At 61.9% G+C, this 115,343-nt stretch carries 80 protein-coding genes (1 of these 80 running past the window's edge); 54 read left to right on the top strand and 26 right to left on the bottom strand.

From position 1 onward, the window contains the following. The 3 genes from JFU58_RS17330 to JFU58_RS17320 form a co-directional block, all read left to right on the top strand. On the top strand, positions 1 to 869 hold the 3' portion of the coding sequence (locus tag JFU58_RS17330) for a dihydrolipoamide acetyltransferase family protein (protein WP_201141355.1). Its footprint begins 415 nt before the window's first position; 869 of the gene's 1,284 nt are visible here — the last part of the coding sequence; its start codon lies beyond the left edge, outside the window; the stop codon is at positions 867 to 869. A gap of 3 nt (positions 870 to 872) precedes the next feature. Then, positions 873 to 2,252, top strand: coding sequence for a dihydrolipoyl dehydrogenase (gene lpdA, locus JFU58_RS17325; RefSeq protein ID WP_201141353.1), 1,380 nt, complete (start codon positions 873 to 875; stop codon positions 2,250 to 2,252). A 242-nt stretch (positions 2,253 to 2,494) separates the two neighbouring features. Further along, positions 2,495 to 3,514, top strand: a complete 1,020-nt coding sequence (locus JFU58_RS17320; RefSeq protein WP_063028544.1) for a branched-chain amino acid aminotransferase — start codon at positions 2,495 to 2,497, stop codon at positions 3,512 to 3,514. A gap of 152 nt (positions 3,515 to 3,666) precedes the next feature. On the opposite strand, the gene JFU58_RS17315 is transcribed toward JFU58_RS17320, so the two are convergent. Continuing rightward, complete coding sequence (locus tag JFU58_RS17315) at positions 3,667 to 4,563, bottom strand: GNAT family acetyltransferase (protein WP_201141351.1); 897 nt, start codon at positions 4,561 to 4,563, stop codon at positions 3,667 to 3,669. Positions 4,564 to 4,851: 288 nt separating this feature from the next. Between JFU58_RS17315 and ctlX the strand changes: the two genes are divergently transcribed. The 7 genes from ctlX (at position 4,852) to JFU58_RS17280 (ending at position 10,878) form a co-directional block, all read left to right on the top strand. Then, the gene (gene ctlX / locus JFU58_RS17310) at positions 4,852 to 5,778 is read left to right on the top strand and encodes a citrulline utilization hydrolase CtlX (RefSeq protein WP_201141349.1); all 927 of its coding nucleotides are present in this window, start codon (positions 4,852 to 4,854) and stop codon (positions 5,776 to 5,778) included. 11 nt (positions 5,779 to 5,789) lie between these two features. Beyond that, the gene (locus JFU58_RS17305; protein WP_201141347.1) at positions 5,790 to 6,836 is read left to right on the top strand and encodes an ornithine cyclodeaminase; all 1,047 of its coding nucleotides are present in this window, start codon (positions 5,790 to 5,792) and stop codon (positions 6,834 to 6,836) included. A 355-nt stretch (positions 6,837 to 7,191) separates the two neighbouring features. Beyond that, a complete protein-coding gene (locus JFU58_RS17300) occupies positions 7,192 to 7,971 on the top strand; it encodes an ABC transporter substrate-binding protein (protein WP_063028538.1) in 780 nt (259 codons plus the stop codon). A 136-nt stretch (positions 7,972 to 8,107) separates the two neighbouring features. Continuing rightward, positions 8,108 to 8,809, top strand: a complete 702-nt coding sequence (locus JFU58_RS17295; RefSeq protein WP_063028536.1) for an ABC transporter permease — start codon at positions 8,108 to 8,110, stop codon at positions 8,807 to 8,809. Next, a complete protein-coding gene (locus JFU58_RS17290; protein ID WP_063028534.1) occupies positions 8,806 to 9,519 on the top strand; it encodes an ABC transporter permease in 714 nt (237 codons plus the stop codon). The genes JFU58_RS17295 and JFU58_RS17290 overlap by 4 nt, the downstream gene beginning before the upstream one ends. Before the next feature lie 3 nt (positions 9,520 to 9,522). After that, positions 9,523 to 10,368 carry an ABC transporter ATP-binding protein gene (locus tag JFU58_RS17285; RefSeq protein WP_207198363.1) on the top strand — a complete coding sequence of 282 codons (846 nt, stop codon included), beginning with the start codon at positions 9,523 to 9,525 and terminating at the stop codon, positions 10,366 to 10,368. Positions 10,369 to 10,380: 12 nt separating this feature from the next. Next, positions 10,381 to 10,878: an Lrp/AsnC family transcriptional regulator gene (locus JFU58_RS17280; protein WP_003208571.1), complete on the top strand. Its 498-nt coding sequence runs from the start codon at positions 10,381 to 10,383 to the stop codon at positions 10,876 to 10,878. Positions 10,879 to 10,995: 117 nt separating this feature from the next. Here JFU58_RS17280 and JFU58_RS17275 read toward each other — a convergent pair whose 3' ends face one another. The 4 genes from JFU58_RS17275 to JFU58_RS17260 all read right to left on the bottom strand — a co-directional run bounded on the left by JFU58_RS17275 (position 10,996) and on the right by JFU58_RS17260 (position 15,064). After that, the gene (locus tag JFU58_RS17275) at positions 10,996 to 11,829 is read right to left on the bottom strand and encodes a TIGR03915 family putative DNA repair protein (protein WP_201141345.1); all 834 of its coding nucleotides are present in this window, start codon (positions 11,827 to 11,829) and stop codon (positions 10,996 to 10,998) included. Then, on the bottom strand, positions 11,826 to 13,046 hold the full coding sequence (locus tag JFU58_RS17270) for a putative DNA modification/repair radical SAM protein (protein WP_201141343.1): 1,221 nt from the start codon (positions 13,044 to 13,046) through the stop codon (positions 11,826 to 11,828). The genes JFU58_RS17275 and JFU58_RS17270 overlap by 4 nt, the downstream gene beginning before the upstream one ends. A 68-nt stretch (positions 13,047 to 13,114) precedes the next feature. Then, positions 13,115 to 14,452: a lysine N(6)-hydroxylase/L-ornithine N(5)-oxygenase family protein gene (locus tag JFU58_RS17265; protein ID WP_063028530.1), complete on the bottom strand. Its 1,338-nt coding sequence runs from the start codon at positions 14,450 to 14,452 to the stop codon at positions 13,115 to 13,117. 129 nt (positions 14,453 to 14,581) lie between these two features. Continuing rightward, a complete protein-coding gene (locus tag JFU58_RS17260; protein ID WP_093207894.1) occupies positions 14,582 to 15,064 on the bottom strand; it encodes a sigma-70 family RNA polymerase sigma factor in 483 nt (160 codons plus the stop codon). Positions 15,065 to 15,387: 323 nt separating this feature from the next. Between JFU58_RS17260 and JFU58_RS17255 the strand changes: the two genes are divergently transcribed. The 3 genes from JFU58_RS17255 to JFU58_RS17245 are packed head-to-tail and all read left to right on the top strand — an operon-like array spanning position 15,388 to position 19,951. Then, positions 15,388 to 16,554 carry an efflux RND transporter periplasmic adaptor subunit gene (locus JFU58_RS17255; RefSeq protein WP_201141341.1) on the top strand — a complete coding sequence of 389 codons (1,167 nt, stop codon included), beginning with the start codon at positions 15,388 to 15,390 and terminating at the stop codon, positions 16,552 to 16,554. Then, positions 16,555 to 18,528 carry a MacB family efflux pump subunit gene (locus tag JFU58_RS17250; protein WP_177026970.1) on the top strand — a complete coding sequence of 658 codons (1,974 nt, stop codon included), beginning with the start codon at positions 16,555 to 16,557 and terminating at the stop codon, positions 18,526 to 18,528. A gap of 7 nt (positions 18,529 to 18,535) precedes the next feature. Then, a complete protein-coding gene (locus tag JFU58_RS17245) occupies positions 18,536 to 19,951 on the top strand; it encodes an efflux transporter outer membrane subunit (RefSeq protein WP_177026971.1) in 1,416 nt (471 codons plus the stop codon). Positions 19,952 to 19,997: 46 nt separating this feature from the next. Here the strand turns inward: JFU58_RS17245 and pvdP are convergent, their stop codons facing one another. Further along, complete coding sequence (gene pvdP, locus JFU58_RS17240) at positions 19,998 to 21,623, bottom strand: pyoverdine maturation tyrosinase PvdP (RefSeq protein WP_201141339.1); 1,626 nt, start codon at positions 21,621 to 21,623, stop codon at positions 19,998 to 20,000. Positions 21,624 to 21,821: 198 nt separating this feature from the next. Here pvdP and pvdM point away from each other — a divergent pair, with 198 nt between their 5' ends. The 6 genes from pvdM to JFU58_RS17210 all read left to right on the top strand — a co-directional run bounded on the left by pvdM (position 21,822) and on the right by JFU58_RS17210 (position 39,448). Next, a complete protein-coding gene (gene pvdM, locus JFU58_RS17235) occupies positions 21,822 to 23,192 on the top strand; it encodes a pyoverdine-tailoring dipeptidase-like protein PvdM (protein ID WP_093207886.1) in 1,371 nt (456 codons plus the stop codon). Between the two features lie 23 nt (positions 23,193 to 23,215). Continuing rightward, positions 23,216 to 24,529, top strand: coding sequence for a pyoverdine-tailoring periplasmic protein PvdN (pvdN, locus tag JFU58_RS17230; RefSeq protein WP_201141337.1), 1,314 nt, complete (start codon positions 23,216 to 23,218; stop codon positions 24,527 to 24,529). A gap of 111 nt (positions 24,530 to 24,640) precedes the next feature. Further along, entirely contained in the window at positions 24,641 to 25,501 is an 861-nt protein-coding gene (gene pvdO, locus JFU58_RS17225; protein ID WP_201141335.1) for a dihydropyoverdine dehydrogenase, read from the top strand. Between the two features lie 151 nt (positions 25,502 to 25,652). After that, positions 25,653 to 27,308, top strand: a complete 1,656-nt coding sequence (locus JFU58_RS17220; RefSeq protein ID WP_201141333.1) for a cyclic peptide export ABC transporter — start codon at positions 25,653 to 25,655, stop codon at positions 27,306 to 27,308. A gap of 45 nt (positions 27,309 to 27,353) precedes the next feature. After that, positions 27,354 to 30,743: a non-ribosomal peptide synthetase gene (locus JFU58_RS17215; protein ID WP_201141331.1), complete on the top strand. Its 3,390-nt coding sequence runs from the start codon at positions 27,354 to 27,356 to the stop codon at positions 30,741 to 30,743. Between the two features lie 11 nt (positions 30,744 to 30,754). After that, entirely contained in the window at positions 30,755 to 39,448 is an 8,694-nt protein-coding gene (locus JFU58_RS17210) for a non-ribosomal peptide synthetase (RefSeq protein WP_201141329.1), read from the top strand. 124 nt (positions 39,449 to 39,572) lie between these two features. Here the strand turns inward: JFU58_RS17210 and JFU58_RS17205 are convergent, their stop codons facing one another. The 3 genes from JFU58_RS17205 to JFU58_RS17195 all read right to left on the bottom strand — a co-directional run bounded on the left by JFU58_RS17205 (position 39,573) and on the right by JFU58_RS17195 (position 55,642). Continuing rightward, positions 39,573 to 41,996, bottom strand: coding sequence for a TonB-dependent siderophore receptor (locus JFU58_RS17205; RefSeq protein WP_063028508.1), 2,424 nt, complete (start codon positions 41,994 to 41,996; stop codon positions 39,573 to 39,575). 186 nt (positions 41,997 to 42,182) lie between these two features. Continuing rightward, entirely contained in the window at positions 42,183 to 45,344 is a 3,162-nt protein-coding gene (locus JFU58_RS17200; protein ID WP_201141327.1) for a non-ribosomal peptide synthetase, read from the bottom strand. Beyond that, on the bottom strand, positions 45,341 to 55,642 hold the full coding sequence (locus tag JFU58_RS17195) for a non-ribosomal peptide synthetase (protein WP_201141325.1): 10,302 nt from the start codon (positions 55,640 to 55,642) through the stop codon (positions 45,341 to 45,343). Before JFU58_RS17195 ends, JFU58_RS17200 begins: the two co-directional genes overlap by 4 nt. Positions 55,643 to 55,851: 209 nt before the next feature. Here JFU58_RS17195 and JFU58_RS17190 point away from each other — a divergent pair, with 209 nt between their 5' ends. Then, the gene (locus JFU58_RS17190; protein WP_063028501.1) at positions 55,852 to 56,103 is read left to right on the top strand and encodes a type II toxin-antitoxin system HicA family toxin; all 252 of its coding nucleotides are present in this window, start codon (positions 55,852 to 55,854) and stop codon (positions 56,101 to 56,103) included. Then, a complete protein-coding gene (locus tag JFU58_RS17185) occupies positions 56,100 to 56,456 on the top strand; it encodes a type II toxin-antitoxin system HicB family antitoxin (protein ID WP_063028499.1) in 357 nt (118 codons plus the stop codon). The genes JFU58_RS17190 and JFU58_RS17185 overlap by 4 nt, the downstream gene beginning before the upstream one ends. Here JFU58_RS17185 and JFU58_RS17180 read toward each other — a convergent pair whose 3' ends face one another. Beyond that, on the bottom strand, positions 56,457 to 57,629 hold the full coding sequence (locus JFU58_RS17180) for an MFS transporter (RefSeq protein ID WP_063028497.1): 1,173 nt from the start codon (positions 57,627 to 57,629) through the stop codon (positions 56,457 to 56,459). It abuts the gene before it with no gap. Between the two features lie 134 nt (positions 57,630 to 57,763). On the opposite strand from JFU58_RS17180, the gene JFU58_RS17175 reads away from it, so the two are divergent. After that, a complete protein-coding gene (locus tag JFU58_RS17175; protein ID WP_093207854.1) occupies positions 57,764 to 58,348 on the top strand; it encodes a TetR/AcrR family transcriptional regulator in 585 nt (194 codons plus the stop codon). A gap of 812 nt (positions 58,349 to 59,160) precedes the next feature. On the opposite strand, the gene JFU58_RS17170 is transcribed toward JFU58_RS17175, so the two are convergent. From JFU58_RS17170 to JFU58_RS17155, 4 genes are all read right to left on the bottom strand, one after another. Next, positions 59,161 to 60,672, bottom strand: coding sequence for an MDR family MFS transporter (locus JFU58_RS17170; protein WP_201141323.1), 1,512 nt, complete (start codon positions 60,670 to 60,672; stop codon positions 59,161 to 59,163). After that, on the bottom strand, positions 60,662 to 61,792 hold the full coding sequence (locus JFU58_RS17165; protein WP_201141321.1) for an HlyD family secretion protein: 1,131 nt from the start codon (positions 61,790 to 61,792) through the stop codon (positions 60,662 to 60,664). Before JFU58_RS17165 ends, JFU58_RS17170 begins: the two co-directional genes overlap by 11 nt. Next, positions 61,789 to 63,237 (bottom strand): efflux transporter outer membrane subunit, encoded by a 1,449-nt coding sequence (locus JFU58_RS17160; RefSeq protein WP_201141319.1) that lies wholly within the window; start codon positions 63,235 to 63,237, stop codon positions 61,789 to 61,791. Before JFU58_RS17160 ends, JFU58_RS17165 begins: the two co-directional genes overlap by 4 nt. 114 nt (positions 63,238 to 63,351) lie before the next feature. Continuing rightward, the gene (locus JFU58_RS17155; protein ID WP_063028491.1) at positions 63,352 to 64,095 is read right to left on the bottom strand and encodes an AraC family transcriptional regulator; all 744 of its coding nucleotides are present in this window, start codon (positions 64,093 to 64,095) and stop codon (positions 63,352 to 63,354) included. A 161-nt stretch (positions 64,096 to 64,256) separates the two neighbouring features. Between JFU58_RS17155 and JFU58_RS17150 the strand changes: the two genes are divergently transcribed. The 6 genes from JFU58_RS17150 to JFU58_RS17125 all read left to right on the top strand — a co-directional run bounded on the left by JFU58_RS17150 (position 64,257) and on the right by JFU58_RS17125 (position 69,783). Beyond that, positions 64,257 to 65,057, top strand: a complete 801-nt coding sequence (locus JFU58_RS17150) for an SDR family oxidoreductase (RefSeq protein ID WP_201141317.1) — start codon at positions 64,257 to 64,259, stop codon at positions 65,055 to 65,057. After that, positions 65,050 to 66,876 (top strand): glycoside hydrolase family 15 protein, encoded by a 1,827-nt coding sequence (locus tag JFU58_RS17145; protein ID WP_063028488.1) that lies wholly within the window; start codon positions 65,050 to 65,052, stop codon positions 66,874 to 66,876. Before JFU58_RS17150 ends, JFU58_RS17145 begins: the two co-directional genes overlap by 8 nt. Positions 66,877 to 67,074: 198 nt before the next feature. Then, positions 67,075 to 67,536, top strand: a complete 462-nt coding sequence (locus JFU58_RS17140) for a cysteine hydrolase family protein (RefSeq protein ID WP_201141315.1) — start codon at positions 67,075 to 67,077, stop codon at positions 67,534 to 67,536. A 265-nt stretch (positions 67,537 to 67,801) separates the two neighbouring features. Continuing rightward, positions 67,802 to 68,434, top strand: coding sequence for a BRCT domain-containing protein (locus JFU58_RS17135; RefSeq protein WP_201141313.1), 633 nt, complete (start codon positions 67,802 to 67,804; stop codon positions 68,432 to 68,434). Continuing rightward, positions 68,434 to 68,826, top strand: coding sequence for a VOC family protein (locus tag JFU58_RS17130; RefSeq protein WP_201141311.1), 393 nt, complete (start codon positions 68,434 to 68,436; stop codon positions 68,824 to 68,826). Before JFU58_RS17135 ends, JFU58_RS17130 begins: the two co-directional genes overlap by 1 nt. 48 nt (positions 68,827 to 68,874) lie before the next feature. Further along, on the top strand, positions 68,875 to 69,783 hold the full coding sequence (locus JFU58_RS17125; protein WP_063028484.1) for an alpha/beta fold hydrolase: 909 nt from the start codon (positions 68,875 to 68,877) through the stop codon (positions 69,781 to 69,783). On the opposite strand, the gene JFU58_RS17120 is transcribed toward JFU58_RS17125, so the two are convergent. The 3 genes from JFU58_RS17120 to JFU58_RS17110 all read right to left on the bottom strand — a co-directional run bounded on the left by JFU58_RS17120 (position 69,761) and on the right by JFU58_RS17110 (position 73,640). Then, entirely contained in the window at positions 69,761 to 71,956 is a 2,196-nt protein-coding gene (locus JFU58_RS17120) for an ATP-binding protein (RefSeq protein WP_201141309.1), read from the bottom strand. The genes JFU58_RS17125 and JFU58_RS17120 overlap by 23 nt on opposite strands. Further along, a complete protein-coding gene (locus JFU58_RS17115; protein ID WP_201141307.1) occupies positions 71,953 to 72,540 on the bottom strand; it encodes a biliverdin-producing heme oxygenase in 588 nt (195 codons plus the stop codon). Before JFU58_RS17115 ends, JFU58_RS17120 begins: the two co-directional genes overlap by 4 nt. Positions 72,541 to 72,671: 131 nt before the next feature. Then, complete coding sequence (locus JFU58_RS17110) at positions 72,672 to 73,640, bottom strand: GlxA family transcriptional regulator (RefSeq protein WP_201141305.1); 969 nt, start codon at positions 73,638 to 73,640, stop codon at positions 72,672 to 72,674. A 91-nt stretch (positions 73,641 to 73,731) separates the two neighbouring features. Between JFU58_RS17110 and inhA the strand changes: the two genes are divergently transcribed. Next, positions 73,732 to 74,412, top strand: a complete 681-nt coding sequence (gene inhA / locus JFU58_RS17105; RefSeq protein WP_063028476.1) for an isonitrile hydratase — start codon at positions 73,732 to 73,734, stop codon at positions 74,410 to 74,412. On the opposite strand, the gene JFU58_RS17100 is transcribed toward inhA, so the two are convergent. Together JFU58_RS17100 and JFU58_RS17095 are read right to left on the bottom strand one after the other, a co-directional pair. Then, positions 74,409 to 74,750: an antibiotic biosynthesis monooxygenase family protein gene (locus JFU58_RS17100; RefSeq protein WP_093207817.1), complete on the bottom strand. Its 342-nt coding sequence runs from the start codon at positions 74,748 to 74,750 to the stop codon at positions 74,409 to 74,411. The two genes, inhA and JFU58_RS17100, sit on opposite strands and share 4 nt — an antisense overlap. Positions 74,751 to 74,777: 27 nt before the next feature. After that, positions 74,778 to 75,407: a LysE family translocator gene (locus JFU58_RS17095; protein WP_063028472.1), complete on the bottom strand. Its 630-nt coding sequence runs from the start codon at positions 75,405 to 75,407 to the stop codon at positions 74,778 to 74,780. A gap of 94 nt (positions 75,408 to 75,501) precedes the next feature. Between JFU58_RS17095 and JFU58_RS17090 the strand changes: the two genes are divergently transcribed. From JFU58_RS17090 to JFU58_RS17010, 17 genes are all read left to right on the top strand, one after another. Further along, positions 75,502 to 76,827: an aminotransferase-like domain-containing protein gene (locus JFU58_RS17090; protein WP_201141303.1), complete on the top strand. Its 1,326-nt coding sequence runs from the start codon at positions 75,502 to 75,504 to the stop codon at positions 76,825 to 76,827. 304 nt (positions 76,828 to 77,131) lie between these two features. Beyond that, positions 77,132 to 77,434, top strand: a complete 303-nt coding sequence (locus tag JFU58_RS17085; RefSeq protein ID WP_017476852.1) for a DUF6124 family protein — start codon at positions 77,132 to 77,134, stop codon at positions 77,432 to 77,434. A gap of 129 nt (positions 77,435 to 77,563) precedes the next feature. Further along, on the top strand, positions 77,564 to 78,079 hold the full coding sequence (locus tag JFU58_RS17080; protein WP_093207812.1) for a sigma-70 family RNA polymerase sigma factor: 516 nt from the start codon (positions 77,564 to 77,566) through the stop codon (positions 78,077 to 78,079). Next, entirely contained in the window at positions 78,066 to 79,025 is a 960-nt protein-coding gene (locus JFU58_RS17075; protein ID WP_201141301.1) for a FecR domain-containing protein, read from the top strand. Before JFU58_RS17080 ends, JFU58_RS17075 begins: the two co-directional genes overlap by 14 nt. Before the next feature lie 105 nt (positions 79,026 to 79,130). Further along, positions 79,131 to 81,617 carry a TonB-dependent siderophore receptor gene (locus tag JFU58_RS17070; RefSeq protein ID WP_201141299.1) on the top strand — a complete coding sequence of 829 codons (2,487 nt, stop codon included), beginning with the start codon at positions 79,131 to 79,133 and terminating at the stop codon, positions 81,615 to 81,617. A gap of 445 nt (positions 81,618 to 82,062) precedes the next feature. Beyond that, complete coding sequence (locus JFU58_RS17065; RefSeq protein WP_063028462.1) at positions 82,063 to 83,502, top strand: undecaprenyl-phosphate glucose phosphotransferase; 1,440 nt, start codon at positions 82,063 to 82,065, stop codon at positions 83,500 to 83,502. Continuing rightward, positions 83,502 to 84,962, top strand: a complete 1,461-nt coding sequence (locus JFU58_RS17060; protein WP_063028460.1) for a mannose-1-phosphate guanylyltransferase/mannose-6-phosphate isomerase — start codon at positions 83,502 to 83,504, stop codon at positions 84,960 to 84,962. The genes JFU58_RS17065 and JFU58_RS17060 overlap by 1 nt, the downstream gene beginning before the upstream one ends. Next, on the top strand, positions 84,962 to 85,873 hold the full coding sequence (locus JFU58_RS17055) for a glycosyltransferase family 2 protein (RefSeq protein ID WP_201141297.1): 912 nt from the start codon (positions 84,962 to 84,964) through the stop codon (positions 85,871 to 85,873). Before JFU58_RS17060 ends, JFU58_RS17055 begins: the two co-directional genes overlap by 1 nt. Positions 85,874 to 85,902: 29 nt before the next feature. Then, positions 85,903 to 86,667: a polysaccharide biosynthesis/export family protein gene (locus JFU58_RS17050; protein WP_017476845.1), complete on the top strand. Its 765-nt coding sequence runs from the start codon at positions 85,903 to 85,905 to the stop codon at positions 86,665 to 86,667. Positions 86,668 to 86,681: 14 nt separating this feature from the next. Then, positions 86,682 to 88,673, top strand: a complete 1,992-nt coding sequence (locus JFU58_RS17045) for a GumC family protein (protein ID WP_063028456.1) — start codon at positions 86,682 to 86,684, stop codon at positions 88,671 to 88,673. After that, on the top strand, positions 88,673 to 89,863 hold the full coding sequence (locus JFU58_RS17040; protein ID WP_063028454.1) for a glycosyltransferase: 1,191 nt from the start codon (positions 88,673 to 88,675) through the stop codon (positions 89,861 to 89,863). Before JFU58_RS17045 ends, JFU58_RS17040 begins: the two co-directional genes overlap by 1 nt. Then, complete coding sequence (locus JFU58_RS17035) at positions 89,853 to 91,181, top strand: GH39 family glycosyl hydrolase (RefSeq protein WP_093207798.1); 1,329 nt, start codon at positions 89,853 to 89,855, stop codon at positions 91,179 to 91,181. The genes JFU58_RS17040 and JFU58_RS17035 overlap by 11 nt, the downstream gene beginning before the upstream one ends. An 8-nt stretch (positions 91,182 to 91,189) precedes the next feature. Then, complete coding sequence (locus tag JFU58_RS17030; RefSeq protein ID WP_063028450.1) at positions 91,190 to 92,407, top strand: glycosyltransferase family 4 protein; 1,218 nt, start codon at positions 91,190 to 91,192, stop codon at positions 92,405 to 92,407. Further along, entirely contained in the window at positions 92,398 to 93,501 is a 1,104-nt protein-coding gene (locus JFU58_RS17025) for a glycosyltransferase family 4 protein (RefSeq protein ID WP_201141295.1), read from the top strand. Before JFU58_RS17030 ends, JFU58_RS17025 begins: the two co-directional genes overlap by 10 nt. A 2-nt stretch (positions 93,502 to 93,503) precedes the next feature. Continuing rightward, positions 93,504 to 94,931, top strand: coding sequence for an O-antigen ligase family protein (locus tag JFU58_RS17020; protein WP_026077876.1), 1,428 nt, complete (start codon positions 93,504 to 93,506; stop codon positions 94,929 to 94,931). A gap of 2 nt (positions 94,932 to 94,933) precedes the next feature. Beyond that, positions 94,934 to 96,349: a murein biosynthesis integral membrane protein MurJ gene (gene murJ, locus JFU58_RS17015; RefSeq protein ID WP_201141293.1), complete on the top strand. Its 1,416-nt coding sequence runs from the start codon at positions 94,934 to 94,936 to the stop codon at positions 96,347 to 96,349. Between the two features lie 15 nt (positions 96,350 to 96,364). Beyond that, the gene (locus JFU58_RS17010) at positions 96,365 to 97,429 is read left to right on the top strand and encodes an acyltransferase family protein (RefSeq protein WP_374106778.1); all 1,065 of its coding nucleotides are present in this window, start codon (positions 96,365 to 96,367) and stop codon (positions 97,427 to 97,429) included. 113 nt (positions 97,430 to 97,542) lie between these two features. Here the strand turns inward: JFU58_RS17010 and JFU58_RS17005 are convergent, their stop codons facing one another. Together JFU58_RS17005 and JFU58_RS17000 are read right to left on the bottom strand one after the other, a co-directional pair. Further along, positions 97,543 to 98,124: a DUF4174 domain-containing protein gene (locus JFU58_RS17005; protein WP_201141291.1), complete on the bottom strand. Its 582-nt coding sequence runs from the start codon at positions 98,122 to 98,124 to the stop codon at positions 97,543 to 97,545. 164 nt (positions 98,125 to 98,288) lie between these two features. Continuing rightward, a complete protein-coding gene (locus JFU58_RS17000; protein ID WP_177071595.1) occupies positions 98,289 to 98,909 on the bottom strand; it encodes a glutathione S-transferase N-terminal domain-containing protein in 621 nt (206 codons plus the stop codon). Between the two features lie 70 nt (positions 98,910 to 98,979). Here JFU58_RS17000 and JFU58_RS16995 point away from each other — a divergent pair, with 70 nt between their 5' ends. After that, the gene (locus JFU58_RS16995) at positions 98,980 to 99,195 is read left to right on the top strand and encodes an AbrB/MazE/SpoVT family DNA-binding domain-containing protein (protein ID WP_003208231.1); all 216 of its coding nucleotides are present in this window, start codon (positions 98,980 to 98,982) and stop codon (positions 99,193 to 99,195) included. Here the strand turns inward: JFU58_RS16995 and JFU58_RS16990 are convergent. Beyond that, entirely contained in the window at positions 99,192 to 99,770 is a 579-nt protein-coding gene (locus tag JFU58_RS16990) for a GNAT family N-acetyltransferase (RefSeq protein ID WP_093207783.1), read from the bottom strand. The genes JFU58_RS16995 and JFU58_RS16990 overlap by 4 nt on opposite strands. Positions 99,771 to 99,842: 72 nt before the next feature. Next, positions 99,843 to 102,200: a DNA polymerase II gene (locus JFU58_RS16985; RefSeq protein ID WP_201141289.1), complete on the bottom strand. Its 2,358-nt coding sequence runs from the start codon at positions 102,198 to 102,200 to the stop codon at positions 99,843 to 99,845. 232 nt (positions 102,201 to 102,432) lie between these two features. On the opposite strand from JFU58_RS16985, the gene JFU58_RS16980 reads away from it, so the two are divergent. From JFU58_RS16980 to JFU58_RS16955, 6 genes are all read left to right on the top strand, one after another. Next, positions 102,433 to 104,667 carry a TonB-dependent receptor gene (locus JFU58_RS16980; RefSeq protein ID WP_177026998.1) on the top strand — a complete coding sequence of 745 codons (2,235 nt, stop codon included), beginning with the start codon at positions 102,433 to 102,435 and terminating at the stop codon, positions 104,665 to 104,667. Positions 104,668 to 104,862: 195 nt separating this feature from the next. Further along, on the top strand, positions 104,863 to 105,744 hold the full coding sequence (locus tag JFU58_RS16975; RefSeq protein ID WP_201141287.1) for a LysR family transcriptional regulator: 882 nt from the start codon (positions 104,863 to 104,865) through the stop codon (positions 105,742 to 105,744). 120 nt (positions 105,745 to 105,864) lie between these two features. Then, positions 105,865 to 106,971 carry a tartrate dehydrogenase gene (locus tag JFU58_RS16970; protein ID WP_201141285.1) on the top strand — a complete coding sequence of 369 codons (1,107 nt, stop codon included), beginning with the start codon at positions 105,865 to 105,867 and terminating at the stop codon, positions 106,969 to 106,971. Between the two features lie 2 nt (positions 106,972 to 106,973). Then, positions 106,974 to 108,422 (top strand): aldehyde dehydrogenase family protein, encoded by a 1,449-nt coding sequence (locus JFU58_RS16965; protein WP_201141283.1) that lies wholly within the window; start codon positions 106,974 to 106,976, stop codon positions 108,420 to 108,422. A 32-nt stretch (positions 108,423 to 108,454) separates the two neighbouring features. Next, positions 108,455 to 109,213 (top strand): SDR family oxidoreductase, encoded by a 759-nt coding sequence (locus JFU58_RS16960; protein ID WP_201141281.1) that lies wholly within the window; start codon positions 108,455 to 108,457, stop codon positions 109,211 to 109,213. A gap of 27 nt (positions 109,214 to 109,240) precedes the next feature. Then, positions 109,241 to 110,212, top strand: a complete 972-nt coding sequence (locus JFU58_RS16955; RefSeq protein WP_177027002.1) for a cyclase family protein — start codon at positions 109,241 to 109,243, stop codon at positions 110,210 to 110,212. A 49-nt stretch (positions 110,213 to 110,261) separates the two neighbouring features. On the opposite strand, the gene JFU58_RS16950 is transcribed toward JFU58_RS16955, so the two are convergent. The 3 genes from JFU58_RS16950 to JFU58_RS16940 form a co-directional block, all read right to left on the bottom strand. Then, entirely contained in the window at positions 110,262 to 110,732 is a 471-nt protein-coding gene (locus JFU58_RS16950; protein WP_201141279.1) for an SRPBCC family protein, read from the bottom strand. Between the two features lie 92 nt (positions 110,733 to 110,824). After that, positions 110,825 to 112,717 carry a penicillin-binding protein 2 gene (gene mrdA / locus JFU58_RS16945; protein ID WP_201141277.1) on the bottom strand — a complete coding sequence of 631 codons (1,893 nt, stop codon included), beginning with the start codon at positions 112,715 to 112,717 and terminating at the stop codon, positions 110,825 to 110,827. Between the two features lie 196 nt (positions 112,718 to 112,913). Beyond that, positions 112,914 to 114,329: an aldehyde dehydrogenase family protein gene (locus JFU58_RS16940; RefSeq protein WP_201141275.1), complete on the bottom strand. Its 1,416-nt coding sequence runs from the start codon at positions 114,327 to 114,329 to the stop codon at positions 112,914 to 112,916. Between the two features lie 101 nt (positions 114,330 to 114,430). Between JFU58_RS16940 and JFU58_RS16935 the strand changes: the two genes are divergently transcribed. Next, on the top strand, positions 114,431 to 115,321 hold the full coding sequence (locus tag JFU58_RS16935; protein WP_201141273.1) for a LysR family transcriptional regulator: 891 nt from the start codon (positions 114,431 to 114,433) through the stop codon (positions 115,319 to 115,321). Positions 115,322 to 115,343 lie beyond the last annotated feature (22 nt).

Genomic DNA, 115,343 nt, shown 5'->3' with positions numbered 1-115,343 from the left:
GCCCGCTGGCCTCCCCGGCCGTGCGCAAACATGCGCTGGATGCTGGCATCCAGCTACGACTGGTCCAGGGCTCAGGCCCGGCCGGCCGGATTCTGCATGAAGATCTGGACGCTTACTTGCTCCAGGGTCCGGCGCAAAATTCCGGTGCCTCCAACCCGTACGCCGAACGCAACGACGAGCAACAAATCCCGGTGATCGGCATGCGCCGCAAGATCGCCCAGCGCATGCAGGACGCCACCCGGCGCGCCGCGCATTTCAGCTACGTGGAGGAGATCGACGTCACGGCCCTCGACGAGTTGCGCGTGCACCTCAACGAGAAACACGGCGCCACCCGCGGCAAGCTGACCCTGCTGCCGTTCCTGGTGCGGGCCATGGTCGTCGCATTGCGCGACTACCCGCAGATCAACGCGCGTTATGACGACGAAGCCCAGGTCATCACCCGCCTCGGCGCAGTGCATGTGGGCGTCGCCACCCAGAGCGATGTCGGCCTGATGGTCCCGGTGGTGCGTCACGCCGAAGCCCGCAACCTGTGGGGCACGGCGGAAGAAATCAATCGTCTGGCGAATGCGGCGCGCAATGGCAAGGCCAGTCGCGATGAGCTGTCGGGTTCGAGCATTACCCTGACCAGCCTGGGCGCATTGGGCGGGATCGTCAGCACCCCGGTGCTGAACCTGCCCGAAGTGGCCATCGTCGGCGTCAACCGCATCGTCGAGCGGCCGATGGTGATCAAGGGCCAGATCGTGATCCGCAAGATGATGAACCTCTCCAGCTCCTTCGATCACCGGGTGGTCGATGGCATGGACGCGGCGCAATTCATCCAGGCCATTCGTGGCCTGCTCGAACAACCCGCCAGCCTGTTCCTGGAGTAACCCATGTCTCAAACATTGCACACCACGCTGCTGATTATCGGCGGCGGGCCTGGCGGTTACGTGGCAGCGATTCGCGCCGGCCAACTGGGCATCCCGACCATCCTGGTGGAAGGCCAAGCGTTGGGCGGCACCTGCCTGAATATCGGCTGCATTCCGTCGAAGGCGCTGATTCATGTCGCCGAACAGTTCCAGCAAACCGTGCACCACAGCCAGGGCTCGCCGCTGGGCATCGAAGTCGATGTGCCGACCCTGGACATCGGCAAAAGCGTGGAATGGAAAGACGGCATCGTTGACCGCCTGACCACCGGCGTCGCGGCGCTGCTGAAAAAGCATAAGGTCCAGGTCATTCATGGCTGGGCCAAAGTCGTGGACGGCAAGACCGTCGACGTCGGCGACCAGCGCATCCAGTGTGAACACCTGCTGCTGGCCACCGGCTCGAAAAGCGTCAACCTGCCGATGCTGCCGATTGGCGGGCCGATCATCTCCTCCACCGAAGCCCTGGCGCCAAAACGCATCCCTAAACGCTTGATCGTGGTGGGTGGTGGTTATATCGGCCTGGAGCTGGGGATTGCCTATCGCAAGCTCGGCGCCGAGGTCAGCGTGGTTGAGGCTCAGGACCGGATCCTGCCGGCCTACGACGCCGAACTGACCCAACCGGTGGCCGAATCCCTGAAGCAGTTGGGGGTGAAGGTGTTCCTGAAACACAGCGTCACCGGCTTTGAAAACAACACCCTGCAAGTGCGCGACCCCAGCGGCGAGACGCTGTCGCTGGAAACCGACCAGGTGCTGGTTGCCGTTGGTCGCAAACCCAACACCCAGGGCTGGAACCTTGAAGCCTTGAACCTCGACATGAACGGCTCGGCGATCAAGATCGACAGCCGTTGCCAGACCAGTATGCGCAACGTGTGGGCCATCGGCGACCTCAGCGGTGAGCCGATGCTCGCCCACCGCGCCATGGCCCAGGGCGAAATGGTGGCCGAACTGATCAGCGGTAAATCCCGCGAACTCAACCCGGCCGCAATCCCGGCGGTGTGCTTCACCGACCCGGAACTGGTGGTGGTCGGCAAGACCCCGGACGAGGCCAAGGCGGCCGGGCTGGACTGCATCGTGTCGAGCTTCCCGTTCGCCGCCAATGGCCGGGCCATGACCCTGGAGTCGAAAACCGGCTTCGTGCGGGTAGTGGCGCGCCGCGACAATCACCTGATCGTCGGCTGGCAGGCGGTGGGCGTGGGTGTCTCGGAATTGTCCACGGCCTTCGGCCTGAGCCTGGAAATGGGATCACGCCTGGAAGACGTGGCGGGCACCATCCACGCCCACCCGACACTCGGCGAAGCGGTACAGGAAGCGGCGCTGCGGGCCCTGGGGCATGCATTGCATCTTTGAGACCGCGGTGGCGCCATCGCAGGCAAGCCAGCTCCCACAAGGGATCGGCTTTCGACAGGGCAACACGGTCGAATGTGGGAGCCGGGCTTGCCCGCGATGACGGTGGATCGGCCAACCAGGATGTCGAATGGTCCACCTACCCCGCTCCCACACAAGCCAAGAATGAAGTATTGTTGCGCCCATCCAGAAATAAACCATAAGCCTGCCTTCGACCAGGCGGTTGACAAAAGATAGAGGGTGTCATGGGTAACGAAAGCATCAATTGGGACAAGCTGGGTTTTGACTACATCAAGACCGACAAGCGTTTCCTCCAGACCTGGAAGGACGGCGCCTGGCAAGAAGGCACCCTGACCGACGACAACGTGCTGCACATCAGCGAGGGCTCCACCGCCCTGCACTACGGCCAGCAATGCTTTGAAGGCCTCAAGGCCTACCGCTGCAAGGACGGTTCAATCAACCTGTTCCGCCCCGACCAGAACGCCGCGCGCATGCAGCGCAGCTGCGGTCGCCTGCTGATGCCACAAGTGCCGACCGACGCCTTCATCGAAGCCTGTAAAGCAGTAGTCCGTGCCAACGAGCGGTTCATCCCGCCGTACGGCACCGGCGGCGCGCTGTACCTGCGCCCGTTCGTGATCGGCACCGGTGACAACATCGGCGTGCGTACCGCGCCGGAGTTCATCTTCTCGATCTTCTGCATCCCGGTGGGCGCCTACTTCAAGGGCGGCCTGACCCCGCACAACTTCCTGATCTCCGGGTACGACCGTGCCGCACCGAACGGCACCGGCGCAGCCAAGGTCGGTGGCAACTACGCCGCCAGCCTGATGCCTGGTTCCCTGGCGAAAAAAGCCAACTTCGCCGACTGCATCTACCTCGATCCGGCCACCCACTCGAAAATCGAAGAAGTCGGCTCGGCCAACTTCTTCGGGATCACCCACGACAACAAGTTCGTCACCCCGAACTCGCCGTCGGTGTTGCCAGGCATCACCCGCCTGTCGCTGATCGAGCTGGCCAAATCCCGCCTGGGCCTGGAAGTGGTTGAAGGCGACGTGCTGATCGACAAGCTGTCGGATTTCAAGGAAGCCGGTGCCTGCGGCACCGCTGCCGTGATCACCCCGATCGGCGGCATCGAGTACAAAGACAAGCTGCACGTGTTCTACAGCGAAAAAGAAGTCGGCCCGGTCACCCAGAAGCTCTACAAAGAGCTGACCGGCGTGCAGTCCGGCGACGTTGAAGCGCCTGAGGGTTGGATCGTCAAGGTCTAAGCAACCGGCTGCCAGCAACACCACAAAACCAATGTGGGAGCTGGCTTGCCTGCGATAGCGGAGTATCAGTCGACACGTTTATTGACTGACCCACCGCCATCGCAGGCAAGCCAGCTCCCACATTTGGTTTCCGGCTTTTGGAAAATCGGGCTTCAGGCCTTATCCATCGGAATGTTTTCCAGGATCTTCTTGCCCATGCTGATACGCGGCTCAGCGCCATAACCCAACGCCTCATAAAACCCCATCACCGCATCATTGCCGCTGGTGATCTGCAAGTTGATCTTCATGCAGCCCAACGCCGTCAACGCCTGCTCCGCATGCCGCACCAGCGAAGCGCCCAGGCCCTGGCGACGGTAATCGTTATGCACCGCCACCGAATACAGCCAGCCGCGATGCCCGTCGTAGCCGGCGAGAATGGTGCCGATCACCGCTTTCTTGTCGGTAGCCACAAAGAACAACCCATCGTTGACCGCCAGCTTCTTGTCGATCGCCAGGCTCGGCAGGTTATGCGCCGCGTCATAACCAAACGCCGCCTGCCACAACGCCACCACCTGCGCCCGATGCGTACGGTCCCGATAGGCGCCGATGGGATGACGGGATGACAACCCCTTCTCCATCACCAGCGTGCGCTCATTGCCATGGTAGACATCGCGCACCGTGTGGAAACCCAGCTTGGTGTAGAACGGCTCGGCCGTGAGCGAAGACGGCACATGCAGCGTCGTCACTCCCGCTTCCCGGGCGCGCAACTCGAGTTCAATCATCAGCAAACGCCCGATGCCCTGCCCTTGCAGCGCCGGATTGACGAACACCGAGCGCACCACATTGCCATCGAGGGCCGCTGTCGCGACGATGACTTTATCTTGCGTCGCCACCAGCACCGTTCGGCGAGCAAGCAACCCCATGACCGCCTCGGGGGTAAAGTTGCTCGCCACCCGCGCAATCACATCAGCCGGATAATCCCGGGCATTGCTGTCATGCAGGGCCGCCAGAATGACCTGGCTGATGCCCTCGGCATCGGAGGGTTGGGCGAGACGAACTTCAGTGGGCATGGGCACTCCTTAATGACGGACTCAATTCCTGCAGCGTCCCCATACTAATGTGGGAGCTGGCTTGCCTGCGATAGCGGTCTGTCAGTCAACGCTTGATTGGCTGATACACCGCTATCGCAGGCAAGCCAGCTCCCACATTTTGATCTCCACTCACCTCAACAGCCGATTCGGCTGCCCCACCCCACTTTTCAGCTTTCCCGGCTGGGCCGCCCCCTCACTTCAGCCGGGATTCTTCCTTCACACCGCACAAAATAGCTTCACTGCCCAACCCCATGGACCCGTGCACCCATGCAAACCACCAATACCGTCCTGATGATCCGCCCGGCGCACTTCGCCTTCAACCCGGACACCGCGATCAACAACCGCTTCCAGCGCGCGCCCCTCGACCCATTGGCGGCACAGCAGAAAGCGCTGGAAGAGTTCGATGGCTACGTCGACACCCTGCGCCACCACGGCGTGGAAGTGCTGGTGGTACAAGACACCCCCGCTCCCCATACCCCGGATTCGATCTTCCCCAACAACTGGTGGAGCAGCCACGCCGATGGCAGCCTGGTGCTGTACCCGATGGAAGGCCGGAACCGACGACTGGAACGCGACAAAGGCGTGCTGCAAGTACTGGAGCAGCGCTTCGCGATCAAAAACACCATCGACTTCAGCCACCTCGAACAACAGAACATGTTCCTCGAAGGCACCGGCAGCATGGTCCTCGACCGTCAGCACCGCATCAGCTACGCCTGCCATTCCGGGCGTACCCATCAGGACGCCCTGCGCCAGTTCGCCGAACGCCTGGACTACCAACTCTGCGTATTCCACGCCGTCGACCGCCACCACGCGCCGATCTACCACAGCAACGTGATGATGAGCGTCGGTCGCGACCTCTCCGTGGTGTGCCTGCAAGCCCTGCCCGACGATCACGAGCGCCAGGCCCTGGAACGCTCCCTGCGGGACACCGGCAAAGACATCGTCGCCCTGGACTTCGACCAGCTGGAAGCCTTCGCCGGCAACATGCTGGAAGTCCATGACGGCAACGGCCAGCCGCTGCTGGTGATGTCGGCCAGCGCCTGGGGCTCGCTCAAGCCCGACCAGCGCCAGCATGTGGAGCGCCACACCCGGCCGGTGGTGGTGAACATCGACAACATCGAACGCATCGGCGGCGGCAGTGCCCGCTGCATGTTGGCCGAAGTGCATCTGCCAACCCGTCCCTCATTTCAATAAGGAGTCTTCCCATGACCCGCTATATCGACGTCAACGACTTGAGCTACCTGGTTTCGCAAAAAGGCCTGCAAACCTGCATCACCGAGATGGCCGAGTACATCCGCGCCGACTACCTGCGCTGGCAGGACTTTGAAAAATGCGCACGCCTGGCCAACCACTCCCCCGAGGGCGTGATCGAGCTGATGCCGGTCTCCGACGCCTCGCTGTACGCCTTCAAATACGTGAACGGCCACCCGAAAAACACCCAGAGTGGCATGCTCACTGTCATGGCCTTCGGCGCCCTGGGCGATGTGGACACCGGCAAACCGGTACTGCTGGCGGAAATGACCCTGACCACCGCGATCCGCACCGCCGCCACCTCGGCCCTGGTAGCGCGCTACCTGGCCCGGGACAACAGCCGCAGCATGGCGTTGATCGGCAACGGCTCCCAGAGCGAGTTCCAGGCCCTGGCCTTCCACGCGATGTTGGGCATCACTGAAATCCGCCTGTTCGACATCGATGCCAAGGCCACCGCCAAACTGGCGGCCAACCTCAAAGCCTTCCCGGCGATCAAAGTGATCCTGGTAGGCAGCGTGGCCGAAGCCGTGAAAGGTGCCGACATCGTCACCACCGTCACCGCCGACAAAGCCTACGCCACCATCCTCACGGACGAGATGATCGAGCCGGGCATGCACCTTAATGCCGTCGGCGGCGACTGCCCGGGCAAGACCGAGCTGGACCGACGAATCGTCGAGCGTGCCCGTGTGATCGTCGAGTACGAACCCCAAAGCCGCATCGAAGGCGAAATCCAGCACATGCCGGAAGATTCGCCGGTCATCGAGCTGTGGCAAGTGATCAACGGCCAGGCCCCGGGCCGTGAAAATGCGCGCCAGGTCACCCTGTTCGACTCGGTGGGTTTTGCCATCGAAGACTACTCCGCCCTGCGTTACGTGCTGGACGTGGCCAAGGCGCTGGACGTGGGCAGCGAACTGGAACTGGTACCGGACCTGGCCGACCCCAAGGACCTGTTTGCCCGCCTCGCACAAGCACCGGCCGCACAGCAGAAAAAGCGCGCCTGAGACCGCTCTGGCCTGCTGCTTTGCGTGAGCGGGAGGCCGGAACAACCTCACCGACAAGCCGATTTAGCGGGTGCGACAGCCGTTTCCGCTGTAGCTCGCGTTTTAACAGCACATTCCGCGCGCCGCGGCGGGGGTAAACGACACAAAAAACGCACCATCTTGAAGCATTCTCTCTGACAACAAACAGCCCAATGTGGTTAGGGAGCTTGCTCCCGCTGGAGTGCGTAGCGCTCCCAGGATTTTGGGGCCGCTGCGCAGCCCAGCGGGAGCAAGCTCCCTCGCCACAAAAGCCTCTACACCTTAGCGTCCCGTTTTCTACTGCCCTGACATCAATTACAAAATATAGGGAATACACATGACTCCGCTCCGATCACTTTTCGCTGCGCTGCTCCTGCCATTGGCCGCCACCGCTGCCCAGGCTCAGGAATGGAAAGAAATCCGCTTTGGGGTCTTCCCCGAATACCCACCGTTTGAATCCGTTGCCGCCGATGGCAGCCTGCAAGGTTTCGACATCGACCTGGGCAACGCCATCTGCGCCAAGCTTGAAGTCAAATGCGTGTGGGTCCACAACGAATTCGACGGCATGATCCCGGCCCTGCGCGCACGCAAATTCGACGCCATCATGTCCTCCATGGCCGTGACCCCGGCCCGCCAGAAAGTCATCGACTTCAGCGACCGCCTGTTCCTCAGCCCCACCTCGGTGATCACCCGCAAAAGCGCCGACTTCGGCGACACCCCGGAATCCCTGAAAGGCAAACAGGTCGGCGTGCTGCAAGGCTCGCTGCAGGAAGCCTACGCCCGTGCACACCTGGCCAAGCTCGGCGCGCAGATCAAGGCTTACCAGTCCCAGGAGCAGAACTACGCCGACCTGCAAAACGGTCGCCTTGACGCCACCCTGACCGACAAGCTCGAAGCCCAGCTCAACTTCCTGTCCAAGCCTGAAGGCGCCGACTTCAAGACCGGCCCGGCCTTCAAGGACCCAACCCTGCCGCTCGACATCGCCATGGGCCTGCGCAAGAACGACAAGGAGTTGGTGGAGCTGATCAACAAAGGCATCGCCGCCGTCCAGGCCGATGGCACCTACGCACAGATCCAGAAGAAATACTTCGGCGATCAGGATATCTACAACGAGTAACGGCCACTCCGCCCATGTGGGAGCGGGCTTGCCCGCGATGGCGGTGGTTCAGGCATACATATGCCAGCTGCCCCACCGCCATCGCAGGCAAGCCAGCTCCCACAGTAAATGTCTGCGCCCCATCGAGATCTCCCCCGTGAATGAACTCCTCAACTTGCAAGGCTTCGGCCCGTTGCTGGCTCAGGGTGCCTGGATGACGGTCAAGCTGGCGTTCCTGGCGCTGCTGCTGAGCCTGTCCCTGGGACTGATCGCCGCCGCTGCCAAGCTCTCCAGCGTCAAGCTGCTGCGGGTCCCGGCCACGCTCTACACCACGCTGATCCGCAGCGTCCCGGACCTGGTGCTGATCCTGCTGATTTTCTACAGCCTGCAACTGTGGCTCAACGACCTGAGTGAAATGCTCGGCTGGGCTTACTTCGAAATCGACCCGTTTACCGCCGGTGTCATCACCCTCGGGTTTATCTACGGTGCGTATTTCACCGAGAACTTTCGCGGAGCGATTCTCAGCGTGCCGGCCGGCCAGCTGGAAGCCGCCACCGCCTACGGCCTGAGCCGCTGGCAGCGCTTTCGCCTGGTGCTGTTCCCGCAACTGATGCGCTTTGCCCTGCCGGGCCTGGGCAATAACTGGCTGGTGCTGCTCAAGTCCACGGCGCTGGTGTCGATCATCGGCCTGTCGGACCTGGTCAAGGCCGCGCAAAACGCCGGCAAGACCACCAATGACCCGCTGTATTTCCTGATCCTCGCGGGCCTGGTGTACCTGGTGATCACCACCCTCTCCAACCGCATCTTCAAACGCCTGGAACGGCGCTACAACGTGGGCATCAAGGGGATGGCGCGATGATCGAACTGATCCAGCAATACGGCCTGGCCTACCTGTTCACCGATGGCAACGGCTTTTCCGGGGTAGCCATGACCCTGTGGCTGTTCATTATCTCGGTGGTGCTGGGCTTCTTCCTGTCGATCCCGCTGGCGATCGCGCGGGTGTCGGAACACTTCTGGGTTCGCTGGCCGGTGGAGGTCTACACCTACCTGTTTCGCGGCACGCCGCTGTATATCCAGTTGCTGATTTGCTACACCGGCCTCTACGGCCTGGAGGTGGTGCAGGACAACGCCCTGCTCAACCAGTTTTTCCGCAATGCGCTGAACTGCACGCTGCTGGCGTTTGTACTGAATACGTGCGCCTACACCGTGGAAATCTTTGCCGGGGCGATCCGCAACATCCCCCACGGCGAAATCGAAGCTGCCAAGGCCTACGGCCTGCACGGCTGGCGCCTGAACCTGTTTGTGGTGGTGCCCGCCGCACTGCGCCGTGCACTGCCGGCCTACAGCAACGAAATGATCCTGATGCTGCACGCGACCTCCCTGGCGTTCACCGCCACCATCGCCGACATCCTCAAGGTGGCCCGCGACGCCAACGCCGAGACGTTCCTGACGTTCCAGGCCTTCGGCATCGCGGCCCTGTTGTACATGCTGCTGTCCTTTGCACTGGTGGGCCTGTTTCGACTGGCCGAACGTCGCTGGATGCGTTTTCTTGTTCCTACCCGAGGCTAACCCATGAATCAGTCCGCGCAGGCCCTGGCCGCTTATCCCACCGATGTACGCCCCGCTACCCAGCCGGTCGCCGTGGCCGAAAATGCCAACGTCAAACTCCAGGTCGAAGGCCTGCACAAACGCTATGGCGAGCACGAAGTGCTCAAGGGCGTCTCGCTGAACGCGCGCAATGGCGACGTGATCAGCCTGATCGGCGCCAGCGGCTCCGGCAAAAGCACGATGCTGCGCTGCATCAACTTCCTCGAACAGCCGGACGCCGGGGTCATCACCCTCGACGGCATCAGCATCGAAATGCAACCAGGCCGCGCCGGCACGCGGGCGCCGCACCAGGCGCAATTGCAGAACCTGCGCACCCGCCTGGCCATGGTGTTCCAGCACTTCAACCTGTGGAGCCACATGACCGTGCTGGAAAACATCACCATGGCCCCGCGCAGGGTGCTCGGCGTAAGCGCCGCCGAGGCGGAAAAACGCGCCCGCCTGTACCTCGACAAGGTCGGCCTGCCGGGCCGGGTGGCGGATCAATATCCGGCGTTCCTCTCCGGTGGCCAGCAGCAGCGCGTGGCCATCGCCCGGGCCCTGGCGATGGAACCGGAGATTATTCTGTTCGACGAACCCACCTCGGCCCTCGACCCTGAACTTGTAGGAGAAGTCCTTAAAGTCATACAGACGCTGGCGGAGGAAGGTCGTACCATGCTCATGGTCACCCACGAAATGGGCTTTGCCCGTCAGGTGTCCAGCCAAGTGCTGTTCCTGCACCAGGGCCGCGTCGAGGAGCAAGGCGGAGCCGAAATCCTCGACCAGCCGAACAGCGAACGCTTGCAGCAATTTCTTTCCAACCGATTGAAGTGAACACCACACACCATGGATACCAAGGCCACCGGACCGAACGCCTCACCTGTGCTGGACCGCATCGATGAAGCCATCATCGATGTATTACGGCACCAGGGACGCATCACCTACGAAAAACTCTCGTCGCTGGTGCACCTGACGCCCAGGCCGTGCCTGGAACGGGTGCGCAAGCTGGAGCGACGCGGGGTCATCCGGGGTTATGGGGCGATCATCGACGTGCAGATGGTTTCGCCGGGGCTGTCGTTGCTGGTACTGGTGGCCCTCTCCAACCAGAGCGGGCGCTCGGCGCAGAAGGCGTTCGAGGCCTGCGTCAAAGCCTGCCCGCAAGTGTTCGAGTGCCAACTGATCAGCGGGCCGTTCGACTACAGCCTGCGCATGCGCTGCCGGGACATGGAGCACTATCGGGTGTTGACGGAAACCTGGTTGAACAATGATGAATTGCACATTGATAAGTTGGTGGCGCATCCGGAATTGGCGGTCGTAAAAAACACCGCGACCGAACTGGCCTAATCCTCACTTCCCGAAACACTGAAGATCAAATGTGGGAGCTGGCTTGCCTGCGATAGCATCACCTTGGTGTAACTGAAACACCGAGTTGTCTGCATCGCAGGCAAGCCAGCTCCCACATTAACCATGCCCGCTTGAGATTTTTTTACCCGGCTTGGCCCCAATCATCTTCGCCTGCCCATCCCGCTGCTTGCCCGTACGCGCCTCGCTGATCAACCCTGGAATCAACTTGCCCTCCGGCAGATTCTTCCAGAACCGACTCGGCAAATGCCCTTCCATCACCTTGGGATTCAACCGCGCCGGGTTAAAGATATGGCTGTAGTACGTCAGCCACATCGCACTGTGGGGATCCTCGACATTTTGCGCCAACGCCTGCCATTCCACCGGGCATTGCCGCCGATGAATCAACTGCTCCCCGTCGTAATAAACCCCGTCCAGCGGCGTCGCGATCATCCAGCGATGACGCCCCATGCGCCCGACAAAATGCTGACTGGCCACCTTCAAGATGTCGTGGGCCGGCTCATGCCACGCCACGTACTCCGGCAACTCCGGCCCCGCCTCTGCCGGCAACGCGATAAACCGCACAAACGCATGCAGGTGATGAGCCTCGCGCTGCACCTGCTTGATCCGTCGCTGCAACTCGCTGCCCAGCTTGTCCCCGGACATCATCGCCGTGCGGTCCCCATGGCTGACGCGCCACAACACCTCATACAACAGGCTCCAGCGCTGCTCACCGTGATAACACGCGGCAGACTCCAGCAGCTCCAGCAACGACTTGGGAATCCGCGCCTGGAACGGCCCACATTCGACCGGGTACTGCTCGTCCGTGGCAAACAGGTCCGCCACCTCGGCCACGCCCCAACTCACATGGCTGGGGTCAATCTGATGGCTGAGCAACCAGCGCGCCTGCTCGCGCCAGGTGCTGAACAGGTTGTCGCATTCCAGGCTGATCATCCCCACAGCCCCATTTGTTGCGGCTGCGGACGGTCGCGCAGTTGTTCGCGCAGCAGCACGCTGGTGCTTTCCGCTTGCTGCGGGTGGTAGTCACTGGTGATGAAAAACGGCTTGGCCTTGGCGAGCACACAACGCATGCGCGCCAAATCCTCGAAGCGGATCTTGCGCTGGCGACGCAGGTCCACCAGCCGTTGGGTGGTGCGCAGGCCAATTCCGGGAATACGTGCGATCAAGGTCGGCTCGGCGCGGTTCAGGTCCAGCGGGAACACCTCGCGGTGCTCCAGGGCCCAGGCCAGTTTCGGGTCGATATCCAGGGCCAGGTCACCCGGCCCTTCAAACAGCTCATTGGCGCTGAACCCATAGCTGCGCAACAGGAAATCCGCCTGGTACAAGCGGTGCTCGCGCATCAGCGGCGGCGCGGCCAAGGGCACGCTTTTCGGGCTGTTGGGGATCGGGCTGAACGCCGAGTAATACACGCGGCGCAGTTTGAAATTGCCGTACAACGCCTCGGCGCTGTGGAGGATAGTGCTGTCGTCGGTGTCATCGGCGCCGACGATCATCTGCGTGCTCTGCCCGGCCGGCGCGAAACGCGGCGCGCGGGGTTCGTTGAGCACGGTCTGTTCACCGGTGTAGATGGTCTGCATCGCCTGCTTGATCGAGACAGTCTGCTTCTCCGGCGCCAGGGTTTGCAGGCTCTTGTCCGTCGGCAACTCGATATTCACGCTGAGGCGATCGGCATACCGCCCCGCTTCGGCAATCAGCGCCGGGTCGGCTTCGGGGATGGTCTTGAGGTGGATATAGCCACGGAAGTCATGCTCTTCCCGCAGGAGCTTGGCGACCCGCACCAGCTGCTCCATGGTGTAGTCGGCCGAACGGATGATGCCGGAGCTGAGAAACAGCCCGCTGACGCAATTGCGCCGATAGAAATCGAGGGTCAGGGTCACCACCTCCTCCGGGCTGAAGCGTGCACGGGGCACGTCGCTGGAGCGGCGGTTGACGCAGTATTGGCAGTCGTAGAGACAGAAGTTGGTCAGCAATACCTTGAGCAAGGACACACAGCGACCGTCGGGTGTATAGCTGTGGCAGATGCCCATGCCATCGGTGGAACCCAGCCCCGCCTTGCCTTCCGAGCTGCGCTTGGGCGCGCCGCTGCTGGCGCAAGAGGCGTCGTACTTGGCGGCGTCGGCAAGGATGCTGAGTTTTTCGATCAACTGCATGGGGCTTCTACCGATACTGGTTTTTTGTACAGTATCAGCAGCCGCCCCCGCGGTTCAAGTGCAGCCTGTCAGCTGGCGGTGGCCAGCAACAAGTCCTGCACCGAACGGCTCTTGCCGCGGCTGCGGTCGTGCTCGTACAGCGACGCGGCAATCTCGTCGGCACGGATCGGCAGGATCGACAGCAAGGTATCGCTCAAGCCATGGCTGGCCTGGCTGAAGCCCTGCATGTAGATGCCGGCCTTGCAGCGCTCGTCGGTAACAATGCGGTAGTCGCGGCTGACTTCAAAGTCGCCCATATAGTCCGCCAGCGGTGCCAGCAACTGCCGGTGCATCTGGCGCTCGTACCCGGTGGCCAGCACCACGGCGTCGTAGTGATTCAGGCTGGTTTCGCCAGTGGCGTTGTTGCGCAACGCCAACTCCACACCCAGTGGCCCGGCCGTGGCTTTTTCCACGGTGGTGAGGGTACGGAACGCGTGACGGGCGATGCCGGAGACTTTCTGGCGGTAGAAGATCCCGTAGATACGCTCGATCAGGTCCAGGTCCACCACCGAGTAATTGGTGTTGTGGTACTCGTTGACCAGGCGCTCGCGCTCGCTGCCGTTCTGCTGGAACACCAGGTCGGTGAACTCCGGCGAGAACACTTCGTTGACGAACGGGCTGTCATCCGCAGGCTTGAGGGCCGAGCCGCGCAGGATCATGTCCACCTGCACCGACGGGAAGCTGTCGTTGAGGTCGATAAACGCCTCGGCTGCGCTCTGGCCACCACCGATAATCGCGATGCGCATCGGCTTGCCGTCAACACACGGTTGCTGGGCCATGCGCTCCAGGTACTGGGAGTGATGGAACACCCGCCCGTCATCCTTGAGCGCCTTGAACGACGCCGGAATACGCGGCGTACCACCGGCGCTGACCACCACCGACCGGGTAGTGCGCACATGCTGTTCACCCTGGGCATCCCGGGAAATTACCCGCAGCGCCTCGACCTGCTGCTGATGCAGGATCGGCTCGATGGCCAGCACTTCCTCGCCGTAACGGCTTTGCGCCTGGAACTGCCCGGAGACCCAGCGCAGGTAGTCGTTGTACTCCATGCGGCACGGATAGAAGGTGCCCAGGTTGATGAAGTCCACCAGGCGGCCGTGGGCTTTCAGGTAATTGACGAAAGAATACGGGCTGGTGGGATTGCGCAGGGTCACCAGGTCCTTGAGGAAGGAAATCTGCAATTCACTCTGGGCCACGAGGGTATTGCCGTGCCAGCGGTAGTCGGCCTGCTTGTCGAGGAACAGCACGTCCAGTTTGCCCTGGGCTTTCTCGCGTTCCTGCAGGGCGATGGCCAACGCCAGGTTCGAAGGGCCGAAACCGATACCGATCAAGTCGTGAACGGCGGGCGATGCAATTGCCTGTGTCATTCCAGTGTCCTCTGGATAAGCCCCGTGGCGGTGTGGGGCGGGAAAGCCTCAGAGACCTGAAGGCTAAACAACAGGTCATGTGTTGATAGGAGACGAGGACAATGAAAAAAAATTTAGCTACCGCTGGAATCAGTGCGCATCCCACTCACGCATGCGCACCCGGCAATGCTTCATGGCATTGACGATATGTTTTTCCACCAGCGCGCGGGAAATATTCAGGCGCTCGGCGATTTGCACATGGGACAGCCCCTCCAGCTTGCGCAGCAGGAAGCTGTCGCGGCACAGCACCGGTAGCTCGGCCAGGGCACGCTCGAGCATGTCCAGGCGCTGACCGTGATCGTGGCTGTTATGAGGTGACGTCGTACAGTAACGCTCTTCGCTGTCGAGCACTTCCAGTGGCTCATCCTGGCGCAAGGCGTTGCGCCGGTGACCGTCGATCACCAGATTAAGCGCCGTGCGATACAAAAACGCCCGCGGCTGCTCAATCGGAGTCGTACTGGCACGCGCCAGTACCCGTACATAAGCGTCATGCACCACATCTTCGGCCACCTGACGGTTGCCTAGCTTGGCGTTAAGGAAACACACCAGCTCGCGATAGTAGTTTTCCAACATGACTCCCAACCGCCTGGAGGGCGGTGTGTCGTTACGCCATATCGAACGCCTCGCTGAAACGATGGCGGCACGATGATGGCAAGTGCGAAGGTGCGTAATTTATAGTAGTTCTCATATAGATTTAAAGCGCCCCATGGATTTGTCGGAAAGTTTTTCTTGCTGCTATACCTGTAACCCTATGTGTCTTCACTTAAATTCCCATGCCGCTGCACCGTTTAATGGACAGTTTCCCGTGCCTGCCGCCTAAGAGGCAGTTTTGCGCTGCGGCCCTGTTTTGACCGCATCCTGAACCACGGGCCGATTTCCATTGGCCGGAATACTGCATGAAACGTCCCCGACAGACCCGCCGTGCTCTGCTTGTATCGCTTTGCCTGATTCCCGTTGTCGGCTTCACTGCCTGGCAATTCGTTCCGCCAGGCCGGGACAACCTCGCCACCGTTGAAGTCAGTCGAGCCGACATAGAAAGTAGTGTGACAGCCTTGGGCACCCTGCAACCACGACGCTACGTGGATGTCGGGGCGCAAGCGTCCGGGCAGATACAAAAGATCCACGTCGAAGTCGGCAGCGAGGTCAAGGAAGGCCAACTGCTGGTGGAAATCGACCCTTCCACACAAAAAGCCAAACTTGACGCCGGGCGCTTCTCCATAGAGAACCTCAAGGCCCAGTTGCAAGAACAACAAGCCCTGCACGACCTGGCACAGCAGAAATACCGCCGCCAACAGACACTTGCCAACGGGGGTGCGACCCGCGAAGAGGACGTGCAGACCGCCCGTGCCGAGGTGCGCGCCACCCTGGCGCGTATCGCGATGTTTCAGGCGCAGATCCGCCAGGCCCAGGCGAGCTTGCGCAGTGACGAAGCAGAACTGGGCTACACACGCATTTATGCGCCGATGTCCGGCACCGTGGTCGCAGTGGATGCCCGAGAGGGCCAAACCCTCAATGCCCAGCAACAAACGCCGCTGATATTGCGAATCGCCAAGCTATCGCCCATGACGGTCTGGGCCGAGGTCTCCGAGGCCGACATCGGTCACGTCAAACCTGGCATGAACGCTTACTTCACCACCCTGAGCGGCGGCACGCGGCGCTGGAAAAGCTCGGTACGCCAGATACTGCCGGTGCCCCCCAAACCACTGGACCAAAGCAGCAAAGGCGGCGCAAACCCATCAGGCAAAGGCAAGGGCGGCGTGGTGGTGCTGTACACGGTTCTACTGGACGTCGACAACGCTGACCACGCCTTGATGGCAGAGATGACCACCCAAGTGTTCTTTGTCGCCAACGAGGCGCGCAACGTGCTGACCGCTCCCATCGCCGCTCTGCAGGACGGCCAGCAAGCCGATCGGCCACAAGTGCGCGTAGTCGCCAGCGACGGCACGATCCAGACGCGCGAGGTGCGCACCGGCATCAGTGACCGGCTGCGGGTGCAGATTCTCGACGGCTTGAATGACGGCGACCATCTGCTGATCGGTCCTGCTGACGGCGCAGGGGGTTGAATGCGCACGCCTCTGATCGATCTGCGCGACATTCGTAAATCCTATGGTGGTGACGACAGCCCGCTGGTCGAGGTACTCCGGGGGATCGACATGTCGATCCACGCCGGGGAATTCGTCGCCATCGTAGGCGCTTCCGGCTCCGGAAAGTCGACCCTGATGAATATCCTCGGGTGCCTTGATCGGCCCACATCAGGCGACTACCTGTTCGCCGGGGAAAATGTCGCCCAGCTGGACAGCGATGAACTGGCCTGGCTGCGCCGCGAGGCATTTGGGTTCGTGTTTCAGGGCTACCACCTGATCCCCTCGGGCTCTGCCCAGGAAAACGTCGAGATGCCCGCGATCTATGCCGGTACCCCGGTGGCCGAGCGGCATGCCCGAGCCTATGCGCTGCTCGAACGCCTGGGGCTCGGCGAGCGGACTGGCAACCGCCCACACCAACTCTCCGGCGGCCAGCAACAACGGGTTTCGATTGCAAGGGCGCTGATGAATGGCGGCCATATCATTCTCGCCGATGAACCGACGGGGGCCCTCGACAGCCACAGCGGCGCCGAGGTCATGACACTGCTCGATGAACTGGCGAGCCAGGGCCACGTCGTCATCCTGATTACCCACGACCGCGAAGTCGCCGCGCGCGCCAAGCGCATCATCGAGATCCGCGACGGCCTGATCATCAGCGACAGCGCCGCCGACAATCCCGGCGTGCAGCACTCAGCCAACCCAGGCGCCCTTCAGGCCATTGACCTGCGCCGACGCCTGAGCGACGGCAGCGAGGCCAGCGGCGCCTGGAAAGGCGAATTGCTGGACGCGGTCAAAGCCGCGTGGCGGGTGATGTGGATCAACCGCTTCCGCACCGCCCTGACCCTGCTCGGCATCATCATCGGTGTTGCCTCCGTGGTGGTCATGCTGGCGGTGGGTGAAGGCAGCAAGCGTCAGGTCATGGCACAAATGGGCGCGTTCGGCTCGAACATCATTTACCTGGGTGGTTACGCCGCCACCCCGCGCACACCCGAAGGGCAAGTGACCCTGGACGACGTTGCCGCCCTGGCCACCCTGCCCCAGGTCAAGATGATAATGCCCATCAACGGCCGCGAGACCATGGTGCGTTACGGCAATGTCGACCATGTGATGTACACCGGTGGCAACGGGGTGGATTTTTCGGCCATTTTCAACTGGCCAGTGGTCCAGGGCAGTTTTTTCACCCAGGCCGATGTCGACGCCGGGACCGCGGTGGCAGTGATCGGCAAGAAAGTCCGGGAAAAAGTCCTCAAGGATGTGGCCAACCCCATAGGCCAATACATCTTGATCGAGAACGTGCCATTTCAGGTCGTAGGTGTGCTCGCCGGCAAGGGCGCAAGCTCCGGCGAACAAGACAGCGATGAACGTATTGTGGTGCCCTACTCGGCAGCCAGCTTTCGGTTGTTCGCCACCCACACGCCTGAGTACGTGGTCATCGCCGCCGCCGACGCACGCAATGTCAAACAGACAGAACGAGCCATCGAGCAACTGATGCTGCGCCTGCACGGTGGCAAGCGTGACTTCGAACTGACCAACAATGCCGCGATGATCCAGGCCGAGGCCAGGACTCAGAATACCCTGTCGTTGATGCTAGGCTCGATTGCCGCGATTTCCTTGCTGGTGGGCGGTATCGGGGTGATGAACATCATGCTGATGACGGTACGCGAACGCACGCGTGAAATCGGCATTCGCATGGCCACCGGCGCTCGCCAGCGAGACATCCTGCGCCAGTTCCTGACCGAAGCCGTGATGCTCTCGGTCGTCGGCGGGATAGCCGGCATCGGCCTCGCCTTGCTGGTGGGCGGCATTCTGATTCTCAGCGAGGTAGCGGTGGCCTTCACCGGGCTGGCGGTACTCGGCGCTTTTGCCTGTGCGCTGGTGACCGGCGTTGTCTTCGGCTACATGCCGGCCCGCAAGGCTGCCCGGCTCGACCCAGTAACGGCACTGACCAGTGAATGATCAAACGATGAAAACGCCCCTGCACCTGTTTTCCCTTTGCCTGTTGCTCAGTGCTTGTTCGGCCACAGTGCCGCCAGCGCAGAACGGGGTGCAAGCCCCTGACAACTGGCATTCGCCGAGCAACCAAGGCACGGCCCTGCAGAGCGCCCAATGGTGGACCACTTTTGGTAGCCCGGAACTGGACCGCATCATCGCACAGGCACGCAGCACCAGCTTCGATCTGGCAGCCGCCGTCGCACGCGTTCGCCAAGCCCAGGCTGGTGCGGCCATCGCCGGCGGCCCGCTGCTGCCAGAACTGAAGGGCGCGCTGAATGCCAGCCGCGAAAAACTCCTGCGAGGCAAAGGCTACAGCCAACTCGATGCCACGGATGACAACAAGGCCGTGGACTATTTCGATGCGACCTTAAGCGCCAGCTATGAAGTCGACTTCTGGGGCGGCCGTCGCGCCGCCTTTGACAGCGCTGTGCTGGGCGTGCGCGCCAGCGAATTCGACCGGGCCACCGTGGAGCTGACCCTGCTCGGCAGCGTCGCCGATACGTATGCCCAAACCTTGTCGCTGCGCGAACGCAGCCGAATCGCGGCGCTTAACCTGGCCAATGCACAAGCCGTCCTGAAGCTGGTGCAGACTCGACATGACGCTGGGAGCGCCACCACCCTTGAGTTGGCGCAACAGAAAAGCCTGGTAGCCGCCCAACAACGCCAACTGCCACTGGTACAGCAACAAGCTGAGGGGGCCCTGATCACCCTGGCCGCCCTGCTCGGCCAACCGGTGCAAAACCTGACGCTGGAAAGCAAAGACCTCAATCAACTGAACTGGCCGAGCATCGGTGCCGGCCTGCCCAGTGAACTACTCAGTCGCCGCCCGGACATTGCCCGGGCCGAAGCCCAGCTCGCCGCCGCCCAGGCTGATGTTACCGTCGCCCGGGCAGCCATGCTGCCCACCGTGACCTTAAGCGCAAACCTCGGCTCGGGCGCCAGCACCGCCTCAGACATCCTGCGCAGCCCTTTCTATAACCTGACAGCCGGGCTGGTGGCGCCAATCTTCAACAACGGACGCCTGAGCGCTGAGCGCGACAAGGCCAGCGCCCGTCAGGAAGAGCTGCTTTACAACTATCGCGGGGCAATCATCAACGGCTTTGCCGATGTCGAACGCGCACTGACCGACATTCGCGGTATCGACCAGCAGCGACAATGGCAACAGGAAGAACTGAACCAGGCGCAGATCGCCTTCGATATTGCCCAGAACCGCTACCAGGCGGGCGCGGAGGACTTGCTGACCGTGCTTGAGACCCAACGCACGCTTTACGCAGCCCAGGACCTCAATGTGCAACTGCGCTTATCCCGCGTGCAAGCCAGCATCGGGCTGTACAAAGCCTTGGGGGGTGGGTGGACGGTACCGACGGAGCTGAGCAGCAACCGTTAGTACCGGAGGATCATCGGGTGGGATCCGCGCGCCCACCCTGTGCAGATCAGAGCAACCGCTGCGTGAGCTTCAGGTGCCGGGCGTACCAGGGTCGTTTCGGAACACGCTTGAACAGGTTCCCCAGGTTTTTTTCATCACCAAAGGTAATGCGCAGCGCGAGCTTCATGGTCTCTGGGTCCATTTCCATCGACTTGCCGGCCTGCAGGCCCGGTGTCGTACTGCAACCATGGGTCACCGGGCCCAGCCACGGATCACCCACGTCAACCCAACGTCCCTGGGCAAACCACGGCACGCCATTGACCTCCATCCGCGTAACTTCCCCGGGATGAAAGCGCTCGTGGGCGCGGAACCAGTCTTCCACACGATCATCAATCCAGCCGTGAAAATGCCAGAACACCGGGCTGACATGGGATGAAAACGGGTCGCCGAGAAAATCGTTCTCTGGCCGGAACCAGCGCGCGGAAAAGTCCGCCGGATCACGTGCCATCGGTACCGGCGCACCATTGGAAGGATCACGGGGTACCGACGCCCAGCGCATGTGTAACCAGTCGTGCAAGCCCAGTTCAATTTCCGAACCAAACTGCCCAAGGCTCAATGTCGAAAGATAACGAGGGTCCCGATACTGCGACTCCCAGACCTGGAAGTTACTGTGATAGGTCTCGGCGGCTTTGATGTCGCTGACCCACTGGGTGTATTCATCATCACCCTCGGCCATCCAGGTCGGCGGCAAGGCAAAGCCATCATGGTTGTCGAAATACCGCGCAAAGCCCTGGCGATCACGCTCCAGCTCGGGCTGAGGCATCGGAAAACCTGGCCACGACGGGAGATCCTGCATTGATCTCGCGGTAGTGAGCATGTGCCGATGCATGAAAAAAAAGTCGACGCCTGAACCGTTGCGATCCTTGCGTGGACCACGGGCGTCACGCTCCTGGTCGCGTGGACCAGGTTGCCAGCCGATACCTCGAAGGGCACCGCGCTTTTCTTCGGACAAGGTATGCCACTTGTCACGCGAGGCATGCCACAACTGATGAAATAGCCGATGCTCCGGAGCAATCAGCCATGCCAGCAACGTCGGATTCAGGCCAATACGCTCGCGAGCTTCGGGGAATGTGCGCTTGATGGCGATAAAACGGTTCTCGCTCTCCGCAAGCATCAGTGGACGATGCAGGTCCATTATCACGCCGCTGAGGGTGCCGCTGCCGGCATTGCCGAAATCAGCCCAGACTTCGTCCAGGGTCACAATGAACTCATAGTCCGGCGCGCCCCCGGCGCTGTCGCGATTGACCAGGCGCCAGCGAACCTGCGCCGGGTTTGCCGGCACCAGGTCGCCAACCACCCGATAGCGCGGCTGAGCGTCGGCCCGCAAGCCCTGTGCAGTGTCGAGAAAACCGCGCAAGCCACGACCACGATGCGCGACATCGAGAAACAGCTGCAAACCATCAAGGGGCAAGCCGGCCAGGCCCGCATCGCGCCCTTCGAATCGAACGTCCCAGACCCCCCTCAGGTTGTTGGCAAGCTGCTGCCCCGCAAGCGTCGCCAGGTCGACGGTGGCCTCACCTGGCGTGATCGGCTCGTCCACGCGCGTAAGCTCACGATGCCCGTAATAAGCTGCAGGAACGGCGGCACCGGTCAGCGCCAGGCCCGCGAGGAACCATCGTCGAGAAATCGTCATTGCCCTACCTGTTAACCATCAAGCGTGTCAGCCATGAAGCCGGCTTTATCCAAGCTAGAACGTTTGTTGCACGGCAAAATTTAGCGCCACCGTGACCGCGTGTGGGGGAGCCTAAATTTCCATCGCCCCGACTCGTTCTTCCCAGATAGCAAAGGCCCCGGTGCCTGCACTTCGAAGGCGAACCTGACTGAGATGGCAATGAAAAAACCTCGTTCGAAAAAGGCTCTCTACCTAGGCCTGCCCCTGGCATTGGCCGTGACCGCCGCTGCCGGCTTTTTCGTCTGGGACTACGGGTTCAGGAACAACCCCGGGTACCCTGTCAAAGTCATGAAGCAAGCCGATGAGCTGCAAGACCGGATCATTTCGTTCGATAGCCACATCACTTTACCGGTGACATTCGGCACCGCAGGAAATGAAGCCGATAAAGACGGCGGCGATCAGTTCGACCTGATCAAGGCCGCACGCGGACGCCTGTCGGGAGCCGCCTTGACGATCTTTGGCTGGCCGGAAATCTGGAACGGCCCCAACGCGCCGCACAAGCCCACCGCCGGCTTCGTCGACGGCGCGCGCAACGAACAGGAAGTACGCTACAAAATCATCAGCGCCATGGTGCGCGACTTCCCCGAGCGGGTCGGCATTGCCTACACACCCGACGATTTCCGCCGCCTGCATGGCGAGGGCAAGTTTGCGATCTTCATCAGCATGCTCAACGCCTACCCACTGGGCAACGACCTGAACCAGCTGGACCTGTGGACCGCCCGGGGCATGCGCATGTTCGGCTTCAGCTATATCGGCAACAACGAATGGGCCGATTCCTCGCGACCACTGCCATTTTTCAACGACTCGCCGGACGCCCTGGACGGCCTCTCCGAGATCGGGAAACAGGCAGTCAAGCGCCTCAACGACCTGGGTGTGATCATCGACGTGTCGCAAATGTCCACCAAGGCCCTGGTTCAGGTGAGCCAACTGAGCCGGGCACCGATGGTTGCCTCGCACTCGGCACCACGGGGCATCGTCGACATCCCGCGCAACCTCAGCGACAAGGAACTGCAACTGATCAAGAACAGTGGTGGCGTGGTCCAGGTAGTTGCCTTTCCGGCCTACCTCAAGCCGCTGAGCCAGGGCACCCAGGACAAGCTCAATACCCTTCGCGCCAAGTTCGACCTGCCACCCCTGCCCAACCTCGCCATGGCCTTGATGCCCGGTGACCCGGTAATTGCCGTGTGGCCCGAGCAGCGCTTTGGCGCATACGCAAAAGGCTTGTACTCGACCCTGGATGACGAGCCGCTGGCAACCCTCAAGGACTTCGCTGACGCCATCGACTACACCGTGAAGAAAATCGGCATCGACCACGTCGGCATCAGCTCGGACTTCAACGACGGTGGCGGCCTCAAAGGTTTCAAGGACGTCAGCGAGATCCGCAATGTCACCGCCGAACTGATCCAGCGCGGTTACTCCGAGGCCGATATCGCCAAGCTCTGGGGCGGCAACTTCCTGCGAGTATGGGGCCAGGTACAAGCCCTGGCGGCCAAACCCGGGCAAGCGTCCAACCCAGCGACCCAACCATGAATTCGCAACCAGGAAAACCCGCCGTGGACGATCGAAGAAGTTTCCTCAAGAAAGCCGGCCTGCTGGCCGCCGGACTGCAATTGCAGGGCTGCGTCTCGGCAACTGCCAGAACGGACGGGGCCGCCGCCATAACCGGTAGCACTCGCCCGGCAACCCCGGACGACTGGCAGCAGGTACGGGGTCAGTTCAACATCGATACCGATTGGACTCACCTCGCCGGTTTCCTGATCACTTCGCACCCTCGTATGGTGCGCGATGATATTGCCGCCCACCGGGACCGCATCGACCGCAACCCCGCCGAAGAGATGGACTACCTCAACATCTGGCGCCACGAAGATGACTCCCGGGCCTGGGCGGCGCGCTATCTGGGAGTCCAGACACCTCAGATCGCGTTGACCGGCAGCACCACCGAGGGCATCGGCCTGATCTACAACGGCCTGGTGATCCACCCTGGCCAGGAGGTACTGACCAGCGAGCACGAACACTACGCCACCAAGGGCGCCCTGAGTTTTCGCGCCGAACGGGACGGCACCCGAATCAAGACCATCCGCCTGTTCAAGGACCCGCACACCGTCACCGCCGACGAAGTGCTGGACACGCTCTCGCGCAATATCAGCGCCAAGACCCGAGTGCTGGCCATGACCTGGGTGCACTCGGGCAGCGGGATAAAAATGCCCATTGCCGAGATCGGCAAACTGGTGGATGAGCGCAACCGCTCGCGCGGCGAAAAAGACCGGATTATCTTCTGCGTCGACGGTGTCCATGGCTTTGGCGTGGAGAACGTCAACTTTGCCGACCTTAATTGCGACTACTTCATGGCCGGCACCCACAAGTGGATATTCGGCCCTCGCGGCACCGGCATCATCTGCTCGCGCAACCCGCAGGTGCAGGACCTGATCCCGACCTTTGAAAGCTTCTCGGCCAGCGAAGACTTCGGCACCACCATGACACCCGGCGGATACCATGCCTTCGAGCATCAGTGGGCGTTGCGCAAGGCGTTCGAATTCCACCTGCAATTGGGCAAGGATCGGGTCGCCACGCGCATCCATCAGCTCAACAGCGAGTTCAAGGAACATCTGCAGCAAGTTCGCGGGGTGCAACTGGTGACACCGGCAAGCACCGAGCTGTCAGCCGGATTCACCTTTTTCAGGGTCAAGGACGTGGCACCGGAAACCGTCGCGCACTACCTCAAGGCCAACAAAGTGATCGCCGACGCCACGGATCGCGATGTCGGCCCATTGGTGCGCACAGCGCCAGGCCTGCTCAATGACAGCGCACAGTTGCAACGTGTCGCACGACTGCTGGCCGAGGCGCCGTTCAATCGGAAGACGGCATAAGTCTAGAGCCCGGCCTACGGCGCAGCAGCTCGCGCATCAACCCGCCTGCTGCGCTAAATTTTACCTTGGCACTCTCGTTTCAATAGCACTTGTCGCTATCGGAAAGAGCCCATGCCCACACTTCGCGTCTACTTACCCGCCGCCATTTTGAGCTGCCTGTTGCCACTGGCTGCGCAGGCTGCCAGCCCACCGGCACCAGGGAGTACTTTCAAGGACTGCAAAGACTGCCCGGAAATGGTCGTGCTGCCAGTCGGCAGCTTCACCATGGGCACTCCGGAAGGCGAGGTCGGCCGGGAGCCGGACGAAGGCCCACTGCACACGGTAACCTTCGCCAGGCCCTTGGCCATGGGCAGGTTCCAGATTCTGGCCAGCGAGTGGGAAACCTATGTGCGCCAGTCCGGCAACCGCACTCCCGATGGTGACGCCAACGACGGCTCCGATTGCAAGGCCGGCAAGCCCGGCTACCCACAAGGCGCACGGCAACCTGCAGTGTGCATGGGCTGGGATGACGTGCAGCAGTATGTTGCCTGGCTGTCGAAAAAGACCGGCAAGCACTACCGCCTGCAATCGGAAGCAGAGCGCGAGTACGGCGCCCGCGCCGGCAGTACCGGCCCGTTCCCGTTTCCCTTCGACGCCGAAGGCCAGTACAGCATTGCCAAGCACGCCAACACCTACGGCCCGGCCGATGGCTTCACCTACACCTCGCCCGCCGGCAGTTTCCCGGCCAATGCCTTCGGCCTGTACGACATGCACGGCAACGTATGGGAATGGACCCAGGACTGCTTCAACGACAGCTACAACGGCGCGCCCGCCGACGGCAGCGCATGGATGACCGGTGACTGCGAAGTCCACCAGATTCGCGGCAACGACTGGAGCGGTGCTCCAGTGTTCTCACGCTCCGGCAACCGCAACCACACCATCCCCAACGACCGCCAGAACTGGCTGGGCTTCCGGGTCGTCCGGGAGCTGTAACCACTCCAGGTCGTCGACGTACAGGCGGCGACCTTCCCTCCCCCCAGCTCATCGATCGCCCGCCGCTAAATTCGGGCCCTTTCCCTTCGTTCCATAAAGGTTCGCCCCCCACGGGCCACTGCAAAACCCCCGACGCCGAGGAATGTTTCACATGACTGCCAAACCCCGCAGCGCCATCCGCGAAGTGCTCAGCCTGCTCAGGCCCTACTGGGTCACACTGAGCATCTCCATTGCCCTGGGCATCCTGGGTGGCTTGTGCGTTACCGCGCTGTTGGCCACGATCAATACCACCTTGCATACCGAAGGCGGGTTGAATTCCAGCATGGTCCTGGCCTTCGCCGGTTTCTGCGTACTGGGTCTGGTCAGCTCGATCATCTCCGACATTGGCACCAACTACGTTGGCCAACACGTGATCGCCCGCCTGCGCAAAGACCTGGGGGCCAAAGTCTTGTGCGCCCCGGTCGAGCAGATCGAGCGTTACCGTGCACATCGGCTGATCCCGGTACTGACCCACGACGTCAATACCATCAGCGACTTTGCCTTCGACTTCGCCCCGCTGGCGATTTCGTTCACGGTGACCCTCGGCTGCCTGGGCTACCTGGCCATGCTGTCCTGGGAGATGTTCCTGCTGACCACTGTGGCAATTATCCTCGGCAGCGCCGTGCAGTACCTCGCCCGGCAACTCGGTATCAAGGGCTTTTTTGCCGCCCGGGAATCTGAAGACGAACTGCAAAAGCATTACAACGCCCTGAGTGCAGGCGCCAAGGAACTGCGCATCCATCGCCCCCGTCGCTCGCGCATGTTCAGCCACCGCATCGAAGGCACCGCCAACAAAATCCGTGACACGCACATCCGCTCGATCAATATCTTCGTGATCGCCAAGACCCTTGGCTCGATGCTGTTTTTTGTGGTCATCGGCCTGGCACTGGCCCTGCAATCCTTCTGGCCCAGCGTCGACCAGAAGGTCATGAGCGGCTTTGTGCTGGTGCTGCTCTACATGAAGGGGCCGCTGGAACACCTGATCGGCACACTGCCCATCATCAGTCGCGCGCAGATCGCGTTCCGGCGGATTGCCGAGCTCTCGGAACAGTTTTCATCGCCGGAACCCCACCTGCTGATCAATGACCAGCCGCAGGCCAGGCAGAGCGTCCAGAGCCTGGAACTGCGCAACGTCAGTTACGCGTTCCCGGCGGTGGAAGGCTTCGAACCGTTCAAGCTGGGCCCGCTGAACCTGAGCATCGAGCAAGGGGAAATCCTGTTCATCGTCGGCGAGAACGGATGCGGCAAGACCACCATGATCAAGTTGCTGCTGGGCCTGTACAACCCGCAGGAAGGCCAGATCGTGCTCAACGGCAAGGCGGTGGATGCACACAGCCGCGACGACTATCGCCAACTGTTCACGACGATCTTCTCCGACTACTACCTGTTTGACGAACTGGTTCAGGGCCAGCACGGGCAACAACTGCCCGCCGATATCGATCAGTACCTGGAGCGCCTGGAAATCGCTCATAAGGTCAGCGTCCGCGACGGCGCGTTCACCACCACAGACCTGTCCACTGGCCAGCGCAAGCGTCTGGCCTTGCTCAACGCCTGGCTCGAAGAGCGCCCGGTGCTGGTGTTCGATGAATGGGCTGCAGACCAAGATCCGACCTTCCGACGGATTTTCTATACCGAGCTTTTGCCGGACCTCAAGCGCCTGGGCAAAACCATCATCGTCATCAGCCATGACGACCGCTACTTCGATGTCGCCGACCAACTGGTGCGCCTGGAACTGGGCAAGGTGATTCAGGCCAGCAGCCTGGCCTGACCCAAACGCCAACACTCGACCCTGACTCAACGCCCGAGACACGCAATGACTGCCATTCACGATATTCAAGACGACGAACTGCTGGCCCTGCTGCTGGGCGATGAGTCCACCGACACCGCACGCATCCGCCCTCGCAATACAACAGAGCCGGCGCCACTGTCCTACGCGCAACAACGTTTGTGGATCGAACAGCAATACGATCCCCAGAGTAGCGCCTATAACCTGCCACGGGCATTCCTGCTCAAGGGCCAACTGCATGTCCAGGCCCTGGAAAGCGCCCTGTCGCAAGTGATGGAGCGCCACGCGGTGTTGCGTAGTCGTTTCATCGAAATCAATGGCCAAGCGTTCCAGCAAGTGGATCCCGAGGCACAGCTATGCCTCGACTATCAGGACCTGCGAGCCTGCTCGGCGGCCGAACGCCAGGCCTTGCTGGAGCAGCAGATTCAGGCCGAGACCACTCTGCCCTTCGATCTCAGCCAGGCACCCTTGCTCCGGGCGCGCCTGCTGCAACTGGGGGATCAGGAACATGCGCTGCTGATTACCCTGCACCATATCGTTTCCGATGCGTGGTCCAACGCGATCCTGGTGCGGGACCTGAGCGAGGCTTACCGTATCGGCACCGGCACCAGCGATCTGACAGCCTTACCCCCACTGGCGGTGCAATACGCTGATTACGCCCAATGGCAGCGCGACGGCCAAACCGGCGGGCTGGACCTGGAAAGCGGCATCGCCTACTGGAAAACCTACCTGGGGGATGACTTCCCCGTCCTGGAATTACCCACCGACCAACCCCGCCTGAAGACCACGGGGCAACCTGCTGCCTACGCCCATATCGACCTGCCCCAAACGCTTAAACAAGGGATCGACGCACTGTGCTCCCGGGAAGGCATTACGCCGTTCGTACTATTATTGGCCGCCTGGCAGATCTTGCTCAGCCGTTACAGTGGCCAGACAGATTTCTGTGTCGGTGTACCCAACGCCACCCGCCATCTGGAAGAAACCCAGGGGCTTGTTGGCTGTTTCGTCAGCACCCAGGTTTACCGGGTGCGCCTGGAGTCGCGCATGAGCGCACAGGCGTTGCTGCGCCGCTTGCGCAAGGAATCCCAGGCGGCCTTGCAGCATGCCGATATTCCGTTTGAAGTGCTGCTGGACCATCTGTCCTTCGAACGCAGCGCCGAGCATGCGCCGATTTTCCAGACACTGTTCAACTGGCGGGTCGAGGACTACACCGCCGAGGCGTTACAACTGGGTGACCTGGCGTTGGAGTTTATCGACAGTGACCTGCCACTGGCCAAGTTTGACTTGTCGATCGACGCCGGCAGCCGCCGCGACGGTTATTACGCCAGCCTCGAGTACAACGCCGAGCTATTCGACGCAGCCACTATCGAGCGCATGGCGCTGCATTGGCAAAACCTGATCCTGGCCATCTGTCAGCAGCCAGAACAGGCCATTGGCGATCTCGCCCTGCTGGATAGCGTTCAGCGCAAGCAGATGCTGGTGGACTGGAACCCGCCCCACCTGACTCTCGACGCCCCCTCTGTGCAGGTGCGCATAGAAGCGCAAGCCGCCCTGACACCGGATGCCGTGGCATTGCTGCTCGGTAGCAAGCGCCTGAGCTTTGCCCAACTGAACCAACAGGCCAATCGCCTGGCCCATCGGTTGATCGCCGAAGGCGTGGGCCCGGACGTGCGAGTCGGCGTGGCCTTCGAGCGCTCGATGGAAATGGTCATTGGCCTGCTGGGGATTCTCAAGGCGGGCGGTGCCTATGTCCCCCTGGACCCGGAGTATCCTGCAGACCGACTGAGCTACATGATGCAGGACAGCGGTATCAGCCTGCTGTTGACCCAGCCGGCCCTGCACGAACGTTTGAGTATCCCGGCCCACATCAACGTGCTGGACCTAAGGCTGGATGACCCTGCCCTCGCCGCCTTCAGCAATGACAATCCACCCGCCCGCGTGGCACCGCTGAACCTGGCGTACGTCATCTATACATCGGGTTCCACCGGCCAGCCCAAGGGCGTGGACATCAGCCACGAGGCGCTGGCCGGCCACACGGACGTCGCCATCGGCTACTTCCAGTTGACCTCGCAAGACCGTGTGCTGCTTTTCTCATCGTTGAACTTCGACGGGTTCATTGAACAACTGTTTCCCGCGCTGTGTGTCGGTGCCGGGGTGATCATTCGCGGCAACGAGGTCTGGGACAGCGAAAGTTTCTACCGCGAAGTGATCGACAACGGCATGACTGTGGCCGATCTGAGTACAGCCTACTGGTTCCTGATCGCCCAGGAATTTGCCCGCAAGGGCCCCCGTGACTATGGGCGCCTGCGCCAGGTCAGCGCCACCGGCGAGGCCATGCCCCCAGAGGGCGTGAAACTGTGGGCCCAGGCCGGGCTGCAGCAGGTGCGCCTGCTCAACACCTACGGGCCGACCGAAACCACCGTCACCGCAAGCTTCCTGGACTGTGCCGAGTACGTCGCAGGGACGCGGGCGTTGCCGGCGCTGATGCCTATTGGCAAACCGCTGGGCGGGCGCTGCATGTACGTGCTGGACGGCAACCTTGAGCCCGTGCCGGCCGGAGTCGTCGGTGAGTTGTACATCGGTGGTCCGTTGCTGGCTCGTGCCTACCACGATCGCCCGGCACTGACCGCCGAACGGTTTGTGGTGGATGCCTTGGGCGATCAACCGGGGGCTCGCCTGTATCGCACCGGGGACCTGGTGCACTACCGTGCAGACGGCGTTATCGAGTACATCGGCCGCGCCGACCATCAGGTCAAGATTCGCGGTTTCCGTATCGAACTGGGTGAGATCGAAGCGCGTTTGCTGCAGTGCGCCGAGGTGCGCGAAGTGCTGGTGGTGACACTCAACGGTGCCCATGGCAAGCAGTTGGCGGCGTACCTGGTACCCGCTGATCCAACGCTCGCCGGCGCCGACCTCGACACCCAGAAAGCGCGCCTGGGCGAGGTTCGCGCCCAACTCAAGGCCAGCCTGCCGGACTATATGCAACCGACCTTCTGGGTACTACTACCCCGGTTGCCCCTGACCCCCAACGGCAAACTCGACCGCAAGGCCCTGCCTGCGCCAGACCCCGCCCAGGCACACAGCGACTACGTGGCCCCGGAGACGCCACTGCAAAACCAACTTGCCGGCATCTGGCAGGAAGTGCTGAAAGTCGAGCGCGTCGGCCTGCATGACAACTTCTTCGAGCTGGGCGGTCACTCGCTGCTGGCTACTCAGGTGGTGGTGCGGGTGCGCGAGCAGTTGGGGGTCGAGTTACCCGTTCGCGAGCTGTTCAGCGCGGACCACTTGCTGGACCTCGCCGAAAAGGTACTGGCCCTGAAGTCGGCCGCCAACCCACTGCAGGACGAACTCGCCCGGACCCTGGCGCTGCTCAAGAGCCTGTCCAGCGACGATATTGAAGACCTGATTGCTCAATAAGGAATTTTCGCGTGCAAGAGTTACTAGCGTCCGTCGGTTCGCTTTCGTCCAAAGAACGCAAAGCGCTGGCGACATTGCTCAAGCGCCAGGGCATCAACCTGTACAACGTCGCGCCGATCTTCAAGCGCAATGGCGAAGAACCGGCGGTGTTGTCCTATGCGCAACAGCGCCTGTGGTTTTTCTGGCAACTGGATCCTCACAACACCGCCTTCAATATTCCGGCGGCCTTGCAACTGGAGGGCGTGCTGGACGTTGAGGCACTGCGATGCAGTTTCGAGGCATTGATTGCCCGTCACGAAAGCCTGCGTACCACCTTCCGACAGGATCAGGCCCAAGCCGTGCAAGTGATCCATCCTGCCGCAAGGTTCACCTTGAGCGTGGAAAACGCCACCGCGTTACCCGCTGCCGGGCACGCGGAGCATATCCAGGCTTTTGTCGAGCGCCTGGCGAGCCAACCCTTCGACCTGGAACAAGGGCCCCTGTTGCGGGTCAGCCTGCTGAAGCTTGCCGACGACGACCACGTGCTGGTGGTCGCCATGCACCACATCGTCTCGGACGGTTGGTCGGTGCCAATCATGATCGAAGAACTGATCGCCCTCTATCAGGCCCATGTGAATGGAACCGAGGCCAACCTGCCGGCTCTCTCCGTTCAATACGCCGATTACGCCGCGTGGCAGCGCCAATGGATGGAGGCCGGCGAACAAGAACGTCAACTCGGCTACTGGAAAGACCAACTGGGCACCGAGCAACCGGTACTGCAATTACCCGCAGACCGCCCGCGCTCGGCGGTGCAAAGCCAGGCAGGTGCCGACTGCGAAATCCTCGTCGAACCAGCACTGGCCAGGGAGCTCAAACAACTGGCAGCGCAGCACAATTGCACGCTGTTCATGGTGCTGCTCGCCTCGTTTCAAGCGCTGCTGCACCGCTACAGTGGCCAGGCGCAGATTCGCGTCGGGGTACCGGTGGCCAACCGTACCCGCGCTGAAGCAGAACGCCTGATCGGCTTCTTCGTCAACACCCAAGTGCTTCAGGCAGAGATGAACAGCCAGACGCGCTTCAGTGATTTACTGGCGCACGTCAAGGACGCGGCCCTTGGCGCCCAGGCTCATCAGGACCTGCCATTCGAGCAACTGGTGGAAGCCCTGCAACCGGAACGCAGCCTGAGCCACAGCCCGCTGTTCCAGGTGATGCTCAACCACCAATACGAAGACGCCGGCGTTGCTCCGACGATTGCGGGCCTGAAGGTCAAGAACCTGAGCTGGGAACGCCGCACTGCCCAATATGAATTGACCCTCAACACCATCGAAAACGAGCAGGGCCTGAGCGCCACCCTGAGTTACGCCACCGACCTGTTCGATCGGGCAACCGTCGAACGGATCACCGGCCACTGGCTGAACGTGCTGCAGGCTGTGTGCCGTGACCCCGCCCGCCCCATCGGTGAATTGCCGTTGCTCAGCGCCGCAGAGAAGCAGGTGCTGCTGCAGGACTTCAACCGCAGCCACTACCAAGGCGGCCACCTTGAATGCGTTCATCAAACCTTCGAAGCCCAGGCCGCCCGTACCCCGGACGCCGTGGCACTGCTGTTTGGCGAGCACACCCTGAGTTTTGGCGAACTCAATCGCCGGGCCAATCGCCTGGCGCACAAACTGGTGGAGCTGGGGGTCAAGCCCGAGGTATTGGTGGGCATTGCCCTTGAGCGTTCGCTGGATATGGTCATCGGCTTGCTGGCGATTCTCAAGGCCGGTGGCGCCTACGTGCCGATGGATCCGGAATACCCTCGCGAACGCCTGGCCTTCATGATCGAAGACAGCGCGATCACCTTGCTGCTTACCCAAAGCCGGCTGCTTGAAGTGCTGCCGATTCCGCCAGGCGTCAACTGTGTGGTGCTCGACCAGGACAGCGGCTGGCTACAAGCCTTGAGTGACCGCAACCTGCCATGCCGGGTCCGACCCGAGAACCTGGCGTACATGATCTACACCTCCGGTTCAACCGGGCGTCCCAAAGCAGTGTGTGTCGCCCACGGCCCGCTGACCATGCACTGCCAGGCGATTGGTCAGTTGTATGAGATGACGGCCGAAGACTGCGAGCTGCACTTCATGTCGTTCGCCTTCGACGGTGCCCACGAGCGCTGGTTGACCACCCTGACCCACGGCGGCCGCCTGCTGATCCGCGACAACAGCCTGTGGTCGGTGGAGCAGACCTATGCCGCCCTGCACCAGCACCACGTCAGCGTCGTCGCGTTCCCGCCGGTTTACCTGCAACAGCTGGCGGAGTACGCCGAACAGTTCCCGGTACCGCCTCCGGTGCGCATCTATTGTTTTGGTGGCGACGCAGTGCCCAACGCCAGTTTCGAACTGGTCAAGCGCGTGTTGCAACCGCAGTTCATCATCAACGGCTATGGACCTACCGAAACCGTAGTCACGCCGTTGATCTGGAAGGCCAGCCGCGATGAAAGCTGCCAGGCCGCCTACGCGCCCATCGGCAAGATCGTCGGCGCACGCACAGCCTACGTGCTGGATGCCGATCTGAACCCGGTGCCCCTTGGCAGTGCCGGCGAGCTTTACCTGGGGGGCGAAGGCCTGGCCCGGGGTTACTACCAGCGCCCGGACACCACCGCCGAGCGTTTCGTCGCCGACCCGTTCAGCCGCGGCGGCCGCCTGTACCGCTCCGGCGACCTGGTACGCCTGCGTCCGGACGGTGTCACCGAGTACTTGGGCCGGGTTGACCACCAAGTGAAGATCCGCGGCTACCGTATCGAGCTCGGTGAGATCGAAGCACGCCTGCAAGACCACCCCGCCGTCGGCGAAGCCGTGGTAGTGGCAATGGACGGGCCCACCGGCAAGCAACTGGTAGGCTATATCCTGCCACTGGATGTGAAACTCAGCGTGGCGCCCACCAAGGATCAGGAGTTGCTGCGGGCCGATATCAAGGACCGTCTCAAGACCAGCTTGCCGGACTACATGCTGCCCAAGCACTTGGTGCTGCTGTCACGATTGCCGCTGACGCCCAACGGAAAGCTCGATCGCAAAGCCCTGCCTGCTCCAGACTTCAGTGTGACGCAACACGCCTATGTGGCACCGCAGACAGACACCCAGCAGCGCCTGGCGCAAATCTGGGAAGAGGTGCTCAAGGTCAAGCAAGTGGGTCTCACCGACAACTTCTTCGAGCTGGGCGGTGACTCGATCATCTCCATCCAGGTGGTCAGCCGCGCCCGCCAGGCCGGGATCCGCCTGACACCCAAGGATGTATTCCAACACCAGACCATTCACGGCCTGTCCAGCGTCGCACAGGCCGTTGATACCCGGACTCTGGAGCAAGGCCCAGTCACCGGGGCTTCGCCCCTGACTCCGATCCAACAGGTTTTCTTTGCCGAACCGGTGCCCGAGCGCCAGCACTGGAACCAGTCGATCCTGCTCAAGCCTGCATTGCCGGTGGACGTGACCGCGTTGACCACGGCCCTGGCCCATCTGGTGGACCATCACGATGCGCTGCGCCTGGGTTTCGAATGCAACGACGGCACATGGCAGGCCACTCACCGCCCCCACCGCGAAACACCCCTGCTCTGGCAGCGCGAAGCTGAGAATGCCGAAACGCTGCTCGCGCAATGCGATGAAGCCCAACGCAGCCTGGACCTGCAGCACGGTCCGCTGCTGCGGGCGCTTCTGGTGAACCTCGCTGACGGCAGCCAGCGCTTGTTATTGGTGGTCCATCACCTGGTGGTCGATGGCGTGTCCTGGCGGATCCTGCTGGAAGATCTGCAAACCCTTTACGCCGCCCTGCAGCAAGGCCAGGCTCCGAACATGCCGGGCAAGACCAGCGCCTTCAGGGCCTGGGCAGAACACTTGCAAGGTTATGCCCGTGGCGCCGCCCTGCATCAGCAGATGCAGTACTGGCAAACGTTGCTGCAGGACGCCTCGGACGAGTTGCCAGGCGCCCGGCGTGATGCCGACATGGCCGGCAGCAATGGGCATTTCGTCAGCACACGACTCGACCCGCAGCTGACCCGTCAATTGCTGCAAGAAGCGCCGGCCGCCTATCGAACCCAGGTCAACGACCTGCTGCTGACCGCACTTGCGCGAGTGATCTGTCACTGGACCGGACATCCTTCGGCGCTGATCCAGCTCGAAGGCCACGGCCGCGAGGACCTGTTCGAAGGCCTTGACCTGACCCGCACCGTCGGCTGGTTTACCAGCGTTTTCCCGGTCAAGCTCACGCCGGCTCAGCGTTTGTCCGACTCCATCAAAACCATCAAGGAACAACTACGCCACCTGCCCGACAAAGGCCTGGGCTATGGCGCACTGCGTTACCTTGGCGACGACAGCACTCAGCAGAAGCTGCGTGCCCTGGCCAGCCCGCGAATCACCTTCAACTACCTCGGGCAGTTTGACCAGAGCTTTGACGAACACGCCCTGTTCAGCCCGGCTGCCGAAGACAGCGGCGACAACCAAGACCCCAGCGCCCCTCTGGATAACTGGTTGAGCATCAACGGGCAGGTGTACGGCGGTGAATTGCAACTGAACTGGACGTTCAGCCGGGAGATGTTCGAGGAAGCCCAGATCCAGCAACTGGCTGACCACTATCGTGAGGAATTGCACAGCCTGGTTCGCCATTGCCTGGAGCCGCAGAACGGCGCCGTCACACCTTCAGACTTCCCGTTGGCGTCCTTGTCCCAGGTCCAACTGGACGCCTTGGCCCTGGACGCCCGACAGCTCGACGACGTCTATCCCCTGTCCCCGATGCAGCAGGGCATGCTGTTCCATTCGGTGTACGAGGGCCAGGACGACACTTATGTCAATCAGTTGGCCGTGGACATCCAAGGATTGGACGCTGAAAGGTTCATTCACGCCTGGCAAACAGTGGTCGAGCGCCACGATATCCTGCGTAGCGGGTTTCTCTGGAAAGATGGCTTGGCGCAACCGTTGCAGGTGGTTCACAAACACGTGAGTCTGTCGGTGAGCCAACTGGACTGGCGTAACCGCGCTATATCCCAGAGCGCATTGCAAGCCCTGGCCCGTGCTGATCGCGAACAAGGCTTCGACCTGCAGCAGGCGCCGCTGCTGCGCCTGACCCTGGTGCACCTGGAGGACAACACCTGCCACTTGATCTACACCAGTCACCACATCCTGATGGATGGCTGGAGCAACTCGCAATTGATCGGCGAGGTTCTGCAAAGCTATGCCCGGCAACCGCTGGAGCCGCTGAACGGACGCTTCAAGGATTATATCGGCTGGCTGCAACGTCAGGATCACGCTGCCAGCCAGGCTTTCTGGACGCACCAGTTGCGTGACCTGAACGAACCGACCCGAGTGGCCGCTGCCTTTGGCCGCAAGCACCAGGATGTGACCCGGTCGCGGACTCACGCCGCGCACCTGCACCGCCTCGATGCCACCAGGACGCAGGCCCTGGAGCTGTTCGCCCGGGAACAGAAGGTGACACTCAACAGCATCATTCAAGCGGCATGGCTGGTTCTGCTGGCCCGCTACAGCGGCCAGGACACAGTAGCGTTTGGCGCAACGGTAGCGGGTCGCCCAACAGACCTGCCCGGTGTGGAAAACCTGCTGGGGCTTTTCATCAATACCTTGCCGATCGTCGCCAGCCCGCAACCGAACCAGAGCGTGGCTGCATGGCTGGCCGAGGTCCAGGCACACAACCTGAACCTGCGCGAGCACGAACATACGCCGCTGCACGAAATCCAGCGCTGGTCGCCGCTCGGCGCACAGGCCTTGTTCGACACTATCCTGGTATTCGAAAACTTCCCCGTGGCCGAAGCCTTGCAGCAAGCCGCGCCAGAGGCGCTGGTGTTTGGCGAGGTCAGGGACTTCGAACAGACCAGTTATCCGTTGACCCTTGCAGTCTCCCTGGGTGAGCGGCTGTCGCTGAGTTTCGAATACAGCTGCGCCGATTTCGATCCGCAGACCATCACCCACATTGCCGAGCATCTGGACACGCTGTTACTGCGCATGCTCGCCGACCCGAACCAACCACTGGGGCAACTGCACGCCCTGCCCCATGAGCAGCATCAGACTCTGATCAGCCAGGCCCAGGGTGGCACCGTCGATTATTCGATGACGACCTGCGCCCATCAATTGATTGAAGCCCAGGCCGAGAAAACTCCCGGGGCGATAGCCATCGTCCTTGACGACCAGCACCTCACCTACGGCGCCCTCAACGCTCGCGCCAACCAGCTTGCCGGCAAACTGCGTGCACTGGGGGCCGGACCTGACCGGCTGGTGGGCCTCGCGGTTGAGCGATCGCTGGACATGGCCGTGGGCTTGCTGGCGATTCTCAAGTCCGGGGCCGGTTACGTACCGCTGGACCCGACTTACCCGCCAGACAGGCTGAGCTATATGCTCGCCGACAGCGGCCTGCAACTGCTGCTGATCGAAGACCCGTTGCTGCAACGCATGAGCATTCCGGCGACGGTGCGTACGTCAAACCTGACCGATGATCTGGACACCTACAGTGCCGAGAATCTGGTGCACAGCGTCGCGCCGCAGAACCTTGCCTACCTCATCTACACCTCTGGCTCCACCGGCCAGCCCAAAGGGGTCGCGATTAGCCACGGAGCACTGGCCGAATTCTGTGCCATTGCCGGCGACTACTCACAACTGAGCGCCGAGGACCGCGTGCTGCAGTTCGCGACCTTCAGTTTTGACGGGTTCATCGAGCAGTTTTATCCACCGCTGTGCCGAGGCGCCCGCGTTGTCCTGCGAGGCAACAGCGTATGGGACACAGCCACCTTCTACGAACAGATCCTGCGGCATGGCATCAGCGTCGCCGACCTGCCTTCAGCCTACTGGCACCTGTTCGCGCTGGACTGTGCGGCAGCCGGACCACGCAACTATGGCCAACTGCGACAAATTCACGTCGGTGGCGAAGCCATGTCGGTGGAAGGTTTACGACACTGGCAAGCTGCCGGCCTTGGCGCTGTACGGCTGCTCAACACCTATGGCCCCACCGAAGCAACGGTGGTGTCGAGCACGCTGGAGTGTTCCAACCTGGACCTGGACAGCCTGTCCGAGCATGGCATTCCCATCGGTCGCGCCCTACCCGGCCGCAGGATGTACGGGATGGACAAGGACTTATGCGCCGCCGCCATCGGCACGGTCGGCGAACTGTACATTGGCGGCGCCACGGGTCAGGCGCGAGCCTACCATCAGCGTGCGGCCCTGACCGCCGAGCGCTTCGTGCCTGACCCGTTCAGCTGTGCGGGCGAACGCCTCTACCGTACCGGCGACCTGGTGCGCCATCGCGCCGACGGTAACATCGAGTATGTGGGACGCAGTGATCACCAGGTCAAGATTCGAGGATTCCGTGTCGAACCGGGCGAAATCGAGACGTGCCTGCAACGCTGCGAGGGGGTTCGCGAAGCGGTGGTCATCGCCGTCGATGCTGCGACCGGTAAACAACTGGTGGGCTACGTGGTGCCAACCGAGTCCGCAAGCGCTGCCGGCGATGGCGCCTTGCACGAGGTCCTGCGTGCGCACCTCAAGGCACACTTGCCGGCGTACATGACGCCGGGCCAGTTGGTGATCCTCGCCAGGCTGCCCCTGACCCCCAACGGAAAACTTGATCGCAAAGCCTTGCCGCCCGCACAAACCGCTGTCTCGTCTGCGCCACTGGCAACCCCACAGACCGCCTTGCAACAGCAAATGGCGTTGATCTGGCAGACCGTGCTCAAGATCGACCAGGTTGGCTTGCACGACAACTTCTTCGAACTGGGCGGCCACTCGCTGCTGGTACTGCAAGCGGTAAGCCTGATCAACCAGACCTGCGGCAGCCGTCTGAGCCTGCACGATTTCATGAGCCACCCTACCCTTGACGCGCTGTGCCAGAACCTGCAAAAACCGTCCAGGCAACTGGCGGTGCGCCTCAATCAGCATCAGGGCCCACAGCCACCGCTGTTCTGTTTCCATCCGATCTTCGGCATGGTTCATAGCTACCAGCCACTGGCGGCGGCACTGGGTGAACAGACGGCGGTATACGGCATTCTCTGCGAGGCCTTTGTCGATGGCGCCTGGAGCAACACCACCTGGGCACACCTGATCGAGTTGTATGTACGCAACGTTCGCGAAGTGCAACCCCATGGACCCTATGCCCTCGCCGGTTGGTCGCTGGGGGGCAATCTTGCCATGGAGGTCGCCCATCGCCTGGAAGCCGAAGGTGAGAAGGTCAACTTCCTGGGCTTGATTGATGCGCCACCGCCGGCGGCCGTGCGTCCTTTCTGGCAGGCGGTTGAAGCGCTGGAAACACCGCCCCTGGAGCGCAACGCCCTGGAGCTGTTCAAACGTTTGTCGCCGCAGCACGCGGACTCGGCTGAGCGCTGGCATCAACAGTTGCCGGCCGGAGAACGTGAAGCGTTGTTCATGGAATGGGCCAAGCGGCAATTGAAGGACGATCCCGAACAGTTAGCGAGCCTGCTGTTGGGCGAGCGCGAACTGAGGCTGGGGGAGCACGTCAGCGTGAAACTGGGAGAACTCGCGCACGACTTCGAGTACCGCCCACTGAAGGCTGCACTGCATTGCTGGTGGGCTGGCCGGGATAAATCGCCACAGCTGGTCGGCCTCCTGGAGGCACAACTCAAGGAGGCCTTCGGCGAACAATGCCTGGCGCTGTCGATGACCCTGGACAGCGATCACGAAGGCATTGTCGGTGCACCGTCGCTGCTCCAGTCCCTGAGCCAGTCGCTGCTCGACACGCGTTGACCTACAGCACACGGGCGGCATTGATTAAGCTGCCGCCCGTGTGTTCCCCCACTCTGACAGAGACTTTCCAGCCCACAAAAAAAAGCCCCCGCACGGGTCGGTGCGGGGGCTTTTTGGTGGGTGCTTAGAACTGGTACTTGAGACCCACCATCACATTGCGTGGATCACCGCTGAAGTAGCTGTTATAGAGGCCATAACCGCTGTAGTACTGGCGATCGAATACGTTGTTGAGGTTGACCGATGCGCTCAGGTGTTTATCGATATCGTAGCGTGCCAGCAGGCCCACCACGGCGTAGCTGCCTTCCTTGGCTTCGGCTGGCAAGTCTTCATTGACGAAGTACGTCCGGCCCTGCCATGTGACGTTACCGCCCACGGTCAGGTCCTTGAGCTGCCCCTCGAGCTTGTAGCTTGTGGCCAGTTTGAACTGACGTTCCGGGCGCTCCGGACTGATGCGCTTGTGCTGCTCATCACGAGGCTGAGCGTAGGTATAACCGGCGAGCACTTGCCAACCTGGCAACACTTCACCGGAAGCCTGCAGTTCAAAGCCCTTGGTGGTATTGGTCACGCCTTCGTAAGCGTCCCTGCCGTCTTCGGTGCTGCCGACGTATTGGGCGAAGTTGTCCTGCTTGGTCTTGAACACCGCGATACTGGTATTGAGCGCACCGCCGTAGAACTCGGATTTCAGACCCGCCTCGTAGTTCTTGCCCGCCATCGGTTCGAGGACTTTACCGCTCATGTCGATGTTGCTTTGCGGTTCAAAGATGTCTGTGTAGCTGACATAGACCGAGTGCTGTTCGGTCAGGTCGTAGACAACGCCGGCGTAGGGGATGACCTTGCCGGTTTTCTTCGCGTCGTCACGGTCCGGGTTATCCGGGCTGGAGTTGGAACCCAACTCGCCTTCGCGTTTGTAATTGACGACGCGAGTGCCGAGGATCACCGAGAGTTCATCGGTAGGCTTGAACCGGGCCGCAGCGAAACCACCCACCTCCTTGATGTGGTAATCCTGGGTGCTCCAGCTGGAGTAAGACGTCGGCCGCGCCGGGTTATTGCCCCAGGTGTCGAAGTCCACGTAGATCCGGTCGGCGTTTTCCGAAAAATACTCGGAACGACGGTTGCTGACGTTCAGCCCCAGCATGAGGTCGTGAGAACGTCCGAACAGAGAGAACGGCCCGGTGGCGTACGCGTCCACGGAGTCAGTATTGATGGTGTAGGTCTTGTGGCTGCGGAACACCTGAGCCTGTCGAGTCTGCTGGTCAGGAAACGGCCCCCAGCCCACAAGGTTGCCCTGCATCTGTTCGGTGTCACCCTTCCAGTGGCTGGCCTCAACCCGCAGCATCCAATCATTGTCGAAACGCTGCTCGACACCCCCAAAGTACTTGGTGCTCTCACTGTCACCGTACGCCCATTTGGCCGCCGGGTTCTTGGAACGGGAAAAATCGGTGCGGTTGCCATCGGAATAGAACAGCGGCAGTTGGCCAAAGCTCGAACCGTTGGAGTTGATCTTCTGATAGTCGATCCCGCCGTAGACCATGGTGTTGTCGTTGAGGTCGGCCTCGCCAATGGCGTAGAACACGTTTTTCTTCGACGAGTAATAGTCGATGAACGAATTGGCATCGTCGTAGGCAGCCACCACCCGGCCGCGCAAGGCACCGTTTTCCGAAAGCGGGCCAGAAAGATCCATCTCGGTACGGTAGCGATCCCAGGTTCCACCGCTGCCGGAGACATATCCCTGGAAGTCCTTGGTCGGACGTTTACGCACCAGGTTGACGACACCCGCCGGGCTGCCGACTCCACTCATCAGACCGGTCGCGCCGCGGACCACTTCCACGCGGTCGTAGATGGCCATGTCGCGCACACCCAGGCCATTGGTGTTGGTGGTGAAGTCAGAGGTCGGAACGCCGTCGTACTGAAAGTTGTTCAGGCCAAAGCCGCGGGAGTAGAAGTTGTAACGCTCGGTGTCATCATGCATGACCGCCACACCGGGGGTTTGCTGCAACACATCAGAAATAGTGCCCAGCCCCTGATCCGTCATTTGTTGACGGGTGATCACCGTGACCGACTGCGGCGTTTCACGTAACGTCAACGGCAATTTGGTCGCGGTGCTGGTAGCGCCGGTGGTATATGAGCCCGAGTTCTCGGTGGTTTCACTCATGGCCACAGCGCCGATTTTCGTTGCGCCCAGCTGCAACGCGCCCGTCTCGCCCGCACCGCTGAGCAGCACGGTATTGTCTTCAATCGTGTAGGAAATCCCGGTGCCGCTGAGTAGCTTCTGCAATGCCGATGACACATCCAGATCGCCGTGCAGCGCCGTGGCACGTTTGCCCTGAACCAGATCAGGGGAGTAGAGAATCTGCCGACCTGATTGCTGCCCCAGCTCGCGCAAGGCGCCTTCAAGCGATTGCGCCGGAATGTTCAGCTCGGCGGCAGCCAGCGAACCGGACATGCCCAGGGACAGGCTCAGCACCGCGGCGGTGAAGGGTTGCGGACGCCCCTTTAATAAGTCCAAAGCCCGCTGCAGCGAGGTTTTGTTGTGTCGTTCAACAGACATCGATATGCCCTTTCAGAGTAGAGAACTCAGCAGAAGTTAGCGCGAATGAGAATGCTACTTGTTTGATATCAGTCATAAGACGTGCCACCGCGACGAAACCGGAAGGTTTTTGCTGAAAAAATTCATTTAAGTTTTAGAGCGCTGAAAAGCTGCCTGGCCGTCTCCTTGACGGCCAGGCAGGACACGTCAGGCAGTGGCGGAAGGTCGCGACCTGGCGAGCAGCGCCTCGCGTTGTTGTGGCGACAGGCTGTTGAGTTTCATCCGTACCTGAGCGGTGCGTTCCAGTGCACCGGGAGAAGCTTCGTTGCGTGTCAGGGCAATCGCCAATTCGGAAACACTCGGATGGTCAAACACCACGCCGGGATGAACGTCCAGCTGCAATTGCTTGCGCAACGCCGACACCAGTTTGATCACCAGTAACGAGTGCCCGCCGAGGGAGAAGAAATTCTGCTCGATGCTGAGCCGCTCGACCCCCAACAACTGCGCCATGCCTTCCGCCAACAAGGTCTGCAACGCGGTACTTGGCGCCACATAGACCTGCGCCGCCAGCAGCGACTCGGGTGCCGGCAGGCCATGACGGTCCAGCTTGCCATTGGCCAAACGGGGCAGATGCTCCAGGGCAAAGAAATGCGCCGGTACCATGGCGCCCGGAAGGCTCGCATTGAGCTGCTCACGCAGCACGTCGAGCCAACCTTCGGCAGGCGTCCCTTGCGCCTGGACATACGCCACCAGTTGCACATTGGCCTCATCACCTTCGCACGCACGCCAGGCAGTAACCACTGCCTGGGCGACAACCGGCTGCGCCAGCAGCGCTTGCTCGACTTCCGCCAACTCGATACGGAAACCACGCACCTTAACCTGATGATCACGACGACCTACCAGTTGCACACCGCCTTGAGGCAAATAGCGCCCGAGGTCGCCACTGCGGTAAAGGCGCTCACCGGGACGGTACGGGTGCTGGATAAAGGCTTCGCTGCCCTGCCCATTCAAATAGCCACGCGCCACTTGCTGACCGCCGATATACAACTCGCCCAACGCCCCCTGCGGCACCTCACGCAACTGCTCGTCGAACAGGTAGACCTCGCACCCGTCGAACACCTGTCGCAATGGCACCCCATGGCTCAGGTCGCTGTTTCTGTCGAGGGGCTGATAGAGCACGCCCACGGTGGTTTCGGTGGGACCGTAGTGGTTGAACAGACGACACGTCGGCGCGACCTGGAAGATCAGCTCCACCAGACTCGGCGCAATGGCCTCGCCCCCCAGTATCAGGGTCGTCGGCAAATAACGACTGTGTTTGTCGAACAGCGCACTGAGGTGCGACGGCACGATTTTCAGGCAGTCGATCTGATGGCCCTGCATAAACCCGGCAAAGTGCTCGGCCTCTTGCAGGTCTTCATCGCGGGCGATGTGCAGCGGGGCTCCGTGCAGCAAGGCGGCAAACAGCGTGGTGTGCCCCAGGTCGGCGGCCACCGTGGAAGTCATGGCAAATGACGTGCAATCAGCCAGCCCCAGCGCAGCGCTGGAAGCCAGCACGTAGTTGAGCAATTGCCGATGTTCGACCACTACGCCTTTGGGTGTACCGGTGCTGCCAGAGGTAAACAGTACATAGGCGGCCTGGTTCGCCGAGACCGGGGCCCAGTCAAAGACCACATCGCGGTCAATCTCAGGCAGTTGATCCACCAGCAGCACTGCCGCCGAATGCCCCTGCCCACGAGCCCGGTCAGTGACCGTCAACACCGCGCCGGCCTGCTCAATGATCAACGCCTGACGGCCTGCCGGCCATTGCGGATCAATCGGCACCCACGCCGCACCGGCGCGCCAGACAGCGAGCAACGCTACCACCAGGTCCAGCGAACGGGGCAACGCCAGGGCCACGACCTGTGTCGGCTGCACCCCGCTGATGCGCAAGTGGCGAGCCAACTGTTCGACACGATCGGCCAGCGCCCGATGCGTCAGTTGCTCACCGGCAAAGCTCAAGGCCAGTGCTTGCGGCGTGCGCTCTGCCCACTGGGCAATCAACTGCGGCAGGCTCGGACCCTCCAGGTTCAATGGCAGGCCGATGCACTGTTGCTGGCGCGCGCGCTCTCGTGCACCGATCACCGGCAGATCGGCGAGCGCAGTATCGGGAGCCGCCGCCAGGCCGTGCAACAAGGTTTGATACTGTTCCAGCAAGCCGTCTATCGATGCCTCGTCATAGAGCAGCGGATCAAACCGCAGTTGGATGGCGTGTACCTGCTCTTGCGCCTCCATCAGGCGCAGCTCCAGTTCAAACGGCGCCACCGCGTCGTCCACGGCCATGACCGCCCAGTTACCGTAGTGTGGCGATTCAGCCTCGCAAGCAACGCCGAACAACTGGTGCTGCGTGCTCGACGGTGCCTGCACCGACCAGTGCTCCTGCCAGGTCAGGTGCGCTTGCGCCTGCGCTTCAAGTTCCGGCAGCCAATGCCCGAGGCTGTGTTGCAGGGGTACGTCGATGACCAAGGGCAGGGTTTTCTCGAACACACCCACGCAATCGGCGAAAAACTCGTAGTCCTGCCGGCAATCGTGACGCCAGCCCACCTGCATCTTTGTCTGCCCGCCAATACGTGCCAACAGAACCCACCAGGCCGCTTGCATGACCCGGGCAACCGGTTGCCCCAGCGCTTGAGCATAGCCGGTGAGAGCCCGTTGCAACGCTGGTTCAAGGGCAGCCCGTAACGTTTGCCCGGCCTGCAAGCGAGCCACACCGTTGTGTCGATAGGCCAGGGCCGGCGCGTTCGCCGAGCCCATTTGTCGCCAATAGTCGCGACCGCTCGCCGCGTCTTCGTCCTGCTCCATCTCCCCACGCCAATCAACGTACTGCGCGTACTGCCCGGCCTCCGGATCCAGCGCACACGATTGATCGGCCACATAAGCCTGATGCAACGCGGCGCAAAGCACCCGCAACCCGTTGCGGTCGCTGAGTAAGGCCGAAATGCGCAACGCCAGGCCATGGTGCTGTTCGCCAAACCGACAGGCATGCAGCACCGCAAGCGTCGGCGCGTCTTCGGCAAAACCGAGTTGTTGCTCGGCGCGCATCTGCGCTTCGAAGGCCCCCCAGCCTTGGGCGGCGGGCTCGATCCGTAAAGGCCAGCCCGAACGTGGCTCCAGGGTCTGGCGCACGCCCCGATAGGTCGGCACCCGCAGTAAACGGGTCGCCAGAATGGGTTGGTCGACCAGCACTTGATCGGCGGCGCGCTGCAACCGCGCCAGGTCCAACGCCCCGCGGACCTCGATCAACAGCAGCAGCGCATGATGTTTATCGCCCACCGCGTCATTCAAGCACGCTTGCTGTTCCGGGCTCAGGGCCTGACCGTAAGAGGTACTCATTGTCCGGCCTCCACTTCCAGTGCCCGAAGCAACGGTTGCTCCCGGGATGCTTGCAACGCTGAACGATCGAACATGTCGCCCATCGCCACGACGATCTTGCGTGGGCCTTCGAACGGGTCACGGGCATGCGCTGCAAGCATATTGTCCATCAACACCACATCGCCTTTTTGCCAGTCGAAGCGCACCGCACATTCCTCGTAAAGCTCACCGATCAACGCCATGACCTCATCTTCAATTGGAGTGCCATCGCCGTAATAGACATGCCGGGGCATGTTGTCGATGCCGAACAGGCCGATCAGGTCGTCGCGCACATCCGCGTCCAGGCAATAGATATGGTGCAACTGCACCTGATTGAAGAATGAGCGCGCCCCTGTCAGCGGGTGGGTGATGACCGCCGGGCAACGCGTGCGCGTCTGCAACTCATCGTTGTCCAGCCACACCCATTCGATACCGGCTGCCAGGCAGCGGGCCTCAACCTCCTGGCGGTCGTCAGTCTTGAAGAAATGCCGCCACGACACGTCGAGCTTGTCGGTGAAAGTGCGCACATACAGCAGGCCTTTTTCTTCAAACTTTTGCAGCAGTTCGGCCGGCAACCGGCGGCACATCTCCCGGCAATCGACAATCGGCGTGGCACCGCCCACCGGCGACGGCAGCTCGCAATAAAACATTTGCTTGCGCGGCCAACGGTCCTGATGCGAGCTCTCGTTGTGGAACAGAATCATTTTCTTTTCCGGGTACGGCGTGGAGCGGTAAGTGTTCTTGCCCCCGTCCTTTTTCGGCAGGTCGCCATAGTTGCCGTAAAGCCCCGGCTGCAAGGCTTCGGCAAACTGCTCGAATTCCTCGATGCCGTTCAATGCAAAACCACGGAACAGAATGCTCGCATGGCTGGCCAGCTTTTCCTCGACCAGGGCCCGGTTGTTTCTCACCCATTCGATAACGTCCAGGCCACTGTCCGCAGGCTGTGCCAGCAGCGGGAAAACCTGGCCTTCGCGTAACGCGCGAAACTGCACCTGAGGCCCGTTGGCCGGTGCCGTTGGTGGCCCCTTCTTGAGGAACTTATTGAGCTTGTCGAACTTCTTGCTCGCAACCTTTTCCGTGGCAGGCGCTGGTGGTGCAACAGACATGACGAATTCTCCGGACAGTGTGTGTCGGTCCTGCACCGCCTGCTCAAGAATGCCGATCCAGCTGCGCATCATCATTTCGATGCGTTCGCGCCGGAACAGGGCGACGGCGTACGACCAATTACAAACAAGGCTATTTCCAAGCTCTTCAACGAACAGGCCCATCTCGAATTTCGAGTGGCGCTCTTTTAGTTCCAGTGGTTCCAGCACCAGGTCGTCGACCCGCAAGGTCGCACTGGGCGTGTTGTTCATCACGAACAACACCTGAATCAGCGGATTGATACCTTTGATACGTTCCACGGCGCAGGCGTCGATGATCAGGTCGAGCGGCAGCTCCTGATGCTCGAACGCGGCCAGCGCGTTGCGGTTAAGCGTCTGTACGTACTCGCTGAAAGGCTGCTGCGGTGTCAGGCGCGAGCGCATCGGCAAGACGTTGACGAAGAAGCCGATCAGCCCTTCCAGGGCCTGTTGCTGACGCCCCGCCACGTCCGTGCCAATCACCAGGTCGGTGGTGTCACAGGTGCGGTGCAACATCAGTTGGAACGCAGCCAACATCAACAGGTACGGGGTGCACCCCAACTGCTGGGCCAGCGCCTTGATCGGTTCGTAGAGCGGCGCTTCGAGGCGCAGTTCCACGCTGTCACCGTCATGGCTCGCTTGGGCAGGCCGTGGGTAATCCAGGGGCAACGGCAGGTGTGAAGGTGCACCGCTCAGGGTTTCCCGCCAGTAGTCGGTGTCTGCCGCAAGCCAACAATCACTCAGCAGGTGCTGCTGCCAGAAGGCATAGTCGAGGTATTGCACGGGTAAAGGCGGCAACGGTTCCGGGCTGCCGCCGTACAGCGCAATCAACTCCTGCACCAGCACCGCCATCGACCAACCATCGGAGATGATGTGGTGCATCGCGAACAGAATCAGGTGCTCCTGTGGGCCATGCCGCAACAAGTGCACCCGCAGCAACGGCACCTGTTCCAGGTCGATACGTTCGGCGCCGCAGTCAAGCAGCCATTGCTGCTGTGCCTGCGCACGTGCCTGGGAATCCAGGCTGCTGATGTCGAGCACGCGAATCGGCAAATCGACGTGTTCGGCCACCCGCACCAGCGGGTTACCGTCGTCGTCTTCGTGATAGCTGGTACGCAGAATCTCGTGGCGTTCGATCAATTGCGCAAAGCTGCGCTGCAAGCGTTGCAGGTCCAGTTCGCCGCGTACGGTCAGCGCTGCGGGCAAGTTATAGGCCGCGCTGTCTGCGGAAATACGCTCAACCAGCCACAACCGCTGCTGCGCCAGGGAAAGCGGCAACACCCCCACTCGGGGCACCGTCACCAGGGGCGGTAATACCCGTTGGGGTTGGGCCAGGGCGCGACGCTGCTCCAGGCGCTCAGCCAGGGCCGCCAGTTGCGCACATTCAAACAGGTCGCGCAGACGCAGGGTGTCGAGCCCTTCGGCATTTGCACAGGACACTACCCGCGTGGCCAACAGCGAGTGCCCGCCCAGCTCGAAGAAGTGATCCCCCAGGCCCACTTGCTCAACCTGCAAGACCTGCTCCCAGATACCCGCCAACTGCCGTTGCAGGGTCGTGACCGGAGCCTGGTACGCATCGCGCCCCTGATTCAGGTCCGGCACTGGCAGGGCCTTGCGGTCCAACTTGCCATTGGGGCTCAACGGCATATGTGACAACAGCGTCAGGTGTGTGGGCACCATGTAATCAGGCAGCAAAGCCTTGAGATGCTGACGCAGCCCATCGCGCCAGGCGCTCTGTATCTCGGCCTCGGCATGCACCAGCGCTGATTCGCGAGGCACCAGCCACGCCGCGACCTGCAAACCACCGGGGCCTTCCAGGGTCATCACCAACGCCTCGCGCACGCCGGGGTATTCCTGCACCCGCGCTTCGATTTCGCCGAGTTCAATACGGAACCCGCGAATTTTCACCTGATGGTCGGCGCGACCGACGTACTCGATCACCCCGTCCGCGCGATAGCGCGCCAGGTCGCCGGTACGGTACAGACGGCCAGCTCCGAATGGGCTCGGTACAAACTTCTCAGCACTCAAGGACGGGCGGTTGAAATAGCCACGCGCCAGCAACTCTCCGCCGATCAACAACTCACCAACCACGCCCACCGGCACCGGATTGAGGGCGTCATCCACCAGGTAAATCGAGCGTCCGTCGAGCACCTTGCCAATGGGCATCACCAGGGGCAAGGCCGCAGCGCCGGAAACATAGTCCGCACAGTCCAGTGCCGTTGCGGTGACGGTTGCCTCGGTAGGACCGTAGGTGTTGTACAGCGCCAAATGCCCCAGGCCAGCTTCTCGCCAGGCCAGCAAGCCTTCCGGCGGCATCGCTTCTCCGCCGGCGTGTACCTGGCGCAAACGCCCGTAGCTGCGAGGCCCCTGAGTGGCGAAATCGCGGGCCAGCATGTGCCAATAGGCCGTGGTCACGTCGACCACACTGATGCCATGGCGAATGACCTGCTGGTAGAACGTCTCGCTGTCCCACAGCTCACCACCACGCAGCACCACACACGCGCCTTCGCACAACGCCGGGTAAAGCTGTTCGACAAACCCGTCAAAGTTGAAGGTACCGAACTGCAAGACACAGTCGTCGGCGGTCAACTGGAACACCGCTTTCATGACCGCGGTGTGCCGCGCCACTGAAGCATGGTTGATCCCCACGCCCTTGGGCCGGCCGGTGGAGCCCGAGGTGAACATGACGTAAGCGAGGTTATCCGGATGAGCCAGGTTCGGCAGGTCCAGCGTGGGATATTCCGCCAGCCATTGCTCGCAGGTGTCCACGCACAACACCTCGACACCGGCCGGAATGGGCAAGTGTTCCCGCAGCGCAGTCTGGGTAAGCAACAACTGCAAGCCACTGTCCTCGATCATCCAGCCCAGGCGCTGGGCGGGATATTCCGGGTCCAGGGGCACATAGCCGCCGCCGGCTTTCAAAATCGCCAGCAGGCCGATGATCATGTCCAGCGAACGGCCCACGGCAACCCCGACCAGAACGTCCGGGCCAACACCCAGTTCACGGAGTTTGTGCGCCAAGCGGTTGGCACGCTGGTTCAGCGCCGTATACGACAGTCGCTGGTCATCCAGGACCAGCGCCGGCGCATCACCGCGCGCCGTCACCTGAGCCTCGAACGCCTGATGCACGCACAGTGCGGCAGCCGTCGTGTGGGCGGGGTTCCAATCGTGAATCATGACCTGATGCTCGCCGGCCAGTAGCGTCGGCACTGCCCCAAGGGGCTGCCGGGCATCACTGACAAACTGCTCCAGCACATGGCGCAGGTGGCCGAGCAAACCGTGGATACTCGGTTCGGCAAAGCGCTCGCGCTGATAGCCCAGGCTCAGTGACAGCCGATCACCGCTGTAGACGGTCAGCGCCAACGGGTAGTTGGTGTGTTCGTGGTTTTGCGCGCCACTGAAGCGCAGGCCACCAGTGGCACCTTGCTGCAAACTCTGGGCAACCGGGAAGTTCTCGAACACCACTATGCTGTCAAACAGGGCTTCACCGGCAGAACCCGCCCAACGCTGGATATCGTACAGCGGGGTGTGTTCATGTTCGCGCAAGCCCAGGTTGAGCGCCTGGACCTGCTGAATCCACTCACCCACCGATTGCTCCACGGAGGGCTCGGCAATCAGCGGCAAGGTGTTGATGAACAGCCCGACTTGCCGCTCGATGCCTGGCAATTCGGCCGGACGCCCCGATACCGTGGTGCCCAAGGTCACACAGCGCTGGCCGGTGTAACGCTGCAGCAGCAACAGCCAGGCGGCCTGCACCAGGGTATTGACGGTGACCTTCTGCTCACGGGCAAACTCGACCAAGCGCAACGAAGACGAGGCGTCCAGCAGCAGGTCGAGTTCAGCGTAGCCCTGTCCGGGGCATTCCTGGCGCGCCATGGCCGAGGCCAGCAGCGTCGGCCCGTCCAACCGGCCCAACCGCTCCATCCAGAAGGCCTGACTGGCCTCGGCGTCCTGGCGTTGCAACCAATCGATGTACTGGCGATAGCGTACGGGAGGCGCGAGTGGGTGCTCGCCGGCGTACCGCGCGAGCATTTCAGCCAAGAGCTGGGCGTTGCTCCAGCCGTCCATCAGGATATGGTGGTTGGTGTAAACCAGGTGATACCGCTGCTCATCCAGGCGAATCAAGGTCAAGCGCATCAACGGCGCCTGGCTCAGATCAAAGCCTCGCAGGCGATCCTGTGCGGCGAACGCCTGAGTGTCCTGCACGGCGGCGTCGCGCCAGTCGAGGACCTCCAGCGGCAACCTGACCGTACGATGCACCACCTGCAGCGGCTGCTGGCTGCCGTTTTGCCAGATAAAACCGGTGCGCAGGATGTCATGGGCATCCAGGGTCGCCTGCCATGCCGCGCGAAAACGCTCTACCTCCAGGCCATCGACATCAACGGCCAACTGATTGACATAGGTGTCGTCCCCCTGCTCGTAGAGGGTATGGAACAGCATGCCTTGCTGCATGGGTGACAACGGGTAGATATCGTCGATGGCCGGCCCGGCCAGCGGCAGCCCGTCGAGTTGCTGCTGGGTCAGGTTCGCCAGCGGGAAATCAGACGGCGTCACCTGTCCGGCAGGGGTCCGGCAGCAATGGTCGATCAACGCCGTGAGTTCGGCGACGTAGTCGTCGGCCAGGCGCTGGATCGTCGACACGTTGAACATGTCGCGGCTGAAGCCCCATTGCAACGACAGCTCGCCGCCATACACCTGGCCTTCCACGGTCAGCCAATTGGCCAGCGGAGCCTGGGGATCCTGGGCCTGCCCACTGCCCTCCTCAGAGGGTATAAACAAAGCGTTCTGATCGAACTGACGATCAAACTGGCCGAGGTAGTTAAAGGTGATGCGCGGCTGCGGCAGGGCCGCTAACGCCGCGCCGACCCCAGGCTCGGCAAGGTAGCGCAGCACGCCGTAGCCAATGCCTTTGTCCGGCACCGCACGCAGTTGCTCCTTGACCGCTTTGATCGTGGCCGGCAGGTTTTCGCCCGGGGTCAGGTTGACCGGGAACAGGCTGGTGAACCAACCCACGGTACGGGTCAGGTCCAGGCCTTCGAACAGGTCTTCGCGGCCGTGGCCTTCCAGCTGAACAAGGGTGCTGCCCTGCCCGCTCCAGCGGCACACCACACGTGCCAATGCCGCCAACAGCAGGTCGTTGACTTGGGTGCGATAGGCGGCGGGCGCGTGGGTCAGAAGCTGACGCGTCGTGTCGGCATCCAGGGTGCTACTGACTTTCTGCTCCAGGCAGTGATGCAGGGCGCCTTGAGGATTATCGCAAGGCAAGTCCACCGACGGAGCGTGCCGAAGGCGCGCCTGCCAATCTTCAAGCTGTGGCAGGAAGCGCGGAACGGCGTCTTGCAGTCGAGCGGTCCAGGCTTGATAGGACGTGGTCTTGCCCGCCACAGCCGGCACGCTGCCGTCCCGCAAGGCGCGATACATCTGCTGCAAATCATCCAGCAACACACGCCAGGACACACCGTCCACCACCAGGTGATGGACCACCAGCAGCAAGCGCTGGCTGTGGTCGGGCATCTGCACCAGCAGCGCTCGCAGCAACGGGCCGTCTTGCAGGCTGAGGCTGCGCTGGGCCTCATCACACAGCTCGGCCAGGGCCGCGTTGCTGTCAGCCTGGCGCTGCCATAACACGGATTCAACCGCGGCCTCGCCGTAGTGCTGCAGCCATCCCTCGGTACCCGACTGATACCGCAGACGCAGGCCATCATGGTGGTTGACCAATTGCTGCAACGCAGCGTCCAGGTGCGCCGCCGCTATCGGCTCGCGCGGCACCAGCAACAACGACTGGTTCCAGTGCTGACGCTGGGGGATGTCCTGGGCGAAAAACCACTGCTGCACCGGGCTGAGAAAAGCCGGACCGTGGGCAGCACCCTGGTCGATGGCGGTGTGCGTGCGCAGGCTGGCGACTTGCGCCAGGCTACGCAGGGTCTGGTGCTGGAACACATCCTTGGGGCTCAGGCTGATCTCGGCCTGGCGTGCGCGGCTGACCACTTGCATGGAGACGATCGAGTCGCCGCCCAGTTCGAAGAAGTTGTCGTCCAGCCCCACGCGCGCAACCCCGAGCACCGCTTGCCAGATCGACGCGAGGGTTTTTTCCGTGTCGCTGCGGGGCTCGACGTGTTGCCGGGCCGGTTGTGAACTGTCGATGGCCGGCAGGGCCTTGCGGTCGAGTTTGCCGTTGGGGGTCAGTGGCAAGTGCTCCAGGAACAGCAAGTGGTTGGGCACCATGTAAGCCGGAAGCACCTGCTTGAGCGCAGCCTTGAGGGTTTCGCGCAAGGCTTCCTGAGCCTCGGCATCACCGGGCAAACGTGGGTCGGTGGGCACCAGATAAGCCACCAGTTGCTGGCCGCTCGGGCTGTCCTGGGCCAGTACCGCCAACTCGCGTATTGCGGGCTGGCGCAACAGCTGCGCCTCGATTTCCCCCAGCTCGATACGGAAGCCGCGCACCTTGACCTGATGGTCGATGCGCCCCTGGTACTCCAGCACGCCGCCGTCCTGATAACGCACCAGGTCGCCGGTGCGGTAGAGACGTTCGCCATCGTTGGAGAACGGGTTGGGTACATAGCGCTCGGCCGTCAGCGCGGCGCGTCCGAGGTAGCCGCGGGTGATCCCCGCGCCCGCCAGGTAGAGTTCGGCGCAAACACCCTGGGGCACAGCCTGCAACTGGGCATCCAGCAGGTAGCTGGCGGTATGGTTGATGGGCCGGCCAATACTCGGCTGGCCCCCGGCGGTACGCCGGGTGTAGGTGGAGTAGGTGGTGTCTTCAGAGGGCCCGTAAAGGTCGTAGACATGTTCGACGCCAGGCTGTTGATACAGCGCCTCCACCAAGGTCTGTTTCAGCGGCTCGCCGGCCAGGTTGATGATGCGCACAGAGGGAGGAATCTGCCCGGTGCGCTGGAGCGCGGCAATCGCCGATGGCACCGTGTTGATCAAGCGCACCCGGTCACGGGCCGGCAGGTCGGGCAACTCCAGGGCGTTGCGGGCGATGATCAGCGAGCCGCCGGCGGCCAGGGTCACAAACAGTTCCCACACCGACAGGTCGAAACACACCGAGGTCGAGGCCAATACACCCTGCACATCCTCACGGCTGTAGACCCGCTGCGACCAGTCGATCAGCGCCAGCACGTTGCGATGGGCAATTGCCACGCCCTTGGGCTTGCCGGTGGAGCCCGAGGTGTAGATCACATAGGCCAGGTTGTCCGGGGTTACCGCCGTGACCGCTTCGGTGACAGGCCATGGCGCTAGCAGCGATACCGGATCGTCGAGCAAAATCACTTGGGTATCGGGGATGATCGGCAGGGTGGCCGCCACCGCCTGTTCGGTCAGAAGCAGCAAGGCGCGGCTGTCTTCGAGCATGTAGGCCACGCGCTCGGGCGGGTAGTCCGGGTCCAGCGGCACATACGCGCCACCGGCCTTGAGCACCGCCAGCAGCGCCACCAGCAACGCCTCGGAACGGACCATCGCCACGCCGACGCGCACCTCTGGCCCCACTCCGTGCTTGATCAGCAGATGGGCCAACTGATTGGATTGCTGATCGAGTTGCTCATAGGTCAGCTCACGGACGCCAAAGGTGACCGCCAGTGCCTGCGGAGTTTGCCGCGCCTGCTCGGCAATGCGCTGATGGATGCACAGCGCCTCGGGGAAGCTGTCGTGACGGGGATTCCAGTCATGCACGATGCGCTGGTATTCGTCTTCGTCCAGCAGCGGCAAATCGCCGACCGCTTGAAGGGGATCGGCCACCATCCCCTGCAACAGTCGCAACCAATGGCGCGCCATGCGCTCGATGGTGGCCGGGTCGAACAGGTCATCGGCGTAAGTCAGTGCGGCATGCAGGGTGCCGGACTGTTCATAGGTGTCCAGTGTCAGGTCGAATTGCGTAGTACGGCCTTGCCCTTGCACCAGGCTCAGTTCCAGACCTGACGCGGTGCTGACCGTGGAAATATCCGCCACCTGTGGCTGGTGGTTGTACATCACCTGGAACAGCGGTGCGTGGCTCAAGCTGCGCTCGATATTCAGCGCCTCCACCAGCCGTTCGAAGGGCAGGTCCTGGTGGGCCTGGGCGCCAAGGGCCGCTTCCTTGATGGCTGCCAGCAGTTCGTCGACAGGGGTTTGCCCGTTCAATTCAGTGCGCAGTACCTGGGTGTTGACGAAGAAACCGATCAGCCCTTCGATCTCGCTGCGGTTACGGTTGGCAATCGGCACGCCAACCCGAATATCGCCCTGACCGGTGTAGCGGTGCAGCAGCACGTTGAACGCGCCCAGTAGCAGCATGAACAGGGTCACTTGATGCTGCTGGGCACAGGCGCGCAATTGCTCTACCAGCCGGGCGTCGACTGCGAAGGCATGACGTGTACCGCGATAGCTGGGCATGGCCGGACGAGGGTGATCCGTGGGCAGTTCCAGCACCGGATGCTCATTACCCAGGCGCGCCTGCCAGTATTCCAACTGGCGGGCCTGCTCCCCCGCTTCCAGCCAGCGGCGCTGCCACAGGGCGTAGTCGCTGTACTGGATCGGCAGGGCCGGCAACCGCGGCTGCTCATTGCGCTCATGGGCGTCATAGCAGCGAATGAACTCGTCGATCAGCACGTTCATCGACCAGCCATCGGAAACGATGTGGTGCAAGGTCAGCAGCAGCACGTGTTCCTGCTCGGCCAGCTTGAGCAAGTGCACCCTCAGCAAAGGGCCGTTGGCCAAGTCGAAGGGCAGCAACGACTGGCGGGTGGCGGCCTGTGTCACCGCCTGCTCGCGCTCGGCTGGCGCCAGGGCGCTGAGGTCTGATTGCTCGATGGCCAGCGGCGACTGTGCGGCCACTTGCAACAGACTATCATCCGCCTGGCGCTGGAACACCGTGCGCAAAGTCTCATGGCGGGCCACCAGGCTGGCGAACGCCTGCTCAATCGCCGGCAGGCTCAACGCCCCTTTCAGCCGCACCGCCCCCGGCAGGTTATAGGCGCCACTGGCAGGGTCCAGTTGCCACAGAAACCACATCCGCTGCTGCGCGTAGGACAGCGCCTGCCGGTCCTCGGCCTCCACTCCTGCAGGAATCGGAAACCGCGAGAACTCCACCCCTTCCCTCTGCAGCGCCTGGAGGAACATCTGGCGTTTTTCCAGGGGCAACCCGATAAACCGGCGAGCAAGTTTCAAGGAGTCTTCAGCGTTCATTTCTTGGGATCCGGGGCAATAGGCAGGAAGCACAAAGGCACGTCGTCCCTATAAAACGAATCTGGAGGGGAAAAATTAGCGGGGGATTTGGGGCGCAGGCAACGGTGTCATCAAGGGTTACATCAAACACCGAGCGGCTCGGCGAGGCTGTCCTATCATTGACTCAACCCATCAATTGCAACTACATTTAGTTACAGGCAAGGATCGCCGTGTCGAAAAATGAAAAGCTGCTGGCCAAACTGCTCAATGAACAATCGGCCTTTACCTGGCCCGAACTGGTAACGCTGCTGCGGCGACTGGGTTACACGCAAATCGAAGGGGCAGGTAGCCGGGTCAGGTTCGACATAGGCGACCCCAGTGCAATGATCACCCTGCACAAGCCTCACCCCGGCAACGAACTGAAACACTACATTCGGCGCCAAATCATCGAACAATTGAAATCAGGAGAACTGATTCAGTGAACAACCAGCTGAAACACAAAGGCTACATCGGCTCCATCGAAGCCAGCATCGAAGACAACTGCCTGTTCGGAAAGCTGCTTTTCATCAAGGCCCTGGTCAGCTACGAGGGCAAAACCGTCGCTGAACTGGACGCCGCCTTTTGCACCGCCGTGGACGACTACATCGAGACCTGCCAGGCCCTTGGGCAAACACCGGAGAAGCCCTGCAAGGGTTCGTTCAACGTCCGTGTCGGCCATGACCTCCACCTGGCCGCCGCCCTTGCCGCGACCCGGCAAAAAGTCACGTTGAACGATCTCACGCGGCAGGCGCTGAACGAATTCCTGCAACATCGCGGCGCACTGGTGACCGGGTAATCACCCCAACCGCCGATACCCCAACACCGCCGCCCCAAGCACCACCGCACCCGCCGCCAGCGCCACCCAGAACCCGCTTGGGGCGCCGAAGTTGTCGATCATCCAGCCAGAACTGGCGGCGCCAATGGCCACGCCGATGCTCAGGCCGGTGATCAGCCAGGTCATGCCTTCGGTCAGGCGGCTCGGCGGGACGATTTGCTCCACCAACGCCATGGACACGATCAATGTCGGGGCGAAGAACAGCCCAGAGATGAAGATCGCCGCCGCCAACCCGGGAATGTTCGTCACCAGCAGCAACGGCAACGTCGTGATCGCCGTGGCCACGCCGCAGTACAGGAACTGGCGAGGCAACGGGGCTTTCAATTTCAGGGCACCAAACGCCAGCCCGGCCAGGCACGAACCAATGGCGTACACCGACAGCACAATGCTCGCGGCGGCTGGCTGGCCTTGATGCTGGGCGAAGGCGACGCTGACCACATCCACCACCCCAACGATGACCCCCATGGCCATCAACAACACCATCAGGATCAACACCGAGGGCGAGGCAATCAGCCAACGGCCCTGTTCGGCGTGGTGTTCATGCACCGGTGGTTCGGTCTGGCGTTGCAGCACAAAGGCGGTCACGCCCACTGCCAAAAACAGCGCGGCAATCAACGGCCCGGCTTCGGGGAACAACAGCACGCACAAGCCCACCGACACCGGCGGACCGATAATGAACACCACCTCGTCGAGCACCGACTCCAGGGCAAACGCGGTTTGCAACTTGGGCTGGCCGCGATACAGCTCGGTCCAGCGCGCCCGCACCATGGCCGACATGTTGGGCATACAACCGGCCAGGGCAGCGAAGATGAACAGCGTCCACGTCGGCGCCTGCAAGCGGGTGCAGAGCAACAGCAGCAACAACGCACCGCCGCCGATGGAAGCCGCCACCGGCAACACCCGGCCCTGGCCATAACGGTCCACCAGCCGCGAGACCTGAGGCGCACAAAACGCGGTGGCCAGGGCGAAGGTGGCCGTCACCGCACCTGCCAATCCATAACCGCCGTGCACTTGCGACAGCATAGTGATCAAGCCGATCCCGGTCATGGAGATCGGCATGCGGGCGAGCATCCCCGCCAATACAAAAGCCCTGGAACCTGGCGCCTGGAATAGCTCGGCGTAGGGGTTTGCCATGGTGTGTAACCTCTTCCTGAGCGCCCTGAAATTTGCTATTCGAGGTATTCGGGGCAAAATACATACGGTGCGTATGTGACAAATCATGCGTAACATACGCGCCGTATGTCAATCGTCTATTGTGAGCCTTACCCATGAGCCGAGCCCGTGCCGACATGATCGAAGACACCCGCGCCCGCCTGATCGCCAGCGCCCGTCACGCCTTCGCCACGCAAGGCTACGCCCAAACGTCGATGGATGATTTCACCGCCCGCGCCGGCTTGACCCGGGGAGCGTTGTACCATCATTTTGGCGACAAGAAAGGCTTACTGGCGGCGGTGGTTGCGCAGCTGGACGGTGAAATGGACGCGAGCCTGCAGCGTATTTCGGAACAGGCCGATCACCCTTGGGAAGGGTTTTGCGAACGCTGCCGGGCCTATTTGCGTATGGCTCAGGATCCCGAGATCCAGCGCATTGTGCTGCAAGATGCACCGGCGGTGTTGGGCGCCACCGACCAGCAGCAATGCGTGGACTCGCTGCGCCAGCTGCTCGATGACCTGATGCAAGCGGGCCTCATCGAGCAGGCGTGCAGCCAGGCGTTGGCGAGGCTGATCAATGGCAGCTTGGTGAGCGCATCGTTGTGGATCGCCCAGGATGGAGACTCGGGTGCGCGGCTGGAAGAAGCCTTGCAAGGGCTGGAGTTGTTGCTGCGAGGTTTGAAGCCCAAAGCCGTTCGCTGAACCAGTGCGGGGGGAGTTGTCAGGATCAGATGGGGGGCATATCCGTTATTCAGGTAACGGCCACCTATGGTTCCGCTCTTACAGCAGCTCACTTTGGAAAAGCCCGAATGCCGGCCCAGCCCAAAGTAAGCAAAGGGCTCTGCCCCGCCTGTCGGCACCTCGCCTAGGCTCGGTGTTCCCTCACTCCGGCATCGGGCTGAATGGGGCAGTCAGATCAAAAGCAAAAGCACAGCGGCCTACCGACCGGCTTGAGTGTTAAAAGCAAAGGCAAGATCCAGAGCGAAAACAGAGCTGCTTTTCTGTGGGAGCTGGCTTGCCTGCGATGCAGACACCTCGGTGCATCAGGTACACCGAGTTGATGCCATCGCAGGCAAGCCAGCTCCCACATTTGACCGTGCCCGCTTTAGCTTTTGATTTTGCTTTTCAACACTCAAGCCGGCCGGTAGGCCGCTGTGCCCTTGATCTGCTTTTGATCTTGATCTTAGGCGCCCCGTTAAACCACGCTGGCCGAACGCAGGCTTTGGAGCGTGGGTAACCTGGCAGGACGCCAGGTTAGCCGTCCTGGGCCAGGGATGGCCCATGACGGCGGCCCACGGTCCAAAGCCGGAGTGAGGGCACACCGAGCATTAGCGAGGTGCCGAGTGGTGGGGCAAGAGCGTTTTGCTTACTTTTGCGCTGTTCAAAAGTGAGCCGCTGTAAGAGCGGAACCCATATCAGCCGTTACCCAAATAACGGATATGTACTCAGCCCCCCCAAACCATAAAAACACACCCGAAACATTGCACTCACTTGAGTCAACCACAACATCGGCCCTAGGTACGCCGCAACATCAACGCCGCCACCGCACACGCCGCCAACGCCACACAGGCCAGAAAGAACGCATCACTGTAGGCCATCAAAAACGCCTGATGGCGCACACTCTGGTCCAGCAGACTCAGCACCACCTGATGCTCCGGCAACTGCTCCTGCAGCACCCCGTCACCGGGAAGTTGCTGTTGCAGGGCCGAGTCAAACAGCGTCACCGACTCACCGATCCGCGCCGAATGCACCCGCTCACGCACCACCACCAACTGCGCCAGCAACGCTGTTCCAACGGCGCCCCCCAGATTGCGCAACATCGAGAACACCGCCGACGCCGACCCCGCCTGCGCCTTGGCCAGCCCATGCACGGCCAGCACCGACAACGCCACCATGATCAACGGCTGGCCCATGCCCCGCACCACGATCGACGGCACGATCACATTGCTGGCGCTGTCCGCCGACAGATGCGCGCCCATCCAGCAGCCCAAGGCCATGATCGCGAACCCCGAAGCCACCAGCATTTTTGCACTCACCCACTTCATCAACCGCGGCAGGAACGGCGCCATGATCAGTTGCACCAGCCCATACGCAATCAAGCTCACGCCAATTTCACTGGCGTTGTAGTGCTGCAATTGCGACAGGTAATTGGGCACCAGAAACACCAGTCCATAAGTGCTGGCGCCGAAGATAAACATCGCCACGCTGGCCACGCCAAAGTTGTAGTGTCCCAACAGCCGCAGGTTGATAAAGGCATGCTTGCCCCACAACTGACGCGCCACAAACCCGATCAAGCCAATCACTGCCAGCAGCGTCATCCACACGATAAAGGGCGAGCCGAACCAGTCCTTGCGCCCGCCCTCCTCCAGCACGATCTGCAACGCGCCCAGGCCCAGCACCATGCAGCCGATGCCCAGCCAGTCGCCCTGGCGCAACAGGCCCAGCTTCATCGGCTGGCGGTCGATGGACCATGCCACCGCCGCCAACAAAGCAATCCCCGGGAACAGTTGCAGGTAGAAGATCCAGCGCCAGGAATACGCGTCGGTCAGCCAGCCGCCAATCGACGGCCCGGCGGCCTGGGCCACGCTGTTGGCCAGGCTGAACAAGGCCATGCCCAGCGGGATCTTGCTGGCCGGCAGCTCAGTGATGATCAACTGGAATGACAACGGAATCAGCACCGCGCCGGCCGCGCCCTGCACCACCCGGATCAGGATCATCACTTGCAGGTTGGGCGACAGCGAACACGCCACCGAGGCCACCAGGAATATCCCCGAGCCCCACAGCATCACCCGGCGCAGGGAAAACACCTGCACCAGCCACGCCGTGAGGGGAATCATGATGATTTCCGCCACCAGGTAAGCCGTGGAAATCCACGAGCCCTCCTCAAAGGTCGCGCCCAATGCGCCTTCGATTTCCGGCAGCGCGGCGCTGGTGACGTGCACGTTCATCCCGGCCATGAAGCAGCCGAACAGCCCGCCGATCACCGCAACCCAGGCGCGAAACGGCACACGCCCTTCAGCCTCCATGGACATGCTCCTGGCTCGCAGCAGGACGGGTGTCGACCGTGGCGATGACCGACATGCCCGGCAGAACCCGAGATTCGCCAGGCTCCAGGCGGATTTTCACCGGAAACCGCTGGACGATTTTGGTGAAGTTGCCGGTGGCGTTGTCCGGCGGCAGCAAGGCGAACACGGCACCGGAGCCAGGGGCGATGCTTTCCACTTTGCCGTGCCACTGCGCGCCGGCAAAGCTGTCCACCGCGATCTCCACTGACTGCCCCGGCGCCATGTGCTGCAGCTGGGTTTCCTTGTAATTGGCAATCACATAGGCCTGCTCCACCGGCACCACCGCCAACAATGGCAGGCCGGGCATCACGTATTGCTGGCGACGAACCTTGCGCTGGCCCACCACGCCGTCGAAAGGCGCGCGAATCTCGGTGTCCTTCAACGCATTACCGGCCAGGGCGATATTGGCCTGGGCCTCGCCGATGCGTGCCTGATGCTCGACGATTTGCGCCTGCGCCTGTTGCCGGCGCGCCTGCAACACCTGCAACTGCGCCTGCTGCCGCGCAACTTGGGCGCGGGCTTGTGCCAGGGCCGCCTGGGCTTTGGCCTGGCTGGCACTGACGGTTTCGAGGTGCTGGGCGCTGGCCACCTGTTGTGCGACCAACTCACGATAACGCTGATAATCGAGTCCCGCGCGCCGGGCCTCGGCCTCGCCACTGCTCAACGCCGCCTTTGCCTGGGCAATGCGTTGCTGCTGCTCACCCATTTGCGCATCGAGGGTTTGCAGCGAGGCCTGTTGCGCTGTCGCTGCCGCCTGTACTTGCTGCAACTGCGCCTGGGCGCTGTTCAGGCGCTCGGTGAAATCCCGGTCGTCGATACGCACCAGCACATCGCCGGCCTTGACCGGCTGGTTGTCTTCCACCAGCACCTGGGCCACATACCCGGCGATCCGTGGGCTGATGGCGACCCAATCAGCGCGTACATAGGCATCATCGGTTTCTTCCAGAAAACGCCCCCACTGCCACCAATACCCGGCAAAGGCTGCCAGCCCCAGCAACGTAGCGAGGGAAGCCGTGGTCACCAGGGCGCGACGATGGCGTTGCATAACGGTCAGGCGAATCGGTTCAACAGCCTGGTTCATGGCTTGGCTCCATTGACAGCGACAGATAAGGGGGCGGTTGGATCGTCACGTTGCCAGCCGCCACCGAGGGCCTGGAACAGGTCGATCTGGCGATTGATCAGGCGCAGGTCGGACTCGGCCACGCGGGCCTCAAGGCCCACCAGGCTGCGCTCGCTGTCCAGCAGTTGCAGGGCGTCCAGCGCGCCGGCGTGGTAGCCACGGGAGGCCAGGTCGAAGGCGCGGCGGTTGTTGTCCAGCGCGGCGGCCAGGGCCTCGCGCCGCTGCTGTTCGCCCTGGTACAAGGCCATGGCCTGCTCGACCTGCTTCAACGCGTTGAGCACCGTGCCGTCAAACTGCGCCAGGGCCTGGCGTGCTTCGGCCTGGCTCTGCTTGACCCGCGCCTGGGCGATCTGCCGATTGGGAAAGCGCCAGGACACCAGCGGCCCGACGGAATACACCGTCGCGTAGCGGTCACCGAGTTTGCCCAGGCTGCTGGCGGATGAACCGAGCATCGCGCCAAAGGTAATTCGCGGGTAAAGCTCGGCCCGCGACAGGCCCACCGTCGAGGTCGCCGAGCGCAGTTGCCCCTCGGCACGGCGAATATCCGGCCGCCGTTGCACCAGCGACCAGCCCTCGCCCACCGGCAACGCGGCCTGCAACTGCGGGCTGTGGGCACAGCTGCGCGGTGTGACCTGCTCGGGCGGCAACCCGCTGAGCACGGCCAACTCATACAATGCGCTGCTGCGCCGGGCCTTGAACATTGGCAGCGGTGCACGGGTTTCTTCCAGCAGGCCTTGCAAGCGAGTCAGGTCCAGGTCCGTCGCCGCGCCAGCCTTCTGCAGCTTTTGCGTGACCGCGACGCTCTGCTCCAGCAACTGCACCGAGTGCACCTGCACCTGCTCCTGCAATCCATAAACACAGGCCTGGGCATACGCGCGGGCCGTCTGCGCGGCCACCGTCACCCGCAACTCGTCTTCCAGCGCCCGCGCCACCCGGGCATCGGCCCGTGCCGCGGCAATGCGATAACGCACCTCGCCCCACAGATCGAGGGTGTAGCTCAGGGAAAACTCAGGCGTGTGGCTCCATTCGGCACCGGCATGACCGTTGGTGGCCTGGGCCAGGGTCTGGTCATCCCGGCTGCGACCGTAGGCCAGGCCATAGTCCAGAGAGGTGGACGGCAGGCGCTCGCCGTCCACCTGCTCCAGCCGCGCCAGCAACGCGTCGACATGGGCGGCAGCGGCTTCAAGGTCTTTATTCTGGCGCAAGGCCCGCGCCACCAGGGCGTCCAGTTGCGGGTCGCGGTACAGCTGCCACCAGCGGGAGGGCAACGCCTCCGCCGACTCGACGGATAGCCGCGGCGCGGGCTGCGCCGTGACGGTCGACGGCTGGCCGGACACGCCACTGCACCCGGTCAGCACACTCAACAGGGCGATGGGCATCCATGGATGAAAAGATTGGCTGTGCATCACAAGGCTCGCTCAAGAAGGAGCCTTGCAGATTAGGCAGGTGGCCTGTCCGATTCGCCCGCGTCAGGGCCATGTATCGTCGCTAAACGGACAATAGCGTTACTCGACGCAACACTAAGCCCCCGGCCGGAAATGACTCGGCGGATACCCCAACGACTTGCGAAACATCGCACTGAACGCACTCGGGCTCTGGTAACCATGCTCCAGCGCCACCTCTAAAATCGACACGCCCTGGGCCAGCAGTTTCAAGCTCAAGGCCAACCGCGCGCGCTTGCGCCATTCACCGAAACTCATACCCAATTCCCGCTGGAACACCCGGCTCAGGGTGCGGGCGCTCATGTTCAGGCTGTCGGCCCAGGATTCCAGGCTGCTGTCATCAGAGGGGTTGCGGATGAAATGCGTGCACAGCCTGGCTAGCCGTACTTCGCCGGGCACCGGCACGTGCATCGCCACCACCGGCGCGGCGAGCAGTTCCATGCGGATCAACTCGATCATGGCCTGCAGACGCGGGCTGTGGTGCCCGGCAATCTGCGTGGCGGCGACGATCAGCTCCCGCAGCAACGCCGACACTTCGATCACCTGGCAGGTGCGCCCCAGTCCCGGCTCGGCCTCGGGCAACAGGAACAGCGTGCGCATATGCACTTCGCCGGCCATGCGGATTTCGTGCGGGGTTCCGGCCGGCACCCACAGCGCATGCCCGGACGGCACCAGCCAACTGCCCTGGGCGGTGCTCACCACCATCACCCCGGACACGCCATGGATCAGCTGCGCCTGGGCATGGCAATGGGGGTGCACCACGTCGTCGTTGCGGTAATTGTCGGCATAGGCTTCAAGCCAGGGGCGGGGTTGGCGGTTCATCGGATCAGGTCTCGCATCAATCAGGCGTTGATTCTAGCGAAAAGTCCTGTGGCATAAACGATAGATATAGACAGCCATCGTCGCATTCCAGACAGCCGGTGAACTTGTGGCCCACCCTGTCAGTCAGCTAATTGGGCACTCTGAAAAAGGTTGGGTGGGCGATGCGCATTTCATTGGATCAACAGGTGGCGCTGGTAACCGGTGCCAGTTCCGGAATTGGCGCGGGGGCCGCCAAGGCCCTGGCGGAGGCTGGAGCTGCCGTGGTGCTGAACTACAACGCCCAGGCCGCGCCGGCTGAAGCACTGGCGGCGCAGATCAATGCCAACGGTGGCCGGGCGATTGCGATTGGCGCCGATGTGTCGAAAGAAGCCGATGTGGAGCGGCTGTTTGCACAAACCCTAGAGGCTTTCGGGCACCTGGACATCCTGGTAGCCAACTCGGGCATGCAGAAAGACGCCGCTGCCGTCGACATGACCCTCGACGACTGGAACACCGTGATCGGCGTCAACCTCACCGGCCAGTTCCTCTGCGCCCGCGCCGCCTTGCGCATCTTCAATCGCCAGGGCATCCGCGAAGGGGTGTCCCGGGCCGCCGGGAAAATCATCCACATGAGTTCGGTGCATCAGGTGATTCCCTGGGCCGGCCACGTGAATTACGCCGCGTCCAAGGGCGGTGTGGAAATGCTGATGCGCACCTTGGCTCAGGAAGTCAGCCAGCAGCGCATCCGCATCAACGGCGTTGCGCCGGGGGCGATCCGCACGGCCATCAACCGCGCCGCCACCGAAGGCACGGCCGAGGTGGAGCTACTCAAATTGATTCCCTATGGCCGCGTGGGTGACGTCGAAGATGTCGCCAATGCGGTGGTGTGGCTGGCCAGTGATGCCTCTGACTACGTGGTGGGCAGCACCCTGTTTATTGATGGCGGCATGAGCCTTTATCCGGAGTTTCGTGGCAATGGTTGATCTGAAAAACGAACCACAAAGTGCCATTGATGCCCACGGCATCATCGGCGACATGCGCAGCGCGGCGCTGGTGAACGATAAGGGCAGCATCGATTTTTTCTGCTGGCCGGAGTTCGACAGCCCCTCGATCTTTTGCTCGTTGCTGGACTCCCCCGCCGCCGGCATCTTCCAGCTCACCCCGGACCTGCCCGACGCCCGGCGCGAGCAAATCTACCTGCCGGACACCAACGTGTTGCAAACCCGCTGGTTGAGCAATGAGGCGGTGGTGGAAATCACCGACTTCCTGACGATTAGTGAGGAAGTCGACGACCTACCCATCCTGATTCGTCGGGTACGGGTGGTCAGCGGCAAGGCGCACATCCATATGCGCTGCGCGGTGCGCCATGACTATGCCCGCGCCCAGACCCGGGCCACCCAAGATGACGGCGACGTGTTGTTCGAGGCCGCAGACCAACCCGGCCTGCGCCTGGCTGGCAGCCACGCCATGCAGCTGGAAGGTGATGCCGCCGTGGCAAGCTTTGACCTGGGCCAGGAAGAAGGCGCCGAATTTGTCCTCGGCGGCCTGGACGATGTACGGGTCAAAAACGACTGCACCGACCTGTGCCTGGAGCGCACCCTGAAGTTCTGGCGCGGCTGGATCGCCCAGTCCAACTACCGTGGGCGCTGGCGCGAGATGGTCAATCGCTCGGCCCTGGCCTTGAAGCTTTTGACCTCGCGCAAACACGGTGCAATCCTCGCCGCCGCCACCTTCGGCCTGCCGGAAACACCCGGCGGCGAGCGCAACTGGGACTACCGCTACACCTGGATCCGCGACGCCTCGTTTACCGTCTACGCCTTTATGCGCCTGGGGTTTATCGAAGAAGCCAACGGCTACATGCGCTGGTTGAAAGGCCGTGTGGGTGACTGCTGCGATCAGCCGATGAAAATCAACATCCTGTACGGCATCGACGGCCGCCAGGAATTGCCGGAAACCGAGCTGAGCCACCTCAGCGGCCACGGCGGTGCGCAACCGGTGCGCATCGGCAACGAGGCCTACGACCAGGTGCAACTGGATATCTACGGTGAGCTGATGGACGCCGTATACCTGGTCAACAAATACGGCGAAGCCATCTCCCACGAGGGCTGGAAACACACGGTGGAAGTGGCCGACCAGGTCTGCGAAACCTGGAACCACAAAGACGTCGGCATCTGGGAAATGCGCGGCGAGCAGCATCACTTCCTGCATTCGCGGCTGATGTGCTGGGTGGCCCTGGACCGGGCGATTCGCCTGGCGTCCAAGCGCTCGCTGCCGGCACCGTTTGCCCGCTGGGACCAAACCCGCCAGGCGATTTACGCGGATATCTGGAGCAACTTCTGGAACGAAGAACGCGGCCACTTTGTGCAGCATATCGGCAGCACGGCACTGGACGGCTCAATGCTGTTGATGCCACTGGTACGCTTCGTCGCGGCGACGGACCCGCGCTGGTTATCAACGCTGGAAGCGATCCAGAAAAGCCTGGTGCGCGACGGGATGGTTTATCGCTACCGCAACGACGACAGCCAGATTGACGGCTTGCAAGGCACCGAAGGCGCGTTCGCGGCGTGCTCGTTCTGGTACGTGGAATGCCTGGCCCGGGCCGGGCAAGTGGAGAAGGCGCATCTGGAGTTTGAACAGTTGCTGCGCTATGCCAACCCGCTGGGGTTATATGCCGAAGAGTTCGATAACCAGGCACGGCATTTGGGGAATACGCCACAGGCGTTGAGCCATTTGGCGCTGATCAGCGCGGCAACGTTCCTGGACCGGAAGTTGAGTGGGGTGAAGACGGTTTGGCAGCCTTGAGGCTGAGCACAATCTGCAGGCAAATGAGTAACCCTGTGGGAGCTGGCTTGCCTGCGATAGCGGTGTTTCAGTCATTGATGTATGAGCTGATCCACCGCCATCGCAGGCAAGCCAGCTCCCACATGGACCGCGCCAGACTTGGAGACGAGGTGTACCCGGTGCACAATGCGTGGTCCCTCGATCCCTGCCAGGATTCCAATGCACCAGGTTCTGCTGATCATCGACGTACAACCCTCTTTCAACCCGCCGGACTGGCTGGTGGCCGGCATCAACGCCCTGCTGGCCCGCATGCCCTCAGTGGCCACCGTAGAGCGCCACGACGAAAGCATCACCCCGTTCGCCCGCCAACTCGGCTGGCAGCCGGCGCCCGACGACGACAGCCTGATCGCCGCCGACCATATCTTCATCAAACACGGCTACGCGCCCACGCCCGAGACCATCAGCCACCTCAAAAGCCTCGCGCCGGACCGAGTACTGGTGTGCGGCATCCAGACTGACACCTGCGTACTCGCGGCCGGGTTTGCGTTGTTTGACGCGGGCCTGCAGCCAACGCTGATCAGCGATTTGACCGTGGGTTCGTCGCTGGATCGCTCGGGGAAACTGGGCGCGGATTTGTGGCGGCATCACTTCAAACACGTCATCAGCCACGCAGAGATTTAAGTCAGCCCCTCACTGTGGCGAGGGAGCTTGCTCCCGCTGGGTCGCGAAGCGGCCCCAAAAAGCTCAACGCCATCTAACTCAAAGAACACAGTCAACAAAACCTGGGGCTGCTGCGCAGCCCAACGGGAGCAAGCTCCCTCACCACAGGTTATTTGGCAAACATCACAAGATGTGTGTATATCGGTTTCACCATCAAGGCGAACCTTCGGCCCATGCTGAGTTGGACCGAGACCTGGCAAAGCACTGGCTTAAGGAGCAAGGACGCATGACCGATCTTCATCAGGAATTCGAACGCAGTCACCTTTACCACAAGGCGCGTATTGATCGGCGCTCTGCCGACGCATTACTCGGCGTCACTGCCGGCCTGGTCGCCGACGGAAACATCAATCAGATGGAAGCAGAGTTTCTTAAGACCTGGATAGAAACCCATCTGCTCCAGTTGGAAGACCCGGTAGTAAACATTCTTTATCAGCGCCTTGCCAGCATGCTGAGTGACGGTGTTCTCGACGCGGAAGAGTCCGCAGAACTGTTGGAAATGCTGCATCAGTTTTCCGGTATCTCGGTGGGGTCACCTCAACGCCCCTCCTCTGTCAGCAGCCTGCCGCTGAACAATCCGGCTCCGACACTGGAGTGGCAGGACCGGACTTTTTTGTTTACCGGAGTCATGGCGTACGGGCCTCGCAAGGAATGTGAGTTACTTGTCGTAGAACGCGGCGGCCTTATCGGCAACTCGGTGAGCAAGAAGGTTCATTTTCTCGTGGTCGGGAGCGTTGGTAATGAACAATGGCTCCATAGCTCATATGGAACAAAGATCAAAAAAGCCGTCGAGTTAAGAAATAGCGGTATTCCGATCGCTATCATCAGTGAAACCCATTGGCAGCAGGTGTTGTTCGGTTGATGCCCATTATCTCCATCCTGATTCACGTCCCCGACTGGCGTGCCGCCACGGAGTGGTACGCCGCGGCCTTCCCTACCGCCACGCGCATCTACCATGAGCACGACGATTTCGGTCACTTGGACGTGGACGGCGTTGCCCTCGAAATCGTGAATGCAGACAACAAGGTCGCCAGCGGCGCGGCCGGGTCGGTGGTGTATTGGCGGGTGACGGACCTGCTTCACGAGGTACAGCGACTGGTCACGTTAGGCGCCACGTTGTATCGCGGGCCAATGGAAGTCGAGGGCGGCGAGTGGATGTGCCAGATGCGCGACCCTTGGGGTAATTGCATCGGCTTGCGCCAGGCCGGTCTAGACAAGTCAAGCAATTGCAGCCTTTCGAACCACACTCCGTAACCGGTTTGGTCTACAGTTCCAACACTTTCCCTCCCCCTTGGAGCCTCCATGCCCACCCTCCAAATCCGCACGCCCATGCTCGATATCGCCTACGAAGCCCATGGCCCGGAAGGCGGCGAGGTGGTGATTCTGCTGCACGGTTTTCCCTACGACCCTCGCGGTTATGACGAGATCGCTCCGGTGGTCGCCGCACGTGGCTGCCGGGTGCTGGTGCCGTACCTACGGGGTTATGGCCCGACGCGTTTTATCAACGATCAGGTGATGCGCTCCGGTCAACAAGCGGCGCTGGCCAAGGATTTGCTGGATTTCATGGATGCCCTCTCCATCGATAAAGCCACGCTGGTGGGCTATGACTGGGGCGGACGCGCGGCGTGTATTGTTGCGGCGTTATGGCCTGAACGGGTGCGAGGCCTGGTGACGGGCGATGGCTACAACATCCAAGACATTGCTGCGTCGATCAAGCCTCGGGCGCCGGAAACGGAGCATCGGCTGTGGTATCAGTTTTACCTTCATACCCAACGTGGGGTCGACGGACTGACCGCCAACCGGCGTGAGTTCTGCCAGTTGCTGTGGGCGCTCTGGTCGCCGTCGTGGGCCGAGGGGCCAAGCCTGTATGGCAAGACGGCACCTTCGTTTGATAACCCGGATTTTGTCGAGGTGGTGGTCCACTCTTACCGTCACCGCTTCATGTACGCGCCGGGTGATCCGGCCCTGGAAAGCATCGAGCAGGCGCTGGTGCAGCCACCGCCGATTTCGGTGCCGAGCATCTCGTTGTGCGGCGCCGATGACGGCGTAGGTCCGGCCCCGGTTGAAGATGACGACCTGGAAAATTTCAGCGGGTTTTATCGGCGCGAAGTGTTGGCCGGTGTGGGCCACAATATTCCCCAGGAAGCGCCCCAAGCGACCCTTGAGGCGATCTTCGAATTGCTGAGCCTCAGCCCCCGGCCGAGATCCTGAAGCTGAACACGCTGCCCTGCCCCAGCACGCTTTCAGCCCACAAGGTGCCGCCGTGGGCCTCGATGATGCCGTGGGAAATGTACAACCCCAGGCCGCTGCCGGTGGGGTTGCCCACGCGGGAGGTCCAGTAGCGTTCGAAGATATACGGCAACTGCGCCGGGTCGATGCCGACGCCGTTGTCGCACACCCGGAACAGCACCTCATCGCCCGCGGCCTCGGCAATCACCTCGATCACACCGCCCACCGGAGTGAATTTCAGGGCGTTGCCCAGCAGGTTGGAAAACACCTGGAACAGTCGCTCAGGGTCGGCCTGCACACACAGCCCGGGCGCGGCGCTCCAGGTCAGGTCTACACCCTTGGCTGCCGCCAGCGGCTGCCACATCGAGCAGATCTGTTCCTGAGTCGCGGCCACATCGAGCGATTGCAGCGAAACGCTGTAGCGCCCGGCCTCGATACGCGAGATATCCATCAGGTCTTCCAGCAGGGTGTTCATGCGGGACGTCGCGTTTTGCATGGTTTCAATCGCGGTGGCGAGGCGACGATTGGCCTTGCTGCCGTCAGCGGGCACCAGGCTGCGCATCATGCCGCATTGCATCAGCAGGATCGTCAGCGGGCTGCGCAAGTCATGGGAGACCACTGCCACCAGTTCATCACGCGCCCGTACGGCTTCATGTTCACGCTGCACCTGGCGCGCGAGGTCATGCTCGAGGGCATTGCGCCGCAGGCTCTCCACCGCCAGCAATTCCGAGAGCGACCAGTACAGGGCCTTGCCATCGACCTGCTGCTTCCATAGGTCAAACGACAGGCGCGGACTCAAGGTCGTGCTGCCCGGTTCTTGATGTTTGACCGGCTGGCCGCTCCACTCCACCGTGGACTTGACCTCCGGGCGAAACCACATCATTGCGTTGTCCACCGGCTTGGGCAGACAGAACGCCAACAGGCCGCTGGCGTGGGCCTGATAGGCCGCCGCCGGCGGGAAATCCACAGACAGTTGATGGCTGTGCACCACGCCTTTGCCCTGCCCGCGCACCCACTGGTACAAGGCGTGGATTTCAGCACGTTTGGGGCAAACGCCGAACACATGCAGACGCTCTTCCACCAATATCGCCAGGCCACCGGCGGCCGCCAGGTTCACCAACGTTTGCGCGTACGGCAGCAGGCTTTCCATCACATCGCACTGAACGGCCGTCATGGCCGCGACCAACTCTTCGACCATGGCGGCCTTGTCGCGTTGTTGGCGGCGCTCCTGCTGCTCCTGGAGCAACGTGATCTGCATCGACAACAACTGGCCGATGCTGGTGCACGCCGTTCGCAGTTCATGGGGCACACGCAACGGCTCACGGTGACCACAAGTGATCAGGCCCCAGAGCTGGTCGTCCTTGAGCAGCGAAATGCTCATGGAGGAACGCACGCCCATGTTCTTCAAATAATGGCAGTGCACCGGCGACACGCTGCGCAATACGGCGAAGCTGAGGTCCAGGGGCTGGCCGTTGTCGGGGCGCAAGGCCGGCAGGATCGGCACCGGCTGGTACTCGGCGTCGGGAATCACGCGGATCCAGTTCAGCCGGTACAACTCACGAGCCTGGGGCGGAATGTCCGAAGCAGGGAAACATAATCCCAGGTACGGCTGCATGCCCTCGCTGAGGGCCTCACCGATGACCTTGCCATGGCCTTCCTGCTCGAAGCGGTACAAGGTGACCCGGTCATACCCGGTGAGGCTGCGAATCTCGGTGACGCAGGTCTGGTACAAACTTTCCAGCGTCTTGGCTGACTGCAAGCGGCGCAGCGTGCGGGCGAGTTGCCCCACGGCGCGGTGCTCAAGGGCCATGGTCCGCTCCAGCTCGAGAAACAGCAGCCCCTGATGACGATGCAGAAGGATGTCGTAGGCGTACCCATCAAGCGTCAGTTGATGCACCTCCTCTTCATCGGCGTCCAGGTCCGCCAGGGCACGGCTCACCTGCGCTGCGGCCTTGCTACCCAGCACACTGGCCAGCGCCTGGCCCGACGCACTTTCCGCGCCCAGGCCCAGGGCGACGGTCAGGTTGCTGCTGGCTTGCAGTACCTCAAGCGCCGGTTCGCTCAGCGTCAACAACAAGCCGTGGGGCTGGATCGATCCGGGAATGTGGATGGGTTCGTTGGCGCAGTCGTCTATCAGCGTATCGACCGTGCTCATCGCAGCACTCCGCAATGATCCAGCCACTGCTCGAAACAGAGGAAGGTCGACTCGGCAACCTCCACCGCTTCCAGGCGTTCGGCCGGGGATTGCAGCGGGTACAGGCAATCAAGAAAGCGCTGCCACAGTGCGCTGGTTTGTGCTCCGTACACATTCATGAACGCCCCGCCATTGATGGAGCCGACACCAATCTTGATCTCGATCAGGTTGCGCAACACCTGGCCACCGAGGGTTGCGCCTTCCAGCACGTAGAGGGCGCCCAAGGCCTGGGCCACGTTGGTGATGGCGGGCAGTTCGGAGCACAACGGCAAGGCGTCGATCTGCGAGCTTTCCAGGCCCAGCGCCCGCAAATCAGCCTGCAAGTACGGGGTTTTGCTGCGCCGTCCCCATTCCAGGTCAGGGATGATTTCACCCCACGGCGCCAGGGCTCGCTCCAACGGCTGATAGAAGCCGTAATAGGCGCTCATCAGCTCGCGGTACAGCGCCAGGTCCATGCGGGAAAAAGGCAGACGGGTATCGAGGCGTCGGTGCAGCGCAGCGGTCGCCGCGCGTAGTTCGACAAGGACAGGAGGTAGTGAATTCATGAGCTGTGCGCACGCCGGGAAGGTTCAAAACCGCGACGTAGAGGCCTGGGATCAAGACACTGCGCAATGGACTGTGGGTAACATAGCACCTTGATACAAAAACGTACCTATTCGTTCAAGCAGGCCCTGCTTCAACCGGGGGCGCAAAACCGTTCGCGGTAGGCCTGGGGCGTGATCGACACCGCCCGCAGGAAGCTGCGGCGCATGGTTTCTTCGCAGCCAAATCCGCAGTGCACCGCAATGCGTTTGATCGACGCGCTACTGTCCGCCAACTGCCGGCGGGCGGTTTCCACGCGTATCAGTTCGACGGCCCGCGCGGGCGTCTGGCCGGTTTCGGCGCGGTAGTGGCGCACAAAGCTGCGCTCGCTCATGCCCGCCTGGGCGGCCAGTGTGGCAACGTTCAAATCGAGGGTCAGGTGTTCGGCGATCCAGGCGTGCAACTCCGCAAAACGGCTGCCGCCCTTTTGCAGGGACAACGTCACGCTGAACTGCGACTGCCCACCGGGCCGCTTGAGAAACACCACCAGGTGCCGCGCCACTTCCAGCGCCACGGCGCGACCCAGGTCCTCCTCCACCAGTGCCAGGCACAAGTCGATGCCGGCGGTCACGCCGGCCGAGGTCCACAGGTTGCCCTGCTGGATGAAAATCGGATTGGCTTCCACCGTCAGCTGTGGGTATTTGCGCGCGAGTTCTTCGCAGCGAGTCCAGTGGGTCGCCACGCGGCAGCCGTCGAGCAAACCACTGGCGGCCAGCAGAAAGGCGCCAGTGCAAACCGAGGTCATGCGCCGTGACTGGGTGGCTTTTTGGCGCACCCAGTCCACCAACGCCGGGTCTTCGGCGGCCCCGTACACGCCCCAACCGCCTGCGATCACCAGCGTGTCGCACGGCGCATCGGCGGCCGGCAGCGGCTCGGCTACCAGGGCCAGGCCCGCCGAGGTCATCACTGGCTCTGCCTGCGCGGCAATCACACTGACCGCATAGGGCAATGGCAAACCCTGCTGGCGCGCCAGGTCGTTGGCCGAGGCAAACACTTGCAGGGGCCCGGTGACGTCTAGGACCTGCACATTGGGAAAGGCGAGCACGTTGATGACTTTGGGCATGATTGGCGTAATTCGTGGGCTCAATGGCGTATGCGCCAAAGACTAGGTGACTAGAGTGAAGCCGTCCATCCCTTTATCAGGAGCAGTCCCCATGACCTTGCAGATCGGCTTTTTGTTGTTCCCCGGTATCCAGCAACTGGACCTCACCGGGCCTTACGACGTATTGGGATCGCTGCCGGATGTGAAGCTGCATCTGGTGTGGAAGGACCTGGCGCCCGTGACCGCCAGCACCGGTCTGGTGTTTACCCCCAGCACCACCTATGACGAGTGCCCGAGGCTGGATGTGATTTGCGTACCTGGCGGCTCGGGCGTCGGGGCGTTGATGGAAGATGAGCAAACCCTGGCGTTTCTCCAGGCACAAGCCCAGACCGCGCGTTACGTGACCTCGGTGTGCACCGGCTCCCTGGTGCTGGGTGCGGCGGGCTTGCTGCGAGGGCGTCGCGCGACCACCCACTGGGCCTACCACGACCTACTCGCCCCGCTGGGCGCGATCCCGGTGCAGGAGCGCGTGGTGCGTGACGGCAACCTGTTGACCGGCGGCGGGATCACCGCCGGGATCGACTTTGCCCTGACCCTGGCGGCCGAGCTGTACAGCGAAGCGGCAGCGCAACTGGTGCAGTTGCAGATTGAATATGCACCTGCCCCGCCGTTCAATGCAGGCCGGCCGGAAACCGCGCCGCCGCATGTGCTGGAGGAAGCCCGCAAACGCACCGCCGAGTCGCGCAAGACACGAGGTGAAATCGTGGCACGCGCGGCTGCACGGCTGGGTTAAGCATTCGCATGCCCGTGGCGGTCGGCGGGCACCAGATGCCCGATCGTTCCGTCCCCATAGGCCCGCTCCACTTTGGAAATCACCACGTGATAGCCGCCGTACCACCGGCGGTACAGACGCTTGGCTTCCAGATGGGTCGGGTGGCTGGCAAAGGCACGGATTGACGCTTCATCACGCCAGTAATAACTGGCGTTGATCAAACGCCCATCCGCCGAGCGCCACGACTCGGCCCCCACGTATCCCGGCAGCCTTGCCGCCAGTGCGTCGATCAAATCCGTGAGGCGCTGAAACTCGTCATCCCGTTCACCAGGCTTGTAGATAAAGGCTGCGATGTACATGGGTAACGTCCTTTTATAAGTGGGATTTCACGTCGGGCGAGACATCAATGCCAACCGCACGGCCAGCACCATCAGTACGGTCGCCAGGCCCCATTTCTGTAAGCCTGCGCTGCCTGATTTGCCGGCAAAAAACCGGCTGAGCGCCCCGCCGAAGATCCCCAGCACGGTATGAAATACACCGCTGATCAATGTCAGGATGATCCCCAGCACCACCAGTTGCAGCGCGATGGGCCCCGCCTTGGGGCTGACGAACTGCGGCAGGAACACCATGAAAAACAGCAACGCCTTCGGGTTGAGCAAACTGTTGAGCATCGCCCGCACAAACACCCGGCCCAGCGGCACGCGGCTGACGTGGGCCGTGTCCAGGGCGGGCGTTTTCTGTAGGGTCTTGAACACCAGCCACAGCAGGTACAACACCCCGGCGTAGCGAATCAGGTCGAAGGCCGGCGGCCAACTGGCGACCAGTGCGGTCACGCCGGTCGCGGTCAATGCCGTGAGCAGCAGGTCCGCCACGCTGATGCCCAACCCGGACGCCACGCCGCCACGCCAGCCATAGGTCACGCCGTGGCTGATGACGAAAGCCATGTTCGGCCCCGGGGATAACAACAGCAGCAGGACTGCGCCAGAGAAAACAGCCAGGGTTGCGAGGTCGATCATGCTCAAGCCATCCACCGGGAAAGCCTGTAGATTAATCAGCTCACCTGATACAAACAAAAAATTGATCTAGATACGCTTTACACGGGAACGCACCATGGCTCAGGTCCGCTACAAACTGATCGTCGATGAACTGGCCACGCGGATTCGCGCCGGAAAATTGCCGCCGGGCACCCAGTTGCCGACCGTGCGCAGCCTGATGAACAGCCATCGCATTGCTCTGGCGACGGCGTTGCGGGTGTACAGCGAGCTGGAGGCCAGTGGTCTGGTAGTGGGCGAGCCAGGGCGCGGCACGTTTGTGCGCGATACCACCCTGCTGCGAGGCATGGGCCTGGTTCAACAACCGCTGCAACCGGGCACCGTGGACCTGAGCCTGAACTACCCTTCGCTGCCCGGCCAGGCCGAAATGCTGCGAGACGGTTTGCGCGCCATCGCCGCCTCGGGCGACCTCGATGCCCTGCTGCATTCTGCCCCTCAGGGTGGCCGCGCCCATGAGCGGCAGACGGCGGCGCGGCACTTGCGTAATCGGCAGATTCGCGTGGGTGGCGAGCAGGTGCTGATCGTCAACGGGGCGCAGCAAGGTCTCTCTGTCAGCCTGATGGCGTTGCTGCAACCGGGGGATGTGTTGGCGGTTGATGCGCTGACGTATCCCGGGTTGAAAACCCTGGCCCAGTCCCAGCGCATAGACCTGGAGCCTCTACCGCAACCGGCTGGCCATACTGATCTGGATGCACTGGAGGCCTTGTGCAAACGGCGCCCGGTACGGGCGTTTTACTGCATGCCCACCCTGCACAATCCGCTGGGCACGGTGATGAGCGAAACCGACCGCCAACGCCTTGCAGTGTTGGCTGAGCGCTACGATTTTCTACTGATCGAAGACGGCGCCTACGCCTTTCTCGCCGAGCCCGCCCCCAAGCCGTTGTTCACCTATGCGCCGTTGCGCACGGTATACGTGTCCGGCCTGTCGAAGAGCGTAGGGTCGGGGTTGCGGGTAGGGTTTATCGTGGCGCCCCAAGCGTGGGTACCGGCGCTGGAGCAAGCGATTCGCGTCTCGACCTGGAGCACACCGACGCTCACGGTGAACCTGGCGTGCCGTTGGATCGAGTCCGGCGCGGTGGATACGCTGGAGGAACAGAAGCGTCAGGATGCGCGCCAACGCCAGGCGCTGGCCCGGGAGGTATTGCGAGGGTGTGAGGTGATTGCGCATCCGGCGTCGTATTACCTGTGGCTGGTGTTGCCCGAAGGTCTGCGGGCGGATGCTGTGGTGGCCGCGCTGGAGGGCCAGGGTGTGCGCGTCACCAGTGCAGAGCCGTTCGCCTGTACGGCCCATGTGCCGCATGCGTTGCGGGTGGCGTTGGGGTCGATTGATTTGGCGACGTTGAGATTAGCCTTGGGGAAAATTCGCGAGACAATTCGGATATGAATAAAGGGCCAGCAGGCTAAATCCCTTTGATTTGCGGGACGTTTCCGAGACAATCTTTCGGCCTTGTGCCTGTCGGAACCGGTGGCTAGTCTTCGCCCCTTCACTGCTCATCAGTGAACGGGTTTAGTCGCCCGAACCTTCACAAGGCGCATGGTTTCATCATGAGGTTTTATGGTGGCTGTGCGCAGGGCACCTTCGGGTGCGCCGGATTTTCCTTGTGGCCGGTCGACTAACCTGCGTACAGCCGCCACCCATCGTTTAGTCGCGATGGGGGCCGGCTCCTGGTCTCATAAGGAGTTACACCATGAATAAAGCCGTCCCCGACCCACCCAGCGACCTGCTGAAAAACCGCGCCGCGTTCAATCGCGCACTCGAACACTACCTGCCTTCCCAGGGCTTCCACACCGTCAACGAAGACCTGAGTTTCGAAGACGCCCTGCTCTACACCGCGAGCCTGCTCAGCAGCGCCTCGGCCACCGCCCTCGACTGCGGCGAACTGCTGCAAAGCCCCGAGCGGGCGAAGTTGTTGGCGGTGTGGCATTTGCTGGAAATTGCCAAGACCACCGTCGACCGCTCGATTGAGTGTTTGCACCTGCGCAAGGCTTAGCCGCAACCCCGTCAAGCCTGTGTGGGTTTGTGCATCCCGCCAAATCCACACGGCAACGATTGCCCAATCCTCTGGCCAGCGCATAGAATGCGAACCGTTATCAATTAAGACGCCCGCGCCAGGATGCCCATGTCGAGCGACCACCCACTGGACCATGCCGCCATCGGCCAGCTCTACCATGCCCATCATTCCTGGCTGCGCGGCTGGTTGAGCCGGCGTACGGGCTGCCGTGAGCACGCCGCCGACCTGGCGCAGGAAACCTTCGTGCGCCTGCTCAATGCGCGCAAGCAGCAAGCCTTGCTGCAACCCCGCGCCTACCTGAGCAGCATCGCCCGCAGCCTGATGATCGACCAGTATCGCCGCCGCGAACTGGAGCGTGCCTATCTGGAGAGTCTCGCCCATTTCCCGGAAGTCGAGGTGCCGTCGGAAGAAACCCGCCTGCTGATCCTCGACAGCCTGGAGCGCATCGACCGCCTGCTGGACCAACTCAAGCCACGGGTGCGCGAAGCATTTTTGCTGGCGCAACTGGACGGCCTGACCTGCCAACAGATCGCCCTGCGCCTGGGGGTGTCCAAGGCCACCGTGGAGCGCGACCTGGCCAAGGCACTGCACGCCTGTTATCGGTTGCGTTATGCCGAAGGCTAATCCGCCATTGGTGGACCAGGCGATCCAGTGGATGATCAAGCTGCGGTTCAATATTGCCGATGACGCCACCACGGCCGCCTTCGAACGCTGGCTTGAAACCAGTGGCGATCACCAGCAGGCCTGGCAACGGGTCTCGTCGATGAGTGACGAGTTTGCGCAGTTGCCGGCACAGGTCGGCCGCCATGCCTTGCAAGGTGCCCGCCAACGCATCAGCCGCCGTGAAGGGTTGAAGTTGCTCGGGCTGTTCGCCGGTGCCGCAGGGTTGACATGGTTCGGCCGCGACTACACGCCATTGCCCGGCCTGCTGGCCGACTACCGCACCACCACCGGAGAGCGGCGTTGGGTAGCCCTCGACGATGGCAGCCGTATCCAGCTCAACAGTGCCAGCGCCATCGACACAGTCTTCAACACCGAAAGGCGTCTGGTGCAGTTGCGCCAGGGTGAAATCCTGATCGACATGGGCGCCGACGGTAGCGCGCCACGGCCCTTCTGGGTGCAAACCCGCGACGGTTATCTGCGCGCCTTGGGCACCCGGTTCATGGTGCGCGAGGAGCCCCACGGCACCTTGCTCGCCGTGCAAAAAGGCACCGTCGCGGTATTCGCCGACAGCCATCAGGCCAGCGCACGTGGGGTGATACAGCCCGGCGAGCAGATGCTGTTTGATCGAAACGGCTTGCGTCCACCCGCCACCACGGGCCTGGATCCCTGGGCCTGGAGCGACGGTGTGATCAGCGCTCACAACATGCGTCTGGACGATTTCCTCGCGGAGCTGAGCCGTTACCGCAATGGGCTGGTGCGCTGCAGCGAAGCGGTTGCCGGCCTGCGTGTGTCCGGGACTTACCAGTTGGACGATACCGATCAGGTCCTGACCCTGGTGGCACAGGCACTGTCGGTGAACATCACCTATCGCAGCCGTTATTGGGTGACCGTCGCAGCTCGTGCATGACCTTCCGAAAATAAATGAGGTGAATTCTCATCTTCGCTCGACCTGTAAGGAAAGGCCGATCAACAGGCCGATTCTGTCCACTTCCTTCAGGAGCATTCCGCGGTCATGCAAGCGTTCCCCTCCAAGCGTTCTCCCCTCAAGCATGCGGTGCACGCCGCCCTGCTCGGTGCCTGCCTGAACGGCAGCGTCCTGCCCCTGGCCGTCATGGCGCAAACGCCTGCCAGCGACACCCAGGCCCGTGACTGGAACATCGCACCCGGCCCATTGGCCACGGTGCTCGACCAGTTTGCGCGCCAGGCGAGTATCAGCCTGTCCTATGACGCCACCAGCGTCGCCGGCAAGACCAGCCCCGGCCTCAACGGCGCGCTGGACAGCCAACAGGCCTTGAGCCAATTGATCCAGGGCCAGGGCTTGCAAGCCCAACGCCAGAGCAACAACACCTGGCTGCTGTTGCCGCAAGTCGCGGACACAGGCGCGCTGAACCTGGGTGCCACCACCGTGACCGGCGAACACCTCGGCGTCACCACTGACGGCAGCGGTTCCTACACCACCGGCGCGGTGACCATCGGCAAGGGCGCCCACAGCCTGCGGGAAACACCGCAATCGGTCAGCGTCATGACCCGCAAGCTGATCGACGACCAGAACATCACCACCATCGATCAATTGCTGGAACACACCCCGGGCATCACCACCTACGACTCACCTATGGGTGGCAAGTATTTCTATTCCCGTGGTTTCAAGATGCTCGGCCAATACCAGTTCGACGGTGTGCCGTTGGACATCGGCAAAGACTACGTGCAGGCCGACAGCTTCACCGCCAACATGGCGATCTATGACCGGGTGGAAGTGCTCAAGGGCGCAGCCGGCATGCTCAAGGGCGCCGGCACCGCCAGTGGTGCGGTGAACTTCGTGCGCAAGCGGCCACAAGACAAACCCACCACCAGCCTGTCGCTGTCTGCCGGCACCTGGGGCAACTACCGCGCCGACGTCGATACCGGCGGCCCGCTCAATGACAGCGGCACCGTACGCGGCCGCGCCGTGGTCAGCCAACAGAACCGTGGCTCGTACATGGACGTCTCCAAGCGCCAGGACCAAGCTGTCTACCTCGCACTGGATGTTGACCTCTCGCCCGACACCACCCTGGGCATCGGTGCCAGCTACGAAGATGTCGATGCAACGCCCTGCTGGGGCGGTGTGCCGCGCTACAGCGACGGCAAGAGCATTGGCCTGAGCCGTTCCACCTGCCTGGGCCAGGCCTGGAACGACTGGCAGAGCCAACGCACTACGCTGTTTGCCGACCTCACCCACCACTTCAACGACGACTGGCAACTCAAGGTCACGGCGGTGAACAGCCGCAACCTGCAAGACATCAAATACGCCGCCAGCCAAGGCACCGTGAAGTACGGTGATCCGGCGCCAACCGCTGAGATGTACGCTGCGCTGTTTGACTACGACCACCGGGATTTCGGACTGGATGCCTACCTGGACGGTAAGTTCGAAGCGTTCGGTTTGCAGCATGAACTCATCATCGGCGCCAATGGCAGCCGTGGCACCCAGGACGATGTCTACGCGATCCGGAGCCTGCCCGACCGGCAAAGTATCTTCCTGCCCAACCACCACTTCCCGCAGCCCGCCAACGATACCTTCTGGCCCAACATGTACCGGGGCGGCACCGTCAAGGAAACCGCCACCCAGTACGGTACCTACGCCACTTTGCGCCTGAGGCTGGCCGAGCCATTGATGGTGGTGCTCGGCAGTCGCGTCAGCTGGTTCGAAAACCGCCGCCAGTCGAATAACCTCGCCTGGGGCGAATGGGCCCTGCAGGACGCACGCACCAAGGAAACCGGTGAAGTCACGCCGTTCGCCGCGGTGATCTATGACCTCGACGACAACCTTTCGGTGTACGCCAGCTACGCCGATATCTTCCAGCCACAAAGCTCCAACGCCACGGTGACCGGCGCCGCCCTCAAGCCCAAAATCGGCGAAAACTACGAGCTGGGCATCAAGGGCGAATGGTTTGAGGGGCGCCTCAACAGCTCGCTGGCATTGTTCCGCGCTATCGAGAAAAACGCCGCCGAAACCGACTACACCACCCAATGCGGTACCTCGGCAGACGGCTATTGCTACACCGACACTGGCAAGGTTCGCGCACAAGGTGTCGAAGCCGAGTTGAGTGGCGAGTTGCTGGAACGCTTGCAAGTGGCGGGCGGCTACACCTACACCCAGACCAAGAATCTCAACAACATCAACAGCGCCGCAATTGGCGCGGTCGCAAACAGCTACGTGCCGCGACACATGCTGCGCTTGTGGGGCGATTATCAGCTGGACGGAACACTGTCGAAATGGAGCGTCGGCACCGGCGTCAACGCCCAGAGCAGCAACTACCGAATTCAAGGCATCAAACTGGAACAAGCCGGTTATGCGGTATGGAGTGCGCGGTTGGCGTACCGGGTTGATGACACATGGACGGTGGCGCTGAACGGTAACAATCTCTTCGACAAAAATTACTATCAGACGGTGGGAACGGCCGACTGGGGTAATTTCTACGGCGAACCGCGCAACTTCACCGTCAGTTTGAAAGGCAATTTTTAAGGTTAGTACCGCCTCAATGTGGTGACGGACTCACGTCCTCACCACTCGTCGCTTGTCCCCGAAAACTCCCGCGTCCTACCTCCGTCAAAAAAAGGTTTTCCTCCCCGGCAGGAAATTTCCCAAATTTGTTCCTACACTCCAAAACGCCAGCATTTTGTTCTCGAAGAACCCGAGAACCCGACCTAGAAAGTCAACAATTTGTCACGCAGATGATTAGATAATGTGTCTAGATCGATACCCTTATAAAAAAGTCAAAACCTTGACGAACAAGGAAAAGAGAACCATCATTTAGCCATTACCCCGCAAATTCCCTGCAAATAGATAGGTAATTGCGTATTACCCAGCGAAGCAAGCCGTTCGTCTGGCGCCACTTATAAAGCAAGCCCTGCCTTTATGGATGAGCAGCCGAACAAGGAAGCCCTGGTGTGCAATGAGGGATGTTTTTATGCGCGAGAAGTCGTCCGTCGACAGCCTGTTTTTGACCCGGGCCGGTTTTATTGAATTTTTTGTCGTTTTCGTAAAGTTGATGCACGGTCTCACCGCTGTTTTTCCGGCACTGATCCTGCTGTTTTATCCGGAACCGATGGCCTCCGAGTTGCGCGCGCACTTTCTCGGCTTGCTGCTGTTCTTCGCGATCATGACGATTATTTTGTTCCAGGCCATGGGGGTTTACTCCGAGGAGTTGTTCAGCAACCGCCTGCGGTTTCGCACCATGCTGGTGGCCTGGTCTTCGGCCTTTTGCATCCTGCTGTTCATGTACCAGATTCTGCAGATGTTCCCGCAGTTGAGCCCGCGCAACCTGGTGTTCTGGTTTATCACCAGCCTGGCGCTGTTCGGGGTGGAGCGGATGGTGATGCTGCGCCTGTTTCGCAACCTGATGGCGAACGGCAAATACCTGCAACGCACGGTGATCCTCGGCTTCACCGACACCGCCGTGCACGTGGCCGACCACTTGCAACGCAACGGTGATATCCGCTCCGGCCTGATCGGTTTTATCGACGACCGCACCGAGCGCATCCCCAAGGAATTGAGCAACCTGCCGCTGCTGGGAAACACCCGCGACCTGGAAAAGCTGATCCGCTCCGAGCAGGTCAATCAGGTAATGATCACCCTGCCCTGGGCCGCCGAACAGCGGATCAACGGGCTGGTGAAGCGCCTGCGGCAGATGTCGGTCAACGTCATGCTGGTACCCGACATGGCCGCCCTGCGTTACGGCCACAGCCGCATCACCGATGTGGGCGGCATCCTGATGTTCAACACCTCCCATGTGCCGCTGCGGGGTTGGTCGCCGTTTATCAAGCGCTGCGAAGACCTGATCCTGGCGACCCTGGGGCTGGTGGCGTTGTCGCCGATCATGCTGATCACGGCGATAGCCATCAAGCTCGACTCCAAAGGTCCGGTGCTGTTTCGCCAGAACCGTTTTGGCTACAACGACAACGTGATCCGGGTGTTCAAGTTCCGCTCGATGTACGCCGAGATGAGTGACTTCAACGCCGACCGCCAGACCACCCGCGGCGACCCGCGCATCACCCGCGTGGGCCGGTTTATTCGCAAGACCAGCATTGATGAGCTGCCGCAGTTGTTCAACGTGCTGCTGGGCAACATGTCGATGGTCGGCCCGCGGCCCCATGCCACCGCGACCAAGGCGGCCGGGGTGCCCTACGAAGTCGCCGTCAGCGAGTACAGCTCGCGGCACCGGGTGAAACCGGGCATCACTGGCTGGGCGCAAATCAACGGCTATCGTGGTGAAACCGACACCCTGTTCAAGATTCAGAAACGCGTTGAATACGACTTGGAGTACATCTCGAAGTGGTCGGTGTGGTTCGACTTGTACATCGTTTTCATGACGGTCCCAGCCGTCCTTTCGACCAAGGAAGTCTATTGATGAACACCCTCAACGGCTTGATTCCCTGCATTATTTCCGGTGGCTCGGGCACCCGGCTGTGGCCGGTGTCACGGCAGAACATGCCCAAGCCCTTCATGCGCATGCGTGACGACCAGAGCCTGTTGCAGAAGACCTTCCTGCGGGCCAGTCACTTGCCGGGCGTGGAGAACGTGCTGACGGTGACCAACCGCGAGATGCTGTTTCGCACCCTGGATGACTACCGCGTGGTCAACAAGACCCACCTGGCCCTCGACCTGCTGCTGGAGCCATTCGGGCGCAACACCGCCGCTGCGATCGCCGTGGCCGCCCTGCACGTGCAGGAGAATTTCGGCGGCGAGGCGCAGTTGCTGGTGATGCCCGCCGACCACCTGATCCTCGATGAAAGCGCCTTCGCCGATGCCGTCACCCAGGCCCGCGAATTGGCAGAGGCCGGCTACCTGGTGACGTTCGGCATTCAGCCCGACCACCCTGAAACCGGCTTCGGCTATATCGAACAAGGCGATGCACTGGGCCAGGGTTTCCGGGTCAAGCGTTTCGTCGAGAAGCCCGACCTGGCCACCGCCCAGGGTTATCTGGACGGCGGCAAGCACCTATGGAATGCCGGGATGTTCTGCTTCAAGGCAAGCACATTGCTCGACGAGCTTGCGCTGCACGCCCCCGCCGTACTGGACGCCGCGAAAGCCGCCCTCGACCACAGCCACAGCCTGAATAACAACAACTGCCGCCAGCGCGAATTGAACGCTGAAGGCTTCGGGTCGGCGCCCGATATATCGATTGACGTGGCGCTGATGGAAAAATCCGCGCAAGTGGCCGTGGTGCCCTGCGACATCGGCTGGAGTGATATCGGTTCCTGGGACGCGGTGCGCCAGCTCACCCCAAGCGACGCCAATGGCAACCAAGTGAATGGCGAAGCGATCCTGCACGACGTGCATAACTGCTACATCGACTCCCCCAAGCGCGTATTGGGCGCGGTGGGCGTGAGCGACCTGATCATCGTCGACACCCCGGACGCGATCCTGATTGCCGACGCCAACCGCAGCCAGGACGTGCGCTACATCGTCGCCGAGCTCAAGCGCCAGAACCATCCGGCCTTCAGCCTGCACCGCACCGTGACCCGGCCGTGGGGCACCTACACCGTGCTGGAAGAAAGCAGCCGCTTCAAGATCAAGCGCATCGTGGTCAAGCCACGCGCCTCGCTGTCGTTGCAGATGCACCATCACCGCAGCGAGCACTGGGTCGTGGTCAGCGGCGCGGCGATGATTACCAACGGCGACCGTGAATTCCTGATCAACGCCAACGAATCCACTTACATTCCAGCCGGGCACAAACACCGTCTGACCAACCCCGGCATCATCGACCTGGTAATGATCGAAGTGCAGAGCGGCGAGTACCTCGGGGAAGACGACATTGTGCGTTTTGACGACATCTACGGCCGGGCTCCGGCCGAAGTGAAGCAGTGATGCGTACCGCCCTGATCATCCCGACCCGCAACGCAGCCAGCCACCTCGACCGGCTGCTGCCGGCGCTGCGCATGCAAACCCTGCAACCGGACGAAACCCTGGTGGTCGACAGCGCCTCCAGCGACAACACCGTGGCGCGTTTTCGCGAGTTCGGCGTACGGGTCGAAGTGATCGATGCCAAGGACTTCAACCATGGTGGCACCCGCCGCTGGGCCAGCGAACAAGTCGACGGCGACGCGCTGATCGTGATGACCCAGGACGCGATCCCCGCCGAACCCGAGACGTTCGCCAACCTGGTGGGCGAACTGGAACTGGACCCGCTCAACGGCGTCGCCTATGGCCGCCAACTGCCGCACCCGGATGCCGGTGTGCTGGGGGCCCAATCACGCCACTTCAACTACCCGCCGCAAAGCCGCAGCAAAAGCCTGGCTGATGCGCCGGAGCTGGGGATCAAGACCTGCTTCAGCTCGGATTCTTTTTCGGTGTACCGGCGCAGCGCCCTGCAAGCCGTCGGTGGCTTCCCCGCGGATGTGATCGGCAGCGAGGACGCCTACGTCGCCGCCCGCATGCTGCTGGAAGGCTACAAGGTGCGCTATGCCGCCACCGCCCTGGTCTATCACTCCCACGATTACCGTCTCATGGATGAGTTTCACCGCTACTTCGACATTGGCGTGTTCTACGGCCGCGAGCCGTGGATTCGCCAGGCTTTTGGTGATGCCGGCGGTGAAGGTAAACGCTATGTACTGGCTGAGCTTCGAGCTTTACGCGAAGCCGGTGCATTGCACCGCGTACCCGAAGTACTGGTGCGCAGCGCGTTCAAATTGCTCGGCTACCGGCTGGGCCATCTGGAGCGCCAGCTCCCCCTCGCCCTCAAGCGGCGCATCAGCATGTTCCCCGGTTATTGGAGGTGAGCATCATGACCTACAGGAAGACCCCTTTGATGAAACGAACCTTGCTCGTCCTGGCCATGATGGCATTGGCCGCCTGCAATACGCCCGCGCGGATCGTCGCGCCCGATGGCAAGACGGTGAACGAGGGCAAGCAGGCCCTCGATCGCATGGCCCAGTTGCCGCCGGCGGTGGAGCGGATCCGCATCGGCGACCAGCTGCGGATCGTCCGCGATGCCGGGGAAATGCCGACCCTGTCGGCGTTCAACGTCAGCACGATTTACGAGCTGACGCTGTATACCGTGCAGAACGACGGCAAGATCAACTACCCCTTCCTGGGGCCGATCCAGGTGGCGCGGCGCACGCCGGCGGAAGTCGCCGCCGAGCTGAGCCAGAAACTCGCACCGGTGTATCGCGAGCCTCGGGTGACGGTGAACATCAACCAGGCGCCGGGTAACACGGTGATCGTCGGCGGCGCGGTGTTAAACCCGTCGGCTATTTCCATCGCCACCGCCCCGACCATGGAGCAGGCGATTCTCGGTGCCGGCGGCGTGAGTTCGGTGGGCAACGCGAGCATGGTCGCCCTGTTGCGTGAAGACGGACAAGGCGTTTACCACGCCTACTTCCTCGATTTCAGCCAGTACCTGAAGAACGGCGCTCTGGGCCGCAAGCCCGTGGCGCTGCAACGCGGTGACGTGGTGTTTGTACCCAAGTCCAACGTCGGCGAACGGATCCAAGGCGTGGACACTTACCTGAACCAGCTGATCCCCTTCACCAAATCCATTGGTGTGGGCTACAGCTACACCACGAACCACTAAAGGAGCGACATCCCATGATCGAGATCCGTTCTTTTCGTGATCTTCTGCGTCTGTTCTTCATCTTCAAGCACGAGTTCAAACTCGCGGCGCTTGCCGCGCTGGTGATCATTTTGCTGGGGGCGTTCCTGCTGCCGGCCAAGTATGAATCCACCGCGCGGTTGCTGGTAAAACCGGGGCGTGACTCGACGATGCCGATCGAGGTCGACAACCGTCAGCCGATCGTCATGCCGAGTACCCAGCGCGACCCGATTGTCGACGAAGAACGCCTGCTGACCGGGCGCCCCATCGTGCGTGCCGTGGCCGAGCATTACCTGGACGTGATGGACAAGATGCAACCGCCGCAAGGCGTGTGGAAGCGCACCAAGTGGTACGTCAAGAAAGGCATCAGCTCAGTATTCGACGGTGTGCGAGTCGTGCTGGAAACCGTCGGCATCGTCGAGGAAACCACCCCGGTGGAACGCCTGGCGAAAAGCCTGGAGAAAAACTTCGACGTGACCCACGCCATTGGCTCCACGGTGATGGACATCAGCTTCACCTGGGATGATCCGGAAATCGCCCAGGCGGTGGTCAAGGACTGGGTGGAAACCTACATCGAAGAGCGCACCCAGGCGTTAGGCCGCAAGAGCCTGTACGCGTTCTATGAAGGCCAGGTGTCTTCCAGCGCTGCCCAGATCAAGAGCTACAAGGAGCAGATCCTTACGCACTTGAACGAGATTGGCGCGTCGAGCATCACCGATCGCCTGGAAGACTTGTCCGAGCGGATCAACGTGCTGCGTGGCGAAGTGTTCAACTCCACTCGGCTGATCGCTTCCTCCGACGTGGCGTTGCAGAGCACCCGTGACCAACTCAAGGGCCAGCCCAAAGAGGTGACCACGGTTCGCCAGATCGCGTTGAACCCGCAACAACAAGACTTGCGTCGCCTGCTGAACCAGAAGCTCCTGGAAAAAGCCGACATGATGCGTACCTATACGGATAACGCGCCGCCGGTCAAAGCCCTGGACGCTTCGATCCGTGCCATGCAGGCCCAGGTCGCCGGTGAAAGCGACACGGTGCAAAGCTCCGAGAACCGTGCGCCGAACACCCTGGAAATCCACTTGCAACGGGTACTGCTGGATGAGACCAGCCGCAACCAGTCGCTGCGGACGCAGTTGGTGCAACAGCAAAAACAACTGACGGAACTGGAAGCCCAACGCAAGGACGCCCTGGCCATTGAGCCGGAACTGGCGCGCCTGGCCCGTGAGCTGAACGGCACCGAGAAAAACTACGCGCTGTATGTCGACAGCCTGGAAAAATCGCGGATCGACCGTGAACTGGACAAGAGTCAGATCAGTAACATTGCGGTGATCGAAGAAGCCACCCTCAACCCTGGGCGCGTCTTCCCGAAAACCCTGCTGATGCTGTTACTGGCGATTCCGTTCTCCATCGTGGTCGGGCTGCTGGTGATCTACCTGTGCTACCTGCTGGATCAGCGGATCCACGACGGCGGTCTGGTGGAAGGCAAGTTCGGACTGCCGCTGTGGACCACGCTGCCGGAGCTGGATACAAGCACCGCGCAAAGCACCAACGCCTTCAACGCGAGCATTTATCGCCTGTATGGCTTGCTGCCGCTGGAGCGTATTGCCGAACAGGGCCTGACCCTGGGGCTGACCTCGGCGCGACACGGTGAAGGCGTGAGTTTTGTGGTCGAGCAGTTGCGCCAGTTGCTGGAAGAGAACGGCGTGCGGGTACGGGTCGGCGGGATTGAGCCGGCGATTCCGGGCCAGGTGGTCTTGCTGGATGCCTCGGCACTGCTGGACAACCGTGACGCGTTCATCAACCTGCGCCGTGCCGACCTGATCGCGCTGGTGGTGGAAGCGCAGAAAAGCACGGTACCGGTGGTGGAACACGCCCTGTCGATCCTCACCACGGCGTTCGGCAAGGTCGATGGCATCATCATCAACCGCCGCAAGTTCGAGGTGCCGGTCAAGGTGCTGAAAACCATCGCCAAATACCGGGGTTCGTTCTGATGCGCATCGCCCTGCTCGCTCCCCTGCCGCCTGAAAAGAACGGGATCGCCGATTACGCGAACCACTTCAAGACGGCACTGGAGCAACTGGGCGTCGAGGTGGCTACGCCCTTGACGGGCGTGGTCGGCAGCACGGCGTCGATCAAGCAAGCCATTGCCGGTTTCGACTGGCAGGGGGTTGATCTGGTCCACGCCGAGCTGGGCGGAGGGCGGCTGGGGGAGTTCCTGGCCCTGCGCGAATTGCGCAAGGCCTACCCTGCGCTGCCGTTGACCGCCACGGTGCATGACCCGGAACGCATGGTCTGGCGGCGCGAGCAACTGCCCTTTCCGCTGAACCTGCTGGAATCCTTGCCCAGCCCATTGCCCCAGGCGGCGGTGGTGCTGGCCGATCCCTTGACCCTGCGTGAAGAACGTCACGTCGCCCAGGGCCTGACCCGGCTGGTGACCCTCACCCGCTTGGGCGCCGACTGCCTGACGGCGCGCATGCAATTGCCCGTCGGCAAGGTGGCGGTGATCAACCACGCCAACCTGGATATCCCGCCCGTGGCCTTGCCGCCACTGGACACGCTGCACCTGCTGTATTTTGGTTTTATCTACCGTGGCAAAGGCATCGAAGACCTGTTGCAGGCCCTGGCCGCCGTCTTCGAAAAAGCCCCCGAATTGCGTGACCGTGTGCGCCTGACTCTGGCCGGTGGCACTGCCGCCGAAATGGCGTTTGGCGCAGGCGGCAATTACCTGGAGCAACTGAACAGCCAGATCGCCGAACTTGGCCTGGCAGGCTCCATCGACTGGCGGCTGAATTTGCCCGCCAGCGAAATCCCGCAGACGATCCAGGCGCACCATGTGATGGTGCTGCCGTATCGCGAATCGAAAAAACTCGGCCTGCTGGGCCGCCAGCGTGGTACCAGCGGTGCATTGTCGTGGGCCGCCGCCTGTGGGCGCGGCGCAATCACCTCGGATGCCCGGGCGTTCGCCGAGGAAGTCGCCAGCGGCAATGGCGCCATCTATCCACAAGGCGATGTCGCCGCCTTGAGCGAGCAACTGCTGCTGCTCGCACGCAACCCGCAAATGGCCAGGGACTGGGCCGAACGCGCCGCCGCGATTGGTCGTGAACGGCTGTGGCCGTTGACGGCGCAGAAGTTCGCGACACTGTTTAGTGAAGCCATTGCAGGAGGCAACCATGGCACGTAAACGGACTTACCTGGCGACCCTCGTGGTCGTCGCCGCACTGGGCCTGACCGCCTTTCTCTGGGGCCGCCCGGCCGATGCCGAGAGCCATGTGCTCAAGGGCAACAAAGAGATCGTGTGGAAAGATTTTCTGGGGGTGAACGCGCAGTTCCTGTGGTTCAGTCCCGAGCGTTATCAGAAGCAGATCGACCGCCTCAAGGCCCTGGGCCTGGAATGGGTGCGCCTGGACCTGCATTGGGACCAACTGGAAACCGCCGAGAACCAGTACAACGTCGCGACCCTTGATGAACTGGTGAACAAGCTGCAGCAGAACCAGATCAAGTCGGTGTTCTACCTGGTGGGTTCGGCGAAGTTCGCCACCACCGCGCCGGCCTCCTCGCCGTATCAGGACCAGTTCCCGCCCAAGGACCCGAGTATCTTCGCCAACCGCATGGCGTTGCTGGCCCAGCGTTACCCCAGCGTGGACGCATGGCAGGTGTGGAACGAGCCGAACCTGCTGGGTTTCTGGCGCCCCGTCGCCGACCCGGCCGGCTATGCGAACCTGTTGCAAGTCACCGCAGCCGCGCTGCGGGTGGTGAACCCGAACAAACCGGTGGTGGCTGCCGGCATGGCGTTTTTCAGCGAAATGCCCAACGGCCAGAATATGCTCGACGGGCTGCTGCAACTGGGCGTGCCGAGCCTCAATACCATCATGTCCTATCACCCCTACACCCAATTGCCCGAAGGCAACACACCGTCGAACCTCGACTTTGTCGAAAAAACCAGCGCCCTCAACCAGAAACTGCGGGCGGCCGGGGTGAGCACCCTGTGGAGCACCGAGTGGGGCTGGTCGAACTATAAAGGCCCGAAAGAGGTGCAGGACTTCATCACCACCCAAGGCCAGGCCGACTACATCGTGCGCCGCGTTGCGCTGATGAGCGCGCTGGATTTCGACAAGATCTTCCTGTTTACCCTGAGCGACCTGGACCAGCGCGCCAGCGTGCGTGACCAGAGTTATGGCTTGCTCGACATCGACGCCAACCCCAAGCCGTCGTATACCGCGTTGCAGAATTTCCTGCAGGTGAGCGGGCCCAAGTTGACCCCCGGCGATCCCCCCACTGCCGACCAGTTGCCCGATGGCCTGTTCAGCATCGGCTGGACCCGTGCCGACGGGCGCAAGGTGTGGTTTTTCTGGTCAGCCCGTGGCGGCAGCGCGCACTTGCCGGGCATGACCACCGCCACCTTGTATGACCCCTTGCGCGGCACCGAAACACCCTTGAGTGGCACCAGTGGACTGGACGTACCGGTCAAGCCGAACCTGCAAATTCTGTTATGGGATTGAAGCCACCCATGCGCATCCTCTGGATCCTGCCCTACTCGCCTTGGCCCGCTACCAGCGGTGGCAAGACGCGCCAGTTTCATTTGCTGCGCAGCCTGGCTGCGCGCGGGCATCGGATCACCTTGCTGTTGCATGACAAACACGCGGTTTCGCTGACGGATCGCCAGGTGCTGGAAGCCTTTCTGGAACAGGTGATCATCCTGCCGCGCCGCCCGCTGCGCAGCCTGAAGACCCTGCTGGCCGGCCTGTTTGCGCCCTACCCGTTGCTGGCCAGTGTGAATGGCCTCTCGGGTGAACTGCAGGACACCTTCGAGCGATTGCTGACCGAGCATTGGGACGTGGTGCAGATCGAACACACCTACGCCTTCCAGCCTTACGAAGCTGCGTTGGCCCGTCGCTCCCAGCCGTTTGTGCTGACCGAACACAATGTCGAATCGTCCCTCGGCGCCGCGACTTACGACCGCCTGCCGGGCTGGGCGCTGCCGTTCATTCGCTACGATCAGTGGCGCTATGGCCGCTGGGAACGTCGGGTGATGCGCCAGGCTGCGCAAGTCGTGGCGGTGACTGAGGCCGACGCCCAGACCCTGGCGCAGATCGCCGGCAAACCTGTACCGGTGGTGGTCAACGGCGTGGATTGCACGCACTTCGCCGCCGCCCACCCTGACCCGACGACCCGCCGCGTGCTGTTTCTCGGCAACTACGAATACGCACCCAACGTGGATGCCATCGAGTGGGCACTGGATGAAATCCTGCCGAAAGTCTGGGCCCGCTGCCCCGACGCTCGCATGAGCGTCTGCGGCTTCGGCATGCCGGAAAGCTGGCGCGAACGCTGGAAGGACGGGCGCATCGAGTGGCAAGGCTTTGTGCCCAACCTGCTGGCCCTGCAATCGAGCTGCTCGATATTTTTGGCGCCGTTGCGCCATGGTGGCGGCTCCAAGCTGAAGGTGCTCGAAGCCCTGGCCGCCGGCCTGCCGCTGGCGAGCACCGACCAGGGCGTGTCTGGCCTGGACCTGGTCGAAGGCCTGGACTACCTCGGCGGCCAGACCGCCGACAGCCTGGCCGACGCCGTGGTGCGCCTGCTGCAACAGCCTGAAGTCGCAGCCCCGATGGGCGAAGCCGGTCGCGCCTATGTGCGCCGCGCCCATGACTGGAGCGTCGCTGCCAGCCAGTTGGAGCAGGTGTACGCCCAACTGTCGCCCCTGAACCAAAAGGAGCCGGCATGCGCGTAGGCCTCGATTACCGTACCGTCGGCACCTCGCCGCAATCAGGCATCAGTCGCCAGGTGTACGCCCTGGAAGATGCCCTGCGCGCCATGCCCGGCATCGAGCTGGAACGCTTTACCGTCGCGCCGCTGGGCGATGAGCTGCGCCTGAATGCCCATTGCCCGGACTGGGGCTGCGCCAAGACCGCCATGCACCAGCCCCATCAGCGCCTGCGTTTCGAGGCAGGGTTCTTGCCCAAGGCCCTGCGCGATGAGCACATCGATGTGTACATCAGCACCTTCAATATGGGCCTGCCGCTGCCGCCCAAACCCAAAGGCCTGCGTACCGTGGTGCTGCTGCATGACCTGTTTCAGATCACCCTGGACAACTACCACGCCAATCGCCTGAAGGCGATGATCTACAAGGCCAGTGATCGCCTGTCCATCACCTATGCGGTGCACACGGCCGACCGGGTGTGGACGCCTTCGCAGTACAGTGCCGATGAAACCGCGCGGCTGTTTCCCAAGGCGGCAGGCAAGATTCGTGTGCTGCCGAATCAGGTGGCGGGCTTTGCCGGACTGCCGGCGGACCTCTCGGGCCGACAATTGCCTGAGGGTTTCTGGTTGCTGGTGGGCACCCGGGAATTGCGCAAGAACGTGCCATTCCTGGTGGAGGCCTGGCAGCAGGCGCGCCGCCAATCCCACAGCGTGCCGGAACTGGTGCTGGTGGGCAGCCTGGAGCACCTGCCCGAAGCGCAACGCAACTACCCGGGAATACGTGCCTTGAGCGGCGTCTCCGACGCTGAATTGCACGGGCTCTACCGCAAGGCCTCGCGCCTGTGGCAGCCTTCCTACGCGGAAGGCTTTGGCTTGCCGGTGATCGAGGCCCTGAGCGTCGGCACTCCGGTGGCGGTGGCCAGCGGAACCTCGCTGGATGAAATCACCCCGCCGCTGGCGCCACGCTTTTCACCCACCGACGGCGCGGCGCTGGTGCAATTGATGCTGCACCTGGCCGACCAACCCGTCGAACAACCACCTGAACAGTTACGCAGCTGGGCCGAACGTTTCAACCACCAGGCCTACCGTCGGCGCCTGGCCGAACTGATCGAGGAATTGAATTGAGAATCTCACTGGGTAGCCTCGTCGCCATCGTCTTCGGCCTGCTGTTTGGTGGGTTGATCCTGTTCCTTTCTCCGGCCAAGGCCGTACTGGCGGTGATCGGCCTGGCCGCTGCCGTGACGATTCTGCGGTTCCCGTTCTGGGGGCTGCTGCTGTTTGCCCTGGTGGCGACGTTCATGCCCTACTCCACCCTCAACCTGGGGATTCGCAGTACGGTCAGCGAGGCACTGATCGCCCTGACCTGGGCGGCGGTGATCTGGCACGGCTTCCTGTCGCGCATGCCCGCCGTGCCATCGCTGTCGCGGCGCCCCACCGACCGGATGTTGATGTGGCTGATGATCTTCACCGTGGTGCCGTTTATCGTCGGCCAGGTGAGCATTACCGCCGAGGCCAGCGGCCTGGCGAACTGGTTGCGCTGGTTGCTGAACCTGTCGGTGCTGTTCCTCGCCGCCAAGCTGCTGGTTGAGCAGAAAAACCGCGAAGCCCTGGTGATCGCGCTATTGCTGGGCACGCTGGCGATGCTGGTGTTGTCCATCGGCGTGTTTATCCGCTCGCGCTCGGCCTCGGGCATGTTGCCGATCCTGACACTGATGAACTACGGCAGCCTCGACACCCTGTCCCTGGGCCTGGGCGCCATGGCCTCGCGGATGGGCTCGCCGTGGATGCACCCCAACGCCACCGGCGGGATCATGGCCTTGCTGCTGCCGTTGGCGTTCTGCTACGGCATCACCAACACCGGCTGGAAACGCGGGCTCGGCCTGGGCGTTGCCTGCCTGGGCGCGGCGGCCTTGCTGTTGGCCAGTAGCCGGGGCGCAATGGTCAGCCTGGCGCTGGTACTGATCTGGATGGCGTCGCGTCGGGTCCCGTACACCGGGCGCTTACTGATGATCGGCCTGGCATTGGCGGCGGCGCTGGTGGTGTCATATCCACCGCTGCAGGAACGCCTGGCGACGATCTTTTCGGCCCAGAACGCGAGTACCGAAGTGCGCTTTGACGAATACCGGATGTTCCCTCAGGCCGTGGCCAGCTACCCGCTGGGCATTGGCTTCAAGGTTGACCCTCCGGTGCCGGGCACGCACCTGCTGGGGATCTCCAACCTGTGGCTGAACTTCGTCTACAAGACCGGCGTGATCAGCATGCTGCTGTTTATCGCCGTGACCTGGCGCTGGTGGCGCGAGTCCCGGCCGGAGCTCGGCCCGATCCGCCTGACCAAGGACAACGCGATCTGGCTGGGCAGCACGGCGGGGATCCTGTCGGCGCTGGTCAGCGGCTTTTTTGACCACTACTTCAGCTTCGCCTTGGTGATGATTGCGTTGTTCTGGCTGATGGTGGGGATCAACGTGCTGGAGGCGCGGCGGTTGTTTCCGGCGCGTCTGCCAAAGGTCAAGACCGTGACGCATCGCAAGCCTGTGCTCGATAGCGTCGGGCCCTAGGGATGTTCGGATCGGCGTTTTGGTTGACCCTGGCGACCTTGCTGGGGCTGTGCCTCGGGTTTGCCCGTGAGTGGTTGCTGGTGGCGGCCTGGGGTGCGGGCGAACGCAGCGATGCGTTTCTGATCGCGCTGTTTTTGCCGGAAGCGTTGCGCATGTCCCTGGCCGGTGGCGTGCTGAGCGCCGCCGCTCTGCCGCTGTACCTGCAACGCAAGGACGGCGAGCGCCTGGACTGGCTGGCGGTGCTGTTCCCTGCGCTGCTGCTGATTGCCCTGGTGACCAGCCTGCTGTTGACGCTGCTGGCGCCGTGGCTGGTGCAATTGCTCGGCCCGGGGCTGGCGGCAACAGCCACCAGCCTTGCCAGCAGCAACTTGCAGATCCTCGCCTGGAGCGTGCCGGGGCTGATGCTGCATGCGCTGTTCAGTATTCCGTTGCAGGCCAATGAGCGCTTTGTGGTCGCGGGGCTCGGCTCGTTGCTGTTCAACCTGCCGCCCGTGACCTACCTGGCCCTCGCCGGCACCGCCACGCAACCGCACTCGCTGGCTTTGGCCTGCCTCACCGGCAGCCTGCTGATGCCCCTGGCGCTGTTGCCGTCGATGCTGCGCCTGGGCTGGCGGCCGTGGCGGCTTCGGGCTTCGACCCTGGAACTGCGGGAGCTGGGCGGGCGCATCGGGCCGCTGTTGCTAAGCAATGGCGCGAGCCAGGGTCTGGCATTGATTGAACGGCTGGTGGCGTCCTTGCTAGGCGAAGGCGCCGTGACCTGGGTCAACCTGGCTCGCAAGTTGATGAACTTGCCACTGATTGCGCTGATGAGCCTCAACCAGGTGCTGCTGGGCATGATGAGCCGCCGTCAGGGCGACGAGCGCCTGGCCCTGCTCAAGCGTGGCCTGGAAACCGCCAGCCTTCTGACCTTGCCCGCAGGAGTCGGCCTGGTGGCGGCGGCGCCGAGCCTGGTGGCGTTGCTGCTGCCCAAGCAGTCGGTGGATTCGCCGTTGCCACTGCTGCTGGCCTGGTTTGCCGTGCCGCTGGTGTTCGGCGCCTGGAATGCCCTGTTGGCGCGTTATGCCTATGCCGCCGGCGACACACGCCAGCCGCTGCGTTGCGAGTTGCTGGGCAGCCTGGTGAACGTGTTGCTGCTGGGTGTGCTGCCGTTTGTGTTTGGCCTGGCGGGCATTCCGCTGGCCGCCCTCGCCGGGGTGCTGTGCACCGCGTTGCTGCTGATGCAGCGCCAGGGCTTGCTCGGCACCCTGCCCTGGAAGCGGCACTGGTTGCTGAGTGGGCTGGTGATGGGCATGGCAGCGTTGGTGTTGTTTCGGGTTCAAGGTATTTGGCTGCAGTTGGGGTTGAGCACCCTGGCTGGGGCCGTGGTGTTGCTGGGCATGGGCCTGTGGCTCAAGCCGTGGCGCAAGGCAGATTTATAGAGTGGGAGCAGTCAGGTGAAAAAACGCTGGATTCAAATGGATATTGCCAAGGGCATTGGCATCCTGATCATTGTGTTCGGGCACAGCTGGTTTGTCGCCAGTTCCCTGGACTTGCTGTACCCGCTGCTGGCGGTATTTATCCTGCCGTTGTTCTTCTTTCTCTCCGGGGTGTTCTTCAAGCCTGAACAACCCTTTGTCGAGATGGCGGTGCGCAAGGCCGATGCACTGCTCAAGCCGTTCTTCTTCACCATGCTGGTGTACATCCTTATCCGCGACCTGCTGCGCGGCCAGGCACTGCTGCCGGACATCGGCGGCGTGCTGTATGCCTCGGTGGACACCATTCCATGGCAGGCGCTGTGGTTCCTGCCGCACTTTTGGGTGGCGATCCTGTTCGGCTGGGTGATGCTGCGGCTGATGCAGCGCCTGGGCCTGTCGCTGGCCATGAGCTGTGTGGTGATCACCCTGCAACTGATGCTCGGGATCTGGACCCTGCCGTGGTTCTGGCAGGTGCCGGTGACCGTCGGCGGACAGACCTGGACGATGCCGGGGCTGCCGTTCAGCATTGATGTGACGTTGATCAGCAGCACCTATTTCATCTTTGGTTATCTGCTGCGGGACGTGCTGCGCCGCCACCAAAGCTCGTTGCTGACGCTACTGGGAGCCATGGCGTTGTTTGCGGTGGTGTTCATCTACAGCTGGGACACCATGGACCTGGCACAGCGGCGTTATGACCACTGGCTGTGGACCAGTTTGTTGGCGGTGATCGGCGTGTATGTGTGCTGGGCGCTGGCCGGGGTGATGATGGTGTCGGGGCTGCTGACGCGGGCGATGACGTACATCGGGCAGTCGACGCTGATTCTGTTGATCTTCCACGGGGAGATTCAGCACAAGACCGTGGACTTGATGGAGCGGCTGGGGTTGCACCCGCTGTTGTCGGCGAGCATCGGGCTGGTGATCGCGGTGGTGGTGCCGTTGATGATCGGCGAGGTGATCAAGCGGGTGGCGTTCTTGCGCTTCTTCTACTTCCCGTTCCCGGTGCGCAAGAAGGCGGTGGTGGCTGGGGAGAAGCCTGGAGTTTGAGACCTGATGTGGGAGCTGTCGAGCTTTAGCGAGGCTGCGATGGCATCACCGCGGTGTGCCTGAATTACCGAGGTGATGCTATCGCAGGCAAGCCAGCTCCTACAGAAAAACGCTCAATCATCCAGTGCCGGTTGAGGTGCTGGATGCTTGGTGTTCTTGCCAGCCTTGGCGCCAGGCTTGCCAGGCGCCGGGGCTGCGGGCTCAGCCTCGGCCGGGGCGGCAAGATCCTTCTCAGCCTGGGGCATCTGGTCAATCGCGGTGAAGAAGTCTGCAAGGTTGAGGGCGTCCGGTGGCACGGTCTTCTCAAGTTTTTTCTCGCCGTCCTTGCCCATCAAAATCACTTTGGTGCCACTGCCGGCGCCCAATTTGAGTGCCCGGATCAGCGCGTTGGTTTCAGGCGGTGCGAGCTTCTTGTTGTCCTTCGCGTCCTTGGCGAACTTCTCGCCTTCGGCACCGATGCTGCCGAAGGACACGGTGTAGAGCACCATGTTGCGCTCTTCAAAGGACTGCTTGTTGGCAGGCTCTTCCAACTGTTTCTTGAGGGTGGCCAACGTCGGGTTGCCGGAGTCGAGTTCCACCACCACCAACGGGCGTGACTTGCCCAGGTCCTGCTTGAGCGGATTGAGATCATCCGCGGCCAGCAGCGGCCCCGTAAAAGCCATCAAGGTAGCCAGGGTCAGCGACCGGATGAGCATGCACACCTCCTTTGAATTCCATGCAGGGTTCTTGAGTTTCATGTCTGCGACAGTCAAATTCAAGGATGATTCCTACGCCAGCTTCAGAAAGCGTAGGTCAGGACGTCCGCGACGCAAGGCGTTTAGCCACCTTAGGCCTCATTGTTTCATCTGATTGCGAAGCCTTATAGCGGCCAGTGCCGGGCAAATACCGGCGCCACGATGGGGTCGACATCCACCTTCGCCAGCACCCGCGCAAATTCGGGCCGCGATTGTTGCAGGGCCTCACGTCCTCCCGCCCATCGCGACACCGCCGCCGCCATGATGCCCAATGCATTTGGAACCTGTTGCGAGGTAACCAACTGGTCGGCAAATTGATCGGCAAACATCTCCCAGGCCCCGTGCAGGCGGCGACGGGTGCCGCTGATCAACTGTTCATGCTGCTGCGCATCGGCGCTGTCAGTCCAGCGTTCCGGATAGTCGATGATGCCAATCGCCGAATAACAGTTCGCGGCGATGTACACCAGGCCGCGAATGACCTGGGCGGGCTCCTCGGGTAGCAACTCTGAGGCGGGAAATTGCAGGCCCAGGTGAATCAGGATCGCCGCGCTTTCGGTCAACACGCTGCCGTCGGGCCGTTGCAGGGTGGGGATTTGTTTGAGCGGATTGATCTGCGCCAGGGCCTCGCTGCCCGCGCTGTCTTCCCAGGAGCAGGCGTCGACCTGGCGCCATTCGACACCGCAACGCTGCAGGGCGATTTCGATGATGCACGAGCCGGTGCCTTGGGTTCCGTAAAGGGTGTACACAGTGCTGAGCCTCCTGGCAGTGGGTTGAGGTGTTAGGCTAGGCCGTTCAATCGTTCAACGGGAAACTATCATGCACAGTAAACGCGTCACGATCGAAGACTGGGACGGCGACGGCGCCATTCGCCTGCCAGACGAAGCCTTGCAGGAATTGGGGCTGGATGTGGGCGACACGCTGTACATCGTCGAGACCTATGTGGGCACGCAGAAAGGGTTCGTGTTGTCGACCACACCGAAAATTGCCGACCGGATGGATGAGCTGGTGGAAGAGCTGAGCCATAAGCCCTAACGGGCCAGCCGGGCCAGCAACCCCGCCTTCACCTGCGGCCATTCCGGATCAATGATGCTGAAGCGCACCGAGTTGCGCTTGCGGCCATCGGGCATGATGCGCTCGTGGCGCACGATCCCTTCCTGTACCGCGCCGAGGCGCAGGATCGCGGCCCGGGACTTTTCATTCAGTTCATCCGTCGTGAATTGCACCCGCACACAGTCCATGACTTCAAACGCATGGGTGAGCAGCAGCAGCTTGGCCTCGGTGTTGACTCCGGATTTCTGCACCGACTGGCTGATAAACGTGTGGCCGATCTCCAGCTTGCGGTTGACCCGGTCAACCTTCCAGAACCGGGTGCTGCCCACCACTTCACCGGTGTCACGGCGCACGATCACAAACGGGATCATGGTGCCAGCTTCACGCCCGGCCAGGGCAGTGTCCACGTACTTATCGACGGTGTCGGGGCCCGGCACGTTGGTCACCTTGAGGTTCCACAGTTGCCCGTCGGCGGCAGCCTGTACCAAAGCGGCCGAGTGTTCGCGTTGCAGGGGGCGGAGTTCGACCGTGGTGCCGGTCAGGGTGATTTCAGTCATGGGAGTGCTGCGCCGTCTGGTGGTCGTCAGTGGCCAAGATTGCAGGCTCTGGCCAGTGCAAGGCAAGCCGTTTTAGAACAAGCCCATCTGGCCACCCACCAGGGTGCCGAAGTCGTCGTTTACAAACGGCAGGATTGCATCCGCCACCGGTTGCAGTTGCCGGGTGACGTAGTGGTCGTAGTCGATCGGTGCCTGGCGCACTTCCAGCGGTTCGGGGCCGTTGACGCTGATCACGTAGCTGATCCAGCCACCGTTCTGGTACTGGCGCGGGCGACCCTGGCGGTCGTTGTATTCGTCGGCCAGCCGCGCGGCACGCACGTGGGGCGGTACGTTGCGCTCGTAGTCACCCAGTTGCCGGCGCAGGCGTTTGCGGTAGATCAGCAATTCGTCGAGTTCACCGCTCAAGGTGCGACGTACGTAGTCGCGTACGTAGTCTTGATGAGGCTGGCGGTGGAAGATCCGCTGGTAGAGCTCCTGCTGGAATTGCCGAGCCAGGGGCGACCAGTCGCTGCGCACGGTTTCCAGGCCTTTGTAGATCATTTCTTCGCTGCCGTCGGCACGGGTGACCAGTCCGGCGTAGCGCTTCTTGCTGCCCTCTTCCGCGCCGCGAATGGTCGGCATCAGGAAGCGGCTGAAGTGGGTTTCGTATTGCAGTTCCAGGGCGCTTTGCAGACCGAACTCATTCTGCAGGCGTTCACGCCACCAGGTGTTGACGTGCTGCACCAGGTCCAGGCCGATGCGCGTGGCGTCTTCCTGGGAGTGGGCGCTGCCGAGCCAGACGAAGGTGGAGTCGGTGTCGCCGTAGATCACTTCATAGCCGCGAGCCTCGACCAGTTCGCGGGTCTGGCGCATGATCTGGTGTCCACGCAAGGTGATGGACGACGCCAGTCGCGTGTCAAAGAAGCGGCAACCGCTGGAACCGAGCACGCCGTAGAAGGCGTTCATGATGATCTTCAGTGCCTGAGACAGCGGCGCATTGTGTTCGCGCTTGGCCACTTCGCGGCCTTCGGAAACCCGCGCGACAATCGAAGGCAGGCAATGCCGGGTGCGGGAAAACCGCGCGCCGCGAAAGCCTTCCACCGACTCGCTGTCTTCCGGGTGGCGCAAGCCTTCAATCAGGCCCACCGGGTCGATCAGAAAGCTGCGGATGATCGACGGGTAAAGGCTTTTGTAGTCGAGCACCAGCACCGATTCGTAGAGGCCCGGGCGCGAGTCCATGACAAACCCGCCGGGGCTGGCCTGGGGTGGTTTGTCGCCCAGGTTCGGCGCGACAAAACCCTGGCGGTGCATCAGCGGCATATACAGGTGGGTGAACGCCGCCACCGAACCACCGTTGCGGTCCGCTGGCAGGCCGGTGACGCTGGCTCGTTCGAGGAGGAATTTCAGCAGTTCGGTCTTCTCGAAAATCCGCGTCACCAGTTCGCAGTCCTTGAGGTTGTAGCGCGCCAGTGCGGGCTTGTCCTCGGCAAACATGCGGTTGATTTCGTCCATGCGCTGGTACGGCGTGGAGATCGATTTACCTTCGCCAAGCAAGGTCTGTGCGACGTTTTCCAAGCTGAAGGATTCGAAACTCCAGGTGGCCGAGCGCAAGGCTTCGATGCCGTCGATGATCAAACGTCCGGCCGCCGCCGCGAAGTAGTGATTGCGGCTGCCGTGTTCGCGCCAGCCCATGGCATCGCCACCACGGCCCAGCAGCAGGGGCACGTTCAGGCGCTGCGCATGTTCGTGCAGCACGCGAAGGTCGAACTGCACCAGGTTCCAGCCGATGATCGCGTCGGGGTCATGGGTGGCGAGCCACAGGTTCAGGCGTTCGAGGAGTTCGGCGCGGGTGTCGCAGTAGTCGAGCTTGAAGTCCACTGCATCAGTTTTGTTGGGCGGGCCGAGCATGTACACCTGGCGCTCGCCGCAACCTTCCAGGGCGATGGAATACAGGTCGCCCTGGGCGGTGGTCTCGATGTCCAGCGATACCAGCTTGAGAGGCGGGCGATAATCCGGCGCGGGTTTCATCTGCGCCTCCACCAGCATGCCGCCCTCGCCCGCCGTACCGCCAAACCACACTGGCGCGGTGATGAAGCGCTCCATCATGTAGCGATCGGGTGGGCGCACATCGCCTTCGTAGACGTCGATGCCGGCTTTGCGCAGGCGCTTTTCCAGGTCCATCAATTGGCGATGTTGTTTGGTGTAGAGGCCCAGCACCGGGCGATGGTGAAAGTCGCACAGCGCCAGATCGCGCAATTCGATACCGCGCTCGCCCTTGAGCTGCAGCTCGGCGGGCTTGCGATGGGCCTGGGGGATGAACATCACGGAGGTCTGCACCGGCAAGCGCACACACCTGGGGCCCTGATCGGTGGCCAGCCAGAAACTGACCTCCGTACCCGCCGGGGTGTCGCGCCAATGCCGGGTCAGGACAAACCCCTGCTGTAAATCCACCTTGCCGCACCTCAAGAATCGCTTTCAGGGCGTGATTCTACTCGGCCTGTGACAAGGCGCGGCGATTTAACAGAAACAGCCTACGTGAATGCCGACAGTAATCTCACAAACTTGTTGCAGGATATTAATGACAATTACTATCATTCGCATCGGAGTCGTATTCGCGCAGCGGGGATGCGCAACGTTGTTGCCCTTTTCTCCTCACAGTGACGGTTCGCCGTCAGGATCGACCATGCCCACCTCCACCCGTTTTGCTGTGCCGTTTCGCCCGACCCTGCTCGCCCTTTGCTGCTCCCTGGGCCTCACCGCTCACGCCGCCACTCCAGAAACCCCGCAGGATGCGAACAACAGTCAGGACGGCAAGGCTCTGGAATTGGGTGCTACCACCATCAGCGCCGACGCACCTACGCCCAACGCCCTGCCCCCGGTGTACGCCGGCGGCCAGGTCGCTCGCGGCGGGCAACTAGGGGTGCTGGGCAATCAGGACATCATGGACGTGCCCTTCAGCATGTCGTCCTATACCGAAAAACTGATTCGTGACCAGCAGGCCGAAAACGTCGGTGATGTGCTGCTCAACGATTCATCCGTGCGCCAGGCATCGGGTTACGCCAACCAGGCCCAGGCCTTTGTGATCCGTGGCCTGCCGCTGAACGGCGACGACATTTCGTTCAACGGTTTGTACGGCATCCTGCCGCGCCAGATCATGTCCACCGACGCCCTGGAACGGGTTGAAGTGTTCAAGGGCCCCAACGCCTTTATCAACGGCGTGACGCCCGGCGGCTCCGGGATTGGCGGCGGTGTGAACCTGCAACCCAAGCGCGCCGATGATGTGCCTTTGCGTCGCTTCAGCACCGATATCAGCAGCGACGGCCGGGTCGGCGAGCACCTGGATATCGGCCAGCGCTTCGGCGAAGACAATCGCTTCGGCGCGCGGGTGAATATCTCCCAGCGTGAGGGCGATACCGGTATTGATGACGAGAACCAGCGCTCGAAACTGTTTGCGGTCGGCCTGGATTATCGCGGCGATGCACTGCGTTTGTCGGGGGATTTTGTCTACTCGAAACAGCAGATCAATGGCGGGCGCAACACCGTGCTGCTTGGCCAGAACCTGACCCATATCCCCAACGCACCTTCGGCCGACACCAACTACGCGCCGAGCTGGGGCACCAGCAGCCTGGAAGACACCTTCGGCATGTTGCGCGCCGAGTACGACCTCAACGACAACTGGACGGCTTATGTCGCCGGCGGTGCCAAGCACACCAACGAGATTGGCCGTTACTCCTCGGTCACGTTGAATGACGCCCTGGGCAATGCCACCGTCAGCGGCTCGCGCATCGCCCACCAGGAAGACAACACCAGCCTGATGGCAGGCTTGAACGGCAAGTTCCAGACCGGCTCGGTCAGCCACAAGCTGAACCTCGGGTTGACCGGGATCTGGGCCCAGACCCGCAATGCCTATGACTTTGACTTCACCGGCCACGCCAGCAATATCTATAACCCGGTGGACGTTGCCGAGCCGGTCAAAGGCAGTTTCGTGGGCGGCGACCTGAACGACCCGGGCATCACCGCCAAGACCTTCGCTCGCAGTGCAGCGGTCTCCGACACCCTGGGCTTTATGGATGATCGTTTGCTGGTGACCGCCGGCTTGCGTCGCCAGGAACTGGTGGTTCAGGGCTTCGCCTACGGCACGGGTACTCGCACCGCCAATTACGACAAGTCGATCACTACACCGGTGTACGGCCTGGTGTTCAAGCCGTGGGACCATGTGTCGTTCTATGCCAACCATATCGAAGGCCTGGCCCAGGGCCCGACCGCTCCCCAGACAGCCGGCACAGCCCCCATCAGCAACGCCGGCCAGGCCTACGCCCCGGCGCGCTCGAAACAGACCGAGGCCGGGGTCAAGGTCGACATGGGCACCTACGGCGCAACCCTGGGTGTGTACCGCATCGAGCAACCCACCGATGGCTACTCACAACTCAGCGCCGACGGTTTAAGCGCCACCTATGTTCGCCAGGGCGAGCAAGTCAACAAAGGCGTGGAGCTCAACGTGTTCGGCGAGCCTATCGCAGGGCTGCGCCTGTTGGGCGGTGCAACCATCATCCACACCGAAGTCAACGGCACCCAGGACGGCGCCAACGACGGCAATCGTGCCATCGGCGTACCGAGCTTCCAACTGAATGCCGGCGTGGACTGGGATGTACCGGGCCTGCAAGGCGTGACGGTGAACGGTCGGATGCTACGCACCGGCGGCCAATACGCCGACGCGGCCAACAACCTCAGCCTGCCCGCCTGGAACCGCTTCGATGTGGGCGCCCGCTACACCTTCAAGGTGAACCAGCGTGATGTCACCCTCGGCGCTACTGTGGAGAACGTCGCCAATACCAAATACTGGGAGTCGGCCCTCGGCGGTTACTTGACCCAAGGCGACCCGCGCGTGGCCAAGTTGTCGGCCAGCATCGACTTCTAACCCCAGTCAATGGGGGAGTTGGCTTGCCTGCGATGCAGGCACCTCGGTGCGTCAGATGCACCTCGGTGATGCGATCGCAGGCAAGCCAGCTCCCACAGAAAAGCAGATCTGCCCTCATCCGTGTTGTTTGCCGGACATTGGACAGCCGAACGCCAACTGCGTAGTTTCCCAACCACTGCGCACAAGGACTCCGGCATGTCCCCCGACCTCACTTCCATCGAGCTGTTCCTCAAGGCGGTCAAGCTGGGCAACCTGTCCCGGGCGGCCGAGCACTCCCATCTCTCCCTCTCTGCCGCCAGCCGGCGCCTGTCGCTGCTGGAGCAGCACTTCAAGGTCGCCCTGCTGACCCGCACCTCCACCGGTGTTTCGCCGACGGCGGCCGGCGAAGTGTTGGCCCAGCATGCGCAGTCGATCCTTCGGGCAGTGGACAGCATGCACGCCGATCTCGCCGACTACGCCAAGGGCGCCACCGGCCGGGTTTGCCTGTACGCCAACAGTTCGGCGATGAGCCAGGAACTGCCGCGCCAACTGACCCAATGGAACACCTTGCACCCGGGCATCCGCCTGGATATTCGCGAGGAGCGAAGCCGGGAAATTCTCCAGGCCGTGCGTGAGGGCGTGGCGGATGTCGGCATCGTCACGACCCGGCCCAGCGAAGAGTTGCGCTTTGTACCCTACTGCCAGGACCGCCTGTGCCTGATCGTGCCCCATGATCATCCGTTGAAAATGCGCCATGCGCCCTTCGAGGATTTGCTCGGCTATGACTTCGTCGGGCTGGAGGACAACGCCGCCATCACGCCGCTGATTACCGAAGCCGCCGCTGCGATTGGCATGCCGTTGCGGTTGCGGATGCAGGTGCGCAGTTTCGAAGCGGTGTGCCGCTTGATCGCTGCCGGCCAGGGCGTGGGCGTGCTGCCACAGGGCGCCGTGCAGATTTTCCGCAAGGAGATGGCCTTGCGCTTTATCGAAATCGACGACAACTGGGCCGACCGGCAGATGTACCTGTGCATGCGCAAGGAGCAGCCTTCGCTGACCAGCCTGGCGTTGTTCGACTACCTGAGCGCCAATCCTGCGTAAACCTTCGGCCTTCGAATTTTGCGAAGGCCGATTCCACAATTAGCAATTCCCCTGTTGTCACAGCTGTGCCAAGAATGCCCCCGCCAGACCTTCCTATAAAAACAAGACAGGAGACACGGCGTGTCCCAATCCCACACCCGCCCCACCCACCGCATCGCCGTGATTCCCGGCGACGGCATCGGCCGCGAAGTGGTGCCCGAAGGCCTGCGGGTACTGGACGCTGTGAGCCGGCGCTTCGGTATTCACTTTCACTTCGACCACTTTGCCTGGTGCAGCGAACACTACCTGGCTCACGGCACGATGATGCCCGACGACTGGGCCGAACAGATCGGCAGCCATGACGCGATCTTCTTCGGCGCGGTGGGTGCGCCCGACATCATTGCCGACCACACCGCAGTGTGGGAGTCACTCCTGAAAATCCGCCGCCAGTTCGATCAATACGTGAATATCCGCCCGGTGCGTTTGATGCCTGGTGTGCCCTGCCCGCTGGCCGGCCGAGTACCGGGGGACATTGACTTTATCGTTGTGCGGGAAAATACCGAGGGCGAATATTCCAGTGTCGGCGGGCGCATGTGGGAAGGCACTCCGCGGGAAATCGCAGTGCAAGAGTCGATCTTCTCCCGGGAAGGCGTGGACCGCGTGGTGGACTACGCCTTCAAACTGGCGCAACAGCGGCCGCGGAAAAACCTGGTGGCGGCGACCAAATCCAATGGCATCTCCATCACCATGCCATTCTGGGACGAGCGGGTGATCGAGATCGCCCGGCGCTACCCGGACGTGAAGACAGCCAAGTTCCACATCGACATTCTGTGTGCGCACTTCGTACAGCATCCCGACTGGTTTGATGTGGTGGTGGCCTCCAACCTGTTTGGCGACATCCTTTCCGACCTCGGCCCGGCGTGCACCGGCACCATCGGCATCGCGCCGTCGGCCAACCTCAATCCCGAGCGGCGTTACCCGTCGCTGTTCGAGCCGGTGCACGGTTCCGCGCCGGATATTGCCGGGCTCGGTGTCGCCAATCCCATTGGGCAGATCTGGTCGGCCGCGCTGATGATCGAGCACCTGGGCGACGGTGATCCGCTTTATCAGGAAGCGGCGGCAACCATCGTGTCCGCCATCGAAACGGTGCTTGCCGAAGGCCCGCGCACCCGTGAAATGGGCGGCAGCGCCAGCACTGTCGAAGTGGGTCGCGCCATCGCCGAATGCGTCGCAGGGAACAGGAGCTGAACATGACCAACGCACATTACATCGCCAACCAATGGCTGGCGTCGACCTCGCTGGAAGACATTCCGGTGATCGACCCCAGCACCGGCGAAACCTATTCGAGCATCGCCCGTGGCACAGCCGCCGATATCGAGGCGGCGATCAGCGCGGCGCGCCTGGCACTTGGGGAAACCTTCGATGGCCCGTGGGGCCGGTTGTCTGCCGTGGATCGCAGCCGTTTGCTGGCCAAGCTCGGCATGGCGGTGCTGGAACATCATGAAGAGCTGGCGCAGATCGAGGCGCGGGACACCGGTAAGGCGCTGAAAGTCGCCCGCGCCGATGCCACCGCCCTTGCCCGCTATTTCGAATACTACGCGGGTGCCGCGGACAAACTACACGGCGAAACCCTGCCATACCAGGCCGGCTACACGGTGTTGACGGTGCGCGAACCCCACGGGGTGACCGGGCATATCATCCCGTGGAATTACCCGATGCAGATTTTCGGGCGCAGCGTCGGCGCCTCGTTGGCGGCAGGCAATGCGTGCGTGGTCAAGCCGGCGGAAGATGCCAGCCTGTCGTTGCTGCGCCTGGCGGAAATCGCTGCCGAGGTTGGTTTTCCAGCCGGCGCGATCAACGTAGTCACCGGTTACGGCTACGAAGCCGGCGCGTCGTTGTGTGCACACCCGGGCATCGATCACATTTCGTTCACCGGCTCCACCGCCACCGGTACTGCCGTGTCGAAAGCCGCTGCCGAACGCCACTGCCCGGTCACCCTGGAGTTGGGCGGCAAGTCGCCGCAACTGGTGTTCGCCGATGCCGACCTGGATGAAGCGTTGCCGGTGCTGGTCAACGCCATCATTCAGAACTGCGGGCAAACCTGCTCCGCCGGCAGCCGTTTGCTGGTGGAACGCAGCATTTACGAAACCCTGCTCGCACGCCTCAGCCAACGCTTCAGCGAACTGCGCGCAGGGCCTTCGGCGCTGGACCTGGACATGGGTCCGCTGATCAATCAGAAGCAGCTACGCCAAGTGCGCGAGTTTATTCGTGAAGCCGAACAGGCCGGGATCACCGTCGCCGCACGCGGAACGGTGGTGGCCGAGGCCGGCAGCGGCGGGTATTTCCAGGAGGCGGTACTGTTTCGCGATGTGCCGCCTGACAGTCGCCTGGCGCAACACGAAGTCTTTGGCCCGGTGCTGGCCGTGATGCCCTTCGACGATGAAGCCGAAGCGATTCGCCTGGCCAACGGCACCGAGTTCGGCCTGGTGGCCGGCGTGTGGACCCGCGATGGCGCGCGGCAAATGCGCCTGGCGCGCACCCTGCGTTGTGGTCAAGTGTTCATCAATAACTATGGTGCCGGTGGCGGCGTTGAATTGCCATTCGGCGGCGTGAAGGCCAGCGGTTATGGCCGGGAAAAAGGCTTCGAGGCGCTGCTGGGCTTTACCACCTTGAAGACCATTGCGATCAAACACGGTTGATTCCTCACAACAACAAGAACGGAGAACACACCATGCGTTTAGCCAATAAAGTCGCGATCGTCACCGGCGCCGGTTCGGGGTTTGGCGAGGGCATCGCCAAGACTTTCGCGCGCCAGGGCGCCAAGGTCATCGTCGCCGACATGAACGCCGTCGGCGGTCAGCGGGTGGTCAATGAAATCGCCGAAAGCGGCGGCCATGCGCATTTCATCGAGGTCAACGTGGCCAACGATGAAAGCATGGGCGCCCTGCTGCGTGGCACTTTGGAGCAGTTCAACGGCCTGGATATCGTCATCAACAACGCCGGTACCACCCACCGCAACCGGCCGATGCTGGAAGTCGACGAAGCCGAGTTCGACCGGGTGTTTGCGGTCAACGTCAAAAGCATCTTCTTGAGCGCCAAGCATTTTGTCCCGCATTTTCGCGGCCAGGGCGGCGGTGTGTTCGTCAATATTGCCTCGACGGCGGCGATCCGCCCGCGTCCGGGACTGGTCTGGTATAACGGCAGCAAGGGCGCAGTGGTGGTCATGAGCAAGACCATGGCGGCGGAGCTGGGGCCGGACAATATCCGCGTCAACTGTGTGAATCCGGTGGTGGGTGCCACGGCGTTGCTCAGCGAATTCATGGGCGTGCCGGACACCCCGGAAAACCGCCAGAAGTTCATGGCGACCATTCCCCTGGGGCGCTTTTCCACCCCGCAAGATGTGGCCAACGCCTGCCTGTACCTGGCGTCGGACGAAGCGGCGTTCATCACCGGCACTTGCCTTGAAGTCGATGGCGGGCGCTGCGTGTAACTCACTCTCACAGGGACCGGAATTGCTATGTGTGATCTCCATAATAAGAACGAGCCGAACACCCGCGAATTGCTTGAAGGCCTGCCAAAGAACTGGGGTAAATGGGGCCCGGACGACGAAGTTGGCGCCCTCAATTACCTGACCGAAGCCGAAGTACTGCGCGGAGTCGCCTCGGTGCGCCAGGGCAAGACCTTTACCCTGCAAGTGCAGATCGGCCACCCCGACGGCGACCCGATGTGGCCGGCACGCAACCCGTCGATGCGCTTCAACACCCTCGACCACAGCCATTACCACTTCGGCAAACAGCCGCACATGACCGGTGGCGCGGCGTATTCCGACGACGTGATCTTCATGCAGCTGCAAGGCTCGACCCAGTACGACGCCCTCGGCCACGCCTGGTACGACAATCAACTGTGGAACGGCTACGACGCCCAGACCACCGTCGGCGGCATGGCCAAGGCCAGCGTTCTGGCGATTGCCGAACGCGGCGTAGTGGGCCGCGCGGTGCTGATCGACATGGCCCGCTATCGCGGCAAGAAATGCCTGGGCCGTGGCGAAACCTTCAACCACCTGGACCTGCTCGACGCCGCCAAGGCCCAGGGCGTGACCATTGAAAAGCGCGACATCCTGATCATCCGCACCGGTTCCATGGGTGCGTTTTATGAGCTGGGCAAGACCGAGTTCTTCAAAGACCTGATGGAGCCAGGGCTGACCTACAGCCGGGAGCTGGTGGAGTGGTTCCACGAGATGGAAATCCCCAACCTGGTGACCGACACCATCGCCAACGAAGTGATCACCGACCCGGTGTCCGGGGTGCAGATTCCGCTGCATTGCGCGCTGATGCGCAACCTGGGGATCGCCTTCACCGAAATCGTGTTGCTGGAGGAACTGGCCGCCGATTGTGCGGACGACGGCCAGTGGAAATTCCTCTACACCGCCGCACCGTTGAAGATTGTCGGGGGCAGTGGCGCGCCGGTGAATCCGGTGGTGATCAAGTAGCCGTTCAGTCGCCGTGGCGAATTTGCGAATCGCGGACTCGCCACTGGACTCAAGGCTGATGGGATTTCGCCAGGTACTCTTCGATGTTACTCATCTGATCGTCCCAGCCTCGGGAGTTCTTCTTGTAGGCAATCTGGCGGCGGCGAGCGTCCGGGATTCCGTCAAAACCTGATTCCACCACCCGCAGCAAGATACCTTCTCCGTGATCCTCGAGGGTGAACTCCACCAGGGTTGGGGCTTCCGTGTCGTAATCCACCTCCTTGTCTACGGCGTAAGGATGCCAACTGAAAGAGAACCGCGCTTGTGGCTCAAGGCGCTCGATTTTCGCCTTCCACACCACGTGCTCGTAACCTGGATAAGTGATCGGGGCTTCAATGGCCCGCCCTGCGGCAAACTGCTTGCCCTTGAGGGCGATGCCAAACCAGCTGCCGAATTGCTCGGCGTCGGTCAGTGCATCCCAGACCCGTTGACGTGACGCGTTGAGCAGGACTTTACGTTTGATTTCATTTGATTCGTGCATGAGACACCTCCTGTATTGACAGTAGGCGACATCGACCAATGCGCAACCTTTGACAAGGTATAAGGCATGAACAGCGTCATGCCCTGAAGACCTCAGACGTGGGGATCACCCGGCGCCTTACTGGGCGTCGCGTATTGCGGCTTCAAATGGCCTTCCTGATCGAGCAACCAGGCGTCCATGATCTGACGCACCACCGGGCCCGCCACCCGGCCACCAGCCTCGCCGTTTTCAATCATCACCGAAATCACGATCCGCGGGTGCTCCGCCGGGGCGAAGCCAACGAACAAGGCGTTGTCGCGGTTGCGTTCCAGGGTCTTGAGACGGTTGTAACGCTCACCCTGCTTGATCGCCACCACCTGTGCGGTACCACTCTTGCCGGCAATCCGGTATTGCGCACCGGCTGCAGCCGCCCGGGCGATACCGCGTGGGTCGTGCATGACCAATTGCATGCCGTGGTTGACCTGCTCCCAATCGCGCGGATCTTTGAGGACGACGTTGGGCATCGGGTTTTCATCCACTGGCGGCACACCATTGATGGTCTTGGCCAGGTGCGGGCGGTTCCACACGCCTTTGTTGGCGATCAACGCAGTGGCCTGGGCCAGTTGCAGCGGGGTGACCTGCATGTAGCCCTGGCCGATGCCAAGGATCACGGTTTCACCCGGGAACCACGGTTGGCGCCGGGTAGCGCGCTTCCAGGCCTGGGACGGCATCAAGCCGGCCGACTCTTCGAACATGTCGAGGGAGACTTTCTGGCCAAGGCCGAACTCGGCCAGGTAGTCATGCAGACGATCGATGCCCAGCTTGTGGGCCAAGTCGTAGAAGTAGGTGTCGTTGGAGCGCATGATCGCTGCGTCCATGTCCACCCAGCCATCGCCGCTGTGGTTCCAGTTGCGGTATTTGTGGTCGAAATCCGGGAGTTGGTAGTAACCAGGGTCGAACACGCGCGTCTGGGCGGTGACTACACCGCTGTCGAGGCCGGCGATGGCCACTTCCGGCTTGATCGTCGAGCCCGGTGCGTAGAGCCCGCGCAGCACGCGGTTGAACAGCGGGCGATCGAGGGAGTCGTGAAGCGCTGCGTACTCCTTGAAGCTGATACCGGTGACGAACAGGTTCGGGTCAAAGCTTGGCTTGCTGACCATTGCCAGGACTTCGCCGGTTGCCGGGTCGAGAGCGACCACGGAACCGCGACGGTCGCCGAGGGCTTCTTCGGCAGCTTCCTGGAGTTTGACGTCCAGGCTCAAAACGATGTTTTTGCCGGGGACCGGGTCGGTATGCTTGAGCACTCGCAGGACGCGGCCCTGGGCGTTGGTTTCAACTTCTTCATAGCCCACGTGGCCATGCAGCTCGGACTCGTAGAAGCGCTCGATCCCGGTTTTACCGATGGATTGCGTGCCCCGGTATTCCACTGAATCGAGGGCCTTGGATTCTTTTTCGTTGATCCGGCCTACGTAGCCAATGGAGTGGGCAAAGTGCGCACCCAGCGGGTAATGGCGGACGAATTGCGGCTCGACATCCACGCCAGGCAGGCGGAATTCGTTGACGGCCAGCACGGCGATCTGTTCTTCGGTCAGCTCATAAAACAGCGTGACGGGGACGAAGGGATGACGCGCTTGCTTGAGCGCTTTATCAAATACGCCACGGTCCTCGGCAGGCAAATGCAGGAGGCTGACGATGGCGTCCAGCTCACCCTTGAGATCGGTCGTACGTTCGCGGGTGATGGTCAGGTTGTAACTGGGACGGTTGTCGGCAAGTACTACACCATTGCGGTCATAGATCAGGCCGCGCGTCGGTGTAATCGGTAGGACGTGGACGCGATTGTTTTCGGAAATGGTGGAGTGGTAGTCGTACTGCACCACCTGCAGGAAGTACATCCGGCCTACCAGGGCGCAGGTGATGCCGATGACCAGCAGCGCGCAGGCCAGCAGCCGCTTGTTGACCAAGCGGTTTTCTTTTTCGTGGTCCTTGATCGGTATCGGTTCAGGCATTTCTACAGCATCTCGTTGAAATAAGGTCGACGCCGCTTCCTGCGGAGAATAATCAGTCCCTGTGAAAATGTGCTGCACCATACCAAAAATGCGGAAACACTTTGCATCGATTTCCCTGAACGGTGTGCTTATAGAGCCCGTTCATGCCCTTTGGTTTGGGACGTGGACCTTATTCATACATTTTCATGCTGAGGAATCAGCTGAGGATCGATTTGGGTTCCAGGAATGCTTCCAAGCCGAATGTGCCGTACTCGCGGCCAATACCCGATTGCTTGAAACCGCCAAACGGTGCGAATGGCTCATGGGCGAGGGTATTGATCAGGACTCGGCCTGCATCGATACGGCTAGCCAGCCTGCGGGCGCGTTCGGGATTTGAGGACAGGATGTACGCCTGAAGGCCGTAGGGGGTGTCGTTAGCTATCGTCAGTGCCTCCTCCTCGGTCGCGTAGGTAATGATCGATAGCACCGGACCGAAAATCTCTTCGCGGGCGATGGTCATTTGATTGGTCACACGGCTGAATACGGTCGGTCTTACGAACCAGCCAGCCGTGATGCCTTCAGGCAAACCGGGGCCTCCTGCCAATAAATGCGCGCCCTCCTCAATCCCGATCTGAATGTAGCGCTGCACCCGCTCCCACTGTTTATGACTGACCATGGGGCCGACAGCGGTGGCTGGCTCACGGGGATTACCGACTTGTACTTTGGCCGCCTCCTGGATCATCAGCGCTTCAACTTCATAAAGGCGATTTTCAGGTACCAGGATTCGGGTGCCGGCAATGCACGCCTGGCCACTGTTCATGAAGCCGGCCTGGAGAGCCATGGGCACAGCGGTCTTGAGATCCGCATCATCGAGAATCAGCACCGGTGATTTGCCGCCTAGTTCCAGAGTGACGCGCTTCAAGGTCTCGGCGCCGGTACGCAGGATGGTTTTGCCGACAGCCGTTGAGCCGGTGAAGGAGACTTTTGCGATGTCGGGATGGGCACTCAACACGGCACCTACGGTTTCACCACGGCCGGTGACGATGTTGAACACGCCCGCGGGCAGCCCCGCTTCATGGAGTGCGCGGGTGACAATGGAGGTCTGGATTGCGCTCATTTCACTGGGCTTGATCACCGCGGTACAGCCGGCGGCCAGCGCTGCAGCGAGCTTGCCGCAGATAAAACCGGCGTTGCTGTTCCAGGGGGTGATCAAACCGGCCACACCCAAGGGCTGCATGACCACCTCGGCAATGCCGATACGTCGGGAGAAGTTGTAGTTCTCCAGAACCGAAGCGGCATCCTGCAGGACGCTGGCCGCGTGCTTGGCCATCCATCGCGCGCGGGAAACCGGGGCGCCGTACTCCTCGATAATCGCATCGGTGAGTTCCTCCTCAATGGCTTCAACTGCGGCGTGCATGCGCTTGAGATAGTCGATGCGTACGTCTTTCGAGCTGTGGGAGAACTCGGTAAAAGCTCGCTTGGCGGCTGCGATGGCATCCAAAGCATCTTGTTCATTTGCCAATCGAACCTGGCCAATACTCTGGCCCGTAGCCGGATTGAACAGATTAAAACGCTCTTCGCCATGAGGTGTCACAAAGGCGCCGTTGATGTAAATCCGATTGATGTATTGCATAGGTCCTCCGGGACACTGAGCTAGTGCGTCCTACGGTAAGTCACTATGATTGAGCTGATAAGCCGTACAAATCGGCATGAGTTGATGAGTGATTCAGGACAATGAATACATCCGGACTGAACGAACTGGAAGCCGTATTGGCAGTGGCGCGGCATCGAAGTTTTCGTGCGGCGGCGACTGAATTAAATGTATCGACCTCGGCGCTGAGCCACTCTATCGCAGGGCTTGAAGCGCGGATGGGGGTGAGGCTGTTCAATCGCACAACCCGCAGTGTGTCGTTATCTGAAGTGGGTGCAGAGTTTGTCGAGACGATTACTCCGGCACTGTTGAGCATTCGCACTGCGATGGAACAGGCGGGAAATCGCAGTGCGGAGCCGAGCGGCACCTTGCGCCTGAATACCTCAGCGGGTGCCGCAAAGCAGGTGATGCCGCTGCTGCTGGAGTATCTGCGGCGTTATCCGCGGATGAAACTGGATATCGTCACTGAAGGGCGCCTGGTAGACATCGTTGCCCAGGGATTTGATGCAGGAATTCGTCTAGGTGACACCGTTCCTCAAGACATGATCGCGGTCGATATCAGCCCAGACCAGCGTTTTGCGGTATTGGGCAGCCCGGACTATTTTGTCAGCAACCCCGTCCCCGTCAGCCCAATGGATCTGAAGGTCCATCAATGTATTCGCAGCCGAATGCCCGGCGGTGCGATCTATCACTGGGAGTTTGAGCGTCATGGCGAAGCGCTTGCTATTGAGGTACAGGGGGCTTTGACCCTGGATAATCCGAGTCTAATGCTTGAGGCTGCCAGGGCGGGGCTGGGCCTGACCTACCTTACGGAATGGAATGCCGCGGCTGATTTAGCGAAGGGGACGTTAGTGCGTGTGCTGGAGGAGTGGACGCCATCTTTTGACCGTCTGCGCCTCTATTATCCAGGAAGACGTCATGTACCAGCGGGATTAAGGGCGCTGATCGGGTTGATCAGGGAGAAAGGATTTTAAACAGCATCGCTGTGAGTTTTCG

Origin of the sequence: Pseudomonas sp. TH34 (assembly GCF_016650865.1) — a bacterium.
Classification (GTDB): domain Bacteria; phylum Pseudomonadota; class Gammaproteobacteria; order Pseudomonadales; family Pseudomonadaceae; genus Aquipseudomonas; species Aquipseudomonas yamanorum.
The sequence above is the reverse complement of the archived record's forward strand: the minus strand, read 5'-3'. Positions and strand labels throughout refer to the sequence as shown.

Excerpts from the sequence above, each read along its gene's own strand:
- JFU58_RS17065 (WP_063028462.1), top strand. The coding sequence starts at position 82,063 with ATGCGCGAGAAGTCGTCCGTCGACAGCCTGTTTTTGACCCGGGCCGGT.
- JFU58_RS17005 (WP_201141291.1), bottom strand. The coding sequence starts at position 98,124 with ATGCTCATCCGGTCGCTGACCCTGGCTACCTTGATGGCTTTTACGGGG.
- JFU58_RS17145 (WP_063028488.1), top strand. The coding sequence starts at position 65,050 with ATGGTTGATCTGAAAAACGAACCACAAAGTGCCATTGATGCCCACGGC.
- JFU58_RS17275 (WP_201141345.1), bottom strand. The coding sequence starts at position 11,829 with ATGATCAGCCTGGAATGCGACAACCTGTTCAGCACCTGGCGCGAGCAG.
- JFU58_RS17220 (WP_201141333.1), top strand. The coding sequence starts at position 25,653 with ATGACTGCCAAACCCCGCAGCGCCATCCGCGAAGTGCTCAGCCTGCTC.
- JFU58_RS17205 (WP_063028508.1), bottom strand. The coding sequence starts at position 41,996 with ATGTCTGTTGAACGACACAACAAAACCTCGCTGCAGCGGGCTTTGGAC.
- JFU58_RS17180 (WP_063028497.1), bottom strand. The coding sequence starts at position 57,629 with ATGGCAAACCCCTACGCCGAGCTATTCCAGGCGCCAGGTTCCAGGGCT.
- JFU58_RS17280 (WP_003208571.1), top strand. The coding sequence starts at position 10,381 with ATGGATACCAAGGCCACCGGACCGAACGCCTCACCTGTGCTGGACCGC.
- JFU58_RS16940 (WP_201141275.1), bottom strand. The coding sequence starts at position 114,329 with ATGCAATACATCAATCGGATTTACATCAACGGCGCCTTTGTGACACCT.
- JFU58_RS17085 (WP_017476852.1), top strand. The coding sequence starts at position 77,132 with ATGAATAAAGCCGTCCCCGACCCACCCAGCGACCTGCTGAAAAACCGC.
- JFU58_RS17110 (WP_201141305.1), bottom strand. The coding sequence starts at position 73,640 with ATGCCCAAAGTCATCAACGTGCTCGCCTTTCCCAATGTGCAGGTCCTA.
- JFU58_RS17155 (WP_063028491.1), bottom strand. The coding sequence starts at position 64,095 with ATGAACCGCCAACCCCGCCCCTGGCTTGAAGCCTATGCCGACAATTAC.
- mrdA (WP_201141277.1), bottom strand. The coding sequence starts at position 112,717 with ATGCCTGAACCGATACCGATCAAGGACCACGAAAAAGAAAACCGCTTG.
- JFU58_RS17040 (WP_063028454.1), top strand. The coding sequence starts at position 88,673 with ATGCGCATCGCCCTGCTCGCTCCCCTGCCGCCTGAAAAGAACGGGATC.
- JFU58_RS17300 (WP_063028538.1), top strand. The coding sequence starts at position 7,192 with ATGACTCCGCTCCGATCACTTTTCGCTGCGCTGCTCCTGCCATTGGCC.
- pvdO (WP_201141335.1), top strand. The coding sequence starts at position 24,641 with ATGCCCACACTTCGCGTCTACTTACCCGCCGCCATTTTGAGCTGCCTG.
- JFU58_RS17315 (WP_201141351.1), bottom strand. The coding sequence starts at position 4,563 with ATGCCCACTGAAGTTCGTCTCGCCCAACCCTCCGATGCCGAGGGCATC.
- JFU58_RS17060 (WP_063028460.1), top strand. The coding sequence starts at position 83,502 with ATGAACACCCTCAACGGCTTGATTCCCTGCATTATTTCCGGTGGCTCG.
- JFU58_RS17285 (WP_207198363.1), top strand. The coding sequence starts at position 9,523 with ATGAATCAGTCCGCGCAGGCCCTGGCCGCTTATCCCACCGATGTACGC.
- JFU58_RS17165 (WP_201141321.1), bottom strand. The coding sequence starts at position 61,792 with ATGAACCAGGCTGTTGAACCGATTCGCCTGACCGTTATGCAACGCCAT.
- pvdM (WP_093207886.1), top strand. The coding sequence starts at position 21,822 with ATGAAAAAACCTCGTTCGAAAAAGGCTCTCTACCTAGGCCTGCCCCTG.
- JFU58_RS16950 (WP_201141279.1), bottom strand. The coding sequence starts at position 110,732 with ATGCACGAATCAAATGAAATCAAACGTAAAGTCCTGCTCAACGCGTCA.
- JFU58_RS17170 (WP_201141323.1), bottom strand. The coding sequence starts at position 60,672 with ATGGAGGCTGAAGGGCGTGTGCCGTTTCGCGCCTGGGTTGCGGTGATC.
- JFU58_RS17215 (WP_201141331.1), top strand. The coding sequence starts at position 27,354 with ATGACTGCCATTCACGATATTCAAGACGACGAACTGCTGGCCCTGCTG.
- JFU58_RS17090 (WP_201141303.1), top strand. The coding sequence starts at position 75,502 with ATGGCTCAGGTCCGCTACAAACTGATCGTCGATGAACTGGCCACGCGG.
- JFU58_RS17130 (WP_201141311.1), top strand. The coding sequence starts at position 68,434 with ATGCCCATTATCTCCATCCTGATTCACGTCCCCGACTGGCGTGCCGCC.
- inhA (WP_063028476.1), top strand. The coding sequence starts at position 73,732 with ATGACCTTGCAGATCGGCTTTTTGTTGTTCCCCGGTATCCAGCAACTG.
- murJ (WP_201141293.1), top strand. The coding sequence starts at position 94,934 with ATGTTCGGATCGGCGTTTTGGTTGACCCTGGCGACCTTGCTGGGGCTG.
- JFU58_RS17115 (WP_201141307.1), bottom strand. The coding sequence starts at position 72,540 with ATGAATTCACTACCTCCTGTCCTTGTCGAACTACGCGCGGCGACCGCT.
- JFU58_RS17150 (WP_201141317.1), top strand. The coding sequence starts at position 64,257 with ATGCGCATTTCATTGGATCAACAGGTGGCGCTGGTAACCGGTGCCAGT.
- JFU58_RS17050 (WP_017476845.1), top strand. The coding sequence starts at position 85,903 with ATGAAACGAACCTTGCTCGTCCTGGCCATGATGGCATTGGCCGCCTGC.
- JFU58_RS17035 (WP_093207798.1), top strand. The coding sequence starts at position 89,853 with ATGGCACGTAAACGGACTTACCTGGCGACCCTCGTGGTCGTCGCCGCA.
- JFU58_RS17055 (WP_201141297.1), top strand. The coding sequence starts at position 84,962 with ATGCGTACCGCCCTGATCATCCCGACCCGCAACGCAGCCAGCCACCTC.
- JFU58_RS17080 (WP_093207812.1), top strand. The coding sequence starts at position 77,564 with ATGTCGAGCGACCACCCACTGGACCATGCCGCCATCGGCCAGCTCTAC.
- JFU58_RS17075 (WP_201141301.1), top strand. The coding sequence starts at position 78,066 with ATGCCGAAGGCTAATCCGCCATTGGTGGACCAGGCGATCCAGTGGATG.
- JFU58_RS16995 (WP_003208231.1), top strand. The coding sequence starts at position 98,980 with ATGCACAGTAAACGCGTCACGATCGAAGACTGGGACGGCGACGGCGCC.
- JFU58_RS17095 (WP_063028472.1), bottom strand. The coding sequence starts at position 75,407 with ATGATCGACCTCGCAACCCTGGCTGTTTTCTCTGGCGCAGTCCTGCTG.
- JFU58_RS17100 (WP_093207817.1), bottom strand. The coding sequence starts at position 74,750 with ATGTACATCGCAGCCTTTATCTACAAGCCTGGTGAACGGGATGACGAG.
- JFU58_RS17245 (WP_177026971.1), top strand. The coding sequence starts at position 18,536 with ATGAAAACGCCCCTGCACCTGTTTTCCCTTTGCCTGTTGCTCAGTGCT.
- JFU58_RS16935 (WP_201141273.1), top strand. The coding sequence starts at position 114,431 with ATGAATACATCCGGACTGAACGAACTGGAAGCCGTATTGGCAGTGGCG.
- JFU58_RS17250 (WP_177026970.1), top strand. The coding sequence starts at position 16,555 with ATGCGCACGCCTCTGATCGATCTGCGCGACATTCGTAAATCCTATGGT.
- JFU58_RS16955 (WP_177027002.1), top strand. The coding sequence starts at position 109,241 with ATGTGTGATCTCCATAATAAGAACGAGCCGAACACCCGCGAATTGCTT.
- lpdA (WP_201141353.1), top strand. The coding sequence starts at position 873 with ATGTCTCAAACATTGCACACCACGCTGCTGATTATCGGCGGCGGGCCT.
- JFU58_RS17305 (WP_201141347.1), top strand. The coding sequence starts at position 5,790 with ATGACCCGCTATATCGACGTCAACGACTTGAGCTACCTGGTTTCGCAA.
- JFU58_RS17045 (WP_063028456.1), top strand. The coding sequence starts at position 86,682 with ATGATCGAGATCCGTTCTTTTCGTGATCTTCTGCGTCTGTTCTTCATC.
- JFU58_RS16975 (WP_201141287.1), top strand. The coding sequence starts at position 104,863 with ATGTCCCCCGACCTCACTTCCATCGAGCTGTTCCTCAAGGCGGTCAAG.
- JFU58_RS17320 (WP_063028544.1), top strand. The coding sequence starts at position 2,495 with ATGGGTAACGAAAGCATCAATTGGGACAAGCTGGGTTTTGACTACATC.
- JFU58_RS17175 (WP_093207854.1), top strand. The coding sequence starts at position 57,764 with ATGAGCCGAGCCCGTGCCGACATGATCGAAGACACCCGCGCCCGCCTG.
- JFU58_RS17265 (WP_063028530.1), bottom strand. The coding sequence starts at position 14,452 with ATGACACAGGCAATTGCATCGCCCGCCGTTCACGACTTGATCGGTATC.
- JFU58_RS17135 (WP_201141313.1), top strand. The coding sequence starts at position 67,802 with ATGACCGATCTTCATCAGGAATTCGAACGCAGTCACCTTTACCACAAG.
- JFU58_RS17070 (WP_201141299.1), top strand. The coding sequence starts at position 79,131 with ATGCAAGCGTTCCCCTCCAAGCGTTCTCCCCTCAAGCATGCGGTGCAC.
- JFU58_RS17030 (WP_063028450.1), top strand. The coding sequence starts at position 91,190 with ATGCGCATCCTCTGGATCCTGCCCTACTCGCCTTGGCCCGCTACCAGC.
- pvdP (WP_201141339.1), bottom strand. The coding sequence starts at position 21,623 with ATGACGATTTCTCGACGATGGTTCCTCGCGGGCCTGGCGCTGACCGGT.
- JFU58_RS17125 (WP_063028484.1), top strand. The coding sequence starts at position 68,875 with ATGCCCACCCTCCAAATCCGCACGCCCATGCTCGATATCGCCTACGAA.
- JFU58_RS17270 (WP_201141343.1), bottom strand. The coding sequence starts at position 13,046 with ATGCAGTTGATCGAAAAACTCAGCATCCTTGCCGACGCCGCCAAGTAC.
- JFU58_RS17120 (WP_201141309.1), bottom strand. The coding sequence starts at position 71,956 with ATGAGCACGGTCGATACGCTGATAGACGACTGCGCCAACGAACCCATC.
- JFU58_RS17200 (WP_201141327.1), bottom strand. The coding sequence starts at position 45,344 with ATGAGTACCTCTTACGGTCAGGCCCTGAGCCCGGAACAGCAAGCGTGC.
- JFU58_RS17140 (WP_201141315.1), top strand. The coding sequence starts at position 67,075 with ATGCACCAGGTTCTGCTGATCATCGACGTACAACCCTCTTTCAACCCG.
- JFU58_RS16980 (WP_177026998.1), top strand. The coding sequence starts at position 102,433 with ATGCCCACCTCCACCCGTTTTGCTGTGCCGTTTCGCCCGACCCTGCTC.
- JFU58_RS16960 (WP_201141281.1), top strand. The coding sequence starts at position 108,455 with ATGCGTTTAGCCAATAAAGTCGCGATCGTCACCGGCGCCGGTTCGGGG.
- JFU58_RS17195 (WP_201141325.1), bottom strand. The coding sequence starts at position 55,642 with ATGAACGCTGAAGACTCCTTGAAACTTGCTCGCCGGTTTATCGGGTTG.
- JFU58_RS16965 (WP_201141283.1), top strand. The coding sequence starts at position 106,974 with ATGACCAACGCACATTACATCGCCAACCAATGGCTGGCGTCGACCTCG.
- JFU58_RS17255 (WP_201141341.1), top strand. The coding sequence starts at position 15,388 with ATGAAACGTCCCCGACAGACCCGCCGTGCTCTGCTTGTATCGCTTTGC.
- ctlX (WP_201141349.1), top strand. The coding sequence starts at position 4,852 with ATGCAAACCACCAATACCGTCCTGATGATCCGCCCGGCGCACTTCGCC.
- JFU58_RS17290 (WP_063028534.1), top strand. The coding sequence starts at position 8,806 with ATGATCGAACTGATCCAGCAATACGGCCTGGCCTACCTGTTCACCGAT.
- JFU58_RS16990 (WP_093207783.1), bottom strand. The coding sequence starts at position 99,770 with ATGACTGAAATCACCCTGACCGGCACCACGGTCGAACTCCGCCCCCTG.
- JFU58_RS17025 (WP_201141295.1), top strand. The coding sequence starts at position 92,398 with ATGCGCGTAGGCCTCGATTACCGTACCGTCGGCACCTCGCCGCAATCA.
- JFU58_RS17260 (WP_093207894.1), bottom strand. The coding sequence starts at position 15,064 with ATGTTGGAAAACTACTATCGCGAGCTGGTGTGTTTCCTTAACGCCAAG.
- JFU58_RS17160 (WP_201141319.1), bottom strand. The coding sequence starts at position 63,237 with ATGCACAGCCAATCTTTTCATCCATGGATGCCCATCGCCCTGTTGAGT.